This window comes from Pseudomonas sp. RIT-PI-o, assembly GCF_001297215.1.
Classification (GTDB): domain Bacteria; phylum Pseudomonadota; class Gammaproteobacteria; order Pseudomonadales; family Pseudomonadaceae; genus Aquipseudomonas; species Aquipseudomonas moraviensis_A.
Map to the genome: position 1 here is coordinate 56514 of NZ_LHPA01000041.1, position 113568 is coordinate 170081.

Consider the following 113568-nt stretch of genomic DNA (forward strand, 5'->3'; position numbering starts at 1 on the left):
TTCGGCGTTGGTCTGGAACGACCGACTCGCGGAAATCATGTCAGCCATTTCTTCCACCACGTTGACGTTCGGGTAATAGACATAGCCCTTGGCGTCAGCGGCCGGATGGTTCGGCTCGTAGCGCGCTTCGAGGTTGCTCTGGTCTTCGACCACGCCAAGCACCTGCACGCCCTGCCCGGCTGCGTCCTGGTTCTGGAACAGCGAATCGCTGCCGCCGGCCTGGCCGCCCTGGAACATGGTGGCGAACACCGGGTGACGGGCGCGGTAGGTCTGGTCGATGCTCGACGAAACGGTTTCGGCGTTGGCGATGTTCGACGCCACGGTGTTCAGACGCGTGGTCTGCGCGCTCATGCCGCTGCCGGCAATGTTGAAAACGCTGGACAGGGACATGGATTATTCTCCGCGCAGGGCTGACACCAGCCCTTTGAATTTGCTGTTGAGCAAGGTGAAGCTGGCCTGGAAGCCGACCGCGTTTTCCGCGTAGTTCGACTGTTCCAGTTGAGCGTCGACGGTGTTCTGGTCGATGGAAGGCTGCATCGGCGTGCGATACATCAGCGACTCGTCGCCGTTGCCCAACCCTTCAGCCTCGATGTGGCGGCTGTTGGTCATGTTCAGGGCAAAGTGGCCGCCGGTCTTGGTCTTCTCGGTCTGTGCTTCGAGCACTTTGGAGAAATCCAGATCCCGCGCCTTGTAGTTCGGGGTGTCGGCGTTGGCGATGTTGTTGGCCAGCACTTCAGCACGCTGGGCGCGGAAGCCCAATGCCTTTTCGTGAATGCCCAGCGCTTTGTCGAAGCTGATGCTCATGTCGGGAACCTTCAGGTGACCGGTTTTTCGTGACTGAGCTTTAGCAAGCGCCGTGCCAAATGGAAGAACCCCCGTATTCCGGGGCTTTGCGCCGAACAGGCAAAGCGGCAATGCCAGAAAAGCGGCAACCGGTTTCCGCTGGATGCCGCTTTTCTGCCGCTTGCCGTCCCTCTCCCTGACGCCGCAGATCCATTGTAGGAGTGAGCCTGCTCGCGATTGCGGTGTATCAGTCACTTATGTGGCATCTGGTAGACCGCTATCGCGAGCAGGCTCACTCCTACAGAGGAGCCATGGAGTTTCGCAGAGAACATTCAGGCATAAAAAACGGGAGACCTTGAGGGCCTCCCGTTTTTGTATTGCCGCGAACCGGTTATTTCGCCTTGTAGATAATCCCCGGGCTGCACTGAACCATCTGGTAATGATCCGGCAAACCGTTCAGCGCCTCAGACGCGCCAAGGAACAGATACCCGCCCGGCTTCAACGTGCTGTGAATGCGCAACAGGATGTCTTTCTTCACTTCGGCAGAAAAGTAGATCAACACATTGCGGCAGAACACGATGTCGAACTTGCCCAGCGCTGCGTAGCTGTCGAGCAGGTTGAACGAGCGGAATTCCACCCGGCTCTTGATCGGCGCCTTGACCACCCAGCGCCCCGGCCCTTTCGGGTCGAAATAGCGTTGCAGGCGTTCCGGCGACAGTCCGCGACCGATCGCCAGGCTGTCGTACTCGCCGGTCTTGCAATTGTTGAGCATCAGTCCCGACAGGTCAGTAGCAACGATCTGCACGCCCATCTTCAACTGGCCCAGGTTGCTGCGCTCGAACTCGTCGATCGACATCGACAGCGAGTACGGTTCCTGACCCGACGAGCAGGCCGCCGACCAGATCCGCAGACGCTGGTTGGGGCTGGCCTTGATCGCTTCCGGCAGTACCTTGTTCTTCAAGACTTCAAACGGATAGGTGTCACGAAACCACAGGGTTTCGTTGGTCGTCATGGCATCGACCACCTGCTCGCGCAAACCGCTGCGCGGCTGGGTCTGGATGCGCTGAACCAGCTCACCCAAAGACTTGATGCCTTGCTGCTCCATCAGTTTGTTGAGACGGCTCGAGACCAGATACTGCTTGTTTTCACCGAGCAGAATGCCACAGGCTTTTTCCAGGAAGACCCGGAACTGTTCGAAATCCAAATTACCCGTAGACAATGATGCCGCCTCTTAAATCGTGTTGAACGCCAGGGGCAGAAGGCCCTTAGCTGATATCTGCTGCTTTGATCCGGTCGACTACCCGGGACGCGAGGTCATCAGGACGGAATTTGGCCAGAAAGTCATCAGCACCGACTTTCTTGACCATCGCCTGGTTGAATACCCCCGACAACGAAGTATGCAGGATGATATGGAGCTTTTGCATGCGCGCGTCGCCGCGGATTTCCGCCGTCAGGGTGTACCCGTCCATCTCCGGCATCTCGATGTCGGAAATCATCATCAGGAACTCTTCTTCCGGCTTCTTGCCCTCGTCGACCAGCTTGCGCAGGTAATCCAGCGCCTGCTTCCCGTCGTTCAGCGCCACCACTTCGACACCGATGGTCTGCAGACAACGCGTGACCTGCTTGCGCGCCACCGACGAGTCATCGACCGTCAGCACCCGCAGCGACAGCGCTTTGGTCTGCGTCTCGACATCGACCACGCCCACCGAAATCGCTTCCGGCGTCGGCGCTACTTCGGCCAGCACCTTCTCGACGTCGATGATTTCGACTAACTGGTTGTCGACCCGAGTCACAGCGGTCAGGTAGTGATCGCGACCGGTGCCCTTGGGCGGCGGATGGATCTCTTCCCAGTTCATGTTGACGATGCGCTCCACCGAGCGGACCAGGAAACCCTGGGTCTTGGTGTTGTACTCCGTGATGATCACGAACGGACTGTTCTTGTCTTTCAACGCACCGGAGCCCGTTGCCATTGCCAGATCCAGGATCGGAATGGTCGCTCCCCGTATATTCGCTACCCCGCACACGACAGGACTGGATTTGGGCATCAAGGTCAGTGACGGGCACTGCAACACTTCCCGTACCTTGAACACGTTGATCCCGTAGAGCTGCGGCCCGTCAAGACGGAACAACAGCAGCTCGAGGCGATTCTGCCCTACCAGTTGCGTGCGCTGGTTCACCGAATCCATTACACCAGCCATGCCCAGACTCCTACATCAACGCCAAGTGTTGTTGCGACGCACATTCATTGCTAAACGGCACGGCGCTTGCTTTTTAACTCGTATGAACGCTCAAACGACATTTTCCCGACGCCTGACATCTTCCCTTCGCAAAGGGCTTTGCGCGGTGTCCGCCGTTTGCTGCTTGCTTGCCGGCAGTCCTGCCAATGCTGATGCGGTTACCTTGCCTGATATGCTTATCGGCGTGACTCAGGGCTTTCTTGAATTCACCGTAGAAGACTATTTGGCTTCCAGTCAAACCGAAGGCCGCTACGAAATCGAAGTCAACCAGCTCGACCCGCGTATGCGCATGCCCATGTGCGACAAGGAATTGACAGCCACTCTGGAGAGCCCGGCCCGCCCGCTGGGCCGCGTTACGGTGAAGGTCCGATGCGAAGGCAGCTCGCCCTGGACGGTGTTCGTACCCGCTCAAGTCCGCCTGTTTCGCGAGATCGTCACGACCACTCGTCCGCTGAAACGCGCCGGCATCATCGAGCCGCAGGACGTGACGTTGCGCGAGCGCGATGTCAGCACGATCAACCAGGGTTTCCTGACCTCGGTCGATGAAGCGATCGGGCAGAAACTGACCCGACCAACGGTCGCCGATCAGGTCATCACACTGGTGCATCTGGAACAGGCCGAAGTGGTGCGCAAGGGCGATCAGGTGGTGATCACTGCGCGTAGCGGCACCCTTGCCGTACGCATGCCGGGGGAAGCCCTCTCCAATGGCGGCATGAAAGAACAGATTCGAGTAAAAAACCTTAATTCTCAAAGAGTTATCAAGGCGCAGGTGATTGCGCCGGGACAGGTCGAAGTGGCCATGTAAAAGCCCTGTGGAGAAAACTGGCGCCGATCCCGTCGCTTCCCTAAACTGTGCCGCAGCAGGTCTCGCAACGGCGCATGCAAGCTTATGGTTGATTGGGCCTAAAGTTTTTCAGGGGATAGCCGAAAACATGGCAAGCGTCCAAATTCCCAGAGGTTTTTTATCATGGTTATCGATTTCAACCGATTGAACAGTTCCTCGTCACTTACCGGCAGTACACGTACCAGCAACGCCAAGGAAAGCGCTGAAAACAGCCCTTCCGCGCCGCTGAATACCCAGGCCGAACCGGCCAGTGCCGCCAAAAGCGGGGAATCGGTACACCTCAGCAATGAGGCTCAACAGTTGCAGAAGGTCACTGACAAGCTGCGCGATCAACCTGCTGTCGACAAAGCCCGCGTGGCCGAGTTGAAAGCCGCGATTGCCGATGGCAGCTATAAAGTCGACAGCAACCGTGTAGCCAGCAAACTGCTCAACTTCGAAGCCCAGCGCTAGGCTTTTGCCGGCGCCAGGCTTTTGGACGCTTAAACCCCAAGGCCAGCCATGCACGACACTAACTTATTGCAACTGATCAACGACGACTTTGCTCCAGCGCAACAATTGCTGGAGTTATTGCAAACCGAATCCCTCGCTTTGCACGGTCGTGACATGCCGCTGCTGGAAGAAATTCTGGCAACCAAGCAGGCGTTGATCATTTTGCTTGAACAGCATGGCCGCAAGCGCAGCGAAATCCTCGCCAGCCTCAATCTGCCGACCGACCGCAGCGGCCTTGAGCAACTGGCCAGCCAGTCGAGCATTGGCGACCAGTTGCTGGCCCAGGGCGATGCCCTGACCGCGCTGATCGCACAATGTCAGGACGCCAACATCAAGAACGGCCGGTCAATCCAGATCCAGCAGGCGACCACGGCCAATCAGCTGAAGATCCTCACCGGCGGTGAGCCGCCAGCGCTTTACGACGCCAGCGGGACCTTTGCCAAACCGGTCAAGCCGCGAACGCTCAGCCAGGCATGAGCCATTCGGTGGCCCTGCACTATCCACTCGCGCAACATGCTGGCAAAATACTGGCCAGTCGTAGTCTTATTTTGTCTGGAGATTGAAGAACCGTGTCCAACACCCTAAGCGCGGATGATGCCCCGCAGCCCCCGAAGGTGCTCCCCACGCCACTGGAAATCTCCAGCAACCTGCGCCAGCTGCAAGACAGCCATGACCCGCTGATCATCACCTTCCATGAACGCAGCCAGCGCTTCCAGAGTTACCTGATCAAGGTCGACCGTGAAACCGCGACGATTGCGCTGGACGAAATGATCCCCCGCGATGGCGAGCGTTTCCTGCAGGCTGGCGAACCCTTCAAGGTCGAAGGCTTTCATGACGGCGTACGCATCGCCTGGGAATGCAACGGCACGCTGAACATCGAAGAATCCGACGGCGACCGTTTCTACACCGGCGACCTGCCGAGCGAAGTGGTCTATCACCAGCGCCGCAACGCCTTCCGCGCTGCGTTGAAACTCACTGACCTGGTCAGCGTTGAACTGGGTGGTGAAAAGCTCAAGTCGCCGCTGCACGGCAAGCTGCTGGATATCTCCGCCACCGGTTGCAAGTTCCGCTTCGAAGGCGACATCACTGACCGTCTGCAACTGGGCCAGGTATACGATCGCCTGATCGCCCCGCCGCTGTTCGGCAACCAGCCAACGTCGGTCGAGCTGCGCTATCTGCACTTCGAAGAAAAACTCAACATCACCTTCGCCGGTCTGCGCTTCCACAACATCAGTGGTCAGGCTGCACGTAACGTCGAACGTTTTGTCTACCAGTTGCAGCGTGAAGCAAGACGTTTCGACAAAGACGACCTCTGAGTCGCAGCGACAAATAAAAAGGGCAGTCCCGCACAGGACTGCCCTTTTTTTATGCCTTCAAAGCTTCTGTGGCGAGGGAGCTTGCTTCCGCTGGACTGCGCAACAGGCCCAGCTTTTAAACAAAGAAAGGGCCGCCTCGCGCCTCAGCGCAAGCAAGCTCCCTCGCCACAGTAAGCGCGTGATATCTCAGGGTCTGCCGCCGCTGATATCCGCCGCAGGTGTGTCATGTTCATCGGCGGAATCGGTTTCGACGCCTGCCTCCGGCTGGGCGACCGGTTCCGGCTCAGAAGAGGCCGGCGCCGGATCCTGGACCATCTGCTCCTGCACCACCTGCTCATCGACACGCGGGTCAAGTGCCGCCACCAGTGGCGAGCTCGACATGCTGTCCGGCATTGCCACGTGATGCAGCGGCGCGTCGTCGACCTGATGCAGATTGGTGACCGCTTTCGGGCGAATCCGCCAGACCAGCACCAGCGCAAAGAAGCTGAAGAAGGCATACAGGCTCTGGCTGCCGAGAAACTTCATCAGCACACCGGCAAGCAGCGGCCCGATGCTCGCGCCGACGCCATAGGTCACCAGCAGCATGGCGGTCAGTGACACGCGGCGATCGCCTTCGACGTGGTCGTTGGAGAACGCCACCGCCAGCGGATACAGGCAGAACTGCACCAGCGAACAGAAGAAGCCGACCACGAACAGCACCTCCAGCGGCACCTGCGGCAAGATCGCCAATGGCAATGCCGCCACCGCGAGAAACCCGGCAAAGCAGCGAATCAGCAGCGCGCGGTCGTAGCGGTCGGACAACCAGCCCAACGGCCACTGCACCAGCAAACCGGCAAAGATGCAGCTACCCATGAACAGACCGACCTGCTCGGTCGTCAGCCCCTGTTGCGAGGCGTACAGCGGCGCAAGACCATAAAATGAACCGATGATCAGACCCGCACCGAGCACTGTACTCAGCGATTGCGGCACGCGTTTGATAAAGAAGCGCGGCTCCATCGGCGCCGGATGCAGCGGCGCCGGGTGGATCCGCTGGGTCAGGGTCACCGGTACCAGACACAGGGCAAAGCACAGCGCCACCAGCATCAGCAGTTCCAGGCCTAGGCCAGGGTGCATGACCAGAATCAGTTGGCCGAGCACCAGGCCCAGATACGACGCGATCATGTAACCGCTGAACACCAGCCCGCGCTGATTGGCGTCGGCCTGTTCGTTGAGCCAGCTCTCGATGACCATGTACTGACACATCATGCCCAGACCGACGATCGTCCGCAGCACTATCCACGCCGGCAGCCAATCTACCAGGCCATGGCCGAGCACCGCCGCGCCGACGATCCCGGCACACGCCGAGTACGCACGGATATGCCCGACCCGGGCGATCAGGCGATGGCCGATCTTGCCGCCCAGCACCAGACCGAAATAGTTGGCCGCCATCAGCGCACCGACCCACAGACCGTCGACATTGTCGGCGGCCAGACGCAAAGCCAGATAAGTAGAGAGAAGGCCTGAGCCGATCAACATCATCAGCGAGGCGAAATACAGCGCTCGAAAGGATTTCCAGATTTGGCGCATCGGCGTTCCGAGCGGCTCCTTGCAGTAAGTACCGGGCTATCGCAACGATAGCCCGGTGGCGGCGAAACGTCAGGCCTGGGCGGCCAGCACACGGCGCTCCCAGGGAGTGATTTCATCAAAGAAGCTGGTCAACTCCATGGTCTTCGAAGCGATGTAGCCTTCGATGAACTCCGCTCCGAACAGTTCCCTGGCCAACTGGCTACGTTTCAGACGTTCAAGCGCGGCGTGCAAGGTACATGGCAAGGCGAGGTTATCCGGCACGGCGAATTCGCCCTGAATCGCCGCGCTCGGCTCCAGCTCCTGTTCGATGCCGTGCAAACCCGCGGCCAGGCTGGCGGCGATTGCCAGATACGGATTCGCGTCGGCGCCCGGCAGACGATTTTCGACCCGACGTGCGGCCGGCGAGCTGGCGGGAATACGCAAGCCGGCTGCGCGATTGTCATGGGACCAACAGGCATTGTTCGGCGACGCGTACGGATGACACAGGCGCTGATAGGAATTCACGTTGGGCGCGAACAGTGCGGTGAAATCGGCAAGGCCGGCCTGCTGCCCACCGATGAAGTGACGGAACATCGCCGTCGGCTCGCCGTTCGAGTCGGTGAAGACATTCTTGCCGCTGCCGATTTCGACGATGCTCTGGTGAATGTGCATCGAACTGCCCGGCGTGTGCGCCAGCGGCTTGGCCATGCACACCACGCTCAGGCCATGCTTGAGCGCGAGTTCCTTGAGCAGGTGCTTGAACAGGAACGTCTGATCGGCCAGCAGCAGCGGATCGCCGTGCAGGAGGTTGATTTCGAACTGGCTGACGCCCATCTCATGCATGAAGGTGTCGCGTGGCAGGCCGAGGGCCGCCATGCATTTATACACTTCGCTGAAGAATGGCCGCAGACCATTATTGGAGCTGACGCTGAAGGCCGACTGGCCATCTTCGCGACGGCCATCGAGGCCTACCGGCGGACGGAACGGCTGGGTCGGATCGGTATTCGGTGCGAAGACAAAGAATTCCAGCTCGGTCGCCACCACCGGCGCCAGACCGTGCGCGGCATAACGGGCAATGACCGCTTTGAGCTGGCCGCGGGTCGAGAGGCTGGAGCTCTCCCCGCTCAGTTCGTCGGCGTCGCAAATCGCCATGGCGCGGGGCTCGTCGCTCCAGGGCAAACGATGAATCTGCGCCGGATCGGCGACCAGCGCCAGATCGCCGTCATCGCTGCCGTAAAACCGCGCCGGCGGATAACCGCCCATGATGCATTGCAGCAGCACACCCCGCGCCAGCTGCAAACGCCGCCCTTCGAGGAAACCCTCGGCGGTCATCACCTTGCCCCGTGGCACACCGTTCAGATCCGGGGTGACACATTCAATCTCATCAATGCCGGTCAATCGCTGCGCGAGTGAACCCTGGCCATCGGTTGTCATGACGCAATCCTTGTTATTGTGCGAGCCGCGAACGGCGACCCGGACAAAATAGGCTGCGCCTGTTCGGAATATCAAGCAGCGCTCACAAAAATCCCGGATCTTGCGTAGGAGCTGACGAGTGCAACGAGGCTGCGATCTTTTGATCTCAAAAAAACAAAGTCAAAAGATCGCAGCCTCGTTGCACTCGTCAGCTCCTACAGGTCATGTCAGGGCAAGTAGAGGCTGAACACCCCGCCACCCAACGGCCCGCCATTGCTGATTTCTGTGCGCCCTTCGACACCATTGCGCTGATGCAGCGCCGCGATGCGATTGGCGAAATACAGACCCAGGCCGGTGCTGCCGCTGCTGTGATTGATGCCCTGCACATAATCGGCCTGGCGCTCGAGCATCTGCGCCGGGTAGCCGTCGCCATCGTCGTTGATACTCAACACCAATTGCCCGGCTTCGTCGCTGACGGTGATCAACAGCGACTCGCGGGCGTAACGGATGGCATTGTTGATGCAGTTGCCGAGCACCGAGGCGATCAGCTCGCGATCGAAGAAACCCAGCGGGCTCAGCGGATCGACTTCGTAGGTGGCGATGATGCCGCGACTGGCGAACACCTCTTGGTGCGCGGCCAGTTGCGCTTCGATGAAGTCGTCGAGTTCGTGATAGGCCGGCTGCAATGGCAACTGGTTGACGCCGAGTTTGTACAGCCCGAGCAACTGCACGAGCATGCCGTTGAGGTGGGCGAACTCGAAATCGATCACGCCCTGCTCCGAGCCGTCGCGCAGCTCTTTCGGCAAACGTGCGAGCCACTGGCTGTGCGCCTGCATCAACATCGCCAGGGAGTTCTTCATGTCATGGACGGTGGAGGCAATCACCGTGGAAAAATCCAGCGCCGGATCAATTGGGTTCATTCGCCAAACGCCTTGCTTTTCAGCTTCTGATAACGCGCAAACCGCGCGTCGGTGTCGGGCATCAGGCCAACCAGTTTCAGGCAGGCCCGACATTCTTCCAGCTCCGCCGACGGCACACTGGTGTCGGTGCCGTGCAGCAGCGACTGGGCCAGGTTCAGCGCAATACTGATGTTTTTCGGTTGCAACTTGAGCGCCTTGCGGAACACCTCGCGGGCCTCGACCAGATTGCCGGTCTTGTACACGCGCACGCCCTGACGGTTGAGATCGGCCGCAGCGTTACTCGAGCTGAGGATGGTCGGATCGTCGGTGAGCTTGGCAATGTCTTTCATCACCGCCGGGTCATCGCCGTAGATTTCCGCGCAGCTCTTGAGCATCGAAGTGCCCGCCTCGGCCTGACCGAGCATCTGCAACTGCTTGGCCACCAGCAACGCCGCCTCGGGACTCATGAATTGCTCCATACCATCGAGGCGCATCAATGCTTGTTCGGTAAGTTTGTCTGCGGTTTCGGCGTCGTTGAGCAACAGGCTGGTGGCCTTCATCAGCCGCGCACGAATTTGCAGGCCGGGATCGCTCGGGTTCTCTTTAGCCACAGCGCTGAGCGTCGTGTTGATTTCCAGCCGCGTGCGCGTGTCGAGGCCGCGATCACTGCCCTTGCTGATCAGCGCGTGCGCCAGACCGAGGTTGCTTTCCGGGTCCTTGAAACGCGACTGCGCGCCCTGCGCCACGGCCTGACGATAAGCGCGCGAGGCGGTTTCAAAATCCTCGTTGGCCATCGCCAGTTTGCCCAGCAGAGCCTGACGACGCACCGCCAGCGGCGACAAACGAATCGCCTCTTCCAGCACCCGCTGCGCGCCTTTGCTGTCGCCTTCGGCCACCAGCACATCGGCCATGCCGTCATACAGCGCTGGCATCATCGGGAAGACTTTCAGGGCTTTTTCATAAACTTCTTTGGCCTGCGTTACCTGCCCGCGCTTGAACAGCAACTTGCCCAATCCGGCGAAGGCCCAAGGCAACGGGCGGTCGGCGATGATGCCGTCGTAGAGTCGCTCCAGCGCTTCGTTCTGATTCATGTCGCGCAGCGCATCGGCACGGTAGCGCAGGCACAGCGGCGAATAGCGGATGTCCTGTTTGCACAGGGCAATACAGGCATTGAGCACCTCGACCGGCTTACCGCGATCGAGGGCCTGCAGAATCGGTTTGAGCAACGTTTTGCGTTGCTCCAGACGTTCAAGGCGCTGCGCCAGCCCGGAACGGTTGAACGGCTTGGTCAGGTAGGCATCCGGCTCGTGCTCCAGGGCACTGAGCACCATCGCCTGACTGGTCTCGGCAGTGACCATGACGAACACCGCTTCGTGGCTGATGAGCTTTTCCGACATCAGGTCTTCGAGCACCTGCTGGCCGTTCTTCTTGCCGTCGCCGAGGTGGAAGTCCTGAAGAATGAAATCGTAGGACTTCTGCGAACACATCTTCAGCGCCTGCTCGCCGGTGTCGGCAGTATCGACATCCTTGACACCGAGCTCACGCAACATCGAACGCACGGAACTGCGGAAATCGGAAAAATCATCGACGATCAGAAAGCTTTTTTGGTGATACGACGACATCGAGGATTTCCAGGCAATTGAAGAAAACGAACCGAGGCGATTTCAGGCGCGCAGATGATAGCTGGAGGCCATGCACCATCAAGCGATTTCGCGCGAGTGTGAACTCACCGTTCGGGTTATCGGCCAAAAGTGCCGGGGCCTGAGGGTGGTGCTTCAAGATTCTTCATTGGAGTATTACGAAAGCGCTGCTGGCTCAATTGAATCCTGTCTGCCCTCCCAGGAATGACACCTCGAACTTACCGGTCTGAATACCGATAAGAAGAAAATACACATCCGGCAAATCATCTCGACTGCGCGGCGCCTGACGCCCAAACCAAAAAGCCCCGTCGCACGGGTAAATGCGATGGGGCTTTTCGATGTTTGTAAGGTGGTGTCCCAGGCGGGGTTCGAACCTGCAACCTTCCCCTTAGGAGGGGGATGCTCTATCCAATTGAGCTACTGAGACACTGAGTGAAGCGCGCTGTATGCGGCGCGACAGACGGCGTGCATGTTAACGGCCAGCCCCTGTTTTGTCATGTCGTCCGTAGGGCTTTTTAAGTGTAGGCAAGCGCCGTGCAAGATTGCGGGAACTTTTACCGGGCAATTTGCACTACGCGAAAATGCGCTCATTGCAGATTGCAATCAGCGCATTCCTAAAAACCTTACCAATCCCTTGTTTTTAAAGGACTTATCAGCCGTTACACTGTTGGCACGGCGACTGCTATGCCTGTTCTATCAAAAAGAACAATTTGGAGCGTCGTGCCATGAACAGCACCCTCTTGCTTGCAAACGCAGCGGCTTTGGCTTTCTTGCTCGGATCGCATTTTTTCCCCAAGGCTGAGGTTGAGCGGCCAGTGGCGCAACGCATGCCGCATTACCTGCAGGTGCAGAAAGCGCCGCAGTGGGCAGTGTTGAGTGATCGCAGCGACGCTTCTACGCACATGGTCAGCGAACCTGAGCAAGCCTCGGCGCCAACCACCGAACGTCTGGTTTTTTGAAATATCTTCAGGAGTACAACATGTCCAAATCGGCGACAGGATTTCTGATCCTCGCTTTACTGAGTGGCGTTACCCATCTGGCGCTGTTCGAGGAGACGGAAGTCACCTTGCCTCTGGTTGGCTGTGGCGTGTTTGCGGTGCTTTTCGTGCTGGCTCTGATCGCCGGGCGCAAGATCAAATTCGATCCGGTTCTGCGTTGAGCCGAATCAATTCCAGTAGCGCGGAAACAGCGTCAGCAAGGTCACCAGAATTGTCGATGTGATAAACGGGGCTGTCGCTGGATCTGCGGTCTTTGAACAGCGCATTGCGCGCCAGCCTGGCATCGATCTGCTCAGGGGTTTCCCGACCCCGCCTGAGCAGTCGCTGGCGCAGAACCTCGTCGTTGACCGTCAGCAGGATCGGCACGAGGGCCGGGTACAGCTCCATCGCTTGGCGCAGGTTTGCTCTTGAACCATTGACCAAGACATGGCGCCCACCTCGCAACCATTGATCCATTTCAATGGGAATGCCGTAAGACAGGCCATTTGCTTGCCAGGCCAGAGAAAACGCTCCGGCCTGCTTTTGCCGATCGAACTCTTGCGGCGTCACGCCAATCGCATCCTCGCCGACGGACTCCGCTGATCGGGTGATTACCCGACGCATGATTTCGCAGTTCAACTCACGCAATGGCTCACGCGATGCGTCGATCAGGCTGTCCTTGCCCGAACCGGACGGTCCCATCAGGTAAAAAAGCTTGCCATCCATCCTGTAAACGCCCTCCGACGGGACCTGCCTCTAGTAAATCGGCAAATTGCCACTATCCTGTACACATAGGGATAAGAATAGCGAGCCGCATAGCATGCACGTTCCGAGGTCTTCGGACATCTACAGATGCGCATGTCGAAGCATGCAGCGATACGGATGGATGGAAAGTTTTCCAACCAGTCCGCATTTCTGACAACTGGTGCTGGCATTACGCCTTTACCCGGCTCAATATTTGTCACAGAATTGGCGCCAATGATCTGGCAATTTTGAGGCATGATGCCGGCCTCTTAACAATTCAGGTTGAACCAATTGGTCCGGATGCTTGTCCTACCACACATCCTGCGGCCAATCCCGAGAACCGCTCCCCTGAACTAACCGGTTAAATATATGCGCCCATTGAAACAGGCAATTTATTCCAGCCGTACGGCTGACAAGTTTGTCGTACGTCTGCCAGACGGAATGCGTGAACGCATTGCCGAGGTGGCTCGCAATCATCATCGCAGCATGAACTCCGAGATCATTGCGCGCCTTGAGCAGAGTCTTATTCAGGAAGGCGCACTGGGCGAAGAGCTGAGCATGCGCCTGGACAGCCCGGAGCTGTCGCTGCACGAGCGCGAGCTGTTGCAACGCTTCCGTCAGTTGTCGCATCGTCAGCAAAACGCCTTGGTGTCGCTGATCGCCCACGACGCTGAAATGGCCGCAGACGCGTCCTGAGTCATACCGAACACATTAAAGCCAGCATGATTGCTGGCTTTTTTTTGCCTCGGTTTTGAGTTTTCGCAGCCATGAAAAAGCCCGTCAATTTGACGGGCTTTGTATTTGTTATCAGATGATCAGAGCAGGAAGATCGTCGCCAGACCGAGGAAGATGAAAAAGCCGCCACTGTCCGTCATTGCGGTGATCATCACACTGGCGCCCATCGCCGGATCCCGGCCCATCTTCGCCAGCGTCATCGGGATCAACACCCCCATCAACGCGGCCAGCAACAGGTTGAGCGTCATTGCCGCCGTCATCACCACGCCGAGCGACCAACTGCCGTAGAGCATGTACGCGACCACACCGATCACCCCGCCCCAGACCAGACCGTTGATCAAACCGACCGCCAGCTCTTTGCGCATCAAGCGCGAGGTGTTGCCGGTGCTGACCTGATCCAGCGCCATGGCGCGCACGATCATGGTGATGGTCTGGTTGCCGGAGTTGCCGCCGATACCGGCGACGATCGGCATCAGCGCCGCCAGCGCTACCAGTTTTTCGATCGAGCCTTCGAACAGGCCGATCACCCGCGATGCCACGAACGCAGTGATCAGGTTCACCGCCAGCCAGGCCCAACGGTTGCGCAGGGATTTCCACACCGACGCGAAAATGTCTTCCTCTTCACGCAGACCGGCCATATTGAGGACTTCGCTTTCGCTTTCCTCACGGATCAGGTCGACCATTTCATCGATGGTCAGACGGCCGATCAGCTTGCCGTTCTTGTCAACCACCGGGGCCGAGATCAAGTCGTAACGCTCGAATGCCTGAGCGGCGTCGTAGGCATCTTCGTCCGGGTGGAAACTCACCGGATCGCTGGCCATCACTTCGGCGACCTGCTTCTCCGGATCGTTGACCAGCAGACGCTTGATCGGCAGCACGCCTTTGAGCACGCCGTCGTAATCGACTACGAACAATTTGTCGGTGTGACCAGGTAGCTCTTTGAGGCGACGCAGGTAACGCAGAACCACTTCGAGGCTGACGTCCTCACGGATCGTCACCATCTCGAAGTCCATCAGCGCACCGACCTGATCCTCGTCATAAGACAGGGCCGAGCGCACGCGTTCGCGCTGCTGGTTATCCAGACTTTCCATCAGCTCATGGACAACGTCTCGCGGCAGCTCGGAAGCCAGGTCAGCGAGTTCGTCGGCGTCCATGTCCTTGGCCGCGGCCAGGAGCTCGTGATCGTCCATGTCGGCGATCAGCGTTTCACGGACGGAATCGGATACTTCGAGAAGAATGTCGCCGTCGCGATCGGCCTTGACCAATTGCCAGAGGGTCAGACGATCGTCCAGCGGCAAGGCTTCGAGAATGTAGGCGACGTCGGCGGAGTGCAGATCATCGAGCTTGCGTTGCAGCTCGACAAGGTTTTGCCGGTGAACCAGGTTCTCCACGCGGTCGTGATGCGGACCTTCCTGACGATGAGTCAGGTCTTCAACGACACGCTGGCGCTGCAGCAACTCGACGACCTGAGCCAGGCGGTCCTGCAGGCTTTCCTGAGTTTTCTTTACTTCGATTTCGGACATAGGCGAACTCCACTCCCAGCAGCGGGGCACGCCGGAAGGATCAATCAGTCAATTCTTGATTGGTGAAACGGTTTACTGAACAACTACTGGGTAAGTCCATGGAGGATTTCCATAAGCCCCGGCGGGGCTGACGGGCGCAATGATACACGCCTGACGGTTTAAAACGTTGAAAAAATCACGGCTGAAACAAGCGCTTGCGAAACAAACCTGAGCGCCTTCCTGACCCGTGCAAATGCGACGACTCATCTTGAAAAGAAAACACACCGGCAATGGAAAAAGCAGCGACTACCCTTGAGCGTAGATCGTCATGGAGGACATCGAATGCCAGCAAAACCCGAGCTTTTTCTACTGACCGCTCTGCTCCACGTCACGCCTTCCAAGGCCACCACACTTCATCGTTGCCAGGGCGCTGACGGCAGCGTCACCTTTACATCGATGAGCTGCGCAGCCGGCGAACAGCTGTCGCTTCAGGAGGTTCATCCCTATTCTCCCGGCTGGGTCGCAATCATGCCGGAGTTCGATCACGAAGCTGTGACCGGCATGAAAGACAGCGGACGCGAACCGGGCATCATCGGCGGCACTGAACATAAATGTGGAAACCTGATTGATAACAGGCAGCGACGCGAAGCGATCATCAACCGGCGAGTCATTGCCGGCATGAGCCAGCGGGATGTCGAAAGCGCGCTGGGCAAGCCGGACAAGATCAATACGCGTACGTCGACCACAAGCTATCGTTACGACCTCAAGCGAGGGCGCAGTGCTCAAATTGATTTTGATGAAAGAGGCTGTGTGAAGGGAAAAGCCAAATCCCGGACAGCAAAAAGCCCGCGTTAAACGCGGGCTTCTTGGTATATGGTGCACTCGACAGGATTCGAACCTGTGACCGCTCGGTTCGTAGCCGAGTACTCTATCCAGCTGAGCTACGAGTGCATTTTGTGTTTTTAGACCAGACCACAACTGGCTGAAACCGAGTTACTCACCTTACAGCAAATAACTCTTAAATGGTGCACTCGACAGGATTCGAACCTGTGACCGCTCGGTTCGTAGCCGAGTACTCTATCCAGCTGAGCTACGAGTGCATTTGTTGCCGCGCATTATAGGCCGTCTAATCTCTATGTCAAACACTTTTTCTAGTAATTTCAACAACTTACAGAAGAAGCCAGATTACGACGTACTAAGCAAATAATGGCGGAGAACGGGGGATTCGAACCCCCGACACCCTTTTGAGGTGTACTCCCTTAGCAGGGGAGCGCCTTCGGCCACTCGGCCAGCTCTCCGCAACACGGGGCGTATATTAACCAGCTTCTTCCCCGTTTGCAAACATAAAAATCGATAGAAATTAATGGCTTGGTTCTTCGTCCTTCTCTTTCTTTATACGCAGGTAAATTTCCTCACGGTGCACCGCAACCTCTTTCGGAGCGTTGACGCCGATACGCACCTGGTTTCCTTTGACGCCGAGCACGGTCACGGTGATTTCGCCGTCACCGATAATCAGGCTTTCCGCGCACCGACGAGTCAGAATCAGCATACCTTTCTCCTTACGCCATTCATTTCAGGGACAACAGTCTGCAAAAAAAAGGCACCCGACCTACAACCGCAGCGATCGTAGCCCTACATGCCTGAGTATTGACCAGCGCGAGCAAAAGAACAGTTCAGGGCCCGCGCCATTCAAAAATAAAGGGCGCGGTCAGACCGCGCCCTTCACAGAATCGGATTACTCGCCCTGACGGGCCGGAGCATCCAGTTCGAAAGCCGTGTGCAGCGCGCGCACGGCCAGTTCCAGGTACTTCTCTTCGATCACTACGGAAACCTTGATTTCCGACGTCGAGATCATCTGGATGTTGATGCTTTCTTTCGCCAGGGATTCGAACATGCGGCTGGCCACGCCTGCGTGGGAACGCATGCCGACGCCGACGATCGAAACCTTGGCGATTTTGGTGTCGCCAACCACTTCACGGGCACCGATCTCACGAGCGGTGTTTTCCAGCACGGTCTGTGCGGCCTGGTAGTCGTTGCGGTGCACGGTGAAGGTGAAGTCGGTGGTGTTATCGTGCGCGACGTTCTGCACGATCATGTCGACTTCGATGTTCGCGGCACTGATCGGGCCGAGAATCTTGAACGCCACGCCCGGGGTGTCTGGCACGCCACGGATGGTCAGCTTGGCTTCATCGCGATTGAAAGCGATGCCGGAAATGATCGGCTGTTCCATGGTTTCCTCTTCATCAATAGTAATGAGGGTGCCCGGACCCTCCTTGAAGCTGTGCAGTACGCGCAGCGGTACGTTGTACTTGCCGGCGAATTCCACCGCACGGATCTGCAGCACCTTGGAACCGAGGCTGGCCATTTCCAGCATCTCTTCAAAGGTGATCTTGTCCAGACGCTGAGCGACCGGCACCACCCGCGGGTCGGTGGTGTAGACACCGTCGACGTCGGTGTAGATCTGGCATTCATCCGCCTTCAAGGCTGCCGCCAGCGCCACGCCAGTGGTATCGGAACCGCCACGCCCGAGAGTGGTGATGTTGCCGTGCTCGTCGACGCCCTGGAAACCGGCGACAACCACCACGCGACCGGCCTTCAGATCACCGCGAATCTTCTGGTCATCAATCTGCAAGATACGCGCTTTATTGTGCGCACTGTCGGTCAGGATCCGCACCTGATTACCGGTGTACGACACCGCCGGCACACCGCGCTTGATCAGCGCCATGGCCAACAGGGCAATCGTCACCTGCTCACCGGTGGAAACGATCACGTCCAGCTCGCGCGGAACCGGTTGCGCCTCGCCACTGATTTGCTTGGCCAGATCGATCAGACGGTTGGTTTCGCCGCTCATTGCAGACAGCACAACCACCAGGTCATCGCCGGCATCGCGGAATTTCTTAACCTTGTCGGCGACCTGCTCGATTCTCTCGACAGTGCCGACCGAGGTGCCTCCAAATTTCTGTACGATCAAAGCCATTTCAAAGCCGCCTCTGCCCATGAAGGGCGCCCAATAATCTTTCCAACAGTCGCCGGGGCCGCCACTGGACTGCAGGCCCGGCGAGCCGTCTTATAAAGCCTGCTCGACGAATGGAACGGTCAGCGCCAGTGCGCCATCCAGCGCTGCGGCATCGACACCACCGCCCTGCGCCATGTCCGGACGACCACCGCCCTTCCCGCCCACTGCCGCAGCGGCCTGTTTCATCAAATCACCGGCTTTGAGTTGGCCAGTCAGGTCCTTGGTTACGCCTGCAACCAGTACGACCTTTTCCTCATGGACACCGCCGAGCAGGATCACTGCGCGGCCGAGTTTGTTTTTCAGCTGATCGACCAGCGCCAGCAGCGCCTTGCCATCCTGGCCGTCCAGACGGGCGGCCAGCACCTTCACATCCTTGACGTCCACCGCCGAGGCCGACAGATCGTCGCCCGCAGCGCTGGCTGCCTTGGCCTGCAACTGCTCGAGTTGTTTCTCCAGCAAACGGTTGCGCTCAAGTACCGCCGAGAGCTTGTCGATCAGGTTGTCGCGGCTGCCCTTGATGAGGCTGGCCGCTTCCTTGAGTTGTTCTTCCGCCGCGTTCAAGTAGGCCAGTGCTGCAGCACCGGTAACTGCCTCGATACGACGCACGCCCGATGCCACACCGCCTTCGCTGATGATTTTCAGCAGGCCGATGTCGCCGGTACGGTTGGCGTGGATACCACCGCACAGTTCGACGGAGAAGTCGCCCATGCTCAGCACGCGCACGCTGTCGCCGTACTTCTCGCCGAACAGCGCCATGGCGCCTTTGTTCTTCGCGGTTTCGATATCGGTTTCTTCGGTTTCAACCGCGGAGTTCTTGCGAATCTCGGCGTTGACGATGTCTTCCAGCTGCTTGATCTGCTCTGGCTTGATCGCTTCAAAGTGACTGAAGTCGAAACGCAGGCGCTGACTGTCGACCAACGAGCCTTTCTGCTGCACGTGCTCGCCCAGCACCTGACGCAGGGCGGCGTGCAGCAAGTGGGTGGCCGAGTGGTTCAGCGCGGTGGCGTGACGCACTTCGGCATCGACGTGGGTTTGCACCGGCGCGCCAATGGTCAGGCTGCCCGAGGCCAGCACGCCGTGGTGGAGGAACGCGCCGCCGGTCTTGGTGGTATCACGAACGTCAAAACGGCTGTCGCCGGCCTGAATGAAACCGCAGTCGCCGATCTGGCCACCGGACTCGGCGTAGAACGGCGTCTGGTTGAGCACGATCACCCCCTCCTGACCTTCGCTCAGCACGTCGACCGACTGACCATCCTTATAGATGGCGACGATTTTTGCCGAACCACTGGTGGCGGCGTAACCGGTGAATTCGGTGGCTACATCAACCTTGACCAGGGTGTTGTAGTCCAGACCGAACGAGCTGGCCGAACGTGCACGAACGCGCTGGGCTTCCATCTCGCGCTCGAAGCCGACTTCGTCGACGGTCAGGCCGCGTTCGCGAGCGATGTCGGCGGTCAGGTCCATCGGGAAGCCGTAGGTGTCGTAGAGCTTGAACACCACGTCGCCCGGCACCACGGTGCCTTTGAGCTCGGCCAGATCCTGCTCGAGGATTTTCAGGCCGTGCTCCAGGGTCTTGGAGAACTGCTCTTCTTCAGCCTTGAGCACGCGCTCGATGTTGCTTTGCTGCTTCTTCAGTTCCGGGAAGGCTTCGCCCATCTCGGCGACCAGCGCCGCAACGATCTTGTAGAAGAAGCTGCCGCTGGCGCCGAGCTTGTTGCCGTGACGGCAGGCGCGACGGATGATCCGGCGCAGCACGTAACCGCGACCTTCGTTGGACGGCAGCACGCCGTCGGCGATCAGGAAGCCGCAGGAACGAATGTGGTCGGATACGACCTTGAGCGACGACTGATCGCCGTTTTCGCAGCCGATCGCTTGCGCCGAAGCCTTCAGCAGGTTCTTGAACAGGTCGATGTCATAGTTGGAATTGACGTGCTGCATCACCGCACTGATCCGCTCCAGGCCCATGCCGGTGTCCACCGACGGCGCTGGCAACGGATGCAACACGCCATCGGCGGTGCGGTTGAACTGCATGAACACGTTGTTCCAGATCTCGATGTAGCGGTCGCCATCTTCTTCCGGCGAGCCCGGCGGGCCGCCCCAGATGTGCTCGCCGTGATCGTAGAAGATCTCGGTGCACGGGCCGCACGGGCCGGTATCGCCCATGGTCCAGAAGTTGTCGGAGGCGTAAGGCGCGCCCTTGTTGTCGCCGATGCGGATCATGCGCTCGGCCGGTACACCGATTTTCTGTGTCCAGATGTCATACGCTTCGTCGTCGGTGGCGTAGACGGTGACCCAGAGCTTTTCCTTCGGCAGCTTGAGCACGCCGGTGAGGAAGGTCCAGGCAAAGGTAATCGCGTCGTGCTTGAAGTAGTCGCCGAAGCTGAAGTTGCCGAGCATTTCGAAGAACGTGTGGTGACGCGCGGTGTAACCGACGTTTTCCAGGTCACTGTTCTTGCCGCCGGCGCGCACGCATTTCTGGCTGCTGGTGGCACGGGTGTACGCACGTTTTTCCTGGCCCAGGAAGCAGTCCTTGAACTGGTTCATCCCCGCGTTGGTGAACAGCAGGGTTGGGTCGTTGCCCGGAATCAAAGAGCTGGAGGCTACACGGGTGTGGCCTTGCTCTTCGAAGAAGCGAAGGAAGGCTTCACGGATTTCTGCGCTTTTCATTAGGTTCTTCCACGGAGGCTGCGGCCAAAGGCCTGTTCGAAACGTCGTGAGACGAAGCGACGGCAAAGGGCCGCATTATATCGGCCCTGCGCGCGGGGTACAGCGTGTTTATACGATAGAAACGGTCAATTGGACGGCTAACGCTGTCACTTGCGCGAAAACTCGACGAATGTCGCGATCACTTGCTCGATTTGCGCGCGGCTGACGTCCATGTGCGTGACCATGCGCAACCGTGCGGCGGCGCTGAGCTTGATCCCGCGTTCGCCGGCAAAGGCCTTGAGCGCTTGGGCCTTGTCGCCCATTTGCACATAAACCATGTTGGTTTGCACGGGTTCGACGACGAAACCGGCCTCACGCAGACCATCGGCGAGCACTTGCCCGTTGGCGTGATCGTCGGCCAGCCGTTCAACATGGTGATCCAGCGCATACAACCCAGCCGCCGCCAGCAAACCGGCCTGACGCATCCCGCCGCCGACCATTTTGCGCAAACGCCGCGCCTTGCCGATCAACAGTTCGGAGCCGCACAGCACCGAGCCGACCGGCGCGCCGAGGCCCTTGGACAGACACACCGACACCGAATCGAAATGCTGGGTGATCTCGCGGGCATCGACGCCGAGCCTGACCGCTGCGTTGTACAGCCGCGCACCGTCGAGGTGCAATTGCAGGCCGTGATCCTGCGTAAAGCGTCGGGCGCGCGCCAGATATTCCAGCGGCAGCACCTTGCCCTGCATGGTGTTTTCCAGCGCCAGCAGGCGGGTGCGGGCGAAATGGAAGTCGTCAGGTTTGATCACCGCCGCGACCTGATCCAGATCCAGCGACCCGTCGGCCTGCACTTCCAGCGGCTGCGGCTGGATCGAGCCGAGCACCGCCGCCCCGCCACCCTCGTACTTATAGGTGTGTGCCTGCTGACCGACGATGTACTCGTCGCCGCGCTCACAATGGGCCATCAAGCCGAGCAGATTACTCATGGTGCCGGTGGGCACGAACAACGCAGCGGCAAAGCCCAGGCGTTTGGCCAGTTCGGCTTCGAGGCGATTGACCGTCGGATCTTCGCCGTACACATCGTCTCCGGTGTCCGCTGCGGTCATCGCTTCGAGCATGGCGGGAGTCGGTTGGGTAACGGTGTCGCTGCGAAGATCGATAACGCTCATGAACCTGGCCTCTGGTCAGCAGGGAGAATCCCTTTGTGAAGTGGGATTACTGCGGTCAACGCGCGGATTAATCAAGCCTTGAACAAGGAAAAATCATCATCCTCAGAAAGAAGCACAATCCATGTGGGGGTCTGTGCAGGACCGGAAAATATGTGTTACAAACTTGCCGCCGCCCGCCTATGGGCGGCGAAAACGTTCTCAGGGCGGGGTGCAATTCCCCACCGGCGGTAATTGCGCGCAATGCGCATAGCCCGCGAGCGCTTGGCGCTGCACACGACTTGATCGGGTGCGTCGGCAAGGTCAGCAGACCCGGTGTGATTCCGGGGCCGACGGTCATAGTCCGGATGAAGAGAGAACGGGATTGACGCCAAAGGGCCGTCCGCGAGCATTCGTGCCTGCGCTCGCACCCTCGCATCCCTTTCGATTCATAACGCCCTGTTTTTCACACAAACAGGAGTCAGAACATGCAACCCACCGCTATCGACAGCAAAAGCAAACACCCACAGGGCGAGCGCGTCGCGTTCATCCAGGCCTGCTGGCACAAGGAAATCGTCGACCAGAGCCGCAAAGGCTTCGTCGCCGAAATGCTGGTGCAGGGTTATCAGGAATCGGACATCGATTTCTTCGAAGTCGGCGGCGCTTTCGAAATGCCGCTGCACGCCAAGCTGCTGGCCAAGTCCGGCCGTTACGCCGGCATCGTCGCCGCCGCCCTGGTGGTGGACGGCGGCATCTACCGCCACGAGTTCGTTGCGCAATCGGTGGTCAGTGGCCTGATGCAGGTGCAGCTGGAAACCGAAGTGCCGGTGTTCTCGGTGTCGCTGACCCCGCATCACTTTCATTCGGGCGAAGAGCACCAGAAATTCTTTTTCGAACACTTTGTGCACAAGGGCCAGGAAGCGGCACGGACTTGCGCCGATACGCTGCAGAAGATTCGCGCACTGCGCCGTACGGAGCCGCGGGCGGTAGCGGTCTGATTCCACCCGGCTGGGTGGGGACTCAAGCCCCACCCGAATTTAAATGTGGGAGCGAGCCTGCTCGCGAATGCGGTGTGTCAGCCACCATCATTTTTGGCTGGCAGTCAGCATTCGCGAGCAGGCTCGCTCCCACAGGAATTTGCTCCAGCCGCCAGATTGCGTCAGGCGAGGTTTTCGTCGGTGGTCGGGACGATCAGGATGCCGGCGCGCAGGCCGTTCTTGACCTTGGGATTGGGGAAGATGATCCGCGCGCCCTGCTCTTCGATCACCCAACGGGTATTGGCCAGGTCTTCGGCCAGCAAATAACCCGGCTCCAGCTCGGAAAAATTCTCGATGTCCGCCGGCAGGTTCAGGCGGAACGCGTCGCTGTGCTTGATGATTTCCCGCGCCACGCTGAACAGTTGCAAGCCGTCCAGCCCTGCTTCTGTCTCCGGCTCATTGCCTTCGATGATCTGCTTCAGGCGGGTTTCCAGCAGTGAGACATTGACGCCGTCGTTCTGCCCGAACGGCCGCGCCTTGCCCAGTTCCAGGGTGAAAGCCTCGGCGTCGAGCTTGTCGTAGGTATACGAACTGAAGACGATCGACGGCTTGTTCTGCAACAGCACCGCTTCCATGCCGGCGGCGCGCAGGCGCGCCAGCTCACGACGGGAATGCTGACGCCCTTCCTTCCATGGGTACAAGGCGAACTGCTCGATCTTCGAACCACGAATCGCCGTGTGCAGGTCGTAATGCAGGCGCTGGCGCTCGGGCTTGCTGAAGAAACTCGCCGCCAGCCGCTCCAGCTCACAGGCGCGCAACGCTTCCGAGCCGCTGCTTTGCTCATGACGACCGTTGAACAGCCGATTGACGTCCTGCTCGACGAAACGCTCACCCTTGCGGATCGCTTCCGGATTGCCGAACAGGAACAGAATGCGTGCACGCGGCTTCAGGTCGCCGCGTGCGATGTCGTGCAGCAACCGATCGAGCAACTCGATCGGTGCGGTTTCATTGCCGTGGATACCTGCCGACAGCAGCAGGTCCAGGCCATTGTCGCGCGCTTCCGGGGGCCGGACTTCCAGCGCCCCTTCGCTCAACCAGCGCATGCGCACGCCTTCGACAGTCAGTTGAGTCTTCTCCGCCGGTTCGCGGCCGGCGAGGGTCAGTTCAAGCAGTTTGCCGAGGGCGAGCATAGAGCGGTTTCCTTAGTGGTCGTGGTTGCAATCCGGGCCGTGTACGTGATCCTCGTCAGCGCCGAGGTCAGCCGGTTCCATTTCCAGTTGCAGACTTACCAGATTAGTCGCCAATGGGCGCAGCAGCAGGTTGGCGTACTCTTCGTCACCTTCCTCCACGTCCACGCCGATCAGCAACTGGCCGCGGCCGTCCTGCTGGATCCACAGCTCTTTGCCTTGCCACATGACCGCGACGCGGGTGCACGAGGTTTGCAGTTGCGTGCCGTCGGTGTCTTCAAGGATCAGCTGCAGGGAATCGCTCATGTTTTTACTCTCTTGGGGTGACACGCCGCGCGCCGGGTTCAGGCCGCGCGCTGGCGATCAATTGATCTGGAAAGGATAAACCGCGCCCAGTTTAAGGATTTGCGTCAGTTCATCCAGTGCCGTCCGGCATTCAAGCAGCAACTGCGGGTCCGCCAGGTCGGTTTCGCTCAGGCGGTCGCGGTAGTGCTTTTCAACCCATGCGGTCAACGAACCGTACAACGGGGCCGTCATGATAACCCCTGGGTTGACCGCCGCCAGTTCGGTTTCATTCAGCGCCACGCGCAGACGCAGGCATGCCGGGCCACCGCCGTTCTGCATGCTTTGCTTGAGATCGAAGACTTTCACTTCGCGGATCATTCCACCCGAGCTGGTCAGGCTCTGCAGATAAGCCCAGACGCGTTCGTTGGCCTGGCATTCCTGCGGCACGATCAGCAGCATCGAACCGTCGGGACGCGACAGCAACTGGCTGTTGAACAGGTAGGAACGCACCGCGTCATCGACGCTGACCGCCGAACGCGGCACGCAAACGGACTGGAAGTTGCCGCCGACCTTGGCCAGTTTGCCTTGCAGTTCGGCGAGCATCTTGTCGGTCTCGAGGAACGCGTCCTCGTGATAGAACAGAACCTCGCCGTTGCCCACAGCGATCACGTCGTTGTGGAACACGCCCTGATCGATGACGTTGGGGTTCTGTTGCGCGTAGACCACGCCTTCGTCACGCAGACCGTGCAGGCGGGCAACGGCTTGCGAGGCTTCGAGGGTCTGGCGCGCGGGGTATTTCTGCGGCGCCGGGAAACGGTTGTCGAACGCGCTGCGGCCGAACACGAAAAACTCGACGCCGGCTTCACCGTACTCACGGCAGAAGCGCGTGTGGTTGGCCGCACCTTCATCGCCAAACTGTGCCACCGCTGGCAGCGCAGCGTGATGGGCGAAGTGCTGCTGATTGGCGAACATCGCGCCGAGCACGCGACTGGTGGTCGGGTGTTCGATGCTGCGGTGGTATTTGCAATTGAGGTTGGCGGCGGTGAAATGCACGCGGCCGTCGCCGGTGTCGGCGCTCGGGCTGACCGTGGCGGCGTTGGCCACCCACATGCTCGACGCCGAGCAGCTGGCGACCAGCAGCGGCATCGCTTCTTTGGCGGCGCGCTCGATCACCTGCGCATCGGTGCCGCTGAAGCCCAGACGGCGCAGCGCGGCCACGTCGGGACGTTCCTGCGGAGCCAGCACGCCTTGCTGGAAGCCCATGTCCATCAGCGCTTTCATCTTCGCCAGACCTTGCAGCGCCGCTTCCTTCGGATTCGAGGATTGCTGACTGTTGCTCTGCGAGGCGACGTTGCCGTAGGACAGACCACCGTAGTTATGGGTCGGCCCCACTAGACCGTCAAAATTGACTTCATAGGATTTCATCAGCGAGGCTCCACGAGAATCTGTTGTTATAGGCTTCAGGTAACAATTCAGTCAGACCGCGTCGCGGCTATCGCGAGCAGGCTCACTCCTACAGGTTTAGCGGTGGACACATATGCTGTGTACAACACAAATCCTGTAGGAGTGAGCCTGCTCGCGATGGCCGCTACGCCATTTTCACGCCAGGCGTCAGGGCCGATGGCAACACCAGGCTCGGGGTTTCCAGCGATGCCACCGGGTACGCGCAGTAATCCGCTGCGTAATAGGCGCTGGCGCGGTGGTTGCCCGAGGCACCGACGCCGCCGAATGGCGCGCTGCTGGCGGCGCCGGTCAGCTGTTTGTTCCAGTTGACGATGCCGGCGCGGCTTTCCAGCCAGAACTGCTGGTAACGCGCTTCGGAATCCGAGAGCAAACCGGCGGCCAGCCCATAAGCGGTGTTGTTGGCTTCAGTGATCGCCGCAGCGAAATCGGCGTAGCGGATCACTTGCAGCAACGGCCCGAACAGTTCTTCGTCCGGACGCTCAGCGACTGCCGTTACATCGACGATGCCCGGGGTCAGCAAGGCCGACTGCGCCTGCGGCTGAGTCATTTCCAGCAGCGCCACCGCGCCGTTGGCCAGCAGTTGTTCCTGCGCATCCATCAGCGCTTTCGCCGCGCCGAGGGAAATCACCGAACCCATGAACGGCGCCGGTTGCTGATCGAACGCACCGACTTCGATGGTCGCGCTGACTTCCACCAGACGCTTGAGCAGGCTGTCGCCCCACGCGCCTTCTGGCACCAGCAGACGCCGGGCGCAGGTGCAGCGCTGGCCGGCGGAAATGAATGCCGACTGAATGATGGTGTACACCGCCGCATCCAGATCGGCGACCTGATCGACCACCAGCGGGTTGTTGCCGCCCATTTCCAACGCAAGAATCTTGTCCGGGCGACCGGCAAATTGCTGATGCAGATGATTGCCGGTGCGGCTGGAACCGGTGAAGAACAGACCGTCGATGCCCGGGTTCGCCGCCAGAGCGATACCGGTTTCCCGCGCGCCTTGCAGCAGGTTCAGCACGCCTGCCGGCAGGCCGGCTTCGATCCAGCACTTGACCGTCAGCTCGGCGACTTTCGGTGTCAGTTCGCTAGGCTTGAACAGCACGCTGTTACCGGCCAGCAGCGCTGGCACGATATGACCGTTGGGCAAGTGGCCGGGGAAGTTGTAAGGACCGAACACCGCGACCACGCCGTGGGGCTTGTGGCGCAATACGGCGGTAGCGTCACCCAGGGGGCCGCTCTTCTCGCCGGTACGTTCGCGGTAGCTCTGCACCGAGATGGCGATCTTGTTGACCATGCTCGTCACTTCAGTCGCGGACTCCCACAGCGGCTTGCCGGTTTCTTCACCGATGGTGCGAGCCAGTTCGTCAGCGTGGTTTTTCAGCGACGCGGCGAAAGCCTCGAGCACGCTGATGCGCTCTTCGAGCGTGCGACGTGCCCATTGAGGAAAGGCCTGACGGGCAGCCTGCACTGCCGACTCGACCTGCGCGGCCGTCGCGCCCTCGCCCGCCCACAGCACTTGCTGGGTCACCGGGTTCAGCGACTGAAAGGCTTCGCCCTGACCGGCCAGCCACTCACCTGCGATGTATAGCGAATTCATTATTTCGACTCCCGTGCAGCGGACAGCGCCACGGCGCGAACCTGATCGCCGGCGCTGAGTTGAAGACGTTTTGCGGTCTGCGGATCGACCACCAGGGTGCCCGCTGCCAGACGCGCTGGCGCGGCAGTGATGCGGCAATCCTCGCGCTTGCGGTTGTGGATGATGAAGGGTGTGGCGTCATCACCCGGCGTGCCCACGGCCAACACCAGCGCTTCGCTGTCACGCACTGCGCGGATCTTGCTGGTTTCGCATTCGATGGCCGGGCCGGCGTCGAAGATGTCGACGTAACCCTGGTAGCTGAAGCCTTCGCTCTTGAGCATGGCCAGCGCCGGCTCGGTGTCCGGGTGCACCTGGCCGATGACATTGCGCGCGTCCGGCGAGAGGAAGCAGGTGTAGAGCGGGAATTTCGGCATCAGTTCGGCGATGAACGCCTTGTTGCCGACGCCGGTCAGGTAATCCGCCTGGCTGAATTCCATCTTGAAGAAATGCCGGCCAAGGCTCTCCCAGAACGGCGAACGCCCGGCGTCGTCGGACACGCCGCGCATTTCGGCGATGATCTTGTTGCCGAACAGCTCCGGGAACTCGGCGATGAACAGCATGCGTGCCTTGGACAGCATGCGGCCGTTCAGTCCGTTGCGGTAATCGGCGTGCAGGAACAGCGAGCACAGCTCGGAATTGCCGGTCAGGTCGTTGGCCAGAAACAGCGTCGGAATTTCGCGATAGATGTTCAGCTCTTGCGACGCGCTGACGGTCAGACCGACGCGGAAGTTGTACCAGGGCTCACGCAGGCCGACCGCTCCGGCGATGGCGGAAATACCCACCACGCGGCCGTCGTCGTCTTCGAGTACGAACAGGTAGTCCGCATCGCCACGCCCGGCTTCGCCGCGAAAGGTCTTCTCGGCCCAGCCGACCCGGTGGGTCAGGCGCTCTTCGTTGGCCGGCAAAGTGGTCAGGCCGGTGCCGGTGCTGCGGGCCAGGTCGATCAGCGCGGATAAATCGCTGCTGCGTACGGGACGAACAATCATGCTATCTCCTCAAACGGGCCGCTCGCGCCACCCGTGAAACTCGCTAAGGCGTTAAACCGCCACCAGGCGCACGCTGGCACCTTCACCGACGCCCAGGGCTTCGGCCGCTTCCATATCCAGCGTCACCGGTTTGCCCGGCGCATAATCCAGCTCTAGCAATACCGCGCGGTAATCCTGCAACTGCGCATTGGCCACCAGGTACTGACGCCCGGCGCCTTTGACCGGCTCGCCGATCTTCACCGGCACCACGCGGCTCTGCGCGATCGAACGGATCCCGGAAACCCGCGCATGCAGGGTCGGGCCGCCGTCGAAGATGTCGATGTAGTGATCGGTCTCGAAGCCTTCGCGCATCAGGATGTCGAAGGTGATCTGCGCCCGCGGGTGCACCTGACCCATCGCCTCTTGCGCGGAGTCCGGCAGCAGCGGCACGTAGATCGGGTAATGCGGCATCAGCTCGGCGAGGAAGGTGCGGCTTTTCAGCCCGCACAGACGCTCGGCTTCGGCGTAGTTGAGGTCGAAGAAGTTGCGCCCGATCGCATCCCAGAACGGCGAGTCGCCATTCTCGTCGCTGTAACCGACGATCTCGGTCACCACCGAATCGGCAAAACGCTCCGGGTGACTGGCGACGAACAGCAGACGGCCACGGGAATTGAGCTCGGCCCACGGCGACCCGACCAGCTCTCGCTGCACGTAGAAACTGGTCAGCAAGCTGTTGCCGGTCAGGTCGTGGCACTGCGAGAGCACGTGGATCTTGTTATGAATCTTCAGCTCGCGGGAGGCATGCACGAACGTCTCGTTGCGGAAGCTGTAGAACGGCTCGGAGTAACCGGCCGAAGCGACGATGGCCGAGCAGCCGACCAGTTTGCCGGTGCTCGAGTCTTCGAGGACGAAGAAGTAACTCTCTTCACCGTTGAAGCTCACTTCGGCGGCGAACGATGCTTCGCTCGCGGCGATCTTGTCGCTCAGACGTTCAACGTCATCCGGCAAGGAAGTGACACCAATCGGGCTGTCCGCAGCCAGACGCTGTACCTCGCCCAGATCAGCCATTTGCGCGGGGCGCATCACCAGCATGGTGTCACTCCTTTCTCTTCAAAATTCACAGAAAAAAAACACCGGACCTTGTAGGAGTGAGCCTGCTCGCGATAGCAGTCTGTCAGAACCCGATGAGTCGACTGACAAACCGCTATCGCGAGCAGGCTCACTCCTACAGTGAACGTGCCCGGTATCAAAAATTGGCTTCGGCACCGGAAAATCTCCAGGCGCCGAAAGGTCCATCAGGCTTGCGTCAACTTCGCCGCAGCGCGTTCGAAGCGGTCCAGACCGGCATCGATATCGGCGTCTTCCACCACCAGACTCGGGGCGAAACGGACCACGTCCGGGCCAGCCTGGAGAATCATCAGGCCTTCCTGTTCGGCGGCGTTGAAGATGTCCTTGGCCTTGCCCTTCCAGGCGTCGCTCAGCACGCAACCGATCAGCAGACCGAGACCACGCACCTGGGTGAACAGGCCGTATTTCTCGCCGATCTGTTGCAGGCGGGTCTTGAACTTGTCGTGCTTGGCGTTCACGCCGTTCAACACTTCAGGAGTGTTGATCACGTCGATCACTGCCTCAGCGACAGCGCAGGCCAACGGGTTGCCGCCGTACGTGGTGCCGTGAGTGCCGACCACCAGATGTTTGGCCAGCGCTTCGGTGGTCAGCATCGCCGCGATCGGGAAACCACCGCCCAGGCTCTTGGCGCTGGTGAGGATGTCCGGGGTCACGCCGTAATGCTGGTAGGCGAACAGCTTGCCGCTGCGGCCCATGCCGGTCTGCACTTCATCGAACACCAGCAGCGCGTTGTTCGCATCGCACAGTTCGCGGGCACCTTGCAGGTATTCAAGCTCGGCCGGCAGTACGCCGCCCTCGCCCTGGATCGGCTCGAGCACGACCGCGCAGGTCTTCTCGGACACCGCGGCTTTCAGCGCGGCCAGGTCGTTGTAGGGAACGTGGGTGATGCCGGTGATTTTCGGGCCGAAACCGTCGGAGTATTTCGACTGACCACCGACATTAACGGTGAACAGGGTACGGCCGTGGAAGCTGTTCAGCGCGGCGATGATTTCGTATTTCTCCGTGCCGAAACGGTCGAATGCAACGCGACGGGCCAGCTTGAACGCGGCTTCGTTGGCTTCGGCGCCGGAGTTGCAGAAGAACACGCGCTCGGCGAACGTGGCGTCGATCAGCTTGTGGGCCAGGCGCAGGGCCGGCTCGTTGGTGAACACGTTGGAGACGTGCCACAGCTTGTTCGCCTGTTCGGTCAACGCGCCGACCAGCGCCGGGTGCGCGTGCCCCAATACGTTGACGGCAATCCCGCCGGCGAAGTCGATCAGCTCGCGGCCGGCCTGATCCCAGACCCGGGAACCGGCGCCACGCACCGGAATGAAAGCGGCAGGCGCGTAGTTGGGAACCATTACCTGGTCGAAATCGGCGCGTTGTACCGCAGCGTGCTCAACGGACATCGGAGTCTCCTGAAGAGGAACACCCGCCTGGAACTGGCGAGCGATGGGGGGATTGTAAGGACAGTTTGGTGCCCGGCCTTGTCGCCAAGCGACAACTTCTTATAGCGCAAACCCCGGATTTTCCCGGGTTTACGGCAATGCGACATATAGCGTCGCAAAGGCGCAGTTTACCGGGCACGGCCGATTTGCGGGAGGCCGCGCAGAATACCAAGTCAGCCTCGCGAAAGAGATATGAATATGTACCGCACGGCAGGCGCTTGCTGCTGATTTGCTGAGGGTTCTTATCACCGCCAAGGAATGCTCATGCACCTGTCTGATCGACACTCACCGACAACCTCGAGCAAGACGCCCGATCCCCAACATCCGGACGAGCATTATCAACCACTGAAAAACGCGATTCCCCAGTGGCTCGGCAACACCTCCGCCTCCCGGCGCCAGGCACTGAAAAACAGCACTGCGCAAATGCCAGAGACACTCAGGCTCGCTGCCACCGAACAGCACGCTGTGCTGAAAGACCTCACTGCAACAAGTATCACCGCGCACAGCCAGGTGGACAAAAGCCTGGAACATTTGCAGGACGCCGCCGCGTTCGCCGAGCCCTTGCTCAAGGCGGAACTGAAAAAATGCTTCGATCTCGATCTGGACGTCAGAGGCACCTTCGTGCGCCTGTACATCCCCGTGACGACGCCGTGGTTTGCCATCAGCACGGGCGCCCGCGTCTGGACGGTATCGTTGCTGGATGCCGCGCTGCATAACTTCGAGGACCGGGAAACGCACGAAAACGCTTTCGAAGCGGCATCGACCTACACCACTGCGCCCTCCCCAGGCGGGCAGTTCGAGCCACTGCCGCAGATCAAGGCCAGACTCAGTATTGCGGCCTTCACCCAACTGTGTCGCCGGCTGGACATCGGTGCGCAGTACAAAGCCAGCCTGGAAAACAATCTCGGTTACTCCGATCCGATGGTCGCGACGGTGTTACGCGGCAAACTGGACGCCAGCGAGAAAGCTGCGATGAAAGCCGCGCTGCAATGGGCGCGGATGAACCGTGACGTATCGGAGAATCACTTTCGTCTGGTCGACGCCATGCTCGACGGCATGACCGGCATTTACATCAACGGTGCACCGGTGCTGCGCCATGACATGACCATGCTTTGTGCGCCGCTTACCGGCATCGTCGTGTTCGCTGCGGATCTGTACGTGACACGCGACGCTGCACGCGTCGTGGCCTATGTACCGAACGACCCCGAGCATCCGTTCAAGGAATACGCGTCGCCGGCTGAAATGCTCGTCGAGCTGACGCGCCAGTTGCGGTCAACGGAGTACCAGCAGTTCTTCAGCCGCTTCGTCAATCACGAACAACGGGGCTATTTCTTCAGCACACTCAACAGCCGGCTTACCGAAATCAAATGGCACCCGCACGAGCCCGGCAGCGCCCTGCCCGCCTGGCGAGAAGTTCCTGTGGAACGGCCCGATCTGCAGAGCGCGCTCGTGCCGTTCTACGACGACCTGTGGCAGCACTTGCACCAGGCCAAGCTGAACAAGGTCTTCAACGATGCCCGAGTCATCGCCGTCCCGACGGCCTCGGTCGACCAACGCGCGCGCTGGGCGTTCTGGGATTCGGTGGTCAATATCCTTTCCAGCATCGTCCAGACCGCTGCCTTGATCGTCGCGCCGTTCGTGCCGGTGCTGGGCGAGGCGATGATGGCGTACATGGCTTATCAGATGCTCGACGAAACTTTCGAGGGCATCGTCGAGTGGGCACAGGGCCGCAACACCGAAGCCATCGGGCACCTGATGGACACCGTCGATTCGATGATTCAGTTGGGCCTTTTCGCAGTGGGCGGGGCGATTGGCGCGGCCGAATTCCGCAAGGTACTGCCCACAGAGGTCGTGGCGTTCATCGACCGCTTCAAACCGGTGAAACTGGCCAAAGGCGAAACCCGCTACTGGCAGCCCGATCTTGAGCGTTACAGGCACCCGCTGCGTCCGCCAGCCAATTCGCAACCCGACGGACTGGGCCTGCATGCCCATCAGGACAAGCAACTGCTGCCCCTCGACGATGCGCATTTTTCAGTGAAACCCGACGAGATGTCCGGGCAGTACCGCATCGAACATCCCACCCGACCCGACGCCTACCAACCGGTGGTCCGCCATAACGGTGAAGGCGCCTGGCACACGGAGCTCGAGCAACCGCTCGAGTGGGACGGCGAAACCGCACTGCGCCGCATCGGCCCGTCGGTCGAGAGCTTTTCGCCGGCCGAGCGGGAAACCATTCTGCAGGTCAGTGGCGCCAGCGAAGACGTTTTGCGCAAGATGCATGTCAATCGGGAAAAGGTCCCGCCGCTGCTGGCCGACAGCATTCAGCGCTTCAGGATCGACCAGCAGCTGCAGAGGTTCATCGATCAGCTTGCCAGCGAAGCGTCTGAAGATTTCTTGCGTGCCGATCCGGTCACCCAGTTGCAATTGCTTGCCGACCACGGCCGTTGGCCGAGCAACAGCCGACTGCGTCTGATCGATCGACAAGGCGAACTGCTCTGGCAATCCTCCGCAGACGAAAGCCTGCCCCTGACAGAGCTGCAGCAGGATCGCCTGGCCGGTGGCGACCTGCTCAAATCCTTGCTCGCGGTTCTCGATGAAGCGCAGATCAAGGCGTTGCTGGCTGAACCCTTTGCGCTGACGCCATCACTGGACGTTCGCAGCCAGACCCTGCGCAAGCAACTGGTCGGCCTCGCGAAAACCCACAGAAACACATTGTTCGAATCACGCTATCAGGCGCTGCAACCCATCGACGACCCACTGGCACAGCCGCTCCAGGCGCAAGCCCCCGACCTGCCGGTCAGCATCACCCGCGAACTGCTCGATACCGCCACCGGCGGCGAACTGTTACAGCTCGACCAGGGCCAGGTCCCGCCGCGCCAGCAGGAGCTGCTGCAACTGGCCCGCCAGGAAGTGCGCGTCGCCCGCGCCTACGAAGGGCTGCAACTGGGTTCGGTGAGCAATCCCGATTCCGATGCCCTCGCCCTGCATAGCCTCAAACTGTTGCCCGGCTGGAGCGGCGATGTGCGCATCGAAATCCGCGACGGCCGTTACGACGGCCCGGTACTCGACAGCATCGGCCGCGAAGACGCCCCCGAGCAAAAAGTCCTCGTGCGCACCGACGACGGGCGCTATCAACCCTACGATGAGCGCGGCCAGGCACTGCATTCGCTCAGCGATTTCTATTCCGGCCTGCTCCATGCCCTGCCCGACAGCGAACGCCAGAGTCTGGATCTGCGGATCGATGAGGGACAGGCGCTGAAGGCCGCAATCCGCGAGCGCACGCTGGAACGCAGCGAGCTGCGGGAGGTGCTGGCGGAACATCCGGTCACGCCGCCGAAAATCGATACGTTACGCCTGGTGGGTGCCGAGGGTTACCCACGGCTTTCCCGTGCGATCACGCTGGAGGACGCCCCACAACGCACCCTTGAAGCAGACATACGGGTCCTCTACCCGAGAATGTCGGATCGCCGGATCCAGCACCTGGCGCGGAGCATGCGCGCCAGTCCGTCCGGCGCTCGCGCAGAACTGGTTCGTTTGCAAGATGACTATCTGCAACTGCAGCACGAGCTGCAGGTCTGGGCCAACGACCCGCCCGCCCGACATCCAGAGACGGGTAGCGTGCTCACGGCAATCGAGCGACGCGCGGACATCCGCAACCGGCGATTGCTCAGGGAACAACTGCTCCAGGGCTGGCGACGTGAGAACGTCGTCGGGATCGATCCGCAGGGTGCCGCCTCGGGCCACGCCTTGTTGTTGACCCACGGCATCCTGGGCGACTTGCCTGTGCTGTCGGCCGACTTCAGCCACATCACTTTGCTCGCGATCGACGGCAATGCCACGACCGGTTCTCTCGACAGCTTTCTCCACTCTTTCACGCAACTGCAAAGCCTGGATGCGCGCAATCTCAATCTGCCAAGCCTGCCCCAGGCGCTCGGCTCGATGCCGGCGCTGCGCGAATTGAGATTGCGCAATTGCCGAGTGAGCCTGACCACCACGACCCAATCGGTGCTGGCCTCATTACCGCAACTCACCCTGCTCGATCTGCACGGCAATTCATTGGGCCTGCCTCCCGATCTGCACGCAATGCCCTCGCTGCGTTACGTCAACTTGTCGAACACCGGCCTCTACGCCGTGCCGGATGACGTACTCGATCATCCGCGATTGATCTCTGCGCAGTTCGACGGCAACCGGATCACGCGCATCCCCGACGGTTTCTTCAAACTGGCCAGTTCTCTGAGCGATGGCTACACCTTTGCTGACAACCCGTTGTCCACTGCGTCTCGCGAACGGGTAAAAAGCTTTTACAGCCACACCGGCAAACACTTCGGCGTCCGCCCCAAGTCGCAAGACCTGCGACGCACCATCAATCTGTTCCCCAACCTGGATGCCGAGCAGGCCACTCAGGTGTTGTACCGGCTACCCGGCACCTGGGCCGACGCCCGCGCCCAGTTGTCACGTTGGGAGACGGAGCTGAGCCAGATGAACGTCGAACTGGATCAATGGATCGCTCAGGCTTCCATCGCTCCACCTGAATCCGGCACGTCGACGACATTTGAAGAAGACCCCCGCGAAATCAATGCCAGGCGTTCCTTTGCCCGGCAACTCAAGTTGTTCTGGCGCAGCCGGACCGCGTTCGGCCGCGCTGATGAACTGAGGGCAAATGCCGAGTTCAGCGGCACCATGCCGATACTCAGCGCCAATTTCGACCACGTTTCGCGATTGAACCTGATCGGCAACAGAAACCTCTCCGCCATCGCGCCATTCCTGGAACGTTTCCCCAACCTGACTACCCTGCGCCTGGACGGCTTCGACCTGGACACAACCACACTGGCGGGAGTCAGCCTGCCCGGCCTGAGCGAGCTGGAGCTGAAGAACTGCGGCGTGATCCTGACCGCGGAAAACCAGGCTGCGCTGGTGTCGCTGAACAACCTGCGCCGGCTGGACCTGAGCGACAACCCGCTGGGGACATTTCCCGACCTGAACCTGCTGCCGGAACTGAGGTATATCGACCTGTCCAACAGCGGTCTTACCGTGGTGCCCGATGGGCTGGCCAGCCACCCGAATCAGCCCATTGCAGTGCTGACCGGCAACCGCATCACCGACCTTCCCGATGCCCTGTTCGACATTCCGGCAACTGGCAGCGACGGCATTTATCTTTCCGACAATCCGCTCTCGGCCGCAGCGCGGGACAAGATCAAAGCCTATTACCGCCTTTATCAAAACGACTTTGAAGTGCCCGCCGACGGCCAGGACATTGCCCTCGCCCGCCAACTGTTTCCCGACCTCGACCAGCAACAGGCCAGCGATATGATTTACGACCTGCCCGGCACCCTGGCGGACAGCCGTATCCAGCTTGATCAATGGCATGCAGAGCTGGAACAGATGCAGCTCGATCTCGCGCAGTGGACAGAGCAGATCACAGCCACCCATCCGGTTACCGGGCAGTTGCTGTCCGCCGCTGAATTACAGGCGCAGACAACTGCGCGAACCGCGTTCAAACAGGCCCTGGAGGCGTTATGGCGACAGCGGTCGAGCGAAACTGCAGCGCGAAGCGGTTTCTTTTCGGCCGACCTGAAATTCTTTGGCGACATGCCCCGGCTGACCGCGGATTTCAGCCACGTTGAAAGCCTGAAGCTGAGCGGAAACGCTGCAATCAGCAACATCGGGACGTTCGTCGAACAATTCCCCAACCTCCAGGCTCTGGAACTGAGAGCCGTCGCCCTGAAGGAAATCCCGGCTTTCGTGGCAGGCCTGCGGACGCTCAAGGAACTGCGCCTGCGTCACTGCGCCGTCACGCTCACGAGCGCCGGACAGGATGTACTCGATTCCTTGCCTACCCTCAAGCTTGTGGATCTGAGCGATAACCCGTTGGCCATGGCACCCGATCTGCGCGGCATGCAGGCGCTGGGGGATATCTTCCTGATGAATACCGGCCTGACTGCCCTGCCTGAGGGGATCATCGACCACCCGACACTGCAGAGCGCATACCTCAACGACAACCACATGACTGAACTGCCGGAGGTTTTGTTCACGGCCAACCCACAGCGTGCCGATGGCATACATCTGACCGGCAACCCGCTGTCCCTCAATGCGCGCGAGCAGATCAAGGCCTACCACGCAGTGCACGGTCGCAACTTCCGGGTCAGGCCCGCGACGGCGGATATAACCCTGGCGCGCCGGCTGTTTCCGCTCCTGGACGATGCTGCAGCCAGCGACATGATTTACCGACTCCCCGGTACGTTGCAGGCCGGTACGGCGCAACTGATCCGCTGGGAAGCGGAAATCGCCCGCATGATCAGTGACCTCAACACCTGGCGCGAGCAAGTGCCCGTCAGCAACCCTGCTACAGGACAACCGTGGACGGCCGAAGCGCGGGCGGCGCAACTTGTCGCCAGGCAACAGTTCGGTGAGCGCCTCGAAGAGCTTTGGCGCGGCCGACGCACGCGGGACCTGGCGCTACGCCTGGACAGGTTCGAAACGGAGGCGAAATTTGCCGGCGAATTACCGCAGTTGAGCGCAGATTTCAGCCACATCACTCATCTGCAGATCGCGGGCGATGGCGGCTCAGGCGTTCCGGACGGTTTCCTCACAAGCTTCAGCGGCTTGAATGGACTGGAACTCAAAGGCTGCAACCTGGGCCGGATGCCGCAGGCGCTGGAGAGCATGCGGTCGCTTGAAACGCTGATGTTGAGCCGCTGCGAGATCACGCTTGATGCGGCCGGGCAAGCGACGTTGTCCACGCTTGTCCGCTTGAAGGCACTGGACCTGTTCGGCAATCCTTTACGGACCACCCCCGATGTATCGGCGCTGACGGACCTCAGGTTCCTCGACCTGATAAGGACCGGCATCGACGCAGTGCCTGCAGGGCTTGAGCAACTCCCCCAGCTAGGCGCCGCGTTATTGAACGACAACAACATTACCGAGTTGCCGGGAGACCTCGTTCCCTACACCGGCAATGGCGTGGATATCGGCGCCAATCCGCTGTCGGCGGCGTCGAGAGAACGCATCAAAGCGACCTTTCAGACCACAGGCGACAATCTGGGCGTGTGGGGCGAATCAGCTGACTTGAGCCTGATTCAGTCGCTGTACCCCTCGTTGACCGCTTTCGAAGCCAACGACCTGCTGTATCGTCTGCCCGGCACGCTGGCCGACGGTCGCGTCGAGCTGATGCGCCGACAGACCGAAATAACCCGATTGCTGACGCGCCTTGATACCTGGAGCAACGAGACTGCGCACGACCCGGTGCTCCGCACGCCCCTGAAAGGAGAAGCCGCGCGCCGGGAATCGGCCCGCCGAAAACGCTTCAAGGAAAATCTGGAAGCACGTCTGCGGCGCTATCCGAAATCGCCAGGGGACAACGCGTTCGTCTGTGATTTGTCGTTCACTGGAGAGCTGCCGCCATTGGCCGGACGCTTCGACTACATCGAACAGCTGGGGCTGACCAGCACGGCCGCTTCGCCGCCGGACGTCAATCGGTTGGTGGAGCTGTTTCCGAAGCTGCGCGGGGTCGACATTCGCAATTATCCGCTGAGGGAAATCCCGCCTGCGATTCTCGGGCTCGATTCACTGGCGAACCTGAGCTTGCCAGACTGCCGCATCACGCTGCCACGGCAAGCCGCAGACGCCATCGCCGGGATGAAAAACCTTATTTCCCTGGACCTGGGCGACAACCCGCTGGGCAACGTGCCCGACCTGAGCAGACTGGTCAATCTGCGGGTATTGCGTCTGAACAATATCGGGCTGAGCGAAACGCCCAAAGGGCTGTTCGATTTGCCCGGGCTTGAGTCGGTGAACCTGGCCGATAACGTCATCAGCGAGCTGCCGAGTCAGTTTCCTTCCAGTCCCGGCGAGGTGGCGACGCATTACAACTTCAGCGGCAATCCCTTGAACCCACAGAGTCAACTGCGTCTTGAGACCTACAACGCCGCTCGGCAAATGCGTCTGTTTGAAGAACAGGCAAGTCAGATCGACCTGAATCCACCGCGCGATGGCAGCGACGAGTCAGAGATCTCCATCGGTGTGGAGTTCAACCGCAACAACTGAACCGCGATCAGCCCCGCTCCGGTGGCATTGACGACAATTCGAACGGGCTGCTGCTGCGCCGCTGGTTGCGATCTTCCCGCGGCGTGGCACCGAAGAAGTTGCGGTAGGCGCTGGAGAAATGCGGCCCCGAGGAGAAGCCGCAAGAGAGGCCGATCTGGATGATCGACTTGCTGGTCTGCATCAACATCTGCCGGGCCTTGTTCAAACGCAGCTCGAGGTAGTACTGGCTCGGCACGCGGTTGAGGTATTGCTTGAAGATCCGCTCCAGTTGCCGACGGGATACGCACACGTGCTGGGCGATTTCGTCGGTGGTCAGCGGCTCTTCGATGTTGGCTTCCATCAGCAACACCGCTTGGGTCAGTTTCGGATGGCTGGAGCCGAGGCGATTCTGCAATGGAATGCGCTGACGCTCACCGCCCTCGCGGATGCGCTCGACCACCAGTTCTTCCGACACCGCACCGGCCAGTTCCGCGCCGTGATCACGAGCGAGCACCGCCAGCAGCAGGTCGAGCACCGACATGCCACCGCAGGCGGTCAGACGATCGCGATCCCAGTCGAACAGATGGCTGGTGGCGATGACTTTCGGGAAGCGCTCAGCGAAATCGTCCTGCCAGCGCCAATGCACGGCGGCGCGATACCCGTCGAGCAACCCGAGCTGGGCCAGCGGATAGACACCGGCCGACAGACCACCGATCACGCAACCGGCGCGCACCACTTGCTTGAGCGCGCTGCTCAGCGCCGGCGCCAGGGTAGTCGGCGGCTCGTCAGCGAGCAGAAAGAGTTTCTGGAAGTTTTCAAGCTTGCCGGCCCAGGGTTCACCGGGCAATTGCCAGGCACCTTCGGCAGGCGGCTCGGCCTGCAGGAACGACAATTCGTAAACCACATCCGGGTGCACCCGCTGCGCAACACGCAAGGCCTCCTCCGCCAGCGCCAGCGTCAAGGCTTTAGTGCTGGGCCAAATCAGGAAACCAATTCGATGGGCAGTCATGGGCGGGCAATCCGAAACGAACAACGGTGATGAAGGCATGGGCCAATGCTAGCCCGGAAATGAACACAATTCACAAGACAGCGCAGATCCCTTGTAGGAGTGAGCCTGCTCGCGATAGCGGTGGTTCAGGCAATCATAATGTTGACTGTTACACCGCTATCGCGAGCAGGCTCACTCCTACAGGGAACTTTGTCAGCTCCCGAAGGCTGCGAAGCATGACCTAATCGAGTGCACAACGGCAGCGCTGATTTATTTCAGGCTACCCGACAGGAATTGCTGCAAACGCTCCGACTGCGGGTTGACCAGCACTTCGCGCGGGTTGCCGCTTTCTTCGACGACGCCTTTGTGCAGGAATACCAACTGGTTCGACACTTCACGGGCGAAGCCCATTTCGTGGGTCACGACGACCATGGTGCGGCCTTCCTGCGCCAGCGCCTGCATGACTTTCAGCACGTCGCCGACCAGTTCCGGGTCAAGGGCCGAGGTCGGTTCGTCGAACAGCATCACTTCCGGCTCCATCGCCAGCGCCCGGGCGATCGCCACGCGCTGCTGCTCGCCGCCGGACATGTGCCCCGGGAACGCGTCCTTGCGATGGGCGACGCCGACCTTGTTCAGGTAGTGCTCGGCTTTCTCGCGGGCTTCGGCTTTGGACACGCCGAGCACATGCACCGGCGCTTCCATGATGTTTTCCAGCGCAGTCATGTGCGACCACAGATTGAAATGCTGGAACACCATCGACAGGCGCGAACGCATGCGCTGCAGCTGCTTCGGGTCGGCGGCTTTCAGCGCGCCGTCCTTGTTCGCCACCAGTTTCAGCTCTTCGTTGTTGAGCAGGATCCTGCCGGCGTGCGGCTGCTCGAGCAGGTTGATGCAGCGCAGGAAAGTACTTTTGCCGGAGCCACTGGAGCCGATGATGCTGATCACATCGCCGGCGGCGGCTTTCAGGGACACGCCCTTGAGCACTTCGTGACTGCCATAGCGTTTATGCAGGTCTTGGACTTCAAGTTTGTACATGCGGTCGGTTCTCACAAAAACAGTCAGTCAGTCGTTGAGCAAGCGCCCGTGACGCAGCGCTTCGCGCCCCGCCACCTTGGCCAGCCAGAAACCGGGTTGGGCATAGCGCAGCCGTTCAATGGCAAACAGCACCCCGGACGTACCAGCACTTACCGTGCTGACCCGATCGGACACAGGGTCGATCACTTGAAAAATCTCGTCGCCCGCCTCGACCCATTCGCCGGGCCTGCGGGAAAAACTCACCACACCGGGGTGCGGCGCAAACAACAATTCGGTGCCTTCGAAGGGCATGCCTTCGCAATGCTCAAACGCCGGGTCCGGCCACTCGCCAGTGATCAGGCCTTGCTCGGCCAGAAACGCCAGAATGCCTTCGGCGTAAGCCTCGGCTTCGACACGACCGGTGTCGGCCTGCCCGCCCAGCTCGATGGTCGTCGCCAGACAGGCCAGCGGAATCTGCGCATCGGGGAACTGCCGCGACAGGCGCAGCCACGGTAGCGAGCACGCCTCGTCGAAGGAGCTGCCACCGGAATCTTCCGCGAGCAAACCGACCTTGACGTTCAGATGCGCCGACAGTGAACGCCACTGCGGCCAGTGCTGCGGCAGCGCGTACATGTGCAGCGCGGCTTCGGCGTCGCAGTGCAAATCCAGTACCACGTCGGCGGTGCAGGCGTGGCTGAGCAACACCCGCTGCATGCCTTGCAACTGGCTGCTCGCCTCTGGCAGCGCGGCCAGGTGATCGGCCATGGCCTGACGGATCAGCCGCACGTTGGCATGCGGATCATCACCGAGCCTGTCGCCCAGCGCGGCCGCGACCGGCGCGCTCAGCTCGACGAAATCACGGTTGAAATTCTTGCCGCTGCCCGCCTCGAAACGGCCCTGGAAATTACCTTGCAGCAATTGCCCCAGGCCAATCGGATTGGCCACCGGCACCAGCTCGATCACACCGTTGAGCAAGCCCTGGGCTTCGAGTTCGCCGAGACGCTTTTTCAGCTCCCAGGCAGTGCGCATGCCCGGCAATTCATCAGCATGCAGGCTGGCCTGGATGTAGGCCTTGCGCTCGCCGCTACCAAACCGGAAAACCGAAACCTTGCGCTCGCTGCCCAGATGGCTCCATGGCAATACGTGATCGATGCGTTGCATATCAGTGCTTCCGTGGCGCGAGGTAGCTCAACCAGCGACGCTCGGCCAGTTTGAACAGCTTGACCAGAATGAAGGTCAGGCACAGGTAGAACACGCCGGCGGTGATGTACGCCTCGAACGGCAGATAGAACTGCGCGTTGACGGTACGCGCCGCGCCGGTGATGTCGATCAGGGTCACGATCGACGCCAGACTGGTGGTCTGCAGCATCATGATCACTTCGTTGCTGTACTGCGGCAGCGCCCGGCGCAGGGCCGACGGCAGCAGAATGCGCTTGTACAGTTTGAAGCGCGACATGCCCATGGCCTTGGCCGCTTCGATCTCACCGTTCGGAGTGGCCTTGAGGCTGCCGGCGATGATCTCTGCGGTGTAGGCGCTGGTGTTGATCGCAAAGGCCAGGCAGGCGCAGAACGTCGCGCTCGACAGCCATGGCCACAAGAAGCTTTCGCGCACCGCTTCGAACTGGGCCAGACCGTAGTAGATCAGGAACAGCTGCACCAGCATCGGCGTGCCACGAATCACGTAGGTGTACAGCCACGCCGCGCCATTGATCAGCGGGTTTTTCGAGACGCGCATCAGCCCCAGCGGCAACGCCGCGAGCAAGCCGAAGAACAGCGACAGCGCAAGCAGTTTGAGGGTGGTCAGCAGGCCGCCGAAGTACAGCGGCAGCGCCTCCCAAATGACGTTGTAGTCGAAGATCATAGATCAGCCGCCCTTACGCCTACCGAGTAGCGCTTCTCAAGGTGACGCAATGCCAGCAACGAAACACTGGTGATCACCAGGTACATCGCCGCCACTGCGAGGAAGAAGGTGAAAGGCTCACGCGTGGCATCCGCCGCCTGCTTGGCCTTGAACATCATGTCTTGCAGACCGACCACGGAAATCAGCGCGGTGGCCTTGGTCAGTACCAGCCAGTTGTTGGTAAAGCCCGGGATGGCCAGACGAATCATCTGCGGCACCATCACCCGGAAGAACACCTGAAAACTGCTCATGCCGTAGGCCATGCCCGCTTCGGCCTGGCCTTTGGGGATCGCCATGAAAGCGCCACGGAAGGTTTCCGACAGGTACGCACCGAAGATGAAACCGAGGGTGCCGATACCGGCGGCCAGCGGGTTCAGGTCGATGTAGTCGTCATAGCCGAGCATTGGCGCCACGCGGTTGAGCAGGTCCTGACCGCCGTAAAAGATCAGCAGGATCAGCACCAGGTCGGGAATCCCGCGGATCACCGTCGAATACAGGTCGCCCAGCCACGCCAGCCAGCGCACCGGCGACAGGCGCAATGCAACACCGATCAGCCCGAGAACGATGGCCAGAGCCATGGACGACAAGGCGAGCTGAAGCGTCAGCCATGCGCCATCGAGGATGACAGCCCCGTAGCCTTTCAACATGATTCAGGTCCTCGAAAGTTGGGATGAAAAAATGGCGCAAACCGCAGAGATTCTGTTGCTTGCGCCATTTCGGACTTGTCGCAGAGACGTCTTACTTGCCGTAGATATCGAAGGCGAAGTACTTGTCCTGGATTGCTTTGTATTTGCCGTTTTCACGGATGGCCGCGATGGCAGTGTTGATCTTGTCTTTCAGGGCGTCGCCCTTGCGCACCGCGATACCTACGCCGTCGCCGAAGTATTTGACGTCGGTGAAGGCCGGGCCGACGAACGCGAAGCCCTTGCCAGCGTCGGTTTTCAGGAAACCGTCGTCGAGCAGGGTGGCGTCAGCCACGGTACCGTCGAGACGACCGGCGGCCACGTCGAGGTAGATTTCGTTCTGCGAGCCGTACGGCTTGATCTCGGCGCCCAGTGGAGCGAGGACCTCGCGGGCGAAACGCTCGTGGATCGAACCACGCTGTACGCCGATGTTCTTGCCCTTCAGTTCAGCCAGGTTTTCGCTGACCTGAGTGCCGGCCTTCATGACCAGACGCGCCGGGGTGTTGTAGTACTTGTTGGTGAAGTCGACCGACTTCTTGCGGTCTTCGGTGATCGACATCGACGACAGGATCGCGTCGATCTTGCGCACTTTCAGCGCCGGGATCAGACCGTCGAACTCTTGCTCGACCCACACGCACTTGACCTTCATTTCTTCGCACAGCGCATTGCCGATGTCGTAGTCGAAACCGACGATGCTGCCGTCCGGAGCTTTCGAGGCGAATGGAGGGTAAGCCGCTTCGATGCCGATCTTCACAGGTTTTTCGTCAGCGACGGCATTCAACGACAGCACGGACAGTGCCAGGGCGCCAAGCAGCACAAGTTTCTTCATCTTGGGACTCCATCGGTAAAGGGCAAAAACGGCAGAGTGAGCGACAGCCCAATATGCGAATGGGTGAATCGGAAATCGGTTGCGCATCGGCGGAAATTTCCCGTTGAAACCGCAGGCGATTTCAACATCAGCCACGATGAGCGAGTGATCGGCATTCTAACGACAGGCCCGAAGCCGATATTTCTTCAATGCGACAACTAATTACAGATGCACCGAGAAAGCGGTTTGAGCTCATTGACAGCCCTGCAATTTCATGCAAGAGCGAAAGACAGTGAACCGATACATATTGCAAGTTGCGGGCCCATTATTCGCAAACCCTTCTAATCCGGCAAGCGCAGCGTTGTGTCTTATTTTTCACTGGTGGCTGCGAGGCTCTGGAACGGGGCATGACGTTTCCCTTCGCCCCGGTTTGGCGCAGGGGGTTACACATTGGGTTGTGACGGGTAACAGAAGCAAGGGTCCTGCGGCGCAGATCGATAATTATTGGTTGGGGTGTTGCGGTTTCCTACAAGCGGCTACAGCGGCGTCTGACAGATTGCTATCGCGAGCAGGCTCACTCCTACAGTGACTGCATTCCAACTGAAGAAACCCAATCCCCTGTAGGAGCGAGCCTGCTCGCGAAGAGGCCAGCCCGGCCACCACAAAACCTCCAGACACAAAAAAGCCCCGTCCGGTAATACCGGACGGGGCTTTCTGTGCTTCTAACGCTTAAGCAACATTCATGGTCTTGTGCGTATCAATCAAATGCTGCACCACACCCGGATCCGCCAAGGTCGAGATATCCCCCAACCCGTCGTATTCCGCCGTGGCGATCTTGCGCAGAATCCGGCGCATGATCTTGCCCGAACGGGTTTTCGGCAGCCCCGGCGCCCACTGGATCACGTCCGGCGAAGCAATCGGGCCGATCTCCTTGCGCACCCAGTTCTTCAGCTCCAGACGCAACTGCTCGGTCGGCTCCTCGCCGTTCTTCAAGGTTACATAGACATAGATGCCCTGCCCCTTGATGTCATGCGGCACACCCACCACCGCCGCTTCAGCGACTTTCGGATGCGCAACCATCGCGCTCTCGATCTCGGCGGTGCCCATGCGGTGGCCGGACACGTTGAGCACGTCGTCCACGCGCCCGGTGATCCAGTAGTAACCGTCGGCGTCACGACGCGCGCCGTCACCGGTGAAGTACATGCCACGGAAAGTCTTGAAGTAGGTATCGACAAAGCGGTCGTGATCGCCATACAGCGTGCGCGCCTGGCCTGGCCACGAATCGAGAATCACCAGATTGCCTTCGGCCTCGCCCTCGATGATGTTACCGAGGTTGTCGACCAGCGCCGGCACCACGCCGAAGAACGGACGCGCCGCCGAACCCGGTTTCAGCGCATGAGCCCCCGGCAGCGGGCTCATCATGTTGCCGCCGGTCTCGGTCTGCCACCAGGTATCGACGATCGGGCAACGGGACTTGCCGACATTCTTGTAGTACCAGTCCCAGGCTTCCGGGTTGATCGGCTCGCCCACCGAGCCGAGCAGACGCAGGCTACTGCCATCGGCGCCCTCGACCGCGGCCTGACCCGAAGCCATCATCGCGCGGATCGCGGTCGGCGCGGTGTAGAGAATGTTGACCTTGTGCTTGTCGATGATCTTCGCCACCCGGGTGATGTCCGGGTAATTCGGCACACCCTCGAACAGCACGGTGGTCGCGCCATTGGCCAGCGGGCCGTAGACGATGTAACTGTGGCCGGTGACCCAGCCGACGTCGGCGGTGCACCAGTAGATTTCGCCCGGGCGGTAGTCGAACACGCGCTCGTGGGTCATCGCCGCATAGAGCAGATAACCGCCGGTGGTGTGCTGCACGCCCTTCGGCTTGCCGGTGGAGCCGGAGGTATAAAGGATGAACAGCGCTTCTTCGGCGCCCATCTCTTTCGGCGCGCAAACGGTGCCCGCGACTTTCATCAGGTCTTCGTACCAGATGTCGCGATGCTGGTTCCACTTGATGTCGCCACCGGTGCGCTTGCAGACGATGACTTTCTGGATGCTGCTGGTTTCCGGGTTGGTCAGGGCGTCGTCGACGTTGGCCTTGAGGGAAATCTTCTTGCCGGCGCGGATACCTTCGTCAGCGGTGATCACCACTTTCGATTTGCAGTCGATGATGCGACCGGCCAGGGCTTCCGGCGAGAAACCACCGAACACCACCGAGTGAATCGCGCCGATCCGGGTGCAGGCCAGCATGGCGACCACGGCTTCGGGGATCATCGGCATGTAAATGGTCACCACGTCGCCACGGTGCACATCCTGACCACGCAGGGCGTTGGCCAGTTTGCACACTTGCTCGTGCAGTTCGCGGTAGGTGATGTTGCGGCTTTCGGAAGGATCGTCGCCTTCCCAGATGATCGCGATTTGATCGCCGCGCTCGGCCAGATGACGGTCGAGGCAGTTGTAGGAAACGTTGAGGGTGCCGTCGGCAAACCACTTGATGTCGACATGGTGATCGTCGAACGAGGTCTGTTTCACCGTGGTGAAGGGCTTGATCCAGTCCAGACGCTGGGCTTGCTCGCGCCAGAAGCCGTCAGGGTTGACGACCGACTGCTGGTACATGGCTTTGTAGGTCGCCTCGTCAGTCAGCGTGTTTGCCAGAACCTCGGGACGAACGGGATACAGAGAAGCCGCACTCATCTTTCCTACCTCGGTGTAATAGTTGTTTTTGTATGACCCCGTTGTAGCCGGGTGGGCCCCATAGAACCATTCGACGATGGTTGTAGGAGCTGCCGCAGGCTGCGATCTTTTGATCTCCAAAGCAAGATCAATAGATCGCAGCCTCGTTGCACTCGACAGCTCCTACAAGGGCCGTGCGGGGGATTGTTACCAAATATGCCAAAAGTGTTTATCAAAACCCGGTCTGTTTACCCCGCGCCCGACTCCCTAAAATTGACCTCGCCAACAAGGCAACCGCGATTAACAACGTTACAGCCCCCACGAAGGCCGTTAATCCAGCTCTCCAAGTAACGCATCAAATACCCAAGCTCCACACGCAACCCTAAAAAGGTTGCGTGACCCCACTCGACCTCAAAAAGGTGAATTAGAAATGAAAGCTTTATTGGTTCTGGCCCTCAGCAGTCTGTGCGCAACCGCCATGGCAAACGAGGGTCCGACTGATGTCGCACAGCAACAACCGGTTATCGAGGAATACACCTACTCCACACACCTGGACATCGCCAAAGTTGTATCGATGAGCGAAATTCCAAATGTCTGCGAAGTAGTACCGGCAAAAATGGAATACGACGACTCCAAAGGCCAACGCCACATCCTGCGCTACAGCATCATGGGCAACGGCTGCACGAACTGAATCAGACTGCACCGAATCGGATCGCTCAGCGCTACATTGAGGGTCGATTCCAGCCCGGCTTCGGTCGGGCTCAGTTGTGTCTGGAGACGCCCATAAGGGTTGCAAAACACAAGATATAGTGAAAACCGCACTTTTCTGGCTATTTTTTAAACAGAAAACCATCTGCCAAAAATTTAACGAAAAAAAATCTGCAGGCGCTGAATCCGCGCAAAGCCCTGTAATCCCTCGGTCGGATCGAAATCCACCCCCTCCCCGGCCTCGCCATGAGCCGATTCGCCGCACCACGCCGGTAAAAATTTCCCTATAATGCCGCCCCATACGGGTCAGCAATATTCCCTTACAGGGAGCAAAAGCCATTCTGAAGCCCCGCAACAGTGCCAGACGCTGATTGCGCCCATCAGAGGCTCTCGGAACCCGTCAAAATTTCTGTTTATTTGCCTGCGTGCAGCGCTGCAAAAAACGACATCCAACGCGGCTTGTTTGGCCGTGTGAAAAACCAACCCATCAGGTTTCACACGGGCACAAGCCCTCACGCAGGAGACGACACGTCATGCTGAGCTGGGACGAATTCGATAAAGAAGACGGTGAAGTCGCAACCGTGAAAGGCGCCAACGCCGGCCACGCAAGCGAAGCCAACATGGACCGCCTCGACAACGCCGGCGGCGCCGCGGCGCTCGAAGCCCGCGCCGTGACCGCCGACGACTCGGCCGCCGTGGCCCGCGCCAAGGCTGCACTGAACTCCCTCGACGTCGCCGAAGGCCTCGCCGAACTCGAAGGCGCCTCCGCCCGTGTCGCCGTTGACGAAAAGCGCATGATCAACTGCCGCGCCGACCTCAACCAACTCGTGCCATTCAAGTACGACTGGGCCTGGCAGAAGTACCTGGACGGTTGCGCAAACCACTGGATGCCGCAAGAAGTCAACATGACCGCCGACATCGCCCTCTGGAAAAACCCGGAAGGCCTGACCGACGACGAGCGCCGCATCGTCATGCGCAACCTCGGCTTCTTCTCCACCGCCGACTCCCTGGTTGCCAACAACCTGGTCCTGGCCGTGTACCGCCTGATCACCAACCCGGAATGCCGCCAGTACATCCTGCGCCAGGCTTTCGAAGAAGCGATCCACACCCACGCCTACCAGTACTGCATCGAATCGCTGGCCATGGATGAAGGCGAAATCTTCAACATGTACCACGAGATTCCATCGGTCGCGAAAAAAGCAGCCTGGGGCCTGAAGTACACCCGCTCGATCTCCGATCCAAAGTTCGAAACCGGCACCCCGGACACCGACAAAGAATTGCTGCGCAACCTGATCGCCTACTACTGCGTTCTGGAAGGCATCTTCTTCTATTGCGGCTTCACCCAAATCCTCTCCATGGGCCGCCGCAACAAAATGACCGGCGTCGCCGAGCAGTTCCAATACATCCTGCGCGACGAATCCATGCACCTGAACTTCGGCATCGACGTGATCAACCAGATCAAAATCGAAAACCCACATTTGTGGGATGCCGAGATGAAAGAAGAAGCGACCCAGATGATTTTGCAGGGTACGCAGCTGGAGATCGAATACGCGCGCGACACCATGCCACGCGGGGTGTTGGGTATGAATGCGGCGATGATGGAGGATTATCTGAAATTCATTGCTAACCGTCGGTTGTCGCAGATTGGTTTGAAGGAAGAGTATCCGGGGACTACGAATCCGTTCCCTTGGATGAGCGAGATCATGGACTTGAAGAAAGAGAAGAATTTCTTTGAGACTCGCGTGATCGAATACCAAACTGGTGGTGCGTTGAGCTGGGACTAATAGTCTAGCTCGGTGCGATTTGACGATTGCGGTTTGAGTCGGCGAATCGAGAAAGCAAAAAGCCCCGATCTGATCGGGGCTTTTTAATGGGCGATAGGTAATCTTTTTACGCCTACGTCACAACGTTCAATCTCCTACATCACTTACAGTCGCTTCCCATTGAAGCGTGCTGCGAGCACTACTAAGCTTTATCCCAGGTGCCTAAGAAACGCCCAACGTAGAAAGCTTGGTCAGTGACACAGACGTGTAATTCGTCGGTGGCAACTGCTCTGCTCGTTGGGATTTCTTAAGTCCGCTCTACGTTGGGGTCCGGCCCTCCCAAAATCCAAAACGTAGAGGTCATAGATATGTCTGATCCATGCTCGGTAACAGTCTTCTCTCGCCACAATCTTTCTCTGCATGCCCTTCTACTCGAAAACCAGACATGGTTCTCCGCCCGCGATGTCGGCCGCTTGATGGGTTTCCATCTCAATGATCGGGTGGTCAACAAGCTAGATAGCGATCAACGCCGCGTCATGTGGATTGAGTACTTTCGAGAACCAGACCAGCATCTGATGCTCAGTGAGTCCGGGGTGTATGCGCTGTTGGTGTATCACTACGTACCGGAGAATCGGTTGTTGCGGGAGTGGCTGACCAACGAGGTAGTGCCAACCTTGCGCGATGGGCAGGATTCAGGAGATTCAAATCGGCCGATGCTGAGTTTGTTGGATTGGCCGGAGATGTCGTTGAGTTTGCTGCATTGGCAGGATGAGGGCTGGATTCGGCTCAGGGATATGCCTTATCTATTAAATGAACCGACCAAACGAGAGATGAAAGCAGCCAAGCCATGGTGGCAAAGACTACTACTGTCGAAACAGTCAATCAGCTGACGAGACCGCATATTGAAAGATCAGATGCACAGCCTCATCTGTAGGATTATTCCTGGACACCTATGATGGCCAATACGTATCGTTCGAGGAATTTCAAGCCTCGGACGATTTATGGATACTGTGATTGGCATCAACGCTTGGAGCGAAGAGGAGATTGAGGCAACGGTAGAAGCCTACTTTCAGATGCTTTTAAGCGAAAAAAGTGGCCAACCTATGAATAAGGCGCATGTAAATCGTGTACTGCGTGAAGGCCCTCTATCCGGCCGGACGAAGGGCTCAATCGAGTTCCGCATGCAAAATATTTCTACTGTATTTGAGCAGTTAGGCATACAACGAATTTCGGGCTATAAACCCTCGAACAATATCGGCGCCAATGTAAGCAACAGCATTCGCAACGCTGTCGTGCGATTAACTGAATTTGACATATCTAAATTAGGCCCAGAGTGGTTCGAAAGGCAAAAGAGCTCTTTTCTATTCAATTATCTAACGGCACATTCGTCAGAAGCCATTCGAACAACCAAAGAACTTAGCGCCGAAGCATCCGACCTTGATTCCTATGCGGAAAACCAATCCGAAACGCTCGCTAACCGGTCAAAACTAGAAGAGGAAATAGTTAGCGTCATCGAGCGAGGCGGAAAACTTACTGAGCTCTCTTTCGAAGCTCATCGATATCTGACTGTATTCCTTAGTTTTTTCTGGGAAAAATTACAGAAATTTCTTAATATCGTTGCATTGATAGCACTAATCACCACTTACCAAAACAATATAGACGCTTCAAAAACCTCTGAAGAAATACGCTCATCCGTTCGGGCACTCTCAAAAGGCCAAAGAGCTTTCCTCCAAGGTCAGAGTATTGTAACTGGCCATGAAGTAATCCTTAGAAAAGAACCCAACAAAAACTCAGCCGAACTGACCCGTTTAGAGAAGGGAGTTTGGATAGAAAATTTAGAAGGCGATACATCTGACTGGATCCATGTCAGAGCAGAAGTTAACGATGAACATATCGATGGTTGGATATATAGAAGCTATTTAGTAAAAATTTAAATTATCAGACTCACAGTGCTCACGCTAATGCCTATCGCAACGGTGCTCGCCCTCATCCTAGGAGGACGCGAATGAAAAATCCTCCAGCGGCGTAGGAAATTTCGTGGACATCAGTGATGGCCACTCAGTATCGTCCGAGGGTTTTCAACCCTCGGCGATTGTATGGACACGGAAAAAAGTAACAGCGATTGGAGTGAGGTCGAGATTCAGGCGGCAGTCGATGCCTATCTCAAGATGCTGGCACGCGAGCAGAGCGGTCAGAAATTCGTCAAGACGGAGGAAAATCGCATTTTGCGTGAAGGCCCATTAGCCGGTCGGACTAAGGGTTCTGTTGAATTCCGGATGCAGAACATCTCTACAGTGCTGGTTGAGATGGGTAGAACGCGCATTGAAGGCTACAAACCGGCCAAGAATGTCGGGGCGAATGTCGCGCGTAGCATTCGGATGGCGCTTGATGCTTCCACTGTTCTGACACTTGAAGATTCCGATCCAACGGCGGACGAAGCATTGCTTGAGCAACGCGCGGCTAAATTTGAGCGAAAGCAATTTGATTACGTTCCTAAGGGGATAAAAACACCAATCCAAACGACTTCCACTAGAAAGGTTTATTTTCGCGATCCTGAATTGAGGGGCTGGGTTCGTCAGCAAGCCAATGGAAAGTGCGAAGGTTGTGGCAAAGCAGCGCCATTTGAAAAGAATGGGAAACCGTTTTTAGAAGTGCATCACGTCAAGCACATGTCGCAAAAGGGTTCGGACCTTGAGACGAATGTTGTGGCGTTGTGTCCCAACTGTCACCAACGTTGCCATCATTCGGACGACAGAGAGGCTTTCACTGCTTGGCTGTATGACAACGTTGGAAGACTCGAAAAGGAATAATCGCGTTTATCTGACTAACCGTATTTGTTGTTCCTGGGCCGCTTCGCAGCCCAGCGGGAGCAAGCTCCTTCGCCACACGGTGATGCTTAGCCTGCAATGGCGGGTGTGAGTATTGAAATCTGGTTGATGCCCAGAATACCCAGCAGGCTGGCTGCCACAGTTTCCACATCATCCTGAAAACAATCAGTGCAACCCGCGCCGCCTCCCGCTATTAATACCCCTCCCCCACTCAAGGATCCGAGCCCCACCATGAAATTCGATCTCGCCTACTGCCTCAGCCTCGACGACAAGTTGTCGATCTATGACGTTCGCGATCTCAATTTCGATGAGACGGTGGCGTTTGACTCGGCGAAGGAGCGCTTTCAGTGCCCCAACGATGCTTGTCGTTCGGCGTTTGAGGCTTCCAACGAGTTGGGTACGTTCAACGCGAAGAACGTGAATTACGTGCGCACGCCGCATTTCAAGAATCTGCCCACTACGCAGCATGTGGCGGGTTGTCCGTATGTGAATTTGAAGGCTTCAGCGTCTGGCACTGAGACGGCAGATGGTGAGGTGGATGACGGGCGTGAGGAACATTTCCCCTCGGAGTTGCTGCTGACCCGCCGTGAGTATGTGCGCAAGCCTGTCGCGCCAGCGGGGGCGGCGGATGTGTTGCGCGATGATCCGGTGCGGGTGGCGGCGGACAGTGGTAAAGAGTCAGCCAGTCGTGAGACGGCGCCGGACAAGACCAGTGTGTTTGCGCATCCGGTGGAGTGCTTTGTTTCGAACTTCGCGGACAAGGAGTTGCTCAAGCGGATGCCGTTGAAGGTCGGTGAGCATTCGGCGCCTTACAGTTCGTTCTTCAAGAAGATCGAGTATCTGACGGACAACAAGGGGCTGATTTACTGGGGGCGGATCAAGAAGATCGAGGACTTCCACAGTGCCAGTTTTCGTATCGATTTCGAGGACAAGGTCTGGTTCAAGAAGCCCGAGGACAGTAAGAAGAAGCCGTATCCGGTCAGCGTTTATCTGAACAAGAAGCTGATCGACAACTACCGCAAGCGCAAGGCGTTTCTGGAAGAGATCAAGTACGCGGTGGATAGCGACAAGGCGTTGTTCTGTTTCTTTTATGGGGTGACGCCGGAGTTGAAGCAGGTGCCCGGCAAGAAGAACCCCGAAAAGCCTTTCGAGGTCTTCAATGCCAATATCGAGAACCTGGATCACTTCATTATTCGTGAAGCGCCGGGTCTGGAGTAAAAATCAGTTGATGCGTAGCCCTTCCTCTAACGTCTCAATCTCCCGCTCCGCCTCCCTGCGTCGCTCAAGTGCAGCCTGAACGCCCGGTTTTTCCACCCCGCAATACTGACGCAACCAATGAGCGAGCATTTCTTCATCAGGGCGGAAGTAATCCTTTCGCTCCTTGGCGTTTCGAATTTGCGAGTTCATTTGCGCATCGAAACCGATGGCTGCACGTTCGCCTTGGGGCAAGCAGCCCCACTCAGCCGCGCAATCTTCGAAAAACCAGGCGATCTGTTCGATGTGCTTTTGTGCGCTGCGATGGCCACGACGATAAAAACGATGCTCGCGGCTCAGCTCTATACGATCGGTCATCATCCCCGCGTCGATCCATTGCATGAGGTCATGATTGATTGCATCGCGGATCAAACCTTCGCGCCAACGCTCCTTAAACCATTCCACAAACCCTTCAACGTCAGCCTTTTTGGCATCGGCCAGGATCACGCAATAGCGGCTTTTGATGTGCAGGACCAACAACACATGTTTGCGCTGCACAGTGATCGCGTGGATCAGCCACTGTTCGTCCGCGCCGTTCAGCTCATCATCCTCAATAACCGATGACGGCGGTTTGGTGTCCACCGGCGTGATCGTTTTGCCTTTATGAACACGGCTGAAAAACTTGCTGGCGGCTTCGGTGCAATTGAAGATCAACATCCTGGATCTCTGCTGGTGACTGGCGGGCAACGCTCAGTCGCCGATTCTGATTTCTTTCGCCCGCACCAATCAACAATTCATTCGAGCGAAATGCTCAGCAGCACGATGACGAGCAATCCAATATAGACCCAGGCATGTACCCCATCCGGTATCCGCCCAATCCACCGCGCAGCCAATCTGATCCCCAGCAACGAACCAACCGTCAGCAGCGCAAACGCCAGCACATCGACATACCCGATATACCAAACCCCCAGATCAGACTCAGTGAACCCGGCCAGCACCATGTACGTCAGCGTCCCGGCCAGCGCCACTGGCACGCTGAGTGGATTGGCCATGGATGTGGCTTGCGACATGCTCAGCCCGCAACGGCGCAGCAGCGGCACGGTCATGACGCTTCCTCCTACGCCGAGGAACGTCGCGATGGCGCCGATGCCTACACCGCCCGCGGATGTTTCCGTTGAGGTCAGTCGCCGTGGGATCGTGGCGTGGGGCTGTGTGAGAAATCCGCGGCGCAGCAGGCAATCGACGATGGTCACGCCCAGGTAGGCGATGAAGGCGTAGCGGATTACTTCGCCGCTGACCCACATGGCGGCGATGGCGCCGACGACCGCGCCCAGGCCGATAAACCCGCCCAATGGCCAAAGGTAATCCCGAATGAGATTGCCCACGCGCTGGTGTTTGCGTGTGGCGATCAGGGCGTTGACGATCATTACGCAGGTCGAGGTGGCCACGGCGATGTGCATGGCCGATTGCGCGATAGGGTCGGCGGCTGCGTGTGTGGCGGTGAGCATGCGGTAGAGCAGCGGCACGATGATGAAGCCACCGCCGAAACCGAAGAGCACGGCGCTGATGCCGGTGAGGCAGCCGAACAGTGTAAGCAGGAGGTAGAACATGGTGAGCGTCCTGGATTGGGAAGCCCACGACATTAGTCGTGGCATGCATTGGCCGGCTTCAGTAGTTCAGCCAATAATGTTCGCGTTTACGCCAATCGCCGGAACCACGCCTGATGCGCAATATTTCGATCAATCAGCTCGATGACACCCCTCGCACGGTCGTGGCCATCGGTACCGATTATTCCCACGGCCACCTACTTCCGTTTCATACGCATAGACGCGCGCAATTGCTTTACGGTGCCACCGGTGTGATGCAGGTCAGCACTCAGAACGGCAACTGGGTGGTGCCGCCGCAACGCGCGGTGTGGATTCCGCCGGGCGTGGCCCATGAGGTATTGATGCTCGGGGTGAGCACGCGCAGTGTGTATATCGAACCGGGCAAGGTGGATCTGGGGTCGGACTGCCAAGTGCTGAATGTCACGCCGCTACTGCGGCACTTATTGATGGAAGCAGTAGACGTGCCGCTGACGTACGACGAGTCTGGACGTGACGGCGCGCTGATCAATTTGCTGTTGCATGAACTGACACGCAGTGCACCCCTTCCCCTACACATTCCTATGCCTGCCGAAGGAAAGCTCCTCAGTCTGTGTCAGACCTTTCTGAACATGCCCAATACCCATCAATCCCCGCAGCATTGGGCAGACCAGTTACACATAAGCTTGCGTACCTTTAACAGATTGTTTCGGCAGCAGACCGGGCTCAGCTTCCGCCAATGGCGACAGCAAGCCTGCGTGGTGCAGGCACTGGCACGGTTGGCGGCGGGGGAAGCGGTGACGCGGATTGCCCTGGACTTCGGCTATGAAAGTCCGGCGGCCTTTTCAACGATGTTTCGGCGAGTGCTCGGTGAGGCACCGTCCGTCTGGTTGGAGGCGGCGAACTAGGCAAATTCAAAAATTGCGTTTGATCCCGGCCGAAAACAACTGTACAAAAACACAGTACATTTTCAATCAGCACTTTTGAGCCCGGAGCACACCATGGCCTCTCTTGCGATGAACCACGTCCTCGAACGCATTGCCCTTTTCCAGTTCACCCCGACCCACTGCGTCCAGGCCCGCGCCATGCTGGGCTGGAGCGTTGAGCAACTGTCCCGCGAGGCCGAGGTGGCGGTGGCAGATATTCAGCGATTCGAAACGCAGCAGGACGTGGCGGATGCCGCGAGGCTGGCACTGGCTTATCGGTTCGAGGCGCAGGGGTTGGTGTTCTTTCCGGGGTTTGCACCGGGGCGCAGTGTCAGGGCGCAGGGTATGGCGGGGGAATCCGTGGGGCGTGGGGATTTTGCGATGGCTGAATAAGCTGGCGAGGGGGATGCCCCTCACCAACTGAGCAATTCATGCGTTCTCTAACACCGCTTCCCCCTCCTCCTCCACCGCCATCCACCAAGCGCTCCCCCGTTCGGGTTGCGCAATGTTGAACGCTTCGCCCATTCGCGGTGTGGTAATGGCAATACTGCGTTCCCATGCGAGGGCGAGGATGCGGTCGAAGGGTTCTTGCCAGGCGTGCATGGCCAGGTCGAAGGTGCCGTTGTGGATCGGGAAGAGCCAGCGGCCTTTGAGGTCGATGTGGGCTTGCAGGGTTTCTTCCGGTTGCATGTGAACGTGGGGCCATTCGACGTTGTAGGCGCCGGTTTCCATCAGGGTCAGGTCGAACGGGCCGTATTGTTCGCCGATGCGTTTGAAGCCGTCGAAGTAACCGCTGTCGCCGCTGAAAAAGATGCGTGTGTCGCCGTCGATCATCACCCATGACGCCCACAGCGTGCTGTTGCCGTCGAACAAACCCCGGCCGGAGAAGTGCTGCGACGGTGTGGCGATGAAGCGGATGCCGGCGAGTTCGGTGCCCTGCCACCAGTCGTACTGGCGCACCTTGCTGGCGTCGATGCCCCATTTGATCAGGGTGTCGCCCACGCCCAGCGGGGTCAGGAAGTACGTGGTTTTCGCGGCGAGTTTGCGTACCGCTTCGTAGTCGAGATGGTCGTAATGATTGTGCGAGAGGATCACCGCCTCGATCGGCGGCAACTCGTCAATGCTGATCGGTGGCTGATGAAAGCGTTTCGGACCCGCCCACTGCACGGGCGAGGCGCGCTCGGCGAAGACCGGGTCGGTGATCCAGAACTTGTTGCGCATCTTCAGCAACAGGGTTGAATGCCCGAGGCGATAGACGCTGTGGTTGGGAGCGGCGAGCAGATCTTCGCGCGTCAGCGGCTGCACGGGAATGGCGGCGGTCGGACGAGTGTTGCGCGGTTTGTGGAAAATCATGTTCCACATGATTCGCAGCATTTTGCGCAGGCCTTCGCGTTGCACCGGCGCGTGATTGCGAAACAGCCCTTGATCCTGTCGAGAGGCTTCAGGCGTGGGAGTGTTATCCGGGAGGGAGACTGGATTGGCCATGACTGAACGACTCCGAAAAACCGTGTGCTGCACGGTATTCCACGGGGAATGAAAATGGCCAAGCTGCACGCAAGGGCCAAACGCTCTGGTTTGTAAGGTGCGAGGATTAACGCAACATTACACTGAGCGGTGTAGTTTCTAGGTTGCATCAAAGCCGACGCCAAGTAAACTGCCGAGTGTAATTTCCTCTCTTTTCTGCCGAAGCCCGCTCATGACCGCTCCACAACGCCTCACCGACCGCAAACGCGAAGCCATCATCCAGGCGGCGATAGCCGAATTCCGTGCCCATGGGTTCGAAATTACCAGCATGGACAAGATCGCCGCCACGGCCGGCGTGTCGAAGCGTACGGTGTACAACCACTTCCCGAGCAAGGAAGAGCTGTTCGCCGAAATCCTCAATCAGCTGTGGGCGCGGATCATTGCCGAGCCATCGGTGCGCTATAACCGCGAGCAACCACTGAGCGAGCAATTGCGGCAAATGTTGCGCGAGAAAGTGCAAATGATGGCCGACGAGAATTTCCTCACCCTCGCGCGGGTCGCAATCGCCGCAACCATTCATTCCCCCGAGCGCGCGCAGAACATGATCGAGCGCATGGGCGAGCGCGAGGAAGGCCTGACTGTCTGGATACGCGAGGCGCAAGCCGACGGCCGGCTCAAACCGGTGGATCCCGAGTTCGCTGCGCATCAGGTGCAAGGTTTGCTCAAGGCGTTTGCATTCTGGCCGCAGATCTCGCTCGGACGCGCAGCCCTTGATCCAGACGCGCAGGACTCGGTTGCCGAGTCGGCGCTGGAGATGTTCCTGGCGCGATATCAACGCTGACTTACTTTGTAGCCGAGGCAGGTCGCGAAACGCGTACAACTAATTTAGCAAAAAGTTATACAAACTCGGCAAAAATTCCTTTCTTGTACAACTTTATGAAGTTTTGTATAAGTAGCCATCTGCCAGTAACGGAACGCTGGCATTGAGCAGTCACCGCCGAAATGCCGCCTGTGCATTTCGGTCTGCCGGCGCAGGAATAGGGACTGAATCCTTTTGATTTTCCCCACTCCCGAGTATCGCAAGCATGTTTTTCAATCGCCACAAAGCCGCCCTCGAAGAACTGCAACACACCGTTTTTGACCAAGCTGCAATGCTCGAAGCGATCAACCGTTCAATGGCGGTGATCGAGTTCGATCTTGATGGCGTGGTGTTGCGTGCCAATGACAATTTCCTCAAGACCATGGGTTACACGGCTGCCCAGGCAATCGGCCAGCCACACCGGCATTTCTGCACGGCGGAATTCGGTAGTAGTGCCCAATACACTGAGTTGTGGTCGCGCCTGAAAAACGGCCAGTTCCAGTCAGGCACTTTTGAAAGGGTCAACAGCAAAGGCCAGCCGATCTGGCTGGAGGCCAGTTACAACCCGATCAAGGATGCATCGGGACGGGTGATCAAAGTGGTCAAGTACGCGATGGATGTCACCAGCAAAGTGCAGCAGGAAAACGAGGCCAACGCCAAATTGCAGGCAATCGATCGCGCGATGGCGGTGATCGAGTTCGACCTCGAGGGCAACATCCTTACCGCCAACCAGAATTTTCTCACGCGCATGGGTTACAACCTCGCGGAGCTCAAGGGCCAGCATCACCGTTTGTTCTGCACCCCGGCGCTGGTCAACAGCGGCGCCTATCAGGATTTCTGGCGACGCCTGAATCAGGGCGAGTTCTTTCACGGTCAGTTCGAACGCGTGGACAAGCGCGGCCAGACCGTGTGGCTGGAGGCCAACTACAACCCGGTGTACGACGCCTCGGGGCGCTTGTACAAAGTGGTGAAGTTCGCTTCGGACGTCACCGCTCGTGTCGAACAACACGAGCAGGATGCGCGCAGTGCCAGCACCGCTTATCACATCTCGGTAGCGACGCGAAAAGTCGCCGAGCAAGGTACGCAAGTGATTCAACAGGCTGCCAGCGAAATGCGCGAAATCGCCGAGGACATCAGCCAATCCTCGACTCTGATTGCGCAACTGGGCGACCGCTCCGAGCAGATCACCGCCATCGTCAACACCATCCGCGCGATTGCCGACCAGACCAACCTGCTCGCGCTGAACGCTGCCATCGAAGCGGCACGCGCCGGTGAACAGGGGCGCGGTTTTGCCGTGGTCGCCGATGAAGTGCGGCAACTGGCGGCGCGCACCAGCGGCTCCACCGCCGAAATTTCCAACATGATCAGTCTGATCCAGAGCGAAACACGGCAGGCGATAAAGAGCATGCAAGGCACTCGCGATCGTGCAGCCGAAGGCGTGGAACTGGCGAATCAGGCTGGCACGGTGATTCTGCAGATTCGTGATGGCGCCAGTGAGGCGGTGGATGCGGTGAGCATGTTTGCCAATGAGCGGGTGCCGGGGTGATGGAGGCTGACATCAGTTCGTGGTTGGGTGGGAATTACGGCTGGAGATGAACCGAGGTGCCTCCTTCGCGAGCAGGCTCGCTCCCACAGGGAGTTTGTGACCGGCGCAGATTCAAGGTGGGAGCGAGCCTGCTCGCGAAGAGGCCCGCAACCACACTACAAACCTCAGCTGCGCACCAGACTCCGCACCGCGACAATCTCCGGCACCTCGACCCTGCTCATATACACCCGCAACGGCTCGGTGATGTTGATGCGCTCGTCGATGTGTTGATCGAGCAGCAACTGAATCAGTTCGCGCTTGAGCGTCATGGTGGTGTCCGATAGCGGTGTCCAGACGAACTCACTGGTCGGAATGATGCCGTCATCGGCCACGTCCATGCCGAACGAATCTTCGCTGAAGCGCACGAGGTATTGGCCGGTCTTGCGGTTGAGGCCGACGAAGCCTTTGAGATTGTCGGCGGCCTGGCAGATGAGTTGGGAGGTGATGCGCATGGTAAACCTCACGAAAGATGATCGATGGTTTACACGCAGGGCAACACAGCGGCGCGCCCTCTGCCGGGGCGTCTGCCGTGGGCAAGCGTACTGCAAACAACGCCACAAAAGTGCAGGAAATTTCCGTTTTGCTCGCTTTATGTCGGTCTGGCGATAGCCCTGCGGCGCTTCAATTGTTAAAAGGTACGTCTCGAAAAAAACCTGCGAAAGGAACTCGACCATGCCTGCCACTTTTACCCGAAGCGCCCTGGTGCTGAGTCTGTTGTTCGGTCTCGGTCAGGCGCACGCCGACAGCCATCCTGAGCCCAAGGCAATTGCTGCCGCCCATGGCATTCCGCATCCGGCGGTGATCGCCCACCGTGGCGCGTCGTTCGATGCCCCTGAATCCACCGCAGCGGCCTACAAACTGGCCCGTGACCTCGGCGCCGATTACCTGGAAATGGACTTGCAACGCAGCAAGGACGGCGTGCTCTTCGCCCTGCACGACGACAATCTGCAACGCACCACCGACGTCGCCAGCAAATTCCCCGAGCGCAAGGACAGCCCGGCCACCGCGTTCACCATGGCCGAACTGAAAACCCTCGACGCCGGCAGTTGGTTCAACACCAAGTACCCGGATCGCGCGCGCCCGTCTTACGCCGGGCTGAAAATCCTCACCCTTGATGAAATCATCGACATCGCCCGCGCCAACCCGCAACACAAGCCGGGCCTGTACATCGAAACCAAGGAGCCACAGCTGTTTCCCGGCATCGAACATGACCTGAAGGAAAAACTGCAGGATCGCGGCTGGCTCAGTCCGGCCGGTTCGAAACTGGCGAAAAGTGCACTGGGCGTCGGTCAGGGTAAAGGCAAGGTGATCCTGCAAACCTTCGACAAAAACAGCCTGCAACTGCTGGAAAAGGAAATGCCGCAAGTGCCGAAGATCCTGCTGTTGTGGGTCGGCGAAGGCAGCATCGAGCCGAAATCCGGCGTGACGTTTGCCGCGTCCGGTGAAAAGGACAAAAACGTTTTCTACGGCAAGCAGGAGCCAAAATCCGAAGCTGAATTCAAGCAATGGGTCGACTACGCCAAGGCCCAGGGCGCGATCGGCACCGGCCCTTCGGCGAAGCTGACGCATGGCGGTGACCAGAGCTATTCCGATCTGGTGCAACCGTGGATGAATCAGTACACCCACGACCAGGGCATGCTGGTGCACGTTTATACCGTCGATGAGCCGGTGGACTACGAGAAAGTCATGGCGGCGGGTGTCGATGGCATCTTTACCAACCGCGCCAGTGAGCTGTTGAAGTTTTATAAGCGTCCGGCGGTTGGCAGCATTGATGAAGTTTTGAAGAAGAACGGTTTCTGATTAGTTATCGAGTCGTCTGCTTCGCGAGCAGGCTCGCTCCCACAAGAGCGGTTTTCTCGCGAGGCGCAGATTTAAGGGTGAATTAAGTTGCGCTGGTTAATCTGAACCCACTTACACAGCTCAACCACTTCAACGCACTGCCAAGGAATGAACCGATGAAAACTTTGACTGCCCTGTTTACCGCCGCTGCCCTGACTCTTACCGCTGGCCTGGCTCAGGCTGACGTGCGTATCGACCAGATCCCGCAACTGGTCAAGGACGGCAAGATCAAATCGCTGGAGTCGATGAACGAAGCAGCCCTGAAACTGCACCCGGGCGCCACGATTACCGACACTGACCTGGACAATCACTTCAACGGTTATGAGTACGAAGTTGAACTGAAAACTGCTGACGGCAAAGAGTTCGACGTGGACTTTGATGCCACCACCGGTAAAGTGCTGAGCGACAAACAAGATACTTGATAGACCGTTGTTAAAAAGCCGCACGATTTAGGATCGTGCGGTTTTTTTATGATTTGCGTTTGGCTTTGTTGATGAGTTGTCAGTGAAAACCTTACCCCCTCACCCCAGCCCTCTCCCCCTAGGGGGCGAGGGGGAAAGGGAGCAGATCGGGGAAATTTCGGAGCCTGAGTTCGCCTCAAAATTCAAAAGCCATCACAAAGGACTACCAGCCTGAGTTCACCTCGACATCTCAGATCGGCATATCTCGAACAATCAACACGGTCAGGAGAGGGTTAGGGTGAGGGGCAAAAGCCATCACGCCGAAAACACTGACAAACCGCCAGCCAAAATCAGGCACTCAACCGCGCCGTCACTTCATTCAACTGCCCCGACAACCCATGCAGATTCTGACTGGCACTTTCGGTGCGCTGCACGTTGTCCAGATTGGTGCTGGCAATCGCGGTGATTTCCGTCAGGTTGCGCGAGATATCCTCCGCCACCGACGTCTGCTCTTCGGCCGCCGTGGCGATCTGGCGGTTCATGTCGCGGATCGCTTCCACCGCCGAAGTGATGCGCTCCAGCATCGCGCCAGCCTGGGTCACTTGCTCGACACTTTCATCACTGCGTGCCTGGCCGCTCTCGATAGCATGCGCCGCGTCGACAGCGCCGGTCTGTACGTTTTGAATGATCTGGTTGATCTCGATAATCGACTCCGCCGTGCGCTGGGCGAGGTTGCGCACTTCATCGGCCACCACCGCGAAACCGCGCCCGGCCTCACCGGCCCGTGCCGCTTCGATGGCCGCGTTGAGTGCCAGCAGATTGGTCTGTTCGGCGATGCCGCGAATCACTTCCAGCACCTTGCCGATTCGACCGCTGTCGGTTTCGAGGCGACGGATCACCGTGGCCGTGTTGGCGATTTCACCGCGCATCTGTGTGATGGAATGGATTGTGGTTTGCATGACCTTTTCGCCCTGCTGCGCCGACTGATCGGCATCGTCGGCAGCACGCGCGGCATCAGCGGCGTGGCGGGCGACTTCCTGGGCGGTGGCGGACATTTCATTCATCGCCGTGGCCACCTGATCGGTGCGGTTGAATTGCTCGTTGGTGCCGCCGGCCATGGTCGTGGCAATGGCATTGAGCTCGCCGCTGGCGCTGTCCAGATTGCTGGCGCTGCGCTGCAACCGAGTGAAGGTGTCGGCAAGGAAATCGCGCAGGGTGTTGGCGGCGGCGGCGAGGTTGCCCAGCTCATCGCGGCGCTCGCTGACTACACGTTCGGCCAACTGGCCACGGCTCAAGCGAGTGACGTAATCGATGAGGTTGCGGATCGGCTCGATCAGGTTGCGGCTGACCAGCCACAGGCTCAGCAACCCGATCAGCAAGCCTGACCCGAGCATCACCAGAAGCCCCAGCCACACGGTGCGCTCAGCGCTGGCACTGATCAGCGCCGATTGCTCGGTGCCCTGCTGGCGCAACTCGGCGACCAGCGCACTCATTTGCTCACTGGTGGCGCGGTCGACGCCTTTGACCGCTGCGTCGCCGGCGCTCGGCTCACCACCGGCTGCCACGTAGGCATCACGGCCCTTCTGGTAGGCAGCACCCAACTGGCGATGCTCTTCGCGCAAACGTTCGATGCGTGATTTCAGATTTGTCTCGATGCCTTTCTGGCCGGCCAGTTCGCCGAGAATGTTCTGCACGTCGCGCTGACGCTCTTCGAACTGGCTCCAGTATTTCGCCAGATCCGCCGGTTGCTTGCCGCGCAACAGGACGTTTTTCCACTCTTGCACCTGCACCTTGAACTGCAGGTTGGCTTCATCGATCAGTTGCGAAGTGTGCAACGGGCCGGCGATCAACTGGCTGTAGCTTTGCACGCCGTTGGAAAGGAAATGAAAGCAGGCCAGCGCGATCAACAGTATCGCCAGCAGACTGCCGCTCAGCAGGGCGAGGATTTGCGCTCTCAGGGATTTTTGCAGCATTGCAAGGTACTCGAAGCAGGGATGAGGCACGCCCGAACGGACGTGGAAATTGGCCGGACTTCCCTGTCGACACACCATGACTGAAAGCCAATGGCGCGCAACCTAACTCACCTCGGATCGGCGCGCCAGAGCGCTTCTTGAGAATCTTCCGACAGTCGGTAACGCATTGATTTGACGTCATTTCACTGTCACAAAACGGTCATGTGAGCTTGCGATGATGCCGCTCAGGTGAACCTGAAAATCCCGCACCAGACACCCTCCTCCCAGCGAGCCGCCATGAACCATAGCCTCGATATCAGCCATCGCGATTCGGATCTGTTTGGCCTGCTCTACGGCTTTCGCTTCCTGCCCGGTGAGCGCGGTCGCGAGATCGATTCGGCGACGGCTTTGCGCTGTTTGCAGGACGACAGCGACAGCGGCGAATTCCTCTGGCTGCACCTGAACCTGGCCCATGCTGCGTGCGAGCGCTGGATGAAAAGTCATCTGCAATTGCCCGACGAATTTTTCGAGGCGTTGCATGAGGGTTCGCGTTCGACGCGCATCGAGCATGTCGACTCGGCGCTGCTGGCGGTGGTCAACGATGTGGTGTTCAACCTCAGCAGCATGGTCTCCTCGGACGTGTCGACGCTGTGGGTCTGCGTGCGCAGCAAATTGATCGTCAGCGCACGCCTGCAACCGCTGCACTCGGTGGATAAATTGCGCTCGTCGGTGAAGGCCGGAGAGTGCTTTCGTTCGCCCTCGGAGTTGCTCGTGCACCTGCTGCGCGATCAGGGCGAAGTGCTGACACAGATCGTGCGCAAGACCAGCCTTAGCGTCGATCTGGTCGAGGACCAATTGCTTTCCTCGCGCCTGTCGACCAACCGCGCCGAGCTTGGCGCGAATCGCCGCGTGCTGGTGCGCCTGCAACGGCTGCTGGCACTGGAGCCGGGTTCGCTGCTGCGCCTGCTCAACCGCCCGCCGCCGTGGTTGCAGAAGGAGGACGTCAAGGAGTTGCGCAAATCCACCGAGGAGTTTGCGCTGATCATCAATGACCTGACTGCCCTCGGCGAGCGGATCAAATTGCTGCAGGAAGAAATCGCCGCCAACCTCAACGAACAGAGCAACCGCACGCTGTTCACCCTGACCGTGGTGACGGTGCTGGCCTTGCCCATCAACATCATTGCCGGTTTTTTCGGCATGAATGTCGGCGGTGTGCCGCTGTCGCAGGACCCGCACGGGTTTTGGGTGCTGGTTGCGCTGGTGGCGACGTTCACGGTGATCGCCGGGCGCTGGGCGTTCCGCAAGCGTGGGGATTATTGAGCGCAAATCCCACACACAAGACAGTCGTCCCTGTGGGAGCGAGCCTGCTCGCGAAGTCGGTGTGTCAGATAAATCAATGTTGAATGACAGGGCGCTTTCGCGAGCAGGCTCGCTCCCACAGGTTTCTTCTTCAGCCTTCGGATCAGCGGCGGGCTTGAACGCCCAAACACTGACCTGACGCAGTCTCTCTGTAACATTCTGCAACGATCATGGGCGACATTCCTTCCCTCGCTCAGGATTGTCCGCCATGGCCACGCCCTCACTGACCGCCAGCCCTGCGTCCGCCGCCAGTGGCAGACCGGCGCTCGACAAGAAAACCGGTCCGTTCACCTACGTCATCTTTTTCGCCGTGCTCGCCATGGGCATGCTGTTTACCGCTTACAGCCTGATGCACGACATGCACGAACTCGGCACGGTGGTCACCACCTGGACGCCGTTCCTGTTGCTCGGCGTGGCGTTGCTGATCGCGCTGGGATTCGAGTTCGTCAACGGCTTCCACGACACCGCCAACGCCGTCGCGACAGTCATCTACACCCACTCGCTGCCGCCGAATGTCGCGGTGGTCTGGTCGGGGTTCTTCAATTTCCTCGGGGTGCTGCTGTCGAGCGGTGCGGTGGCGTTCGGCATCATTGCGCTGTTGCCGGTGGAGCTGATTCTGCAGGTCGGCTCGTCCGCCGGGTTTGCGATGATCTTCGCCCTGTTGATCGCGGCGATTCTGTGGAACCTCGGCACCTGGTGGCTGGGCTTGCCGGCGTCGTCTTCGCACACCTTGATCGGCTCGATCATCGGCGTAGGCGTGGCGAATGCCTTGATGCACGGCCGCGACGGTACCAGCGGTGTCGACTGGGCGCAGGCGACCAAGATCGGCTATGCGCTGCTGCTGTCGCCGCTGGTGGGTTTCGGTTGTGCGGCGCTGTTGCTGCTGGCGTTGCGCGCGTTCGTCAAGAACCGTGCGCTGTACAAGGCGCCCGAAGGCAATACTCCACCGCCACTGTGGATTCGCGGTTTGCTAATCGCCACCTGCACCGGCGTGTCGTTCGCCCACGGCTCCAACGACGGCCAGAAAGGCATGGGCCTGATCATGCTGATTCTGGTCGGCACGCTGCCAATGGCCTACGCATTGAACCGGACCATGCCGGAAGAACAAGCGCTGCAATTCGCCGCCGTCGCCCAAGTCACTCAACAAGCGCTGGTGAAAAGTGCACCGCTGCCGGCACCTGCCGATCCGCGCCCGGTCCTTTCGGATTACGTGCGCAGCAAGGAACCCACGCCGCAACTGATCCCCGCCCTCGCCGCCCTGACCGGGCATATCGGCGAGGAAGTCAAAGGTTACGGTTCGCTGGCAAAAGTCCCGGCCGAAGCCATGGGCAACGTGCGCAACGACATGTACCTGGCCAGCGAAAGCATTCGCCTGATGGACAAGAACAAGGTCGGTAACTTCGATGCCGACACCAGCAGCAAACTGCAGCTGTTCAAACAACAGATCGACAACGCCACGCGGTTCATTCCGCTGTGGGTGAAGATCGCCGTGGCCATCGCGCTGGGGCTCGGCACCATGGTCGGCTGGAAGCGCATTGTGGTAACGGTCGGCGAGAAGATCGGCAAGACTCACCTGACGTACGCCCAGGGCGCCTCGGCGGAAACCGTGGCGATGCTGACCATCGGCGCGGCGGACATGTTCGGTTTGCCGGTATCGACAACCCATGTGTTGTCCTCGGGCGTGGCCGGGACCATGGTTGCCAATGGCGCCGGGTTACAGATGCGCACGATCCGTAATCTGTTGATGGCCTGGGTGTTGACGCTGCCAGCGGCCATCCTGCTGTCGGGCAGCCTTTACTGGCTGTTCACCCAAATCTTCTGACCCTGTGCAAATCCCCCTGTAGGAGCTGCCGAAGGCTGCGATCTTTTGCTCTTGTTTTTACAAATCAAAGTCAAAAGATCGCAGCCTTCGGCAGCTCCTACACAGGGTTGCATTCCCAAGTCAGAGCGTTGAGCGGACCACGTCGCCGAGCCAATCCATAAACACCCGCACCCGCAGCGGCAAATGCCGTTGTCGCGCATACAACAAGGAAATCGCCATCGGCGGTGCGGTGTATTGCGCGAGCAAGGTCACCAGTTCGCCGTTTTCCAGATGCGGCTGCATGCCGGTGCGCGGCAGCTGCGTCAGGCCGAAGCCACCCAGGCACGCCGCTTCGTAGGCATCAGTGCTGTTGACCGTGACACTGCCGGCCATCGCCACGCGCCGCACCTCACCGTCCTCCTCATAGACAAACCCTTCCGAACGCGAGCCCAGTACGCCGACGTAATGCACCAGCCGATGCTGTGCCAGATCTTCCAGGGTCTGCGGCACGCCGTAACGTTGCAGATAATCCGGGCTGGCGCAGTTGACCATCGTGAAATCGCCCAAGTGCCGGGCGACCACCGACTGATCCGGCTGCGCGCCGATGCGCAACACGCAGTCGAAACCCTCGCTCAGCAGATCGACACGGCGATCGGTGCTGCTGATTTCCATCTGCAGATTCGGGTGGCGATCCATGAATTCCGGCAGGCGCGGCATGATCAACCGTCGCGCGAGAATGTTCGGCATGTCGACCCGGATGCGCCCGGTCAGCGAAGCCTCATCCTGACGGAACAGCCCTTCGATCTCGTCCATGTGCGAAAGCAGATCCTTGCTGCGTTCATACAACACCAGGCCGTCCTGGGTCGCCTGCACCTTGCGCGTGGTGCGCTGCAACAGCCGCGTACCGAGCAAGGCTTCGAGTGCCTGCACCTGCTCGGACACCGTGGAGCGCGGCAGGCCGAGGCTTTCACCGGCGAGGGTGAAACTCGACAGTTCGCTGACCCGGACGAAGGTACGCAGCAGTTCCAGTTTGTTCATCACAGGCCTCGGTGATTGTTCGGCTGAGCCGATCAGTGATTCCGCTTTTGCCGTGTTTATCACCTCAGAGCGGATAAATAAACTTCTTCCATCCCCACTCAACGCAATCGAGGAAGTCCGCATGAATCGCAAAATCGCACTGATCACCGGCGCCAGTCGCGGCCTGGGCCGCAGCGCCGCCCTGCATCTCGCCGCGCAAGGCATCGACATCATCGGCACCTACAACAGCCGCGCCGACGAGGCGCAGAATCTGGTCATAGAGCTACAGGCACTCGGCGCGAAAGCGGCAATGCTGCAACTGGACGTCGGCCACAGCGAACACTTTGCCGCGTTCGCCGCGCAGGTTGCACAAGTACTGGAGCAGACCTTTGAGCGGCAGCGCTTTGATTTCCTCATCAACAATGCCGGGATCGGCGTGCATGCGCTGTTCAGCGAAACCACCCCGGAGCAGTTCGATCTGCTGATGAACGTGCAACTGAAAGGGCCGTTCTTTCTGACTCAGCAACTGCTGCCGCAGATCAACGACGGTGGGCGCATCGTCAATATTTCCAGCGGCCTGACCCGCTTCAGCCTGCCGGGTTACGGCGCCTACGCGGCGATGAAAGGCGCGATGGAAGTGCTGACCCGTTATCAGGCGAAGGAGCTTGGCGCGCGGCAGATTGGCGTGAACATTCTGGCGCCGGGTGCGATTGAAACCGATTTTGGTGGCGGTACGGTGCGCGACAACAGCGCTGTCAACGCGATGGTCTCGAGCAACACCGCGCTGGGTCGCGTCGGCCAACCAGACGATATTGGCGGAGCATTGGCGCTGCTGCTGTCACCGGGTGGACAGTGGATCAACGGTCAGCGGGTCGAGGCATCCGGCGGCATGTTTCTCTAACTGCAAACACCGAATCTGTAGGAGCTGCGGAACGCTGCGATCTTTTGACTTTGATTTTTAAAAACAAGATCAAAAGATCGCAGCGTTCCGCAGCTCCTACAGGGATCGGCGTTAGCTTTCATAGGCGCGGCGCGCCATGAAGCGCTCGCGCAGGACGTCGTAACCCCAGTGGTAGACATAGGTGTACGGCAGGAAAAACAGCAGCACGCCGATGTCGAGTAACAACGCCTGCCACAGGCTGACCGACAGCCACCAGGCAATCAGCGGCACGCCCATCACGATCAGTCCGCCTTCGAATAACAGCGCATGCACCACCCGCACCCAGGCGTTGTGCGCCATGTTCATCCGCGCCAGAGCACGGTCGAAAAATCGGTTGAACACCACGTTCCATGCCAGCGCCAACATCGCAATCAGTACGGTCACGGCCCCCATGTCGAGCAGAGGTTTTTGCATGATCCACGCCAGCAGCGGTGTGCAGATGAGGATGGCGAGAAATTCGAACCCGACAGCCTGGAAAACGCGTTCGGTGATGGACTTGTGGACAGTCATGGCCTGACTCCTTGTTTGACGATGGTTGCCATGATCCAACCGATTCCCGATACTTCACAATCAATAACCATCGATCAAGGCGATAGTTCATGGCTTCGCAGGAAGTGCTGTTGGCGTTTGTACAGGCGGCGACGCAAGGCTCGTTTTCCGCCGCTGCGCGTAAGTTGGGGCGCAGTCAGTCGACCATCAGCGCAGCGGTTGCCAGTCTGGAAATCGATCTGGATTTGCAACTGTTTGACCGCAGCAGCCGCAAACCCACGCTCACCCCCGCCGGCCACGTCATGCTGCAGAAAGCCGAAGCGATTCTGGCCGCCACCAGTCGCCTGGAGATGAGCGCACGGCAATTGGCGCAAGGCGTCGAGCCGAAGCTGACCGTGGCGATTTCCGATACCTATCAGTCGTATCGTTTCGAGGCGGCACTGGTGAGTTTCGAGCAGCGATATCCAGAGCTGGAGCTGGAATGCCTGATTGCCGAATGCGATGACCTGATCGAACTGGTCCAGCGCGGCAGGGCGCATCTGGCCTTCGCGGAAATGCAGGATAACTACCCGCCGGATCTGGTCACCTCGACCGTCGCCGAGCGCACGGAGATCGCCCTGTTCGTCAGCCGCGAGCATCCGTTGGCCAAGCTTGAGCATGTCGACCAGCAGATCCTTGAGCAACATCGCGAGTTGCGCCTGGCGACCATCGTCAATCCCTATGACAGCCGTGGCAAAGGCCGGGTGTGGTCGGCGCCGAGTTATCTGATGCTGCTGGAAATGGCGGAAAAGGGATTTGGCTGGGCGCCATTGCCGAGGTGGCTGGTGCAGCGCTATGCCAATGATTTGCTGATTGAAGTGGACGTGCGCGGCTGGCCGAAACCGGTATTTGTCGATGCCTTGTGGTCGCGCTTGTATCCGCCGGGGCCGGCGGGGAGCTGGTTGTTGAGCAAGATGCTCGAATAAAGCTGCCAAGATCAAAAGCCCCTCACCCCAGCCCTCTCCCGGAGGGAGAAGGAGCCGACCGAGGTGTCTGGCGTTATGCATCGACCTGAAAAACCTTATCGATTATGGATTCAAGACAATTCGTTCAAGTCGGTGAATCTCTCCAATATCCCCCAATCAGTCCCCTCTCCCTCTGGAAGAGGGTTAGGGTGAGGGCAATCCACAGGCCGCCCACCGTCGCGAGAGCGCCAAGATCAGGGCATTTCCAGCGCCTTGATCCGTCCTCGAATAAACCGCCGCTCCGGCTCCTGCCGCGTCAACTCCAGCGCCCGCTGATACGCAGCCTGCGCCTCCTCTACCCGCCCCAACTGCCGGCAAAACTCCGCCCGCGCCGAATGCGCCAGGTGGTAATCCTGCAACTCGCCTCGGGCCAAAATCCCTTCTATCAATGACAACCCGGCCAACGCTCCATCACGCTTGGCCACCGCCACTGCCCGGTTCAGCTCGATCACCGGCGAGGGCACCGCGCGCAGCAAGACATCGTACAGCCCGACAATCTGCCGCCAGTCGGTTTCCGCCGCCGAAGGCGCTTCCGCATGCACCGCTGCAATCGCCGCCTGCAGGCAATACGGCCCGAAGCGTCGTGTACTCAGCGCGCGCTCGACCAGCGCGCAGCCTTCAGCCATCAACCCGGCATCCCACAACGCGCGATCCTGATCGTCGAGCAGCACCAGCTCACCGCTCGGCGAGGTGCGTGCCGGCCGGCGTGATTCGTGCAGCAGCATCAGCGCCAGCAGGCCCGTGACTTCCGGTTCCGGCAGCAACTCCATCAACAAGCGCCCCAGCCGAATCGCTTCGCGCGTCAGATCCTCGCGGGTCAGCTCGGCGCCAACCGAGGCCGAATAGCCTTCGTTGAACACCAGATAGATCACCCGCAGCACGCTGTCGAGGCGCTCGGGCAATTCGTTCAGCGTAGGCACTTGATAAGGGATTTTCGCGTCGCGGATCTTGGCTTTCGCGCGCACGATGCGCTGGGCAATCGCCGCCGGCGCCGAGAGAAAAGCACGGGCGATTTCTTCGGTGGTGAGGTCGCAGACTTCGCGCAAGGTCAGCGGCACTTGCGCATCCGCCGCCAGGGCCGGGGGGCAGCAGGTGAAGATCAGCCGCAAGCGATCATCTTCCACGTCCTCGCCACTCCAGTCAGCCTGTTCCAGCTCGTCGAGTTGCGCCAGCAGCAGCGGTTGCGAGGCCTTGAACCGCGCGCGCCGACGCAACACATCGATGGCTTTGAATCGTCCGGTCGAGACCAGCCAGGTGCGCGGGTTGTCCGGCGCGCCGTCGCGCTGCCAGCGCTCGACCGCGACGAAGAACGCCTCGTGCAAGGCTTCTTCGGCGAGGTCAAAATCACCAAGCAGGCGGATCAGCGTCGCCAGGATCCGCCGCGAATCCTCGCGGTAGACCTGCTCGACCCGCGCCCGGACGTCAGACATTCAACTGCCGCACCGGGCGCACTTCAACGCTGCCGACCCGGGCAGCCGGGATGTTGCCGGCGACCTGAAGCGCTTCGTTGAGATCCTTGGCATCGATCAGGTAGAAACCGGCCAGTTGCTCCTTGGTTTCAGCGAAAGGCCCGTCGGTGATCGACAACTTGCCGTTGCGCATCCGTACGGTGGTTGCGGTCTCTACCGACTCCAGCGCTTCGGCGGCGATCATCCGCCCGCTGCCCTGCACCGACTCGGCGTAGGCCGAGCATTCGGCGTCCTCGGGACTGTCGGGCGAGGAGTGCAACAGGCGTTCATCGCTGTAGACCAGGCATAGGTATTTCATGGCGATCTCCTGATTCGAACGGATCAACTATGGCTGAAGATCAGGGGGTCACATCGAACAGCGTCGCGCCGCTCATCGGATCGAACGGTGCCGACCAGTGCTCGTGAGCGATCTTCCACGCCCCGCCGATTTGGCGGTAACAGGCGGTAACCCGCATCCAGCAGCTCTGGGTTTCGCCCTTGTCATTGGTGCCGCCGCAGTTGGCCACCCAGTGGGCGAAGGCAATGTTGTCGGCGCTTTCGATGGCGATTTCGTGGAACTCGAAGATGTGCGGGCCGGGGCACATTTCCATGCACTCGACCCAGTGCGCACGGTAGGCCGCTTTGCCCTTGAATTGCAGGGCCTTGATCGCATCGAACGAGACAATGTCGTCGGCGTACAAGGCCATGACTTTTTCGACATCCTTGGCCATCACCGCTTCGCGATAGCTGTTGATCAGAGTCTGGATATCAGTCTGTGCGCTCATGGTGTTCTCCGTGGTTTTTTGTTGTGAAGACACCCTTAGTCGTTTGCCCTTTGCGCGGATCGACAGGGCAAACAAAAAAATTTCGCTGACGACAATATCGCTAGAATCCGAGGCTCACTCTTTGTAGGAAAAAGGAAATTCCCGTGTCAGCCCAACTCGTGCCGTACGACAGCCTCAGCCCTTTGCAGCGTCAGCAAGTCGAGGCTATTGAAATCCACCCCGAGCAGATCAAATTCTCCGGCGACATCCACGGTGCCTTGCACACCCTGCTGTCGAAACCCGGCCCAGGCGTGAAGGGTTTTGCCCTGCTGGCGGACGACGTGCCGGTGGCGTTTCTGCTCCTCAAGCGCCCGCCTGTGTTGCCCGACTGGGCCGACGAACACAGCGCCACGTTGCATGCCTTGCAGGTCGATCGCCGCGCCCAGGGCAAGGGCTACGGCAAGGCTTGTCTGCAAGCACTGCCCGCCGTCGCGCGTGAAGCATGGCCGGAGATCAAGGGGCTGGAATTGTCGGTGGACGCCGATAACGAAGCGGCGATTGCGCTGTATGCCAGGCATGGCTACGTCGACAGCGGCGAAGCGTACAAGGGACGGATTGGGTACGAGCGGCGGATGGGGCTGGTTTTCTGAGTATCCAGAAACTCTCTGCTGACACGCCACGATCCTCTGTAGGAGCTGCCGAAGGCTGCGATCTTTTGATCCTCAGCTTTTTAACAGCAAGATCAACAGATCGCAGCCTTCGGCAGCTCCTACAGTTGCGATCGGTGTTGGTTTAGAGCGTCAGGATCATCTCGTGCCACGCCATGCCGCCATGGTCGGACTCGGACGGTTTGATGTAGGCAAAACCAAACCCGGCATACAGTGCAATGTGCTGTTCCTTGCACATCAGATGAATCGTCGCTTTGTCCATTCCGCGCATGCGCTCGATGAATTCCCCGAGCAGGCGCTTGGCCAGGCCCTGCCCCTGGTAATCCGGGTGCACCACCACCGACATGATCACCACGTTCGGGCCTTTCGGGTCGTGGCCGATCAGTTCCTTGAAGGCCTCGTCGGACATCTGCACGTCGAACGCCGCGCCGGAATTGATGAAACCGGCAACCACGCCGTCTACTTCGGCGACGATGAAGCCGTCCGGCCAAGTGGCAATGCGCGTGGCGATCTTCTCGCGGGTGGCGGCTTCGTCGCCTTCATAGGCAACGGTTTCGATGGCGTAGCAGCGCTCGAGGTCGGCGGCGCTGACGTTGCGGATCACGGTGTTCATGGCAACTCGAAAATCTGTGGAAACAAGGCCCGCCAGCATAAAGCACAACCACCGGGGCGGACATGCTCCGCCTCGATTCGAACGCCGGTCAGGCCTTGATCGGCAGCCAGATTTCCAGGGTGCCGGTGTTGAGCTTCGGGTTGTAATCGTCGCTGTAGCGCTCGAATTCCGGCGCATCCGCCGCTTCGTAACCGGACTGCGGCAGCCAGGTTTTCCAGATGTACTGGAAGGTGTCGGGGAGTTGCGTCAGGGGCCCTTTGTGCTCGAACACCGCATACTCCTGCGGCTGGATTTCAACCCAGCGGTACTGCTCCGACAGGTCATCGAGCTTGTCGATCTGCACGCCAGCGATGTACTCGAAACCGCCCTCGCCGTCCGCGTTGCAGCAAACGCCGTAGGTCACTTCGTTGACCTGCGCAGGGATTTTTCCCAGGTGCGGGATAAGCTTTTCCCACAGCCTTGGAATGTCTCCAGTGGTTTCCTGAGTGAATCGCCCACCGAAACCGGCAATCAGCAGAAATTGCCCGTGTTCGAAGCGAGGTTCGGCTATTTCGACGCGTGTCTGTTCATCCATGACGCGGCTCCTCAGAACGGAAAAGTGGGTTCGGCTGGGAGTATAGAAAGGCCGACCCGTTTCGCACGTTTACAGCGCATGCAACTGCTCGACGGCGCCCGATCCGACAAACTCGTTATAGCCAGATACGATCACGTACACCGCGAAATAGCAGAAGATCGCCGCAGATGCCATGTAGGAGTAGCGCATAAGCTTGTCGCCCAGCAACTTGCCGCCGTGGCTGGCGGCGAAGCACAAACCGGCCGACCACAGCAGCCCGGCGCAGAGAAAACCGCCCAGAAACAGCGCCGAACTCAACGGACCACCGCCACCGGATCGAGCGATCAACGTGCCGCCGACCGCAGCAAACCAGAGAATCGCGCTTGGCGACGACATGGCGAGAAAGATGCCGCGAAAGAATTCCTTGCGATGGGAGTTCTGCCCCACCTCGGCCGTCTCCGCCAGCAGCGCTTCGTGATGAATCGCCGAGTAGATCATCTTCGCCGCGAAGTAGATCAGCAGCGCCGAACCGCCAATCCACAGGACCCAGCGCACGCTTTCGTATTGCAGCAAAACGGTCATGCCGGCCAAGGCCAGCACCGCGTAAATCAGGTCGCCGACGCAGGTGCCCAGGCCGAGGGCGAAGCCCTGAAAGTAGCCGCGCTGCATGGCCAGGGTGATCATCGCGATGTTGGCCACGCCGATATCCAGGCACAGCGAAAGGCTCAGCAGGAAGCCGCTGGTGAATTCCATTGACCGATTTTCCTTGAAAAAAATGTTTACAACCGCGCTGGACAGTATGCCATCACTGCCCTTATCTTCCGCCACAGGTCACCGCAGTGACCAGCGTCGCTCGGACGGTTCCGGGCGCTTACGTTATCCGAGGCAACAATGGCCGAACAAGGTTCGCCGCGCCGCTTTGCGCGCATAGATCGACCCCCCCCTTACGTTTTCAACATCACCGCCGAGCTGAAGATGGCCGCTCGCCGCCGTGGTGAAGACATCATCGACCTGAGCATGGGCAATCCCGACGGCGCCACACCGCCGCACATTGTCGAAAAACTCGTGCAGGTCGCCCAACGTGAAGACACCCACGGTTACTCGACGTCCAAGGGCATTCCGCGCCTGCGCCGGGCGATTTCCAACTGGTACAAGCAGCGCTACGAAGTCGATATCGACCCGGAAAGCGAAGCCATCGTCACCATCGGTTCCAAGGAAGGCCTGGCGCACTTGATGCTGGCGACTCTGGATCAGGGCGACACCGTACTGGTGCCGAACCCGAGCTACCCGATTCACATTTACGGCGCGGTGATTGCCGGCGCTCAGGTGCGGTCGGTGCCGCTGGTGCCGGGGGTGGATTTCTTCGATGAGCTGGAGCGGGCGATTCGCGGCTCGATCCCCAAGCCGAAAATGATGATCCTCGGCTTCCCGTCGAACCCGACGGCGCAGTGCGTGGAGCTGGATTTCTTCGAACGGGTGATCGCCCTCGCCAAGCAGTACGACGTGCTGGTGATTCACGATCTGGCTTACGCCGACATCGTCTACGACGGCTGGAAAGCGCCGTCGATCATGCAAGTGCCGGGCGCCAAGGACATCGCGGTGGAATTTTTCACCCTGTCCAAGAGCTACAACATGGCCGGCTGGCGCATCGGTTTCATGGTCGGTAATCCGGAACTGGTCAACGCTCTGGCGCGGATCAAGAGCTACCACGACTACGGCACTTTCACCCCGCTGCAAGTTGCGGCGATTGCTGCGCTCGAAGGCGACCAGCAGTGCGTGCGCGACATCGCCGAGCAGTATCGCCAGCGGCGTAACGTGCTGGTCAAGGGCCTGCATGAATTGGGCTGGATGGTCGAGAATCCAAAGGCGTCGATGTATGTGTGGGCGAAGATTCCCGACGCATATGCGCATCTGGGCTCGCTGGAATTTGCCAAGAAACTGCTGGCCGAGGCCAAGGTCTGCGTGTCGCCGGGGGTGGGTTTTGGCGAGTACGGTGACGACCACGTACGCTTCGCCCTGATCGAAAACCAGGACCGCATTCGTCAGGCAGTGCGCGGGATTCGCGGGATGTTCCGCGCGGATGGCTTAGTCGCAAAAACTGGCGGCTAACACAGTACCTGCAGAAGAACCCTTATGTGGCGAGGGAGCTTGCTCCCGCTGGACTGCGCAGCAGGCCCAAATCCTGCAATCGCGGTCTGTCTGATTCACTGGGTGCAGAGGTTTTTACGACTGCTGCGCAGCCGAGCGGGAGCAAGCTCCCTCGCCACAACATCCGTGTTACCACAGATTTTTTACCCACAAAAAAACCGCATCACTGCGGTTTTTTTGTGCCTGCGCTTTCTTTAAACAAAGAACAGCTTAAACGAACAGCGACAACAGCAGGATAAAGCCCAGGGCCACCACCGACAGAATGGTTTCCATCGCGGTCCAGGTCTTGAAGGTTTCGGCCACGGTCATGTTGAAGTACTGCTTGACCAGCCAGAAACCGGCATCGTTGACGTGGGACAGGATCAGCGAACCGGCACCGGTGGCCAGCACCAGCAGCTCACGGTTGACGCCCGGAATCATGCCGACGACCGGCACAACGATACCGGCGCCGGTGATGGTCGCCACCGTCGCGGAACCGGTGGCGATACGAATCACCGCCGCCACCAGCCACGCCAGCAGGATCGGCGAGATCTGTGCGCTGACCGCCATGTGGCCGATCACATCACCCACGCCGCTGGTCACCAACATCTGCTTGAAGCCACCGCCAGCACCGATGATCAGAATGATCGCGGCGGTTGGCGCCAGGCTTGCGTCGAGCCATTTGAGCATCTGGTTGGAACCGATGCCCTGCTTGTAGCCGAAGGTGTACAGCGACAGCAGCAGCGCCAGCAGCAATGCGGAGATCGGGTGACCGATCATGTCCATCCAGATGCGGAAGAAATTGCCGTCCGGCAGCGCCACGTCAGCGAAGGTTTTCAGCAGCATCAGGAACACCGGAAGCAGCACGGTGACCAGGGTGATGCTGAAGCTCGGCAGGTTGGCCGAATCGTTTTCGCGGGCCAGTTGATCGACCAGTTCCTGATTCGGGTGACCGGGAATGTGCTTGGCGATGAACGTACCGAAGATCGGACCGGCAATGATGGCGGTCGGCAGCGCGACGATCAGGCCATAGAGAATGGTCTTGCCGATGTCAGCGCCGAACACGCCGATGGCCAGCAGCGGGCCCGGGTGCGGTGGCACCAGACCGTGCACAGCGGACAGGCCGGCGAGCAGCGGAATACCGATCTTGATGATCGATACGCCAGTGCGGCGGGCAACGATGAACACCAGCGGAATCAGCAGCACGAAGCCGATTTCGAAGAACAGCGGAATGCCCACCAGGAACGCGGCGAACATCATTGCCCACTGCACCTTGTCCTTGCCGAAGGCGCGGATCAGGGTCTGGGCGATCTGATCGGCGCCGCCGGATTCGGCCATCATCTTGCCGAGCATGGTGCCCAGGGCGAGGATGATGCCGACGAAACCGAGTACGCCACCGAAGCCATCCTGGAACGCCTTGATGATGGTGTTGATCGGCATGCCGGAAGTCAGGCCGAGGAACGCGGCGGCGATGGTCAGGGCGATAAAGGGGTGAATCTTGAACTTGGTGATCAGGATAATCAGGCCGATTACCGTGACCACCGCATCGAGCAGCAGGAACGTCTCGTGGGACATGCCAAACATGGGGGGTGTCTCCTGGATTGTTGTTGTTATTAAAGCGGGTTGAACAGAAGTCGGGAGGACAGCGCTGTCTTTTTCAACATACTCATACCGCCTGTTTCAGGCCGTTGGCCTGCCACCAGACGTGAGCCTGGGACGCCAGTTGTTCAACGCTATGGACCGAAGCATTCAGGGCCAGGGTCAGGGGCTCGCCTACTGGCGATTCGAGAGTGGCGAACTGGCTTTCGATCAACGTCGCCGGCATGAAGTGGCCCGGGCGGTGCGATACACGCTCGGCGGCGACTTCCGGGGTCAATTCAAGAAACACGAAGCCCAGGCCCGGCAAGGCGCTGCGCAGACGTTCGCGATATCTGTGTTTAAGGGCCGAGCAGGTCAACACCGGGCGCTGGCCTTTGGCATCGACGCGACGCAGTTCATCGCACAGGCTGTCGAGCCAGCCGGCACGGTCTTCGTCGTTCAGGGGGATCCCCGCGCTCATCTTTTCGATGTTCGCGGCCGGATGGAAAGTATCGCCTTCAATGGCAGTGGCGCCGCTCAAATGGCACAGGGCCTGGCTGACGCACGTCTTGCCGCAACCGGCAACGCCCATGATGACCAGGGCGGTGATGGGATGACTCATATAACACCTCAGCGCGCAGACAGCGCTACCTTTGCTAGCTATGACTCTAGTGCACAGGCAGAAGTTGCCGACGCCTTCTTGTCGTTTTTTTGGGTTGCAGCAGGTTTGTTCCCGATACCAAAGCGCGCAGATCAGGCAGGACCGCGCTCACGCATTTACAGCTGCATCAGGACAGCGCTACCTTAGTGCCTTGATTTTTGTTTGGCAAGCCGCCCGATGACCTCCCCCAAGAACGATAAAAATACCCGCACCACCGGCCGTCCGACCCTTAACGAAGTAGCCCGCCTGGCCGGCGTCAGCCCGATTACCGCCTCGCGCGCTCTGCGCGGGGTCAGCACGGTGGCCACCGAACTGGTGGAAAAAGTGCAGAAAGCCGCGCTCGAACTCAACTATGTAGTCAACCCCGCCGCCCGCGCGCTGGCCTCGGCGCAGAGCCATTCGGTAGTGGTGCTGGTGCCGTCGCTGTCCAACCTGCTGTTCATCGACACACTGGAAGCCATTCATCGGGTGCTGACGCCCAAAGGCTTCGAAGTGCTGATCGGCAACTTCCACTACTCGCGCGATGAAGAGGAAAACCTGCTGCGCAATTACATGGCTTACCAGCCGCGCGGGTTTCTGCTGACCGGTTTCGATCGCACCGAGAGTTCGCGGCGGATGATCGAGCTCAGCAACATTCCCTGCGTGTACATGATGGAGCTGGAAAGCGCCGCCGGGGTCAATTGCGTGGGTTTTTCGCAGTTGAGCGCCGGTGAAACGGCGGCGGAGCATTTGCTGTCTCGCGGGCGCAAGCGCTTGGCGTATATCGGCGCGCAGCTGGATCAGCGCACGTTGTTGCGTGGTGAGGGTTTCCGCAAGGCACTGCAGAAGGCTGGCCGCTACGACCCGGATCTGGAAGTGCTGACGCCGCGCGCTTCGTCGGTGGGCTTGGGTGGTGAGTTGTTTCTGCAACTGCTGGCGGCGCATCCGGATGTCGATGCGATTTTCTTTGGCAACGATGACCTGGCCCAGGGTGCGCTGCTGGAAGCCTTGCGCAATGGCATCAAAATTCCCGAGCAAGTGGCGATTCTGGGCTTCAACGACCTGCCAATGTCCGAGCACATGGTCCCGCGCCTGAGCAGCATCAACACCCCGCGTGAAGCCATCGGCCGGCGCGCGGCGGAGCAGATGCTGACGTTGATGGCGGGCAACAAAGTAGCGCGGCCGGTGGAGGATATGGGGTTTGAGCTGAAGGTGCGCGAGAGTACCTGAAACTCACGCGATCCCCTGTAGGAGCTGCCGAAGGCTGCGATCTTTTGATTTTGCTTTCAAGAACAAGATCAAAAGATCGCAGCCTTCGGCAGCTCCTACAGGGGTTTTGTGTTGGGCTCAATGGCTGAGCAGGTCGACCAACGCCTGCGCGCCCTTCTGCAATGGCTGGCTCTTGAGCCATACCGCATGCACCGGCAGCACCAGACCATTTTCGATGTTGCGAAAATTCAGCCGTTTCAAGCGTCCGGACTCCAGCCACGGCTGCACCACCGACAGCGGAAAGTTGCCCCAGCCCAATCCCGCCTCGACCATCTCCATCGCCGTTTCGAGGTTATCCGTGCGCCAGTAGGATTCCGCTACCAACGGCCGCGTCTCGCTGATCGGCAAGTCGCGACTGGCGACGATGATCTGCCGCACCTGCACCAGATCTTCGAGAAACACATCTCGCCCTTGCAGCAACGGACTGTCCGCCGCCAGCGTGGCGATCATGCGTTCGCTGCCGACGAACTGAAACCGCTCCAGCGCATTTACGCTCAACCCGGCGAAGGCCAGGCACACGCTGACCCGGCCACTGTGCAACATCGCCAGCACATCATCCTGCGGCGCGGTCAGCACTTCGACGTCGAGCAGCGGATGACGCTCGGCAATCACCTTGATCGCCGCCAGCAAGCGACGTCGATCAAGGTCGGCGACTACGCCGATCGACAACCGGCTTTCCAGCCCCAGCGATAACTCCACCGCGTGCACTTGCAGTTGCTTGAGCTGCTCGGCGATCAGTCGCGCGTGCGGCACCAGCGATTGTGCCATCGCCGTGGGTTGCGGCTCACGGTGACTGCGATCGAACAACGGGTAGCCGAGTTCGGCTTCAAGGTTGGCAATGCCCATGCTCACCGCCGAAGGCACCTTACCCAATTGCCGCGCGGCGGCGGAAAACGAGCCGCGCTCGATCACCGCGAGAAACAATTCGATACTGTCGCTATTGAAATTCAATCTGCCCACCTATCAATAAAACTGAAAGCTACCGACTTTTTCTGTCAGATCTATTGAAGCTATCTTTCGCCGCCTTCGCCAGCCCTGCTGGCCCACAATCGGCAAGAAAGAGGCAAATCTGCATGCAAGGCGTGAAACGCAAACTGGTCTACGTATCGCTCTACGAAGTGATCGGCATGACCTTCTCCGCCCTCGGTCTGGCGTTACTGTCGGGCACATCGCCAGGCAGCACCGGGCCACTGGCGGTGATCATCACCAGCATCGCCGTGACCTGGAATTTCATTTACACCTCGTTGTTCGAGCGCTGGGAAAGCCGCCAGGTCTCGCGCACCCGCACGGTCAAACGGCGCATCGCCCATGCCGTCGGTTTTCAACTGACGCTGATCGTGTTTCTGATTCCGCTGATTGCCTGGTGGATGAACATCAGTCTGGTGCAGGCCTTTGTGCTGGATCTGGCGCTGATCATTTTCATCCCGTGCTACACGTTCGTGTTCAACTGGCTGTTTGACCGGATCTTCGGTTTGCCGGCGTCGGCGCTGCCGGATTCAGCAACAGCATAACGGTACGTCGCACTACTAGCTGGCGTGGGGGAATTACGCATCGCTAACGCCGTTAGCGATAAGCCTCTGCTGAACAGCATCAGGGCCAATCGGCCCCAGACCGTCCGTCTGAAAGGGTACCGCACCTGTAATTTCTGACAGTAGACGCTGAGCCTTGTCTGAAGAACCATGGAACGGGCCATGCACCAGCATGGCTGGCTCTCTGTCAGTCACCATCAAGGAAGGGAATTATGTCTGAAGAACTGAAGAACAAAGCCAAGAACGCCATCGGGCACATCGCTATATATGCCGATGAGCAAGCCCAAGGAGAGGAAAGTCTATCCATCACACGACGTGTATTGTGGTTGGACTCCAAAGGCCTATATATCGCTGGAAATGTAAAGGACGACATCATCTCCCACGGAGCGGATATTTATATCAATGCCGCCATCGTGGCCGGTACTACTTATCTTTTCGAATCACGGCAAAGTGGTGGTAACTACATTCCCAAGGTATGGGAGAAAAGTTCATGGACTGCACAGTCCGCTGGCGGAAAGATCACCATCGATGAGGTCGACGTCGTTAACCAAACTGTAAAAGGCAGTTTTGAGTACACCGCGGAATCACCAGACGGGACAAAAACTGCGAAGGTCCGCGGCAACTTTAATTTGAGACAATAAATAAAAGCCTCGAGCAAGCCGCGTGAAACTGCCCCACCCTGCAGTCGGGGCAGTTGCAGGGTCTGTCAGTTCAATTGCAGGGTTTCATTGAACTGACTGATAGCATCCACCACATGCCGTGAGCCCTGCTGAATTTCCAGAATCACCTCGCCCGCCTCGTTCGCCAGTTCCACGCCCAGCCCGGTGCGGCTCAGGCTAGACTGCATGCTCGACACCGCACTCAGCGACAGGTCATGGTTCTTGCGCACCACGTCGACAATTTCCAGCGTCGCCTGACTGGTTCGCGCGGCTAGGCTGCGTACCTCATCGGCAACTACTGCGAAACCGCGTCCATGCTCACCGGCCCGCGCGGCTTCAATCGCCGCGTTCAGGGCCAGCAGGTTGGTCTGATCGGCGATCCCGCGAATGGTCTGGACGATGGTGCCGATGATGTCCGACTGCTTGCTCACCGCATCGATACTCACCGCTGCCTCATTCAGGTCGCGGGAAATGTCCTGAATGATCTGCACGGTCTGCTGCACCACCTGTGAGCCTTTTTGCGCGCAGGCGTCGTTTTGTACCGAAGTGCTGTGGGCCGATTCCGCAGCATTTTGCAACGTGGTCATCTGCCGGGTGATGTCGCTGGCGAACTTGACCACTTTGTACAAGCGGCCCTTGGCGTCGAACAGCGGGTTATACGAAGCCTCCAGATAAACCATCTGCCCGGACTTGTTCTTGCGTTCGAAGCGGTGCGAGTGATATTCGCCGCGATTGAGCGAAGCCCAGAATGCCTGGTACTGCGCGGATTCGGCTTCGGCACGGTGACAGAACAGGCTGTGGTGCTGGCCGACAATTTCATTGTGCGTGTACTGCATGGTTTGCAGGAAGTTGTCGTTGGCGCTGATGACATGGCCTTCAGGGGTGAACTCGATCACTGCCATGGAACGGCCGATCGCCGCCAGCATGGCTTCTTCTTCATGCTCTTTGTTGATGCGTGCGGTGATGTCCGCCGCAACCTTGATGACACTTCTGACCTGTTTGTCGGGACCGAACACCGGCATGTAACTGGCCTCGAGCCAGATCTCCCGCCCGCTCTTGTTCAAACGCAGAAAAGTCCCGCTGAGGGGTTCACCACGGGCCAGGTCACGCCACAACTTTGCGTAGTCCTCGCTGCGATAAAAGCTTTCTTCGCAGAAGATCCGATGGTGTTTGCCGCGCACTTCATCGGCGCTGTAACCCATGGTCTTGCAGAAGTTCTCGTTGGCGTCGAGGACGATGCCTTCGGGCGTGAACTCGATCATGGCCATCGAGCGGCTGATCGCTTCGATTTTCGCATTGGCCTCGGTCAGCGCACAGCTGAAGCGCTCGATTTCCCGCAGGTCAGCCTTGCGATGTAGGTTGAACATGGTTGTATCACCTTCCGCGCGTTCTTTGATTTGATGAAAGTCCAGGTCCTTCAAGATCCACCACTACGTTCCACAGAACAGGCACACGCCTTCCTCCAAGGGAGGAAGTTGTCAGGTGATAAATGATGATCAATCGGAGGGGTCGTGCAGCGACGCTCTGATCAAGACATCCTTTTCTTGATAGCCCGCATGCGGGCCAGCCCTAACGCGTAGAAGAACTTCCATGTAGGTGACGCTCCTTGTTGGTTCAGTGTCGGTGCCTTGGATCGCGCACTCTGGCAGCATGAATCACGGACCAACCCTGTGCCGCTGTCATGGATGGCATGACGGTCGACATGGTTAGTTACCTGCAAGGATAGCCAGCCTGACGCCGGGCGCAAGGCCACTAGTCGGCCAGTATCTGGCATTTTTTGTACAAGAAACGGTTCAGCGCCGGGAAAAATGTTGCCTGAGCGGACGCTTTCGCGAGCAGGCTCGCTCCCACATGGGAATCGATCCCCCCTGTAGGAGTGAGCCTGCTCGCGATAGCGTTAGTTGCAGCACCACAAAAACATCAGAAAACACTACAAACTTCCCCTGACCTTGGCCGCCACCTCCCCCGGCACCCAAGCTGTCCAGACCTGCGGCTGATCACGCAAAAACGCCTCGGCCACCGCCCGCGGTTGCAGGCGTTTTTCACTCATGCCGGCCAATGTCTGGTTGAGCAGATCAATCGGCAGATCGACTTTCTCAAAGAACGCGACCAGCTCCGGGTACTGCGCCTTGAACGGCGCCGACACGCCAATCGCCAGGCTCGCCGGCATCGAGCGCGTGCCCTGCGGATTCGGGTTGTTGGCATCGGCCAGGGTTTTCCACGCTTCGGCATCGAACGGTGGCTCTTCAAGCTTCACCAGTTTGAAACGCCCGAGCAACGGCGTCGGCGACCAGTAATAGAACAGCACCGGTTTGCCGCGCTTGATCGACGACGCCACCTCGGCATCCAATGCCGCGCCGGAGCCGGTGCGGAAGTTGACGAAGCTGTCGCTCAGACCATACGCCTTGAGCTTCTGGCTGTTGACGATTTCCGAGGTCCAGCCGGTCGGGCTGTTGAGAAAGCGCCCGCGGCCCGGGTCTTCCGGGTCCCGGAACACATCCTTGTAGCGCGGCAGGTCAGCGACCGATTTCAGTTCCGGCGCCAGCGCCTTGATTCCGCGTTCCGGGTCGCCCTTGATCACATATTCCGGGACCCACCAGCCTTCGGTGGCACCTTTGACCGTGTCGCCGAGGCCGAATACCTTGCCCTCGGCGGCAGCCTTGACCCACGCCGGACTGCGCCCGGCCCACTCTTCGCCGATTACCTGAATGTCATTTTTCGCCAATGCCGCCTCCAGGCTGACCGTGCTGCCCGGCAACGTGTCGGTCGGATAGCCGTAGCCTTTTTCGACGATCAAGCGCAGCACTTCGGTGATGAAACTGCCGCTCTCCCACGTGATGTCGCCGAAGTGAATCGGTGCGCTTTTTTCGGCTGCGCAAACAGCCCCGACGCTCAGGCTCAGCGCCAGCAGCGTGCGGCCGAGCAGGGTTTTGATCGATGTCATGCAGACCTCTTTTCTTCCAGGAATTGGTTGGCGCTGTGGCGGTCGCACAGGGCTTGGGAACGCGCCATGTACACGCTCACCGAACGCTGTGAGATGCCCAGTTCGGCGGCGATTTGCGGGTAGGTCAGGCCATCGATACGCGCCAGCAGAAAGGTCGACCGGACCTTGGCCGGCAAGCGATGCAGGCTGCGATCGAGGCGATCGAGAGTTTGCGAGAGCTGAGCGAGGTGTTCAGGCGACGCCGCGACATCGAGGTCGGACTGCTGGCGATGCCGGCGTTGCAGATCCGCACGGCGCCAGTTCTGATAAAGCAGACGTTGCGCGATCGTCGTCAGCAAGGCGCGAGGTTCGCGAATGGCCGTCAGCGCTGGGGCTTCGAGCAGTTGGGCGAAGGTTTCGCCGGCAATGTCTTCCGCGCCGGCCACGTCGCGCGAGTGTCGACGCAGGTAATCACAGAGCCAGCGATAATGCGCGCGGAACAGGCGTTCCACGGTGTCGCGATGGAATTGATCGGCGCCGGACATAGGGGCTCCTGGGCAAGGGTCGCTGAATGTCCGGTGTTCCGGTGGCGCGATCGTAGCAAGGCGCCTTATGCGTTAATAATATTTAAATATTATTTTTATATTCACTTTGGGAATTAGCTCGAGCTAGCGAAGTTGCCCGTAGCCCCGAGCTTCAGCGTCTCGCTGATAGTCGAGCAGCACCTCATAGTCGCTTTCAGTTGCCGGCAGAACTTCAGACAAACCCAAGGTCTGCACTACCTCAGGCAATTCATGCAACGTCTGATTCATCACTTGCAGCAGCCGTTCGACCTGCTCGTCGCTGGCACCGGCAGCCGTGATGAATGGCAGTGTCGGACTCAACGCACTGAGCGCAACCACACGCAATCCGCTGACTTCTTCGGGCGCGTGCCGGGCGATATAAGCGAACGTGACGCTGTCGATCGCGGCCAGGTCGGCGAGGTTTTCCCGCAGCCAGCGCAGGCTCTCGCGGTGGCCGCCACTGATGCCGACACTGGCGAAAAACCGGCCGTCCAGCTGCAGCGGCGCCAGACGCTGGCGCAGCAGGTTCATCCCGCTGTTGGAATCTTCGCTGTTGATCACGCCCCGGCTGTGGCGAAAGTCGCCAAGCGAATAGCGCGGATCAACAGCGCGGCCAAGGATCAGGCTGCAATGCTGGCCGCCGCTGGCCTCAGGCAATTCATAGCGCGGCCGGCCAATGAGACGGACCCGGCCACGCAGCGCTGTCATCAGCGGATAGCCGCAGGTCTGGGTGAGCAGCAGATGCGGCGATAGCCACAGTTCGGGCAGCGTCAGCTTGGTCGCGTCGAGTCGGCTGTGGCCGAGGTGTTCGAGGATGCGCGCCAGCCATTGTTCATTGGCCACGCGGACGGGCTCGGGGGCCGGGTACATCAGCAGTTCGGCGTGGTGTTGGGTCATGCAAATTTCTCCCCGACAACAAATTTCCCCTGTAGGAGTGAGCCTGCTCGCGATAGCGGTGTGTCAGTGACAAACTCAGTGACTGATACGACGCTATCGCGAGCAGGCTCACTCCTACAGGGGATTGTGGTGTTTCTGGATCAGTGAAACGGATGCTCCGGGCTATCAATCGGTTTGAAGCCATGTTGTCGCCACAACTCCCCATACCCCCGCACGACAAACCCGCCACTGCGCGCAATCCACTGCTCGCGGTGCAGCCGGTAGACCTTGGGCAAGTCGTACCACGCCAGCCCCGGCAGGTCGTGATGCACCAGATGAAAATTCAGGTTGAGAAACAACCAGCGCCACGGCCAGCCAGCCTCGTTGAGCACGGTGCGTTGCTCGGCCTGGGCATGCGGTCGATGCTCGTGAAACGAACGGATCATCGCGATCGACAGCGCCGGTACGCTGATCAGCAACAGGTAATGCCACACCGGCAAAATGCTGTAGCGGGCAATGAAACCCAGCATCAATAGAGTAACCACGCCGTGGCTCAGCCACATCAGCCAGGCTTGCGGATCAGCGTTTCGCAAGCGCTGCTGCTCCTCGCGCGCTAACGCCGTCAACGCCAGCGGCGCGCCAATCACGAAGCGTCCTAGCACCGTCTTGTTCAGCCAATGCACGCTGCGCTCGAACACCGAGCCGCCGTGCCAGTTGGCAGAGGTCAGATAGCGACTTTCCGGATCGACGCCCGGCACCGTCAAGTCTTCCTCGCGGTGATGACGCAAATGGCTGTCGCGATACAGCGTGTACGGATACCACACGGCAAACGGGGCGTAGCCGAGGATTTTATTGATGAAGGTCGAGCGGGTCGGATGGCCGTGAAGCAATTCATGCTGCAGCGACAACCACAACACCAGCAGCGGGATCAGCAGCAACGTACTCAAGCCGCGTCCCAGCCAGGCGCTGTTGAGGAGGATGGCGAACCAGCCGGCGTACACACCGATCAGCAACAGCCAGGTCGGCCATTCGCTGCGGGCGGTAAAGCGCTGGCGCAGGTTTTCGATTTGCTGGCGATGTCGGGCGTCGAAATAAAAAGCCATGGCGTTGCTCGGAACGGGAATCGTCCCCTTCTGTGCAACGAGGCGGTGCAATCTTGCAGATTATTTTTCAGATGGCGTGGAAGCCCGAGAGACGGGCTTCCGAAGGGTTTGCTCAATGGCCGAAGATGTCGACTTTCTTGGCTTTCTTTTCTGCGCGTTTTTCAATCGCGGTCTTGGCCGGCTTCTTCTTCGCGGCTTTCTTTGAATCCATACCTTTGGACATGATCGGTACTCCACTCACAGGGATGTGAGATCAGGTATACACCTATCCCGAGCCGCGCGTTCTTTTATAATCGGCGCTTTTCGAACCGACAGTCCGAACCATGCCCGACATCCACTACAGCCAGCTCGACGAACCGTTGTGGCCGCTGATGAACAAGTTCTACCGCAGCCACCAGTCCTCGATGAAAGCCGTGCGCGAGGCGCAACTGTGGGTCGCGCGGCGCGGCGAGATCGTGGCGGCGCTGTGCCTGCGGCAGGTATCGGGCGGCCACTGGCTGACAGGGTTGTTTGTCGATCCGGGGTGTCGGGAACAGGGAATTGCCGGGCAGTTGATTGCGGCGGCGGTTGCTCAGGTGGACGGGCCGGTGTGGCTGTTCTGTCATCCGGATCTGCGCGGATTTTATGAGCGGCGCGGGTTCCGCGTTGATCCGGCCCTGCCGCAGGCGATGGCAGAACGGTTGAGCCGGTATGCGCGGAGCAAGCCGATGATTGCGATGGGGCTCAGCCCTCCAGACTGACGCAGTTCCCTTGTAGGAGTGAGCCTGCTCGCGATAGCGATCTATCAGTCACCGGATTCGTCAATGACAGACCGCTATCGCGAGCAGGCTCACTCCTACAGGGAATTGTAGTGAGTCTGGATCAGTCGTCGGCCATGGGATCAAGATCCGGGAACAGCACTTCGGTAAAGCCGAACTTGCTGAAATCGGTAATCCGCGACGGATACAGCCGGCCGATCAGGTGATCGCATTCATGCTGCACCACTCGCGCATGAAAACCCGAGGCCACGCGCACGATCGGCTCGCCCTTGGGATCAAAGCCCTCGTAGCGAATCTGCTGATAGCGATCCACCGCGCCGCGCAGGCCAGGTACCGACAAGCAGCCTTCAAAACCCTCTTCCATCAGCGGATTCAAAGGCGTGATCAGCGGATTGATCAGGATCGTCTGCGGCACCGCTTCGGCGTCAGGGTAACGCTCGCTGTGCTCGAAGCCGAAGATCACCAGTTGCAGATCGACGCCGATCTGCGGTGCCGCCAGACCCACGCCACCGACGCTTTCCATGGTCTGGAACATGTCATCGATCAACTGCCACAGCTCGGCGCTGTTGAACATCTCCGGCGGTACCGGCGGGGCGATGCGCAGCAGGCGCTCGTCGCCCATTTTCAGAATTTCACGGATCATGGTCGCGCTTCATCGGTGTCCGGCTTGAGCGAATGATCGCGGCCCAGGCCCGAGACGTGTTGTTTGCTGGATTCGTCGGGCTCGCCAGGGGCTTTCTCGCCCTTGTCCTTGCCTTCGGCGGACATGTGCTCGATCACCGCATTCATTTCCGCGCCGAGCAACAACACCGCCGCGGAGATATAGAAATACAGCAAGAGCACGATGATCGCCCCGATGCTGCCATACATCGCGTTGTAGTTGGCGAAGGTTTTCACGTAGAAGGCAAAACCCAGCGAGGCGAGGATCCACACCACCACCGCCAGCACCGAACCGGGTGTGATGAAGCGGAAGTCCTGTTTGACGTCGGGCATCACGTAGTAGATCAGTGCCACCGCGACCATCATCAGAATCACGATCACCGGCCAGCGCGCGATGGTCCACACCGTGACGATGAAATCTTCCAGCCCCACTTGTGCGGCGATCCAGCCCATCACCTGCGGCCCGAGCACCATCAGCGCGGCAGCGATCAGCAGCATGCCGGCAATGCCGACGGTGTAGACAATCGACAGGGGAAAACGCTTCCAGACCGGCCGGCCTTCGACCACGTCGTAAGCGGCGTTCATCGCGCTCATCATCAGGCGCACGCCGGCCGACGCGGTGTACAGGGCAATCACGATACCGATTGAAAGCAGGCCACCCTTGGATTGCTGCAACTGGTCGATCACCGGGTTGACCTGCTCCAGCGCCTGCGGCGGCAGGACCAGTTCGGCTTGCAGGCGCAGCCAGGAGAAGAAGTCCGGCAGATGGAGGAAACCGATCAGGGCAATCAGGAAGAGAATGAACGGAAACAGCGAGAACAGCATCTGGTAGGCCAGTGCCGAGGCGTAGGTCGACATTTCGTCATCGACGAACTCAGTGACCGTGCGCACCATCACCCGGTGCAGGGGCAGACCTTTCATGTCCGGAAATATCATTCGCGTCTCCTTGCGCCGCAAAAGGTTGAAGTCGTGGCGACTCAGGGGCCGTTTTTTACCTCAAGGTAGCCTGTTTGGCGATCCTTCGGCGGATGACCGCAGGGTTCTGATACAAAAACGGCCATCTTTGGATGGCCGCTCGTGTGATTCGTTCAAGGCTCGCTTACGCCTTGTCGACGCCTTTTTTCACAGCGTCCTTGGCGTTGCCGACCGCTTGCTGGGCTTCGCCTTTTTTCTCTTGAACTTTGCCTTCTGCGCGCAGTTTGTCGTTGTCAGTGGCCTTACCGACGCCCTGTTTGACGTTACCGACAGCTTCGTTGGCCATGCCTTTTACTTTATCGCCTGTGCTACTCATGGTGTTTCTCCGTGATGCATATAGGGAAGAAAAGTCATTACGTAACGATTGACCGGTGCGCTTTGCGCCGAGTTTCATTTATTTTTGCGGGGATTTCGTCGCGATGCGCAGGTTGCGCTTTATGTTTGCCGGCGTTGCCCCGAGAATGCTCAGCCTATGGGCGTTGCGCCCCGCACACCGATTCGCAGGAATGTCATGAAGCTCAATAAAACCCAGGCCATCGCCCGTCGCAACCAGCAACTGGGCGGCGCCGTGCTCGGCACCAACAACTGCCACTTCGCCGAACTGAACCGCAACCGCAACATCTGGTGGTTCGACCTGCCGGTGTCGCGTCTGGCGATCGGTCAGTACGAGTGGATTCACTTGCTGCTGCACACCCCGGCCACCGATGAGTTGCTGCACCTGAAAGTGCCGACGGTATTCCTGCGCGAGAAGCTCGAAGGGCTGGTGATTCGCAATGAAGGCAAGCGCAAGGCGGCGCTGAGCCTGGAGCTGAGTGCGGACAAGGATTCGTATCTGCAGGACATGCGTCCGGCGGGGACCAATGTGAATTTTGCGCCGTTTCGTCAGTAGGATTTGTGGCGTCAGCCCTTCCCCTCACCCTAGCCCTCTCCCAGAGGGAGAGGGGACCGAATGGTGGATATTCAAGAGATACGCCGACCTGATCGAGCTTACTGAATCCATAATCGACTCGGTTTTTCAGGTTGATGCTCAACGCCAGACATCTCGATCGGCTCCCTCTCCCTCGGGAGAGGGCTGGGGTGAGGGGCCGCTTCACCGCATGATCAAAGCCCTGCTCTGCACCAACAAAAAGCCCCGCATCTGCGGGGCTTTTTATTTACGCGGCAGATGTGGCCTTGAGCTTCTTCAGCTCTTCATCACGCAACTCGCGGCGCAGGATCTTGCCGACGTTGGTGGTCGGCAACGCATCGCGGAATTCCACCGAACGCGGCACTTTGTAGCCGGTGACGTTGGCGCGCATGTGGTCCATGACCTGTTCTTTGGTCAGGGTCACACCCGGTTTGGCGACAATGAAAATCTTGATCGCCTCACCCGATTTCTCGTCCGGCACACCGATCGCCGCGCACTGCAACACGCCCGGCAAAGTCGCCAGCACGTCTTCCAGTTCGTTCGGATAGACGTTGAAGCCAGACACCAGAATCATGTCCTTCTTGCGATCAACGATGCGCATGTAGCCGTCCGGCTGGATCAGCGCGATGTCACCGGTTTTCAGCCAGCCATCGCTGTCGAGCATTTCATCGGTGGCCTCCTGACGCTGCCAGTAGCCCTTCATGACCTGCGGGCCCTTGACGCACAGTTCACCGATTTCGCCCAGCGGCTGCTCGACACCGGCATCGTCGATGACCTTGCACAGGGTCGACGGCACCGGAATGCCGATGGTGCCGATCTGGATGTGCTGGATCGGGTTGACCGTGGCCACCGGGCTGGTTTCGGTCATGCCGTAGCCTTCGCAGATGGCGCAACCGGTCACGGCTTTCCAGCGCTCGGCCGCGGCCAATTGCAGGGCCATGCCACCGGACAGGGTGACTTTCAGCGCGGAGAAATCCAGCTTGCGGAAACCTTCGTTGTTGCACAGCGCCACGAACAGCGTGTTCAGACCGACGAAACCGCTGAACTTCCACTTCGACAGCTCCTTGACCATCGCCGGCAGGTCGCGCGGGTTGCTGATCAGGATGTTGTGGTTGCCGATCAGCATCATCGCCATGCAGTGAAAGGTGAACGCATAGATGTGGTACAGCGGCAGCGGCGTGATCAGGATCTCGCAGCCTTCGTTGAGGTTGGAGCCCATCAGCGCCTTGCATTGCAGCATGTTGGCGACCAGGTTGCGGTGGGTGAGCATCGCGCCCTTGGCCACGCCGGTGGTGCCGCCGGTGTATTGCAGCACCGCGACATCGCCGCTGTCCGGGTTGGCTTCGGCCACTGGCTGACCGTGGCCCTTGCTCAGCACGTCGTTGAACCTGATGGCTTTGGGCAGGTGATAGGCCGGGACCATTTTCTTCACGTACTTGATGACGCTGTTGATCAGCAGGCGCTTGATCGGCGGCAGCAGGTCGGCGACTTCGGTGACGATGATGTGCTTGACGCCGGTCTTCGGCACCACGGCTTCGGCCAGGTGCGCCATGTTCGCCAGGCACACCAGCGCTTTGGCACCGGAGTCGTTGAATTGGTGTTCCATTTCCCGCGCGGTGTACAGCGGATTGGTGTTGACCACGATCAACCCGGCGCGAATGGCACCGAAGACCGCGACCGGGTATTGCAGGACGTTGGGCAGTTGCACGGCGATTCGATCACCGGGCTGCAAGTCGGTATGCTGTTGCAGATACGCGGCAAAGGCACCGGACAGTTCGTACAGTTCACCGTAGGTGATTGTCTTGCCCAGGTTGCTGAAAGCCGGTTTGTTGGCGAAGCGTTGGCAGGATTGCTTCAACACTGCCTGAATGTTCGGATACTCGTCTGGATTGATCTCGGCTGCGATTCCCGCCGGGTACTTATCCTTCCAAAAGTCTTCGATCATGGAAGCCCACTCCTCAGCAACGCGAATTCTTCACCGCATTTGATGCGATTATTATTGGTGTGTGTTTTGTATTGGTGAATCCGGCGTTTTACAGGCCGAGAAGTCACAAAGCGCGCCGAGAGTAGCAGCTTTGCCGAGGGTCGACCAGAGCCAAACGTGGGCCCTACAGTCATATTGATGACTCAAGACTTGCCAGCGGTCATTTTAGAGCAAAAATCCTATTAAACCGTAAAAGCCCCATAGTCAGGGGTGTAAAAGCAAAAGATCGCAGCCTTCGGCAGCTCCTACAAAGGGAACGCATTCCAAATGTAGGAGCTGCCGAAGGCTGCGATCTTTTCGCCTGTGACCTTTATGCGATATCCCGCAACTCGCGCCGCAGAATTTTCCCTACAGGCGTCATCGGCAACGACTCACGCAGCACGATGTGTTTCGGCACTTTGTAGGCGGTGAAATTCTCTTTGCAGTAGGCCTTCAGCTCTTCAAGACTGACACCGGTTTCCCGCGCCACGACAAACAGTTTCACCGCCTCCCCCGAACGCTCGTCCGGCACACCGATCACCGCGCAGTTGGCGACTTTCGGGTGGGCCATGACCACGTCTTCGATTTCGTTCGGATACACGTTGAAGCCGGAGACGATGATCATGTCCTTTTTGCGATCGACGATGCGCACGAAACCGTCCGGGTCGATCACGGCGATGTCGCCAGACTTGAACCAGCCTTCGGCATCGAGCACTTCGGCAGTGGCCTCGGGTTTGTTCCAGTAGCCCTTCATGATCTGCGGGCCTTTGATGCACAGCTCGCCACGCTCGCCCAGCGGCTGCTCGACGCCGTCATCGTTGATGATTTTCACCAGCGTGCCCGGCACCGGCAGGCCCACCGTGCCCAAGCGCGATTGGTCGCCGTAAGGGTTAGTGCAGGCCACCGGCGAGGTTTCGGTCAGGCCGTAGCCTTCGGTGATACGGCAACCGGTCATCTGCTCCCAGCGCTCGGCGGTGGCTTTGACCAGCGCGGTGCCGCCGGAGTTGGTCAGCTTCAGACTGGAGAAATCCAGGGTCTTGAAGTCAGGGTGATCCATCAGCGCGACGAACAAGGTGTTCAAACCCAGTAGCGCAGAGAAGCGCCAGTTCTTCAGTTCCTTGATGAAGCCGGGGATGTCGCGCGGATTGGAGATCAGCACGTTGTGGTTGCCCGACACCATCATGCACATGCAATTCGCGGTGAAGGCATAGATGTGGTACAGCGGCAGCGGCGCAATCATCACTTCCTGGCCCTCGCGCAACAGCGGCTGACCGTCCGGGCCGAGCTGGGCCAGACAGGCACGCACTTGCTGCATGTTCGCCACGAGATTGCCGTGGGTGAGCATCGCGCCTTTCGCCAGGCCGGTGGTGCCGCCGGTGTATTGCAGCACGGCGATGTCCTCGAGGCCGACGCTCAGCGGTTTGATACCCAGGCCACGACCCATGCGCAGCGCGCTTTTGAAGGAGATCGCCTGGGGCAGCGAATACTCGGGAACCAGTTTTTTCACCTTGCTGACCACGGTATTGACCAGCCAGCCCTTGGCGGCGGGCATCAGGTCGCCCATCTTCGCTTCGATCAGGTATTGGATATCGGTGTCGGGCAGCACTTCCTGGACTTTCTGCCCGAACAGATTCAGGTAGACCAACGCACGCGCACCGGAATCCTTGAATTGATGGCGCATCTCGCGCGGCGTGTAGAGCGGGTTGGTGTTGACCACGATCAGCCCGGCGCGCAGCGCGCCGAACACGGCAATCGGATAATGCAGGACGTTGGGCATCTGCACCGCGATGCGGTCTCCCGGCACCAGATCGGTATGGGCCTGCAGATAACCGGCAAACGCCGCGCTCTGGCGCTCGAGCTCGGCGTAGGTCAGGGTGATGCCCATGCTGCTGAACGCGGGGCGGTCAGCGAACTTCTTGCAGGAACGCTCAAACACTTCGATGACCGACTTGAACTCGCCCATGTCGATGTCCAGCGGTACGCCGGCCGGGCGTTTGTCATTCCAGAAATCAGGTTGCATTGTTCTTGTCCTCTTTACCTGAGCCGATCCGGGAGCCGCTTTCTGTCGTTTCTGCTTCGTCCATGGAAGGCGAAAAGCACAAAGCGGAGCTTCACGGACACTAGCAGCTATGGCCATTGAGGCAAATATGACGCAAGCCCTCATTGATCCCGTGAATCTTCGTGCCGTGGCGTGGGCTGATCAGACGCGCTATACACTGTGGCGATGCTGAGCAAAGGAATCGCCATGACCCACGACACCTTCTGGCTGGACGCGAGTGACCGCAGCCGCCTGTACGTCAACCGCTGGCTGCCGGCCACGCCCTTGAAAGCGGTGATTCTCGTCGCCCATGGCATGGCCGAGCACAGCGCTCGCTACGCCCGCCTCGCCGACACGTTTTGCGACAAAGACTATGGCGTCTACGCACCGGATCTGCGCGGCCATGGCCGCACCGCCGACAACGGCACCCTCGGCCATTTCGCCGATGACGATGGCTGGTGCAAGGTCGTTGGCGATCTGGCCAGCCTCAACCAGCACATCGGCCAGCAACACCCCGGCGTGCCGATCATTCTGCTCGGGCACAGCATGGGCAGTTACCTGGCCCAGGCCTATCTGCTGCACCACAGCGCCAGTCTGCACGGGGCGATTCTCAGCGGATCGAATTTCCAGCCAGTGGCCCTGTATCGCGTCGCCCGGCAGATTGCCCGGCTGGAAAAACTGCGTCAGGGCGGCAAGGGCCGCAGCGCGTTGATCGAGTGGCTGTCGTTCGGCTCGTTCAACAATAAATTCAAACCGCTGCGCACCCGTTTCGACTGGCTGAGCCGCGATCCGGCCGAGGTCGACAAATACGCCGCCGACCCGTTGTGTGGCTTTCGCTGTACCAATCAGTTCTGGATCGACCTGCTCGGCGGCTTGCAGCAAATCAGCAAAGCGTCCAATCTCGCGCAAATCGATCCGGGCCTGCCGCTGCTGGTGATTGGCGGCGAATGTGATCCGGTGAGCGAAGGCAAGCGTCTGACTGATCTGGCCAACGCCTTGCGCAGGGCCGGCAGCCAGCACCTGCAACTGAAGATCTACCCGCAGGCCCGGCACGAATTGTTCAATGAAAGCAATCGCGACGAAGTGACCGCCGATGTGCTCGCCTGGATCGATCAGGCCCTGAGCCATCCGCGCCCGCAGCGCAGCGAATAATTTTTTGTGGATTCACTGAATCCGTCACAGGAATCGAAACCGATGACCCAGGTTACCAACATCCCTTACGAAGCCCTCGAAGTCGGCCAGACCGCCAGCTACAGCAAGACTGTCGAAGAGCGCGACATCCAGCTGTTCGCCGCGATGTCGGGCGACCACAACCCGGTGCACCTGGACGCCGAGTTTGCCGCCGCGAGCATGTTTAAGGAACGCATTGCCCACGGTATGTTCAGCGGTGCGCTGATCAGCGCCGCGGTCGCTTGCGAACTGCCTGGGCCGGGCACTATTTATATCGGTCAGCAGATGAGCTTTCAGAAACCGGTAAAGATCGGCGACACGCTGACGGTGCGTCTGGAGATTCTCGAGAAACTGCCGAAATTTCGCGTGCGCATTGCCACTCGCGTATTCAATCAGCGTGATGAGCTTGTGGTGGATGGCGAGGCGGAGATTCTCGCGCCGCGCAAGCAGCAGACGGTGACTTTGCCGACATTGCCGGCGATCAGTATTGGCTGATGGATTGTAGGGTGTCAGGTAGAGCCTTTCCCCCTCACCCCAGCCCTCCCGAAACGTCGGACCGCCCCCAAGGGGGCGAGGGGGAAAGGGAGCAGATTTGAGTGTTTTTCAAATCCTCAATCGACTCGATCATTCAGGTCGATGTTTAGTGATAAGCCCCTCACCCTAGCCCTCTCCCTCCGGGAGAGAGCTAGGGTGAGGGGCTCTTCCTGCGGGCACAAAAAACGCCAGACTAGCTGGCGTTTTTTGTAGCCGACTAACTCTTACGAGTTGGCACGAGCCTGGTTACGCAGGGCTTTCACCTGGTCGTGGTTGCGTTGTACGCCGTGGTACTGACGCTCAACCAGGTCACGAATACCCACCAGATTGTGCTTGGTGATTTTTTCCAGCGCTTCCTTGTAAGCCTTCAGGGCATGGTCTTCACCGCGCTCGGCTTCGTTCAGCACAGCCTCTTCGTCTTTGCCGGTGAACATGGCTTTCACGTCGACCCAGCGACGGTGCAGGTCACCGCTGACGCTGGTGGAAGTTTCCGGATCGCCGCCCAGCGAACGAACGGCCGCTTGCAGCTCAGCTGCGGCAGCGGCGCAATCAGCTGCGCGAGTCACAAACAGGCTTTTCAGCTCTGGGTGCTTGATGTCTTCGGCGCAAGTCTTGAAACCTTCCTGACCGTCCTTGGAGGTTTCGATCAGGTCATTGAGTACCGAGATGGATTCTTTGTTTACGTCAGTCATTTTCCAATTCCTTGCGGTTGGTTGAAGATGCAAGGGATATTGCAGTGTGCGTGCCAGTTTGCTTATTGAGAATAAAACCTTGTTTTTCAGTGACTTATAAAAGATTGAACCATCTGTATGCTGGTTTTTTGCATGATCTGTCATTTGGCCTGCATGCAGAATGCCTGTATTTTCCAGACTGATCTGAAAACCGATGAAGCCAGCTGATGAATCCGGAAAAACTCGAACTGCTGATCACCCGCGAGATGCCTTTCGGCAAGTACAAGGGCCGAATCATTGCCGACCTGCCCGGCCCCTACCTGAACTGGTTCGCCCGTGAAGGCTTTCCCCACGGCGAACTCGGTGGTCTGCTCGCGCTAATGCAGGAGATCGACCACAACGGCCTGTCCGACCTGCTTGAGCCGCTACGCGCCAAACATGGCAAACCCGCCCCGCGCCACTGAAGCGCCCTCCTCTCTTGAGCCATGCCGACCATGCCTGACAACACCCGCCGAGCCCGTGACGAAGCTTTCTGGCAAACCTTTGCCGACCGATACGATGTGCAGCCCGGCCCGGTCAACCTGGAGAACGGTTACTTCGGGCGCCTGTCGCGCACGGTGATCGAGGAATACCAGCGCAACATCGAGCTGATCAACACCAGCAACTCGGTTTACGTGCGCCAGCGCTTTGAACAGCACGACAACCTCGAGATCCGCGCGCAACTGGCCGAACTGATTGGCGTACGCGCGCAAAGCGTGGCCCTGACGCGTAACGCCACCGAAGGCCTGCAATCGCTGATCCGCAATTACAATCGCCTGCAGCCGGGCGATCAGGTACTGATCTGCGACCTCGACTACGACACGGTCAAAGGCGCCATGCGCTGGCTGGCGAAACACCGCGGGGTCGAGGTCATCGAAATTGCCCACCGCCATCCGGCCAGCTTCGAAAGCCTGCTGGAAAGCTACCGCGAGGCGTTCATCCGCCATCCGAAACTCAAACTGATGGCCCTTACCCACGTCACCCACCGCACTGGTCTGGTCATGCCGGTGCAGGCTATCGCCGCGCTGGCCAAAGAGCATGGGGTCGACATTATCCTCGACGGTGCCCACGCCCTCGGCCAGATCGAATTCGATCTGCAAGCGTTGGGCATCGCTTTCGCCGGCTACAACCTGCACAAGTGGATCGGCGCGCCGCTGACCCTCGGCTTCATTTATGTTGCCCCGCAGCGTCTGGCCGACATCGATCCGGACATGGGCGAGATGCATTATCCGGTCACCGACATTCGCGCGCGCACCTCGTACAGCACGCCAGACATCCCGGCGCTGATGACCCTGCCGCTGGTGTTCGAAGAGCACAACGCCCTCGGCGGTGCCGCAGCCAAAAGCGCACGCCTGAATTACCTGCGCAATCTCTGGGTCAGCGCAGTGCGGGACCTGCCGGGCATTGAGGTGCTGACGCCGGATGATCCGCAACTGTATTGCGGGATCACCTCGCTGCGCTTCACTCGTCATGCCGATCAACAGGTCATGGTTGAGCGCCTGCTCAACGAGTTCAACCTGTTCACCGTGGTGCGCACCGGCGCCGCATGCGGGCCGTGCATCCGCGTTACACCGGGGCTGACCACCACGGCTGGCGAAATGGAGCAACTGGTAGGGGCGCTGAACCAGCTGCGCTAGAACGGCACAGCGGAATTTTTTTCGTAGCCTTCAAGGCCAAGCTGCGACGATACGGCGAAGGTGTCGATGCCGAGCGTCTGGCAGGCGAAGGCACCGTCGTCGAGATCCGTGCCGGCGATCGGCTGCAACACCAACCGCAAGGCTTCCTCGGCGGGCACTTCACAGTCGCAGCAGCCGGGCAGGTGCAAGGTGCCGGCCCAGGCTTCGTGGTGAGCCTGGGCGCTTTTGTCGTCGCTGGGGATGTATACGTTCAGGGAAAGGCAAGATGTGCCAAGCGCCGGGCGATCCGGGTAGATGCTGGTGAAACGGACGATGCCCTGGCTGTCGGTCAATTGGCTGCCGCAGAGGCTGGTGTGGCTATCGACACGCTGCCGAATGCGCACCAGCGCGCCGGTAACCGGCTCGCCGGTCATCACATCGACCAGCAACAGACGCAGGATCAGCGGCAGGCCTTCGACCCCCTTGCTGATATTGCGCACCTGGGGTTCGGCTGCTCGGCCATCGGGGCGGCCATGGGTGGCCAGCTTCGGTTGATAAAGGGATTGTGGCGTAAGGGTCAGAGACTGAAGGTCGTCCATGAGGCGTTCTCTCTTCCATAAGATGAACGCAGGTTAACCCCGTGAAACAGCCAGCGTGCGGTAACTATGTATCGCGGCATGTACCGGCGGTTGTTTCAGCGCAAAAAAAAAGGTGCGCCGACCAAGCGCACCATAAAGCCGTAAAGCACACAACGAAGTGTCGGGTAACGATCAGTCCAGCAGCGCCAGAGCTTCGGCGGTGCATTCCTGAATGCGGGCCCAGTCGCCGTTCTTGATCCACTCCGGATCAAGCATCCAGCTACCGCCCACGCACATGACGTTTTTCAGCGCCATGTAGCTCTTGATATTGGCCGGGCCGACGCCGCCAGTCGGGCAGAATTTCACTTCGCCAAACGGACCGCCAAGGGCCTTGATTGCCGCTACGCCACCGCTGACTTCCGCCGGGAACAGCTTGAAGCGGCGATACCCCAGGCCGTAGCCTTCCATGATCCCCGAGGCGTTGCTGATGCCCGGCAACAGCGGGATCGGGCTGTCGACACTGGCTTCGAGCAGGTCGCGGGTGATGCCCGGGGTGACGATGAATTGCGAGCCTGCCGCTTCCGCCGCCGCGAGCATGTTGCGGTCGAGCACGGTGCCAGCACCGGTCATCAGTTCCGGGCGCTGTTCGCGCAGGATCTGGATCGCTTTGAGGCCGAACTGCGAACGCAGGGTCACTTCCAGCGCGGTCAGGCCACCGGCGGCGAGGGCGTCGGCCAGCGGCAGCACGTCCTGTTCGCGGGCGATGGTGATCACCGGCAGGATCCGCGCCTTGGCGCAGAGACTGTCGATCAGGGCAACTTTGTCCGCCATGGAAACGGTCGGGGATGGGGTTGTCATAGCGGCTGTTCCTTGGCTCATGGGCACCAGTAAATCTCTAACGTAGGTTGCAGAAACGCGCGCACCGGCATGGCCGCGACGTCATCGGATGCCAGCGCGGCATTCAGGGTGGTCAGTTTCGATTGACCGGAAATCGACAGAATCTTGTGTTTGGCCGAAGCCAGCAGCGCACGGCTCATGGTCAGGCGCTGACGCGGCACGCTTGGCGCCAGCATCGGCCAGCAACGGCGCATGCCATCGGCTTGCAGGGCTTCGGCGAGGTTCGGGCTGTCGGGGAACAGCGACGCGGTGTGTCCGTCATCGCCCATGCCGAGCACCAGTACGTCGATCGGCGGCAGCTCGGCGAGCAGACGGTCGGCCTGTTCCGCAGCCTGCTCGACATTCGCCGCAGCGCTGTAGAGGCTGAGGAACTGCGCCTTGGCTGCCGGGCCTTTGAGCAAGTACTGCTTGAGCAGACCGGCATTGCTGTCGGCGTGTTCGACCGGCACCCAACGTTCGTCGGCCAGGGTCACAACGACTTTCGACCAGTCCAGTTCCTGTTTGGCCAGATGCTGGAAAAACGCCACCGGGCTGCGCCCGCCGGACACCACCAGCACCGCGTTGCCGCGAGCCGCAATGGCCTCGCTCAATTGCTGGGCAACGTTCAGTGCCAGGCCTTCGGCCAGCAACACCGGGCTGTTGAATTCGCGGGCAGTCACGCCCGTCGGCAGTTGCACATCAGATATCGCCATACCACGACCTCCCGTCCCGCGTGATCAATGCAATGGAGCTCATCGGCCCCCACGACCCGGCCGCATACGGCTTGGGCGCGTCACCGGATTTTTTCCACCCGGCGATCAACTGGTCACACCACTTCCACGCGGCTTCGATTTCATCTTTACGGACAAACAGGTTCTGATTGCCGTTCATCACTTCCAGCAACAACCGCTCGTAGGCATCGGGGATTCGCGCGCTACGCCAGGTGTCGGAGAAGTTCAGTTGCAGCGGCCCGCTGCGCAGTTGCATGCCCTTGTCCAGGCCCTGCTCTTTGGTCATCACCCGCAAGGAAATGCCTTCGTCCGGTTGCAGGCGGATGATCAGTTTGTTGCTGATCTGCAGGCGCTGCTCCGGGGCGAAGATGTAGTGCGACGGTTCCTTGAAATGGATGACGATCTGCGACAGCTTTTGCGGCATGCGCTTGCCGGTGCGCAAATAGAAAGGCACGCCAGCCCAGCGCCAGTTGCGGATATCGGCACGCAGAGCGACGAAGGTTTCGGTGTCGCTCTGGGTGTTGGAATTCGGTTCTTCGAGGTAACCCGGAACGGATTTCCCCTCGCTGTGGCCAGCGATGTACTGGCCGCGCACCACTTGTGTAGTCAGACCTTCCGGGCTGATCGGCGCCAGCGCCTTGAGCACCTTTACTTTCTCGTCACGGATGCTGTCGGCGGACAGGTCGGCCGGCGGGTCCATGGCAATCAGGCAGAGCAGTTGCAGCAGGTGATTCTGGATCATGTCGCGCAGCTGTCCGGCCTTGTCGAAATAGCCCCAGCGGCCTTCGATGCCGACCTTCTCGGCCACGGTGATTTCCACGTGGGAGATGTAATTCTGGTTCCACTGGGTTTCGAACAGGCTGTTGGCGAAACGCAGGGCGATCAGGTTTTGAACGGTTTCCTTGCCCAGATAGTGGTCGATGCGGTACGTGCGGTCTTCCGGGAAGAACTGCGCCACCGCGTCGTTGACCTTGCGCGACGATTCCAGGTCAGAGCCGATCGGCTTTTCCAGGACCACGCGGGTGTTCTCGGCCAGACCGACTTTTTCCAGGTTCTCGCAGATCGCGCCGTACACCGCCGCCGGCGTGGCGAAGTAGGCGATCATGCGCTGACTGTTGCCGGCCAGTTCGGCCAGTGCCACGTAGTCCTCGGCCTTGAGGAAGTCGACGTGCAGGTAGGTCAGGCGCGCGAGGAAGCGCTCGGCCACGGTTTCGTTCAGCTCTTTGCCGACGTAACGGCGCAATTCGGCGGCGATGAACGCCATGTGCTGCTGCTCGCTGCCGGGCTCACGGGCCAGCGCGATGATGCGCGTGTCCTCGTGCAGCAGGTCGGCACCGTCAAGGTGATAAAGGGCAGGAAACAGCTTGCGCAGGGCCAGATCGCCCAGCGCGCCGAACAAGGCAAAGGTGCACGGTTCAACCGTAATGGAAGGCATGATGTTTGTTCTTTTATCAAGTTAAGCTACAAATACCTTTTTTCAAGGCATCACTCAAGGGAAAATGTAGTAATAACCACAACATTTTCCCACAATGCACAATCCGAGTGGTGGTCGCCCGGACGCATCAGTAGGATAGGCCACCGTCCCGGGCCATATCAAAGGCCCAATTTGCATAGCCCGACGCAACTCTGCGTTGGTGAATCAGGAATTCCATATGGACCGCGTGCGAAATTTACTGGAACAGATCCAGAGTCGCCTTGAAGAGCTGAACAAGGCTGAACGCAAGGTCGCCGAGGTGATCCTGCTCAATCCGCAGCAGGCCACCCGCTTCAGCATCGCCGCCCTCGCCCAGGCCGCCTCGGTGAGCGAACCGACGGTCAACCGTTTCTGCCGTTCGTTCGGCGTCAGCGGTTATCCCGAACTCAAGTTGCAATTGGCCCAGAGCCTGGCCAGTGGCGCGGCGTATGTCAGCCGCGCGGTCGAGGCTGACGACAATCCCGAAGCCTACACACAGAAGATTTTCGGCAGCGCCATCGCCTCGCTGGACAGCGCTTGTCAGGCGCTGGACCCGAACCTGATCAGCCGCGCCGTCGACCTGTTGATCCAGGCCCGGCAGATACACTTTTTCGGCCTCGGTGCTTCGGCCCCGGTGGCGCTGGATGCGCAGCACAAGTTCTTCCGCTTCAACCTCGCGGTGACTGCGCATGCCGACGTGCTGATGCAGCGGATGATTGCCTCGGTGGCGCACACCGGTGAGCTGTTCGTGATCATTTCCTACACCGGGCGTACGCGCGAACTGGTGGAAGTGGCGCGGATCGCCCGGGAGAACGGCGCGTCCGTGCTGGGCCTGACGGCGGAGAATTCGCCGCTGGCCAAGGCCAGTACGCTGAGCCTGAACATTCCGCTGCCGGAAGACACCGACATCTATATGCCGATGACCTCGCGGATCATTCAGTTGACCGTGCTGGATGTGTTGGCGACCGGGATGACCTTGCGTCGCGGGGTGGATTTCCAGCCGCATCTGCGCAAGATCAAAGAGAGCTTGAATGCAAGCCGGTATCCGGTTGGGGATGAATTCAACTAAAGATCAAAAGCCCCTCACCCCAGCCCTCTCCCGGAGGGAGAGGGGGCCGATCGAGGTGTCTTGCGCTATACATCGACCTGAATGACCGAGTCGATTATGGATTCACCGACCTTCGTTCAGGTCGGTGGATCTCCTGAATATCCCCCATTCGGTCCCCTCTCCCTCTGGGAGAGGGCTAGGGTGAGGGCCCGCGCTCCAACTGACGTACTCAAGCCGCCGCCCACGCCTGCAAACTCAGATGCGCCTTCTCCCCCGGCGCCAGATGCAGACTGTCCGTCCCGCCCGCCGCCGCTTCCACACAGACAAACTCGGAAATCTCATCCCACGTCACGCCCAACAACGGCCGTGCCCCGGGATGCCAGACCACCGTGTCCGCGCTGTCACCGGTATCAATGCACAACTCACGCTGCCAGGCGTGATCTTTCAGCTGCAATTCGCCGTCATGCTGGAACACCCGCTGACACCCGCCATCCACCCGCAACTCGCCTTCCTGCTGGCAAGACTGGCGGCTCAACTGGTCATAACCCTGTGCGCCTTCGAGGCCAGACAGCGCTATCTCACCGACATCGCCAATACGCCAGTAAGCGTGCAAAGCCTGGCTCAACTGGCACGGCATGTCGTCCTGATGCTCGGTGCTCAGACGTAATTCCATGCGTTCGCCCAGATGCGCGTGCAGGTCGACCTGCCAATCGCACAGCTGCAATTGCCAGTGCAGGCGCACACCATCCTCGGCGCTGCTGCTGTCGAGCAGTTTCCAGTCGAGCAGTCGCGCCCAACCATGGGATGGCCAGGCGTTTTCGCTCGGATGACGGCCATACCAGGGCCAGCACACCGGCACGCCACCGCGAATCGCGCCGACATGCGGCCACTTCGCCGCACACCACAACCACGGCTTCTGTCCACGCGGCTGAAAGTGCAGCAACTGCGCGCCCTGACGACTGAACACCGCCTGACACAGCGGATGATCGATCACCAGCACGTCGCGCATCTGATAGCGCTCCCAGGCGAACACCGGTCGCTCGCGCAGGGATTTGAAGAAGCGTTGCAGCGGATGCTCAGGCATTGGCTACGGTTCCGAATTCAACTTTCATGGGCGGCGCGAACCCTCCAAAAAAAAGCGGACAGCCTGGGCTGTCCGCAAAATGCGCACATAGAGAGGAGCTTATCGCAGACGCGTCAGAACGTTGACTGAATTTTCAGGCCAGCGACCAAAGCGTTATCGACTTCATCCACACCGCCCGGATGGGTGATGTATTGCAGGTTTGGACGCACGGTCAGCCAGTTGGTGACGTGGAAACCGTAGTTCAGCTCGTAGTTGTATTCGGTTTCACGAATCGGCGAGAACGCGGCGTTGTCGTAGTCGGACACACCGTTGGAAGCGTTCAGCAGTTCAGCGTTGCGCTTGACGTCCTTGTTGACGTGGATACGCGCCGCGCCGATACCGATGTCATCCTTCGGACGCGCGTCGAACGGGCCTTTGTAGACAAACATCACCGACTGGTAGTTGTCGATGAAGTTGGTGTCCTTGTCATGGAAGGTCGCGTTGGCAGCGATGTTCAGACCGCGAGTCGCGTCACCGTTGTGGCTGGTGAGTTGCTGTTGCGCGACGAACCAGTAGCCGTGTTTGCTGCTGTGCGACTTGTACTCGTCACCAGTGGTTGCCGCGTCGAAACCGTTGACGTCTTCGCGAACGTCATCGGCATCGGCCGTGCTCTTGTAGTAACCGACGCGGTATTCGCCCGGCAGGCTGTTGACCTTCGGCGACCAGACCAATTCAACCGGCAGCACGGTACCCTTGGTGCCGCTGCCGCTGAGCTTGAAGCCGTTGCCGTGTTCCAGCTGCGACGGGTTCTGGTTGTACGCACCGATTTGCGCATAGAGCTCGTCGTTGATGTTGTACTTCACACGGATCGCGGCCTGGCTGACTGGCCAGTTGTACCAGATGTTGGTCGCCCAGTTACCCACTTGCGAACCGCAGAATGCGAGGTTCTGGAAGTCGCACGGGAAGGTGTTGAAGTCTTCGCCTTCGCCGAAGTAACCGGCCTTGACGTCGAGCTTGTTGTCGAAGAACTGGTGCTGAATCCACAGTTGGGTCAGACGCACCATGTGGCCACGGCCGTAGACTTCCTGCGAGGAGCTGAGGGTGCCGGCACGCGGATCGCCAACGCGGTCGTTGGAGATGTTGTAGCCGTTACGGTTGGTCAGCTGGATTTTCGCTTGCGTGTTGTCCCAGCCCCACAGTTTCTGCAGGTCGAGGGCCACGCCGAGGCCGAACTGGTCGCTGTAGCGGCCGGTCTTGTCGTCGTCATAGCCGCCGTGCAGGTTGGCGCCCATCTCGCCAACGTAGTCGGCCTTGATGTCGATACCCTGCTCGATCAGCTTGGTGCGCTCGCCGCCCCAGTCGCCGGTCATCCACTTGGAGTCGGAGCTGAACGCATCCGCCGCCATTGCATTACCGGCCAGCACCAGTGCAGCTGCCGCTGAAACCTGGCAGATCAACCGGGCATTGACGTGTTTCTTTTTCATCCCTACATCCTCGTCTTTATTGTTATTAACTGTTTTTATCTAACGCGGTTTACATAAATTGCAGTGCTCGACAGGCCGGGCACCGCGTGCTCCTTGTAGGAGTGAGCCTGCTCGCGATAACGGTTTGACATTTAACATCTCTGTCGACTGATACACCGTCATCGCGAGCAGGCTCACTCCTACATTGTTTTTCAGCGCCCTTTGAATTGGGCGACGTTCGCAGACCGCGCATCGGTCTGTGGTTGACCGGCAGTGCCCAGACGCTCGCCGGTATTGGCGTCGAACAACAACACTTTTGATGGATCGAATTGCAGCGTCAGGCTTTCGCCCACCTGCGGAGCCACGTCCGGTGCCAGTCGGCAGCAGACCTTGGTGTCATTCAGGTTGACGAACACCAGGGTGTCCGGCCCGGTCGGTTCCGTGACCTGCACTTCCGCGCGGATGCTTGGCAGGCCATTGCCCTCGCCGTTCGCCAGCACAATCTGCTCCGGGCGCAGGCCGAGGATCACTTCGCGGTCTTCAAGCCCGGCGTCCTGCATGCTCATCGGCAATTCACAACGCGCCTGACCGCTGTCGAGCAGCGCCAGCAGACGACCGTCCTTGCGCTGCAGACGCAGGGGGATGAAGTTCATCGGCGGCGAACCGATGAAGCTGGCGACGAACAGGTTCGCCGGGTCGTTATAGATGTCTTTCGGCGTGCCGAACTGCTGAATTATGCCGTCCTTCATCACCGCGACTTTGTCGCCCAGGGTCATCGCTTCGATCTGGTCGTGGGTCACGTAGACCGTGGTGGTTTTCAGGCGCTGGTGCATCAGTTTCATTTCGGTACGCATCTCGACGCGCAGCTTGGCGTCGAGGTTGGACAGCGGTTCGTCGAACAGGTAGATCTTCGGCCGCCGCGCCAGCGCACGACCCATCGCCACGCGCTGTTGCTGACCACCGGAGAGCTGGCCCGGCTTGCGATTGAGCAGGTGTTCGATCTGCAGCAGCTTGGCCACGCGGGCGACTTCTTCGTCGATCGCTGCCTGCGGCATCTTGCGGATTTTCAGGCCGAACTCGATGTTCTCGCGCACGCTCATGGTCGGGTACAGCGCGTAGGACTGGAACACCATGGCGATGTCACGATCCTTGGGGCTCATGCCGCTGACGTCCTGATCACCGATCATGATCGCGCCGCCAGTGATGGTTTCGAGGCCGGCGATGCAGTTCATCAAGGTCGATTTACCGCAGCCCGACGGGCCGACGAGGATCAGGAATTCACCGTCCTTGATCGACAGTTCGATGTTCTTCAGGGTGTCCGGCAGGCCGGCCCCGTAGGTCTTGTTTACGTTGCGAAGTTCAAGCGTAGCCATGATTACCCCTTGACCGCGCCGGCCGTCAGCCCGCGCACGAAATACTTGCCTGCGACCACATAGACCAGCAGGGTCGGCAGGCCGGCGATCATCGCCGCTGCCATATCCACGTTGTATTCCTTGGCGCCGGTGCTGGTGTTGACCAGGTTGTTCAGCGCCACGGTGATCGGTTGCGAATCACCGCTGGAGAACACCACCCCGAACAGGAAGTCGTTCCAGATCTGGGTGAACTGCCAGATCAGGCAGACCATGATGATCGGCGTCGACATCGGCAGGATGATGCGGCGGAAAATCGTGAAGAACCCAGCGCCATCCAGGCGCGCAGCCTTGACCAGCGCATCGGGAATGCTCACGTAGTAGTTGCGGAAGAACAGCGTGGTGAACGCCAGACCGTAAACCACATGGACAAACACCAGGCCGGTGGTGGTGCTCGCCAGGCCCATCTTGCCGAGGGTGAACGAGGCCGGCAGCAGCACGGTCTGGAACGGCAGGAAGCAGCCGAACAGCAACAGACCGAAAAACAGTTGCGAACCCCGGAAGCGCCACATCGACAGCACGTAACCGTTCAACGCACCGATGGCCGTGGAGATGATTACGGCCGGTACGGTGATCTTGATCGAGTTCCAGAAGTAGCCATCAACCGTGGCCCAGGCCTTGACCCAACCGATGCCGCTGACCACGGTCGGCCAGCTCAGCAGGTTGCCGGTGCTGATGTCTTCCGGGGTCTTGAAGCTGGTCAGCAACATGACCACCAGCGGCACCAGATAGAGAAACACCGCGAAGATCAGCACCGCGTAGATCGCGATACGGCTCAAGCTGATAGCGGGTTTGGCAGCAAGACTAGTCATTACGCTTGGTCCTCAGCTCGGAGTACAGGTAAGGCACGATGATCGCGAGGATCGCACCGAGCATCAGAATCGCACTGGCCGAGCCCATGCCCATCTGGCCGCGACTGAAGGTGAAGGAATACATGAACATCGCTGGCAGGTCGGAGGAATAACCCGGGCCACCGGCGGTCATTGCCGCCACGAGGTCGAAGCTCTTGATCGCGATGTGCGCAAGGATCATTACCGCACTGAAGAACACCGGACGCAGGCTTGGCAGCACGACTTTCCAGTAGATGCGCGGCATGCTCGCGCCGTCGATCTGCGCGGCACGGATGATCGATTGATCGACGCCACGCAGGCCGGCAAGGAACATCGCCATGATGAAGCCCGAGGCTTGCCACACAGCGGCGATCACCAGGCAATAAACCACGCGATCGGGGTCGATCAGCCAGTCCAGACGGAAGCCTTCCCAGCCCCAGTCACGCAACAATTTGTCCAGGCCCATGCCCGGGTTGAGCAGCCATTTCCACGCGGTACCGGTGACGATCATCGAGAGCGCCATCGGGTACAGGTAAATGGTGCGGATAAAGCCTTCGCGCCGGACCCGCGGGTCGAGGAACACCGCCAGCAACACGCCGATCACCAGGGTGATGCCGATGAACATGCCGCCGAACACGGCGAGGTTCTTGCTCGCCACCCACCAGCGATCGTTGTCGAACAACCGCGCGTATTGCGCCAGGCCGGCCCACTTGTAGTTGGGCAGGAAGGTCGACGTGGTGAACGACAGAATGAACGTCCACAGGATGTAGCCATAGAAGCCCACCAGCACGATGAACATGCTCGGCGCCAGCACCAGTTTCGGTAGCCAGCGCTGCAATGCATCGAACGGCGAGGCCTTGCTGAACACAGCAACAGAACTCATGGGGAAATCCACAATAAGGGTTTACGAAAGCATTCCCCTTGTAGGAGTGAGCCTGCTCGCGATTGCGGTGTGTCAGTCACTCAGACGGTGGCTGACAGATTGCTATCGCGAGCAGGCTCACTCCTACAGGGGCCAAGCATTACTTGGCCGACTGAACTGCCGCGCCCAATTTCTTCGCGGCATCGGCCGGGTCGGCTTTCGGGTCGTTGATGTAGTTGGTGACTACGTCAAAGAACGCGCCCTGCACCGCCAGCGTGGTTGCCATGTTGTGCGCCATGCTTGGTTGCAGGCCGCCGGACTTGGCGTCCGCGAGGAAGTCCTTGGCAGAGGTCTGTGCGCAGGAATCGAAGCCGAGCTTGTCCATGTTGTTCAACATGTCATTGCGCACCGGAATCGAGCCTTTGTTGATGCTGAAGACTTTCTGGAAGTTCTCACCCAGCACGACTTTGGCGATGTCCTGCTGACCGGCCGCAGTGCCTGCGTCCTTCTGCTTGAACACGGCCAGCGAGTCGATGTTGTAGGTGAACGCCTTGTCGGTGCCCGGGAACGCTACGCACTCGTAGTCCTTGCCGGCGACTTTCTTGGCGGCGGTCCATTCGGACTTGGCCCAGTCACCCATGATCTGCATGCCGGCCTTGCCGTTGATGACCTTGGCCGCTTCGAGGTTCCAGTCCTGGCCTTTGCCGTCAGCGTCCATGTAGGTCGCGACTTTCTTCAGCTCGGTGAGCGCCTTGACCATTTCCGGGCCGGTCAGCGCCTTGTTGTCGAGATCGACCAGGGCTTTCTTGTAGCCATCCACGCCCATGACCGAGAGCACCACGGCTTCGAACACGGTGCTGTCCTGCCAAGGCTGACCGCCGTGGGCCAGCGGAATGAAGCCCGCGGCTTTCAGCTTGTCGCCGGCGGCGTAGAACTCTTCGAGGGTGGTTGGATTCTTGGTGATGCCGGCTTTCTTGAAGACTTCCGGGTTGATCCACAGCCAGTTCACACGGTGAATGTTCACCGGCACGGCCACGTAATCACCGTCGTACTTCACGGTATCGGAGACTTTCTTGTCGAGCAGGCTGTCCCACTTTTCCGACTTGGCGACGTCTTTCAAAACGTCGGTGTCGAGCAGACCGGTCGACGCCCATTCCTGGATGTCCGGACCTTTGATCTGGGCAACGCCAGGCGGGTTGCCGGCGACGGCGCGGCTCTTCAGCACGGTCATGGCAGTCGCACCGCCACCACCGGCGACAGCGCCGTCCTTCCAGGTGAAACCGTCTTTTTCGACTTGGGCCTTGAGCACATCGACGGCGGCTTTTTCGCCACCGGAGGTCCACCAGTGCACGACTTCGACCGAACCTTTGGAGTCGGCAGCGGAGACACTGAGCGGCAGGATTGCGAGCGGGAACAGGGAGGCGACAGAAATGACAGTAGCGAGGCGAGAAATCGCATTCATTCGAGATGTACCTTTCTTGTTGTTATGCATTGCAAGTCTGGTGCTTGCGCTGCACGGAGTTTAAACAGAGCGTTTCGCTTCGCAGGTAACGAAGGGACGCGTAAATGTCACGACATGGTTACACAGGAACAGGCTGAGATAACCGCGCCAAAGCCGTGGCCATGCTCGGCGCCAGCGACAACCGCGGAATCAGCACAGCCTGCCAGGCGTGATACAGATCGGGCTTGCCCGGCCAGATATCGGCACTGGGCACATTCTGCGGATTGAGTTCGTGGTGCCAACTGCCGTTGCAGCGGTCGATGAAATTCGTCTCACAGAATTCCCAGAACAGTCGGTACCAGGTTTCGTATTGCGCGTCGCCGGTGCGTTTGAGCAAGGCACTGGCAGCGGCGCTGGCTTCGGCATGCGTCCAGTGCAGGCGATGGCGAACGACGGCCTGGTTATCCCAGTCGAGGGTGTAGACGATGCCCGGCGCACCATCGACATCCCAGCCGTGGCGGCAATTGTTTTCAAACAGCTTTTGCGCATCAAGGGCCAGCCAGCCCGGCGTGAGCATACCCGCCTGCCCCCGCGCGGCTTCGAGGTGCAGAAGCAATCGTGCCCACTCGAAACCGTGGCCCGGCGTGGTGCCATACGGACGGAAACCGTCAGCAGGATTGTCGTGGTTGTAGTCGCGCAGCGGCTGCCAGTCACGATCGAAGTGTTCGATGACCATGTAATCATTGGCCGCCGCGTGACCGTGGATCACCCGCTCAACGATGCGCTGAGCACGCACCAGCCAGCGCGGATCTTCGGTGACATCGGCCAGCGCGAGGAATGCTTCGGTGGCGTGCATGTTGCTGTTGGCGCCGCGATAGGCTTCTTCTTCGCCCCAGTCGCGATTGAAGAATTCGCGCATGGCGCCCTCTTCTTCGCTCCAGAAATAGGTGTCGATGATGTCGATCGCATCATCGAGCAAGGCCTGGGAGCCGGGCCGTTGTGCAACCACGGCGGAACTGGCGGCGAGGGCGACAAAAGCGTGCAGGTAGGCGTTCTTGCCGGTGTTGTCATCGCGGTGCCCGGCGACTGCAAACCAGCCGCCGTGCAACGCATCACGCAGCGGCCCGCGCAGGGCGGCGATGCCGTGATCGATCAGCTCGGCGAACCCCGGCAGCCCCTGAATGTGGGCCATGGCGAAGCTGTGGGTCATGCGCGCGGTGTTCATGGTTTCGGCTTGCGCGTGCGCCGGCAGACGGCCGCGCTCGTCGAGATTGCCGAAACCTTCCGGCAGCTTCGAGGCCTTGGCAAAATCCAGCAGACGCAGGCCTTCGGCGGCAAGCCATTGCTGGTGGGCAGGGGCATTCAGCCAACTGCTGAAGTCTGGGTGAAAGGTGTCCATGGAGTGACCCTTTTTTGTTGTTAGGACTGCGGGCAGTCTAAACAACGGGCCGGGGCGGGCTTGTAACGAAGGGGACGGGGTTTGTCACTGCCTTGTGACAAAATAGAAGAGCAAAAGCACCCTCACCCCAGCCCTCTCCCGGAGGGAGAGGGGGCCGACCGAGGTGTCTTGCGTCCTCCGTCGACCTGAACCATCGAGTCGATTATGGATTGGGCAATGCACCGGATCGACTCTGGATTCGACATCGCACGTTCAGGTCGGGGTATCCCTCAAATATCCCCCAATCGGTCCCCTCTCCCTCCGGGCGAGGACTAGGGTGAGGGGCTCTTCGGGGTTAATCCACAGACCGAGGCAACTGCAACGTCACCCGCAACCCACCCTCACGCAGATTCTGCAACGTCACTTCCCCGCCATGGCTATGGGCAATATTGCGCGCAATGCCAAGACCCAACCCATAACCCTGCTGCTGCCCCGCCAACCTGAAGTGCGGTTCGAACACCTGCTCCAACCGCTGCTGCGGCACGCCCGGCCCTTCATCGTCGACGTGCAAAACAAACGCACTGTCATCGTCATCAATGTGCAGGTGCGCGTTCTGTCCATACTTCAAGGCGTTGTCGATCAGGTTGCCGATGCAGCGCTTGAGCGCCAGCGGCTTGCCCGGATACGCCGACAGCGCGCGCCCATGCTGGGTTACGCGACCGTTGCCATTCGGCGCCAGGTACGGCTCGACCAGACAATCGAGGACATGGTTGAGATCCACCGGCTCGATGTTCTCGTGGATGTCGGTGTCTTTCACGCATTGCAACGCGCCTTTGACCAGCAGCTCCAGCTCATCCAGATCGCGGCCGAACTTGGCTTGCAGCTGTTCGTCCTCGAGCAGCTCGACGCGCAAACGCAAGCGGGTGATCGGCGTGCGCAAGTCGTGGGAAATCGCGCTGAACAACTGGCTGCGCTCGGTCAGGTAGCGGCTGATGCGTTCGCGC

General features: G+C 59.5%; 105 protein-coding genes, 4 tRNA genes, 2 pseudogenes and 1 riboswitch (2 of these 112 running past the window's edge). Of the genes and pseudogenes, 38 read left to right on the plus strand and 73 right to left on the minus strand.

Annotated elements, in window-relative coordinates:
- The 4 genes from flgC to AEQ63_RS22580 form a co-directional block, all read right to left on the minus strand.
- A protein-coding gene (gene flgC / locus AEQ63_RS22565; RefSeq protein ID WP_064364853.1) for a flagellar basal body rod protein FlgC crosses the window boundary here: on the minus strand, positions 1-390 show its 5' portion. 54 nt of this gene lie to the left of the window's left edge; 390 of the gene's 444 nt are visible here — the first part of the coding sequence; the start codon lies at positions 388-390; its stop codon lies beyond the left edge, outside the window.
- Between the two features lie 3 nt (positions 391-393).
- Complete coding sequence (gene flgB / locus AEQ63_RS22570) at positions 394-804, minus strand: flagellar basal body rod protein FlgB (RefSeq protein ID WP_016773613.1); 411 nt, start codon at positions 802-804, stop codon at positions 394-396.
- Positions 805-1174: 370 nt separating this feature from the next.
- Positions 1175-2002 (minus strand): protein-glutamate O-methyltransferase CheR, encoded by an 828-nt coding sequence (gene cheR, locus AEQ63_RS22575; RefSeq protein WP_016773612.1) that lies wholly within the window; start codon positions 2000-2002, stop codon positions 1175-1177.
- A 46-nt stretch (positions 2003-2048) separates the two neighbouring features.
- On the minus strand, positions 2049-2981 hold the full coding sequence (locus tag AEQ63_RS22580) for a chemotaxis protein CheV (protein ID WP_016773611.1): 933 nt from the start codon (positions 2979-2981) through the stop codon (positions 2049-2051).
- A gap of 82 nt (positions 2982-3063) precedes the next feature.
- On the opposite strand from AEQ63_RS22580, the gene flgA reads away from it, so the two are divergent.
- The 4 genes from flgA to AEQ63_RS22600 all read left to right on the plus strand — a co-directional run bounded on the left by flgA (position 3064) and on the right by AEQ63_RS22600 (position 5669).
- The gene (gene flgA / locus AEQ63_RS22585) at positions 3064-3825 is read left to right on the plus strand and encodes a flagellar basal body P-ring formation chaperone FlgA (protein WP_080902460.1); all 762 of its coding nucleotides are present in this window, start codon (positions 3064-3066) and stop codon (positions 3823-3825) included.
- Positions 3826-3987: 162 nt separating this feature from the next.
- Complete coding sequence (gene flgM / locus AEQ63_RS22590; protein WP_042607188.1) at positions 3988-4314, plus strand: flagellar biosynthesis anti-sigma factor FlgM; 327 nt, start codon at positions 3988-3990, stop codon at positions 4312-4314.
- 48 nt (positions 4315-4362) lie between these two features.
- Positions 4363-4830, plus strand: coding sequence for a flagella synthesis protein FlgN (locus AEQ63_RS22595; RefSeq protein WP_064364856.1), 468 nt, complete (start codon positions 4363-4365; stop codon positions 4828-4830).
- A gap of 92 nt (positions 4831-4922) precedes the next feature.
- Entirely contained in the window at positions 4923-5669 is a 747-nt protein-coding gene (locus AEQ63_RS22600) for a flagellar brake protein (RefSeq protein WP_064364857.1), read from the plus strand.
- Positions 5670-5855: 186 nt separating this feature from the next.
- On the opposite strand, the gene AEQ63_RS22605 is transcribed toward AEQ63_RS22600, so the two are convergent.
- The 5 genes from AEQ63_RS22605 to AEQ63_RS22625 form a co-directional block, all read right to left on the minus strand.
- Complete coding sequence (locus AEQ63_RS22605) at positions 5856-7235, minus strand: MFS transporter (RefSeq protein ID WP_064364860.1); 1380 nt, start codon at positions 7233-7235, stop codon at positions 5856-5858.
- 69 nt (positions 7236-7304) lie between these two features.
- Positions 7305-8546, minus strand: a complete 1242-nt coding sequence (locus AEQ63_RS22610) for a glutamine synthetase family protein (protein WP_177330616.1) — start codon at positions 8544-8546, stop codon at positions 7305-7307.
- A gap of 308 nt (positions 8547-8854) precedes the next feature.
- On the minus strand, positions 8855-9547 hold the full coding sequence (locus AEQ63_RS22615) for a sensor histidine kinase (protein ID WP_039757863.1): 693 nt from the start codon (positions 9545-9547) through the stop codon (positions 8855-8857).
- Positions 9544-11148 carry a tetratricopeptide repeat-containing response regulator gene (locus AEQ63_RS22620; protein ID WP_042607193.1) on the minus strand — a complete coding sequence of 535 codons (1605 nt, stop codon included), beginning with the start codon at positions 11146-11148 and terminating at the stop codon, positions 9544-9546. The genes AEQ63_RS22615 and AEQ63_RS22620 overlap by 4 nt, the downstream gene beginning before the upstream one ends.
- A gap of 368 nt (positions 11149-11516) precedes the next feature.
- Positions 11517-11593 (minus strand) — tRNA-Arg (locus tag AEQ63_RS22625).
- Between the two features lie 298 nt (positions 11594-11891).
- Between AEQ63_RS22625 and AEQ63_RS22630 the strand changes: the two genes are divergently transcribed.
- Positions 11892-12125, plus strand: a complete 234-nt coding sequence (locus AEQ63_RS22630; protein ID WP_064364863.1) for a hypothetical protein — start codon at positions 11892-11894, stop codon at positions 12123-12125.
- A gap of 20 nt (positions 12126-12145) precedes the next feature.
- Entirely contained in the window at positions 12146-12325 is a 180-nt protein-coding gene (locus AEQ63_RS22635; RefSeq protein ID WP_016773599.1) for a PA3371 family protein, read from the plus strand.
- Here the strand turns inward: AEQ63_RS22635 and phnN are convergent.
- Positions 12300-12869 (minus strand): phosphonate metabolism protein/1,5-bisphosphokinase (PRPP-forming) PhnN, encoded by a 570-nt coding sequence (gene phnN, locus AEQ63_RS22640; RefSeq protein WP_064364865.1) that lies wholly within the window; start codon positions 12867-12869, stop codon positions 12300-12302. The genes AEQ63_RS22635 and phnN overlap by 26 nt on opposite strands.
- Before the next feature lie 387 nt (positions 12870-13256).
- On the opposite strand from phnN, the gene AEQ63_RS22645 reads away from it, so the two are divergent.
- Positions 13257-13583, plus strand: a complete 327-nt coding sequence (locus AEQ63_RS22645; RefSeq protein ID WP_003178899.1) for an Arc family DNA-binding protein — start codon at positions 13257-13259, stop codon at positions 13581-13583.
- Positions 13584-13702: 119 nt separating this feature from the next.
- On the opposite strand, the gene mgtE is transcribed toward AEQ63_RS22645, so the two are convergent.
- Positions 13703-15145 (minus strand): magnesium transporter, encoded by a 1443-nt coding sequence (gene mgtE / locus AEQ63_RS22650; RefSeq protein ID WP_016773597.1) that lies wholly within the window; start codon positions 15143-15145, stop codon positions 13703-13705.
- A gap of 321 nt (positions 15146-15466) precedes the next feature.
- Between mgtE and AEQ63_RS22655 the strand changes: the two genes are divergently transcribed.
- Positions 15467-15979 carry a hypothetical protein gene (locus AEQ63_RS22655; RefSeq protein WP_064364867.1) on the plus strand — a complete coding sequence of 171 codons (513 nt, stop codon included), beginning with the start codon at positions 15467-15469 and terminating at the stop codon, positions 15977-15979.
- Positions 15980-15998: 19 nt separating this feature from the next.
- Here AEQ63_RS22655 and AEQ63_RS22660 read toward each other — a convergent pair.
- The 7 genes from AEQ63_RS22660 to ltaE all read right to left on the minus strand — a co-directional run bounded on the left by AEQ63_RS22660 (position 15999) and on the right by ltaE (position 21958).
- A tRNA-Arg gene (locus tag AEQ63_RS22660) sits at positions 15999-16075 on the minus strand.
- 72 nt (positions 16076-16147) lie between these two features.
- Positions 16148-16224: transfer RNA gene (locus tag AEQ63_RS22665), tRNA-Arg, on the minus strand.
- A 107-nt stretch (positions 16225-16331) separates the two neighbouring features.
- Positions 16332-16422, minus strand: a tRNA-Ser gene (locus AEQ63_RS22670).
- Between the two features lie 62 nt (positions 16423-16484).
- Positions 16485-16673 (minus strand): carbon storage regulator CsrA, encoded by a 189-nt coding sequence (gene csrA / locus AEQ63_RS22675; protein WP_002554426.1) that lies wholly within the window; start codon positions 16671-16673, stop codon positions 16485-16487.
- 186 nt (positions 16674-16859) lie between these two features.
- Positions 16860-18101: an aspartate kinase gene (locus tag AEQ63_RS22680; RefSeq protein ID WP_016773595.1), complete on the minus strand. Its 1242-nt coding sequence runs from the start codon at positions 18099-18101 to the stop codon at positions 16860-16862.
- Positions 18102-18191: 90 nt separating this feature from the next.
- Positions 18192-20807, minus strand: coding sequence for an alanine--tRNA ligase (alaS, locus tag AEQ63_RS22685; RefSeq protein ID WP_064364869.1), 2616 nt, complete (start codon positions 20805-20807; stop codon positions 18192-18194).
- A gap of 146 nt (positions 20808-20953) precedes the next feature.
- Complete coding sequence (gene ltaE / locus AEQ63_RS22690; protein ID WP_064364871.1) at positions 20954-21958, minus strand: low-specificity L-threonine aldolase; 1005 nt, start codon at positions 21956-21958, stop codon at positions 20954-20956.
- A gap of 190 nt (positions 21959-22148) precedes the next feature.
- Positions 22149-22319: riboswitch (FMN riboswitch) on the plus strand.
- 103 nt (positions 22320-22422) lie between these two features.
- Between ltaE and AEQ63_RS22695 the strand changes: the two genes are divergently transcribed.
- Positions 22423-22932, plus strand: a complete 510-nt coding sequence (locus tag AEQ63_RS22695) for a 6,7-dimethyl-8-ribityllumazine synthase (protein ID WP_016773593.1) — start codon at positions 22423-22425, stop codon at positions 22930-22932.
- Positions 22933-23093: 161 nt separating this feature from the next.
- On the opposite strand, the gene astE is transcribed toward AEQ63_RS22695, so the two are convergent.
- The 7 genes from astE to AEQ63_RS22730 form a co-directional block, all read right to left on the minus strand.
- A complete protein-coding gene (gene astE, locus AEQ63_RS22700) occupies positions 23094-24101 on the minus strand; it encodes a succinylglutamate desuccinylase (RefSeq protein ID WP_064364873.1) in 1008 nt (335 codons plus the stop codon).
- Between the two features lie 12 nt (positions 24102-24113).
- Positions 24114-24404, minus strand: coding sequence for a hypothetical protein (locus AEQ63_RS22705; protein WP_016773591.1), 291 nt, complete (start codon positions 24402-24404; stop codon positions 24114-24116).
- Positions 24405-24461: 57 nt separating this feature from the next.
- The gene (astB, locus tag AEQ63_RS22710; RefSeq protein ID WP_064364875.1) at positions 24462-25808 is read right to left on the minus strand and encodes an N-succinylarginine dihydrolase; all 1347 of its coding nucleotides are present in this window, start codon (positions 25806-25808) and stop codon (positions 24462-24464) included.
- Between the two features lie 163 nt (positions 25809-25971).
- The gene (gene astD / locus AEQ63_RS22715) at positions 25972-27441 is read right to left on the minus strand and encodes a succinylglutamate-semialdehyde dehydrogenase (RefSeq protein WP_165839183.1); all 1470 of its coding nucleotides are present in this window, start codon (positions 27439-27441) and stop codon (positions 25972-25974) included.
- Positions 27438-28463, minus strand: a complete 1026-nt coding sequence (astA, locus tag AEQ63_RS22720; protein ID WP_024014014.1) for an arginine N-succinyltransferase — start codon at positions 28461-28463, stop codon at positions 27438-27440. Before astA ends, astD begins: the two co-directional genes overlap by 4 nt.
- A 51-nt stretch (positions 28464-28514) precedes the next feature.
- Positions 28515-29534: an arginine/ornithine succinyltransferase subunit alpha gene (gene aruF / locus AEQ63_RS22725; RefSeq protein ID WP_024014015.1), complete on the minus strand. Its 1020-nt coding sequence runs from the start codon at positions 29532-29534 to the stop codon at positions 28515-28517.
- Positions 29535-29737: 203 nt separating this feature from the next.
- Entirely contained in the window at positions 29738-30958 is a 1221-nt protein-coding gene (locus AEQ63_RS22730; protein WP_064364877.1) for an aspartate aminotransferase family protein, read from the minus strand.
- Positions 30959-31261: 303 nt separating this feature from the next.
- On the opposite strand from AEQ63_RS22730, the gene AEQ63_RS22735 reads away from it, so the two are divergent.
- Entirely contained in the window at positions 31262-39040 is a 7779-nt protein-coding gene (locus tag AEQ63_RS22735) for a dermonecrotic toxin domain-containing protein (RefSeq protein WP_064364879.1), read from the plus strand.
- 7 nt (positions 39041-39047) lie between these two features.
- Here the strand turns inward: AEQ63_RS22735 and argR are convergent, their stop codons facing one another.
- The 7 genes from argR to acs all read right to left on the minus strand — a co-directional run bounded on the left by argR (position 39048) and on the right by acs (position 47097).
- Positions 39048-40028 (minus strand): transcriptional regulator ArgR, encoded by a 981-nt coding sequence (gene argR / locus AEQ63_RS22740; RefSeq protein WP_042607205.1) that lies wholly within the window; start codon positions 40026-40028, stop codon positions 39048-39050.
- A gap of 249 nt (positions 40029-40277) precedes the next feature.
- Positions 40278-41042 carry an ABC transporter ATP-binding protein gene (locus AEQ63_RS22745; RefSeq protein ID WP_042607206.1) on the minus strand — a complete coding sequence of 255 codons (765 nt, stop codon included), beginning with the start codon at positions 41040-41042 and terminating at the stop codon, positions 40278-40280.
- 27 nt (positions 41043-41069) lie between these two features.
- Positions 41070-42182, minus strand: a complete 1113-nt coding sequence (locus AEQ63_RS22750) for a succinylglutamate desuccinylase/aspartoacylase family protein (RefSeq protein WP_064364881.1) — start codon at positions 42180-42182, stop codon at positions 41070-41072.
- A gap of 1 nt (position 42183) precedes the next feature.
- Positions 42184-42882: an ABC transporter permease gene (locus AEQ63_RS22755; RefSeq protein WP_042607208.1), complete on the minus strand. Its 699-nt coding sequence runs from the start codon at positions 42880-42882 to the stop codon at positions 42184-42186.
- Positions 42879-43568, minus strand: a complete 690-nt coding sequence (locus tag AEQ63_RS22760; RefSeq protein WP_016773583.1) for an ABC transporter permease — start codon at positions 43566-43568, stop codon at positions 42879-42881. Before AEQ63_RS22760 ends, AEQ63_RS22755 begins: the two co-directional genes overlap by 4 nt.
- A 91-nt stretch (positions 43569-43659) precedes the next feature.
- The gene (locus tag AEQ63_RS22765; RefSeq protein ID WP_039757969.1) at positions 43660-44433 is read right to left on the minus strand and encodes an ABC transporter substrate-binding protein; all 774 of its coding nucleotides are present in this window, start codon (positions 44431-44433) and stop codon (positions 43660-43662) included.
- 708 nt (positions 44434-45141) lie between these two features.
- On the minus strand, positions 45142-47097 hold the full coding sequence (gene acs, locus AEQ63_RS22770) for an acetate--CoA ligase (protein WP_042607209.1): 1956 nt from the start codon (positions 47095-47097) through the stop codon (positions 45142-45144).
- 409 nt (positions 47098-47506) lie between these two features.
- On the opposite strand from acs, the gene AEQ63_RS22775 reads away from it, so the two are divergent.
- From AEQ63_RS22775 to AEQ63_RS22800, 6 genes are all read left to right on the plus strand, one after another.
- Complete coding sequence (locus tag AEQ63_RS22775; protein ID WP_042607210.1) at positions 47507-47767, plus strand: DUF2790 domain-containing protein; 261 nt, start codon at positions 47507-47509, stop codon at positions 47765-47767.
- Positions 47768-48317: 550 nt separating this feature from the next.
- Complete coding sequence (locus tag AEQ63_RS22780) at positions 48318-49568, plus strand: ribonucleotide-diphosphate reductase subunit beta (RefSeq protein WP_064364882.1); 1251 nt, start codon at positions 48318-48320, stop codon at positions 49566-49568.
- A gap of 347 nt (positions 49569-49915) precedes the next feature.
- Entirely contained in the window at positions 49916-50437 is a 522-nt protein-coding gene (locus tag AEQ63_RS22785; protein WP_064364884.1) for a BRO-N domain-containing protein, read from the plus strand.
- 111 nt (positions 50438-50548) lie between these two features.
- Positions 50549-51481 (plus strand): SH3 domain-containing protein, encoded by a 933-nt coding sequence (locus tag AEQ63_RS22790; protein ID WP_064364886.1) that lies wholly within the window; start codon positions 50549-50551, stop codon positions 51479-51481.
- A gap of 162 nt (positions 51482-51643) precedes the next feature.
- Positions 51644-52357, plus strand: a complete 714-nt coding sequence (locus AEQ63_RS22795; protein ID WP_064364888.1) for an HNH endonuclease — start codon at positions 51644-51646, stop codon at positions 52355-52357.
- Between the two features lie 249 nt (positions 52358-52606).
- Positions 52607-53593, plus strand: coding sequence for a hypothetical protein (locus AEQ63_RS22800; RefSeq protein ID WP_064364890.1), 987 nt, complete (start codon positions 52607-52609; stop codon positions 53591-53593).
- Positions 53594-53596: 3 nt separating this feature from the next.
- Here AEQ63_RS22800 and AEQ63_RS22805 read toward each other — a convergent pair whose 3' ends face one another.
- Together AEQ63_RS22805 and AEQ63_RS22810 are read right to left on the minus strand one after the other, a co-directional pair.
- Entirely contained in the window at positions 53597-54286 is a 690-nt protein-coding gene (locus AEQ63_RS22805; protein ID WP_064364892.1) for a DUF6933 domain-containing protein, read from the minus strand.
- Positions 54287-54363: 77 nt separating this feature from the next.
- Positions 54364-55179, minus strand: a complete 816-nt coding sequence (locus tag AEQ63_RS22810) for a sulfite exporter TauE/SafE family protein (RefSeq protein ID WP_064364893.1) — start codon at positions 55177-55179, stop codon at positions 54364-54366.
- 113 nt (positions 55180-55292) lie between these two features.
- On the opposite strand from AEQ63_RS22810, the gene AEQ63_RS22815 reads away from it, so the two are divergent.
- Both AEQ63_RS22815 and AEQ63_RS22820 read left to right on the plus strand, forming a co-directional pair.
- On the plus strand, positions 55293-56060 hold the full coding sequence (locus AEQ63_RS22815) for an AraC family transcriptional regulator (RefSeq protein ID WP_064364896.1): 768 nt from the start codon (positions 55293-55295) through the stop codon (positions 56058-56060).
- 93 nt (positions 56061-56153) lie between these two features.
- Positions 56154-56471 carry a hypothetical protein gene (locus tag AEQ63_RS22820; RefSeq protein ID WP_064364898.1) on the plus strand — a complete coding sequence of 106 codons (318 nt, stop codon included), beginning with the start codon at positions 56154-56156 and terminating at the stop codon, positions 56469-56471.
- Between the two features lie 36 nt (positions 56472-56507).
- On the opposite strand, the gene AEQ63_RS22825 is transcribed toward AEQ63_RS22820, so the two are convergent.
- The gene (locus AEQ63_RS22825; RefSeq protein WP_064364900.1) at positions 56508-57563 is read right to left on the minus strand and encodes an MBL fold metallo-hydrolase; all 1056 of its coding nucleotides are present in this window, start codon (positions 57561-57563) and stop codon (positions 56508-56510) included.
- A 211-nt stretch (positions 57564-57774) separates the two neighbouring features.
- On the opposite strand from AEQ63_RS22825, the gene AEQ63_RS22830 reads away from it, so the two are divergent.
- Both AEQ63_RS22830 and AEQ63_RS22835 read left to right on the plus strand, forming a co-directional pair.
- A complete protein-coding gene (locus AEQ63_RS22830; RefSeq protein WP_064364902.1) occupies positions 57775-58383 on the plus strand; it encodes a TetR/AcrR family transcriptional regulator in 609 nt (202 codons plus the stop codon).
- Between the two features lie 244 nt (positions 58384-58627).
- A complete protein-coding gene (locus AEQ63_RS22835) occupies positions 58628-59947 on the plus strand; it encodes a methyl-accepting chemotaxis protein (protein WP_064364904.1) in 1320 nt (439 codons plus the stop codon).
- Positions 59948-60111: 164 nt separating this feature from the next.
- On the opposite strand, the gene AEQ63_RS22840 is transcribed toward AEQ63_RS22835, so the two are convergent.
- On the minus strand, positions 60112-60438 hold the full coding sequence (locus AEQ63_RS22840) for a DUF2025 family protein (protein ID WP_064364906.1): 327 nt from the start codon (positions 60436-60438) through the stop codon (positions 60112-60114).
- 220 nt (positions 60439-60658) lie between these two features.
- Between AEQ63_RS22840 and AEQ63_RS22845 the strand changes: the two genes are divergently transcribed.
- Together AEQ63_RS22845 and AEQ63_RS22850 are read left to right on the plus strand one after the other, a co-directional pair.
- Positions 60659-61786 carry a glycerophosphodiester phosphodiesterase gene (locus AEQ63_RS22845; protein WP_064364908.1) on the plus strand — a complete coding sequence of 376 codons (1128 nt, stop codon included), beginning with the start codon at positions 60659-60661 and terminating at the stop codon, positions 61784-61786.
- A gap of 155 nt (positions 61787-61941) precedes the next feature.
- Positions 61942-62247, plus strand: coding sequence for a PepSY domain-containing protein (locus tag AEQ63_RS22850; RefSeq protein WP_042607223.1), 306 nt, complete (start codon positions 61942-61944; stop codon positions 62245-62247).
- Positions 62248-62576: 329 nt separating this feature from the next.
- On the opposite strand, the gene AEQ63_RS29375 is transcribed toward AEQ63_RS22850, so the two are convergent.
- Both AEQ63_RS29375 and AEQ63_RS29380 read right to left on the minus strand, forming a co-directional pair.
- A complete protein-coding gene (locus tag AEQ63_RS29375) occupies positions 62577-63344 on the minus strand; it encodes a methyl-accepting chemotaxis protein (protein WP_442965729.1) in 768 nt (255 codons plus the stop codon).
- 165 nt (positions 63345-63509) lie between these two features.
- Positions 63510-64277: pseudogene (locus AEQ63_RS29380) on the minus strand (methyl-accepting chemotaxis protein); the annotation flags it as partial.
- Positions 64278-64475: 198 nt separating this feature from the next.
- Between AEQ63_RS29380 and AEQ63_RS22860 the strand changes: the two are divergent.
- A complete protein-coding gene (locus AEQ63_RS22860; protein ID WP_042607225.1) occupies positions 64476-65498 on the plus strand; it encodes a transporter in 1023 nt (340 codons plus the stop codon).
- Between the two features lie 247 nt (positions 65499-65745).
- Positions 65746-67359 (plus strand): inorganic phosphate transporter, encoded by a 1614-nt coding sequence (locus tag AEQ63_RS22865; RefSeq protein WP_064364912.1) that lies wholly within the window; start codon positions 65746-65748, stop codon positions 67357-67359.
- Between the two features lie 120 nt (positions 67360-67479).
- On the opposite strand, the gene AEQ63_RS22870 is transcribed toward AEQ63_RS22865, so the two are convergent.
- Positions 67480-68376 (minus strand): LysR family transcriptional regulator, encoded by an 897-nt coding sequence (locus AEQ63_RS22870; RefSeq protein ID WP_064364915.1) that lies wholly within the window; start codon positions 68374-68376, stop codon positions 67480-67482.
- A gap of 121 nt (positions 68377-68497) precedes the next feature.
- On the opposite strand from AEQ63_RS22870, the gene AEQ63_RS22875 reads away from it, so the two are divergent.
- On the plus strand, positions 68498-69256 hold the full coding sequence (locus tag AEQ63_RS22875) for an SDR family NAD(P)-dependent oxidoreductase (protein WP_064364917.1): 759 nt from the start codon (positions 68498-68500) through the stop codon (positions 69254-69256).
- 111 nt (positions 69257-69367) lie between these two features.
- On the opposite strand, the gene AEQ63_RS22880 is transcribed toward AEQ63_RS22875, so the two are convergent.
- Positions 69368-69805 (minus strand): multidrug/biocide efflux PACE transporter, encoded by a 438-nt coding sequence (locus tag AEQ63_RS22880; RefSeq protein ID WP_064364919.1) that lies wholly within the window; start codon positions 69803-69805, stop codon positions 69368-69370.
- An 89-nt stretch (positions 69806-69894) separates the two neighbouring features.
- Between AEQ63_RS22880 and AEQ63_RS22885 the strand changes: the two genes are divergently transcribed.
- Positions 69895-70749, plus strand: coding sequence for a LysR family transcriptional regulator (locus tag AEQ63_RS22885; RefSeq protein WP_064364920.1), 855 nt, complete (start codon positions 69895-69897; stop codon positions 70747-70749).
- Between the two features lie 233 nt (positions 70750-70982).
- On the opposite strand, the gene AEQ63_RS22890 is transcribed toward AEQ63_RS22885, so the two are convergent.
- Genes AEQ63_RS22890 through AEQ63_RS22900 form a run of 3 tightly spaced genes read right to left on the minus strand, consistent with a single transcriptional unit; the run spans position 70983 to position 73021 of the window.
- Positions 70983-72218 (minus strand): RNA polymerase sigma factor, encoded by a 1236-nt coding sequence (locus AEQ63_RS22890; RefSeq protein ID WP_064364922.1) that lies wholly within the window; start codon positions 72216-72218, stop codon positions 70983-70985.
- Entirely contained in the window at positions 72211-72555 is a 345-nt protein-coding gene (locus tag AEQ63_RS22895; protein WP_064364925.1) for a YciI family protein, read from the minus strand. Before AEQ63_RS22895 ends, AEQ63_RS22890 begins: the two co-directional genes overlap by 8 nt.
- A 40-nt stretch (positions 72556-72595) precedes the next feature.
- The gene (locus AEQ63_RS22900; RefSeq protein WP_064364926.1) at positions 72596-73021 is read right to left on the minus strand and encodes a YybH family protein; all 426 of its coding nucleotides are present in this window, start codon (positions 73019-73021) and stop codon (positions 72596-72598) included.
- Between the two features lie 143 nt (positions 73022-73164).
- Between AEQ63_RS22900 and AEQ63_RS22905 the strand changes: the two genes are divergently transcribed.
- Positions 73165-73650 carry a GNAT family N-acetyltransferase gene (locus AEQ63_RS22905; RefSeq protein WP_064364929.1) on the plus strand — a complete coding sequence of 162 codons (486 nt, stop codon included), beginning with the start codon at positions 73165-73167 and terminating at the stop codon, positions 73648-73650.
- Positions 73651-73792: 142 nt separating this feature from the next.
- On the opposite strand, the gene AEQ63_RS22910 is transcribed toward AEQ63_RS22905, so the two are convergent.
- From AEQ63_RS22910 to AEQ63_RS22920, 3 genes are all read right to left on the minus strand, one after another.
- The gene (locus AEQ63_RS22910; protein WP_042607235.1) at positions 73793-74281 is read right to left on the minus strand and encodes a GNAT family N-acetyltransferase; all 489 of its coding nucleotides are present in this window, start codon (positions 74279-74281) and stop codon (positions 73793-73795) included.
- Positions 74282-74369: 88 nt separating this feature from the next.
- On the minus strand, positions 74370-74855 hold the full coding sequence (locus tag AEQ63_RS22915; protein WP_064364931.1) for a GyrI-like domain-containing protein: 486 nt from the start codon (positions 74853-74855) through the stop codon (positions 74370-74372).
- A gap of 69 nt (positions 74856-74924) precedes the next feature.
- A complete protein-coding gene (locus AEQ63_RS22920; RefSeq protein WP_064364933.1) occupies positions 74925-75587 on the minus strand; it encodes a LysE family translocator in 663 nt (220 codons plus the stop codon).
- Between the two features lie 138 nt (positions 75588-75725).
- Between AEQ63_RS22920 and alaC the strand changes: the two genes are divergently transcribed.
- Positions 75726-76943 (plus strand): alanine transaminase, encoded by a 1218-nt coding sequence (gene alaC, locus AEQ63_RS22925; RefSeq protein WP_064364936.1) that lies wholly within the window; start codon positions 75726-75728, stop codon positions 76941-76943.
- A gap of 249 nt (positions 76944-77192) precedes the next feature.
- Here alaC and AEQ63_RS22930 read toward each other — a convergent pair whose 3' ends face one another.
- Together AEQ63_RS22930 and AEQ63_RS22935 are read right to left on the minus strand one after the other, a co-directional pair.
- The gene (locus tag AEQ63_RS22930; protein WP_064364939.1) at positions 77193-78545 is read right to left on the minus strand and encodes a GntP family permease; all 1353 of its coding nucleotides are present in this window, start codon (positions 78543-78545) and stop codon (positions 77193-77195) included.
- 82 nt (positions 78546-78627) lie between these two features.
- The gene (locus AEQ63_RS22935; protein ID WP_064364941.1) at positions 78628-79161 is read right to left on the minus strand and encodes a gluconokinase; all 534 of its coding nucleotides are present in this window, start codon (positions 79159-79161) and stop codon (positions 78628-78630) included.
- A gap of 216 nt (positions 79162-79377) precedes the next feature.
- Between AEQ63_RS22935 and AEQ63_RS22940 the strand changes: the two genes are divergently transcribed.
- Positions 79378-80409 carry a LacI family DNA-binding transcriptional regulator gene (locus tag AEQ63_RS22940; RefSeq protein WP_064364942.1) on the plus strand — a complete coding sequence of 344 codons (1032 nt, stop codon included), beginning with the start codon at positions 79378-79380 and terminating at the stop codon, positions 80407-80409.
- Positions 80410-80526: 117 nt separating this feature from the next.
- Here AEQ63_RS22940 and AEQ63_RS22945 read toward each other — a convergent pair whose 3' ends face one another.
- Positions 80527-81399 carry a LysR family transcriptional regulator gene (locus AEQ63_RS22945; protein ID WP_064364944.1) on the minus strand — a complete coding sequence of 291 codons (873 nt, stop codon included), beginning with the start codon at positions 81397-81399 and terminating at the stop codon, positions 80527-80529.
- A 122-nt stretch (positions 81400-81521) separates the two neighbouring features.
- On the opposite strand from AEQ63_RS22945, the gene AEQ63_RS22950 reads away from it, so the two are divergent.
- Together AEQ63_RS22950 and AEQ63_RS22955 are read left to right on the plus strand one after the other, a co-directional pair.
- The gene (locus AEQ63_RS22950) at positions 81522-81959 is read left to right on the plus strand and encodes a PACE efflux transporter (RefSeq protein ID WP_064364946.1); all 438 of its coding nucleotides are present in this window, start codon (positions 81522-81524) and stop codon (positions 81957-81959) included.
- Positions 81960-82189: 230 nt separating this feature from the next.
- Positions 82190-82618: a hypothetical protein gene (locus AEQ63_RS22955; RefSeq protein ID WP_064364948.1), complete on the plus strand. Its 429-nt coding sequence runs from the start codon at positions 82190-82192 to the stop codon at positions 82616-82618.
- A gap of 65 nt (positions 82619-82683) precedes the next feature.
- Here the strand turns inward: AEQ63_RS22955 and AEQ63_RS29385 are convergent, their stop codons facing one another.
- The 6 genes and pseudogenes from AEQ63_RS29385 to AEQ63_RS22980 all read right to left on the minus strand — a co-directional run bounded on the left by AEQ63_RS29385 (position 82684) and on the right by AEQ63_RS22980 (position 88101).
- Positions 82684-83223 carry a methyl-accepting chemotaxis protein gene (locus tag AEQ63_RS29385; protein WP_223259141.1) on the minus strand — a complete coding sequence of 180 codons (540 nt, stop codon included), beginning with the start codon at positions 83221-83223 and terminating at the stop codon, positions 82684-82686.
- Positions 83224-83229: 6 nt separating this feature from the next.
- A pseudogene (locus tag AEQ63_RS29390) lies at positions 83230-84003 on the minus strand (PAS domain-containing protein); the annotation flags it as partial.
- Between the two features lie 563 nt (positions 84004-84566).
- Entirely contained in the window at positions 84567-85580 is a 1014-nt protein-coding gene (locus AEQ63_RS22965; protein ID WP_064364949.1) for an ABC transporter substrate-binding protein, read from the minus strand.
- Positions 85577-86104, minus strand: coding sequence for a sigma-70 family RNA polymerase sigma factor (locus AEQ63_RS22970; RefSeq protein WP_042607245.1), 528 nt, complete (start codon positions 86102-86104; stop codon positions 85577-85579). The genes AEQ63_RS22965 and AEQ63_RS22970 overlap by 4 nt, the downstream gene beginning before the upstream one ends.
- A gap of 123 nt (positions 86105-86227) precedes the next feature.
- The gene (locus tag AEQ63_RS22975) at positions 86228-87019 is read right to left on the minus strand and encodes a phosphate/phosphite/phosphonate ABC transporter substrate-binding protein (RefSeq protein WP_064364952.1); all 792 of its coding nucleotides are present in this window, start codon (positions 87017-87019) and stop codon (positions 86228-86230) included.
- Between the two features lie 140 nt (positions 87020-87159).
- On the minus strand, positions 87160-88101 hold the full coding sequence (locus tag AEQ63_RS22980) for a fatty acid desaturase (RefSeq protein WP_064364954.1): 942 nt from the start codon (positions 88099-88101) through the stop codon (positions 87160-87162).
- 323 nt (positions 88102-88424) lie between these two features.
- Between AEQ63_RS22980 and AEQ63_RS22985 the strand changes: the two genes are divergently transcribed.
- Positions 88425-88841, plus strand: coding sequence for a GNAT family N-acetyltransferase (locus AEQ63_RS22985; RefSeq protein WP_064364955.1), 417 nt, complete (start codon positions 88425-88427; stop codon positions 88839-88841).
- 121 nt (positions 88842-88962) lie between these two features.
- Here AEQ63_RS22985 and def read toward each other — a convergent pair whose 3' ends face one another.
- The 3 genes from def to AEQ63_RS23000 all read right to left on the minus strand — a co-directional run bounded on the left by def (position 88963) and on the right by AEQ63_RS23000 (position 90810).
- A complete protein-coding gene (gene def, locus AEQ63_RS22990; protein WP_042607249.1) occupies positions 88963-89502 on the minus strand; it encodes a peptide deformylase in 540 nt (179 codons plus the stop codon).
- Complete coding sequence (locus tag AEQ63_RS22995; RefSeq protein WP_064364957.1) at positions 89499-90455, minus strand: YihY/virulence factor BrkB family protein; 957 nt, start codon at positions 90453-90455, stop codon at positions 89499-89501. The genes def and AEQ63_RS22995 overlap by 4 nt, the downstream gene beginning before the upstream one ends.
- A 163-nt stretch (positions 90456-90618) precedes the next feature.
- Positions 90619-90810, minus strand: coding sequence for a CsbD family protein (locus AEQ63_RS23000; RefSeq protein WP_042607250.1), 192 nt, complete (start codon positions 90808-90810; stop codon positions 90619-90621).
- Between the two features lie 195 nt (positions 90811-91005).
- On the opposite strand from AEQ63_RS23000, the gene AEQ63_RS23005 reads away from it, so the two are divergent.
- Positions 91006-91383: a hypothetical protein gene (locus AEQ63_RS23005; RefSeq protein WP_042607251.1), complete on the plus strand. Its 378-nt coding sequence runs from the start codon at positions 91006-91008 to the stop codon at positions 91381-91383.
- Positions 91384-91648: 265 nt separating this feature from the next.
- Here AEQ63_RS23005 and fadD1 read toward each other — a convergent pair whose 3' ends face one another.
- Together fadD1 and fadD2 are read right to left on the minus strand one after the other, a co-directional pair.
- A complete protein-coding gene (gene fadD1, locus AEQ63_RS23010; protein WP_064364959.1) occupies positions 91649-93346 on the minus strand; it encodes a long-chain-fatty-acid--CoA ligase FadD1 in 1698 nt (565 codons plus the stop codon).
- A 349-nt stretch (positions 93347-93695) separates the two neighbouring features.
- Positions 93696-95384, minus strand: coding sequence for a long-chain-fatty-acid--CoA ligase FadD2 (gene fadD2 / locus AEQ63_RS23015; RefSeq protein ID WP_064364963.1), 1689 nt, complete (start codon positions 95382-95384; stop codon positions 93696-93698).
- Positions 95385-95609: 225 nt separating this feature from the next.
- Between fadD2 and AEQ63_RS23020 the strand changes: the two genes are divergently transcribed.
- Together AEQ63_RS23020 and AEQ63_RS23025 are read left to right on the plus strand one after the other, a co-directional pair.
- Entirely contained in the window at positions 95610-96554 is a 945-nt protein-coding gene (locus tag AEQ63_RS23020; protein ID WP_064364965.1) for an alpha/beta hydrolase, read from the plus strand.
- A gap of 42 nt (positions 96555-96596) precedes the next feature.
- Positions 96597-97067, plus strand: coding sequence for a MaoC family dehydratase (locus AEQ63_RS23025; protein ID WP_003227420.1), 471 nt, complete (start codon positions 96597-96599; stop codon positions 97065-97067).
- 263 nt (positions 97068-97330) lie between these two features.
- Here AEQ63_RS23025 and AEQ63_RS23030 read toward each other — a convergent pair whose 3' ends face one another.
- Entirely contained in the window at positions 97331-97798 is a 468-nt protein-coding gene (locus tag AEQ63_RS23030) for a PA2169 family four-helix-bundle protein (protein WP_042607255.1), read from the minus strand.
- Between the two features lie 206 nt (positions 97799-98004).
- Between AEQ63_RS23030 and AEQ63_RS23035 the strand changes: the two genes are divergently transcribed.
- Both AEQ63_RS23035 and AEQ63_RS23040 read left to right on the plus strand, forming a co-directional pair.
- Positions 98005-98241 carry a DUF3820 family protein gene (locus tag AEQ63_RS23035; protein WP_003227425.1) on the plus strand — a complete coding sequence of 79 codons (237 nt, stop codon included), beginning with the start codon at positions 98005-98007 and terminating at the stop codon, positions 98239-98241.
- A 30-nt stretch (positions 98242-98271) separates the two neighbouring features.
- On the plus strand, positions 98272-99453 hold the full coding sequence (locus AEQ63_RS23040) for an aminotransferase class V-fold PLP-dependent enzyme (RefSeq protein ID WP_064365101.1): 1182 nt from the start codon (positions 98272-98274) through the stop codon (positions 99451-99453).
- Here the strand turns inward: AEQ63_RS23040 and AEQ63_RS23045 are convergent.
- The 4 genes from AEQ63_RS23045 to zwf form a co-directional block, all read right to left on the minus strand.
- Entirely contained in the window at positions 99450-100031 is a 582-nt protein-coding gene (locus AEQ63_RS23045) for a hypothetical protein (RefSeq protein ID WP_064364967.1), read from the minus strand. The genes AEQ63_RS23040 and AEQ63_RS23045 overlap by 4 nt on opposite strands.
- 171 nt (positions 100032-100202) lie before the next feature.
- Positions 100203-100868, minus strand: a complete 666-nt coding sequence (locus tag AEQ63_RS23050; RefSeq protein ID WP_016773539.1) for a bifunctional 4-hydroxy-2-oxoglutarate aldolase/2-dehydro-3-deoxy-phosphogluconate aldolase — start codon at positions 100866-100868, stop codon at positions 100203-100205.
- A gap of 17 nt (positions 100869-100885) precedes the next feature.
- The gene (gene pgl / locus AEQ63_RS23055; RefSeq protein WP_064364968.1) at positions 100886-101599 is read right to left on the minus strand and encodes a 6-phosphogluconolactonase; all 714 of its coding nucleotides are present in this window, start codon (positions 101597-101599) and stop codon (positions 100886-100888) included.
- Positions 101586-103052 (minus strand): glucose-6-phosphate dehydrogenase, encoded by a 1467-nt coding sequence (zwf, locus tag AEQ63_RS23060; protein ID WP_042607258.1) that lies wholly within the window; start codon positions 103050-103052, stop codon positions 101586-101588. Before zwf ends, pgl begins: the two co-directional genes overlap by 14 nt.
- Before the next feature lie 226 nt (positions 103053-103278).
- On the opposite strand from zwf, the gene AEQ63_RS23065 reads away from it, so the two are divergent.
- A complete protein-coding gene (locus AEQ63_RS23065) occupies positions 103279-104139 on the plus strand; it encodes a MurR/RpiR family transcriptional regulator (protein ID WP_169842436.1) in 861 nt (286 codons plus the stop codon).
- Positions 104140-104347: 208 nt separating this feature from the next.
- Here AEQ63_RS23065 and AEQ63_RS23070 read toward each other — a convergent pair whose 3' ends face one another.
- The 8 genes from AEQ63_RS23070 to AEQ63_RS23105 all read right to left on the minus strand — a co-directional run.
- Positions 104348-105202 carry a D-hexose-6-phosphate mutarotase gene (locus AEQ63_RS23070; RefSeq protein ID WP_064364970.1) on the minus strand — a complete coding sequence of 285 codons (855 nt, stop codon included), beginning with the start codon at positions 105200-105202 and terminating at the stop codon, positions 104348-104350.
- Between the two features lie 113 nt (positions 105203-105315).
- The gene (locus AEQ63_RS23075) at positions 105316-106665 is read right to left on the minus strand and encodes a carbohydrate porin (protein ID WP_042607260.1); all 1350 of its coding nucleotides are present in this window, start codon (positions 106663-106665) and stop codon (positions 105316-105318) included.
- Between the two features lie 191 nt (positions 106666-106856).
- Complete coding sequence (locus AEQ63_RS23080; RefSeq protein ID WP_064364972.1) at positions 106857-108017, minus strand: ABC transporter ATP-binding protein; 1161 nt, start codon at positions 108015-108017, stop codon at positions 106857-106859.
- A 2-nt stretch (positions 108018-108019) separates the two neighbouring features.
- Positions 108020-108865: a carbohydrate ABC transporter permease gene (locus AEQ63_RS23085; protein ID WP_042607262.1), complete on the minus strand. Its 846-nt coding sequence runs from the start codon at positions 108863-108865 to the stop codon at positions 108020-108022.
- Positions 108858-109766: a carbohydrate ABC transporter permease gene (locus AEQ63_RS23090; protein WP_064364974.1), complete on the minus strand. Its 909-nt coding sequence runs from the start codon at positions 109764-109766 to the stop codon at positions 108858-108860. Before AEQ63_RS23090 ends, AEQ63_RS23085 begins: the two co-directional genes overlap by 8 nt.
- Positions 109767-109905: 139 nt before the next feature.
- On the minus strand, positions 109906-111207 hold the full coding sequence (locus AEQ63_RS23095) for an ABC transporter substrate-binding protein (RefSeq protein WP_064364975.1): 1302 nt from the start codon (positions 111205-111207) through the stop codon (positions 109906-109908).
- Positions 111208-111325: 118 nt separating this feature from the next.
- Complete coding sequence (locus AEQ63_RS23100) at positions 111326-112585, minus strand: D-mannose isomerase (protein WP_064364977.1); 1260 nt, start codon at positions 112583-112585, stop codon at positions 111326-111328.
- Between the two features lie 334 nt (positions 112586-112919).
- Positions 112920-113568: the final stretch of an ATP-binding protein gene (locus AEQ63_RS23105; RefSeq protein ID WP_016773530.1), read on the minus strand. 821 nt of this gene lie beyond the right edge of the window; only the last 649 of its 1470 coding nucleotides appear in the window; its start codon lies off the right edge, out of view; it ends in the stop codon at positions 112920-112922.

Excerpts from the sequence above, each read along its gene's own strand:
- flgB (WP_016773613.1), bottom strand. The coding sequence starts at position 804 with ATGAGCATCAGCTTCGACAAAGCGCTGGGCATTCACGAAAAGGCATTG.
- AEQ63_RS22580 (WP_016773611.1), bottom strand. The coding sequence starts at position 2,981 with ATGGCTGGTGTAATGGATTCGGTGAACCAGCGCACGCAACTGGTAGGG.
- flgA (WP_080902460.1), top strand. The coding sequence starts at position 3,064 with ATGAACGCTCAAACGACATTTTCCCGACGCCTGACATCTTCCCTTCGC.
- flgM (WP_042607188.1), top strand. The coding sequence starts at position 3,988 with ATGGTTATCGATTTCAACCGATTGAACAGTTCCTCGTCACTTACCGGC.
- AEQ63_RS22595 (WP_064364856.1), top strand. The coding sequence starts at position 4,363 with ATGCACGACACTAACTTATTGCAACTGATCAACGACGACTTTGCTCCA.
- AEQ63_RS22605 (WP_064364860.1), bottom strand. The coding sequence starts at position 7,235 with ATGCGCCAAATCTGGAAATCCTTTCGAGCGCTGTATTTCGCCTCGCTG.
- AEQ63_RS22610 (WP_177330616.1), bottom strand. The coding sequence starts at position 8,546 with ATGACCGCCGAGGGTTTCCTCGAAGGGCGGCGTTTGCAGCTGGCGCGG.
- AEQ63_RS22615 (WP_039757863.1), bottom strand. The coding sequence starts at position 9,547 with ATGAACCCAATTGATCCGGCGCTGGATTTTTCCACGGTGATTGCCTCC.
- AEQ63_RS22620 (WP_042607193.1), bottom strand. The coding sequence starts at position 11,148 with ATGTCGTCGTATCACCAAAAAAGCTTTCTGATCGTCGATGATTTTTCC.
- AEQ63_RS22630 (WP_064364863.1), top strand. The coding sequence starts at position 11,892 with ATGAACAGCACCCTCTTGCTTGCAAACGCAGCGGCTTTGGCTTTCTTG.
- AEQ63_RS22635 (WP_016773599.1), top strand. The coding sequence starts at position 12,146 with ATGTCCAAATCGGCGACAGGATTTCTGATCCTCGCTTTACTGAGTGGC.
- phnN (WP_064364865.1), bottom strand. The coding sequence starts at position 12,869 with ATGGATGGCAAGCTTTTTTACCTGATGGGACCGTCCGGTTCGGGCAAG.
- AEQ63_RS22645 (WP_003178899.1), top strand. The coding sequence starts at position 13,257 with ATGCGCCCATTGAAACAGGCAATTTATTCCAGCCGTACGGCTGACAAG.
- mgtE (WP_016773597.1), bottom strand. The coding sequence starts at position 15,145 with ATGTCCGAAATCGAAGTAAAGAAAACTCAGGAAAGCCTGCAGGACCGC.
- AEQ63_RS22655 (WP_064364867.1), top strand. The coding sequence starts at position 15,467 with ATGCCAGCAAAACCCGAGCTTTTTCTACTGACCGCTCTGCTCCACGTC.
- csrA (WP_002554426.1), bottom strand. The coding sequence starts at position 16,673 with ATGCTGATTCTGACTCGTCGGTGCGCGGAAAGCCTGATTATCGGTGAC.
- AEQ63_RS22680 (WP_016773595.1), bottom strand. The coding sequence starts at position 18,101 with ATGGCTTTGATCGTACAGAAATTTGGAGGCACCTCGGTCGGCACTGTC.
- alaS (WP_064364869.1), bottom strand. The coding sequence starts at position 20,807 with ATGAAAAGCGCAGAAATCCGTGAAGCCTTCCTTCGCTTCTTCGAAGAG.
- ltaE (WP_064364871.1), bottom strand. The coding sequence starts at position 21,958 with ATGAGCGTTATCGATCTTCGCAGCGACACCGTTACCCAACCGACTCCC.
- AEQ63_RS22695 (WP_016773593.1), top strand. The coding sequence starts at position 22,423 with ATGCAACCCACCGCTATCGACAGCAAAAGCAAACACCCACAGGGCGAG.
- astE (WP_064364873.1), bottom strand. The coding sequence starts at position 24,101 with ATGCTCGCCCTCGGCAAACTGCTTGAACTGACCCTCGCCGGCCGCGAA.
- AEQ63_RS22705 (WP_016773591.1), bottom strand. The coding sequence starts at position 24,404 with ATGAGCGATTCCCTGCAGCTGATCCTTGAAGACACCGACGGCACGCAA.
- astB (WP_064364875.1), bottom strand. The coding sequence starts at position 25,808 with ATGAAATCCTATGAAGTCAATTTTGACGGTCTAGTGGGGCCGACCCAT.
- astA (WP_024014014.1), bottom strand. The coding sequence starts at position 28,463 with ATGATTGTTCGTCCCGTACGCAGCAGCGATTTATCCGCGCTGATCGAC.
- aruF (WP_024014015.1), bottom strand. The coding sequence starts at position 29,534 with ATGCTGGTGATGCGCCCCGCGCAAATGGCTGATCTGGGCGAGGTACAG.
- AEQ63_RS22730 (WP_064364877.1), bottom strand. The coding sequence starts at position 30,958 with ATGTCCGTTGAGCACGCTGCGGTACAACGCGCCGATTTCGACCAGGTA.
- AEQ63_RS22735 (WP_064364879.1), top strand. The coding sequence starts at position 31,262 with ATGCACCTGTCTGATCGACACTCACCGACAACCTCGAGCAAGACGCCC.
- argR (WP_042607205.1), bottom strand. The coding sequence starts at position 40,028 with ATGACTGCCCATCGAATTGGTTTCCTGATTTGGCCCAGCACTAAAGCC.
- AEQ63_RS22745 (WP_042607206.1), bottom strand. The coding sequence starts at position 41,042 with ATGTACAAACTTGAAGTCCAAGACCTGCATAAACGCTATGGCAGTCAC.
- AEQ63_RS22750 (WP_064364881.1), bottom strand. The coding sequence starts at position 42,182 with ATGCAACGCATCGATCACGTATTGCCATGGAGCCATCTGGGCAGCGAG.
- AEQ63_RS22755 (WP_042607208.1), bottom strand. The coding sequence starts at position 42,882 with ATGATCTTCGACTACAACGTCATTTGGGAGGCGCTGCCGCTGTACTTC.
- AEQ63_RS22760 (WP_016773583.1), bottom strand. The coding sequence starts at position 43,568 with ATGTTGAAAGGCTACGGGGCTGTCATCCTCGATGGCGCATGGCTGACG.
- AEQ63_RS22765 (WP_039757969.1), bottom strand. The coding sequence starts at position 44,433 with ATGAAGAAACTTGTGCTGCTTGGCGCCCTGGCACTGTCCGTGCTGTCG.
- acs (WP_042607209.1), bottom strand. The coding sequence starts at position 47,097 with ATGAGTGCGGCTTCTCTGTATCCCGTTCGTCCCGAGGTTCTGGCAAAC.
- AEQ63_RS22775 (WP_042607210.1), top strand. The coding sequence starts at position 47,507 with ATGAAAGCTTTATTGGTTCTGGCCCTCAGCAGTCTGTGCGCAACCGCC.
- AEQ63_RS22780 (WP_064364882.1), top strand. The coding sequence starts at position 48,318 with ATGCTGAGCTGGGACGAATTCGATAAAGAAGACGGTGAAGTCGCAACC.
- AEQ63_RS22785 (WP_064364884.1), top strand. The coding sequence starts at position 49,916 with ATGTCTGATCCATGCTCGGTAACAGTCTTCTCTCGCCACAATCTTTCT.
- AEQ63_RS22790 (WP_064364886.1), top strand. The coding sequence starts at position 50,549 with ATGGATACTGTGATTGGCATCAACGCTTGGAGCGAAGAGGAGATTGAG.
- AEQ63_RS22795 (WP_064364888.1), top strand. The coding sequence starts at position 51,644 with ATGGACACGGAAAAAAGTAACAGCGATTGGAGTGAGGTCGAGATTCAG.
- AEQ63_RS22800 (WP_064364890.1), top strand. The coding sequence starts at position 52,607 with ATGAAATTCGATCTCGCCTACTGCCTCAGCCTCGACGACAAGTTGTCG.
- AEQ63_RS22805 (WP_064364892.1), bottom strand. The coding sequence starts at position 54,286 with ATGTTGATCTTCAATTGCACCGAAGCCGCCAGCAAGTTTTTCAGCCGT.
- AEQ63_RS22810 (WP_064364893.1), bottom strand. The coding sequence starts at position 55,179 with ATGTTCTACCTCCTGCTTACACTGTTCGGCTGCCTCACCGGCATCAGC.
- AEQ63_RS22815 (WP_064364896.1), top strand. The coding sequence starts at position 55,293 with ATGCGCAATATTTCGATCAATCAGCTCGATGACACCCCTCGCACGGTC.
- AEQ63_RS22820 (WP_064364898.1), top strand. The coding sequence starts at position 56,154 with ATGGCCTCTCTTGCGATGAACCACGTCCTCGAACGCATTGCCCTTTTC.
- AEQ63_RS22825 (WP_064364900.1), bottom strand. The coding sequence starts at position 57,563 with ATGGCCAATCCAGTCTCCCTCCCGGATAACACTCCCACGCCTGAAGCC.
- AEQ63_RS22830 (WP_064364902.1), top strand. The coding sequence starts at position 57,775 with ATGACCGCTCCACAACGCCTCACCGACCGCAAACGCGAAGCCATCATC.
- AEQ63_RS22835 (WP_064364904.1), top strand. The coding sequence starts at position 58,628 with ATGTTTTTCAATCGCCACAAAGCCGCCCTCGAAGAACTGCAACACACC.
- AEQ63_RS22840 (WP_064364906.1), bottom strand. The coding sequence starts at position 60,438 with ATGCGCATCACCTCCCAACTCATCTGCCAGGCCGCCGACAATCTCAAA.
- AEQ63_RS22845 (WP_064364908.1), top strand. The coding sequence starts at position 60,659 with ATGCCTGCCACTTTTACCCGAAGCGCCCTGGTGCTGAGTCTGTTGTTC.
- AEQ63_RS22850 (WP_042607223.1), top strand. The coding sequence starts at position 61,942 with ATGAAAACTTTGACTGCCCTGTTTACCGCCGCTGCCCTGACTCTTACC.
- AEQ63_RS29375 (WP_442965729.1), bottom strand. The coding sequence starts at position 63,344 with ATGGCCGGCGGCACCAACGAGCAATTCAACCGCACCGATCAGGTGGCC.
- AEQ63_RS22860 (WP_042607225.1), top strand. The coding sequence starts at position 64,476 with ATGAACCATAGCCTCGATATCAGCCATCGCGATTCGGATCTGTTTGGC.
- AEQ63_RS22865 (WP_064364912.1), top strand. The coding sequence starts at position 65,746 with ATGGCCACGCCCTCACTGACCGCCAGCCCTGCGTCCGCCGCCAGTGGC.
- AEQ63_RS22870 (WP_064364915.1), bottom strand. The coding sequence starts at position 68,376 with ATGAACAAACTGGAACTGCTGCGTACCTTCGTCCGGGTCAGCGAACTG.
- AEQ63_RS22875 (WP_064364917.1), top strand. The coding sequence starts at position 68,498 with ATGAATCGCAAAATCGCACTGATCACCGGCGCCAGTCGCGGCCTGGGC.
- AEQ63_RS22880 (WP_064364919.1), bottom strand. The coding sequence starts at position 69,805 with ATGACTGTCCACAAGTCCATCACCGAACGCGTTTTCCAGGCTGTCGGG.
- AEQ63_RS22885 (WP_064364920.1), top strand. The coding sequence starts at position 69,895 with ATGGCTTCGCAGGAAGTGCTGTTGGCGTTTGTACAGGCGGCGACGCAA.
- AEQ63_RS22890 (WP_064364922.1), bottom strand. The coding sequence starts at position 72,218 with ATGTCTGACGTCCGGGCGCGGGTCGAGCAGGTCTACCGCGAGGATTCG.
- AEQ63_RS22895 (WP_064364925.1), bottom strand. The coding sequence starts at position 72,555 with ATGAAATACCTATGCCTGGTCTACAGCGATGAACGCCTGTTGCACTCC.
- AEQ63_RS22900 (WP_064364926.1), bottom strand. The coding sequence starts at position 73,021 with ATGAGCGCACAGACTGATATCCAGACTCTGATCAACAGCTATCGCGAA.
- AEQ63_RS22910 (WP_042607235.1), bottom strand. The coding sequence starts at position 74,281 with ATGAACACCGTGATCCGCAACGTCAGCGCCGCCGACCTCGAGCGCTGC.
- AEQ63_RS22915 (WP_064364931.1), bottom strand. The coding sequence starts at position 74,855 with ATGGATGAACAGACACGCGTCGAAATAGCCGAACCTCGCTTCGAACAC.
- AEQ63_RS22920 (WP_064364933.1), bottom strand. The coding sequence starts at position 75,587 with ATGGAATTCACCAGCGGCTTCCTGCTGAGCCTTTCGCTGTGCCTGGAT.
- alaC (WP_064364936.1), top strand. The coding sequence starts at position 75,726 with ATGGCCGAACAAGGTTCGCCGCGCCGCTTTGCGCGCATAGATCGACCC.
- AEQ63_RS22930 (WP_064364939.1), bottom strand. The coding sequence starts at position 78,545 with ATGTTTGGCATGTCCCACGAGACGTTCCTGCTGCTCGATGCGGTGGTC.
- AEQ63_RS22935 (WP_064364941.1), bottom strand. The coding sequence starts at position 79,161 with ATGAGTCATCCCATCACCGCCCTGGTCATCATGGGCGTTGCCGGTTGC.
- AEQ63_RS22940 (WP_064364942.1), top strand. The coding sequence starts at position 79,378 with ATGACCTCCCCCAAGAACGATAAAAATACCCGCACCACCGGCCGTCCG.
- AEQ63_RS22950 (WP_064364946.1), top strand. The coding sequence starts at position 81,522 with ATGCAAGGCGTGAAACGCAAACTGGTCTACGTATCGCTCTACGAAGTG.
- AEQ63_RS22955 (WP_064364948.1), top strand. The coding sequence starts at position 82,190 with ATGTCTGAAGAACTGAAGAACAAAGCCAAGAACGCCATCGGGCACATC.
- AEQ63_RS29385 (WP_223259141.1), bottom strand. The coding sequence starts at position 83,223 with ATGACCACGTTGCAAAATGCTGCGGAATCGGCCCACAGCACTTCGGTA.
- AEQ63_RS22965 (WP_064364949.1), bottom strand. The coding sequence starts at position 85,580 with ATGACATCGATCAAAACCCTGCTCGGCCGCACGCTGCTGGCGCTGAGC.
- AEQ63_RS22970 (WP_042607245.1), bottom strand. The coding sequence starts at position 86,104 with ATGTCCGGCGCCGATCAATTCCATCGCGACACCGTGGAACGCCTGTTC.
- AEQ63_RS22975 (WP_064364952.1), bottom strand. The coding sequence starts at position 87,019 with ATGACCCAACACCACGCCGAACTGCTGATGTACCCGGCCCCCGAGCCC.
- AEQ63_RS22980 (WP_064364954.1), bottom strand. The coding sequence starts at position 88,101 with ATGGCTTTTTATTTCGACGCCCGACATCGCCAGCAAATCGAAAACCTG.
- AEQ63_RS22985 (WP_064364955.1), top strand. The coding sequence starts at position 88,425 with ATGCCCGACATCCACTACAGCCAGCTCGACGAACCGTTGTGGCCGCTG.
- def (WP_042607249.1), bottom strand. The coding sequence starts at position 89,502 with ATGATCCGTGAAATTCTGAAAATGGGCGACGAGCGCCTGCTGCGCATC.
- AEQ63_RS22995 (WP_064364957.1), bottom strand. The coding sequence starts at position 90,455 with ATGATATTTCCGGACATGAAAGGTCTGCCCCTGCACCGGGTGATGGTG.
- AEQ63_RS23000 (WP_042607250.1), bottom strand. The coding sequence starts at position 90,810 with ATGAGTAGCACAGGCGATAAAGTAAAAGGCATGGCCAACGAAGCTGTC.
- AEQ63_RS23005 (WP_042607251.1), top strand. The coding sequence starts at position 91,006 with ATGAAGCTCAATAAAACCCAGGCCATCGCCCGTCGCAACCAGCAACTG.
- fadD1 (WP_064364959.1), bottom strand. The coding sequence starts at position 93,346 with ATGATCGAAGACTTTTGGAAGGATAAGTACCCGGCGGGAATCGCAGCC.
- fadD2 (WP_064364963.1), bottom strand. The coding sequence starts at position 95,384 with ATGCAACCTGATTTCTGGAATGACAAACGCCCGGCCGGCGTACCGCTG.
- AEQ63_RS23020 (WP_064364965.1), top strand. The coding sequence starts at position 95,610 with ATGACCCACGACACCTTCTGGCTGGACGCGAGTGACCGCAGCCGCCTG.
- AEQ63_RS23025 (WP_003227420.1), top strand. The coding sequence starts at position 96,597 with ATGACCCAGGTTACCAACATCCCTTACGAAGCCCTCGAAGTCGGCCAG.
- AEQ63_RS23030 (WP_042607255.1), bottom strand. The coding sequence starts at position 97,798 with ATGACTGACGTAAACAAAGAATCCATCTCGGTACTCAATGACCTGATC.
- AEQ63_RS23035 (WP_003227425.1), top strand. The coding sequence starts at position 98,005 with ATGAATCCGGAAAAACTCGAACTGCTGATCACCCGCGAGATGCCTTTC.
- AEQ63_RS23040 (WP_064365101.1), top strand. The coding sequence starts at position 98,272 with ATGCCTGACAACACCCGCCGAGCCCGTGACGAAGCTTTCTGGCAAACC.
- AEQ63_RS23045 (WP_064364967.1), bottom strand. The coding sequence starts at position 100,031 with ATGGACGACCTTCAGTCTCTGACCCTTACGCCACAATCCCTTTATCAA.
- AEQ63_RS23050 (WP_016773539.1), bottom strand. The coding sequence starts at position 100,868 with ATGACAACCCCATCCCCGACCGTTTCCATGGCGGACAAAGTTGCCCTG.
- pgl (WP_064364968.1), bottom strand. The coding sequence starts at position 101,599 with ATGGCGATATCTGATGTGCAACTGCCGACGGGCGTGACTGCCCGCGAA.
- zwf (WP_042607258.1), bottom strand. The coding sequence starts at position 103,052 with ATGCCTTCCATTACGGTTGAACCGTGCACCTTTGCCTTGTTCGGCGCG.
- AEQ63_RS23070 (WP_064364970.1), bottom strand. The coding sequence starts at position 105,202 with ATGCCTGAGCATCCGCTGCAACGCTTCTTCAAATCCCTGCGCGAGCGA.
- AEQ63_RS23075 (WP_042607260.1), bottom strand. The coding sequence starts at position 106,665 with ATGAAAAAGAAACACGTCAATGCCCGGTTGATCTGCCAGGTTTCAGCG.
- AEQ63_RS23080 (WP_064364972.1), bottom strand. The coding sequence starts at position 108,017 with ATGGCTACGCTTGAACTTCGCAACGTAAACAAGACCTACGGGGCCGGC.
- AEQ63_RS23085 (WP_042607262.1), bottom strand. The coding sequence starts at position 108,865 with ATGACTAGTCTTGCTGCCAAACCCGCTATCAGCTTGAGCCGTATCGCG.
- AEQ63_RS23090 (WP_064364974.1), bottom strand. The coding sequence starts at position 109,766 with ATGAGTTCTGTTGCTGTGTTCAGCAAGGCCTCGCCGTTCGATGCATTG.
- AEQ63_RS23095 (WP_064364975.1), bottom strand. The coding sequence starts at position 111,207 with ATGAATGCGATTTCTCGCCTCGCTACTGTCATTTCTGTCGCCTCCCTG.
- AEQ63_RS23100 (WP_064364977.1), bottom strand. The coding sequence starts at position 112,585 with ATGGACACCTTTCACCCAGACTTCAGCAGTTGGCTGAATGCCCCTGCC.